General features: G+C 35.3%; 95 protein-coding genes and 1 other RNA gene (2 of these 96 running past the window's edge). 51 read left to right on the top strand and 45 right to left on the bottom strand.

The genetic code is table 11. The features are described from left to right. The 4 genes from HN014_RS13460 to HN014_RS13445 all read right to left on the bottom strand — a co-directional run. Positions 1–709, bottom strand: the 5' portion of a protein-coding gene (locus HN014_RS13460) for a DUF418 domain-containing protein (RefSeq protein WP_176029374.1). The gene continues 485 nt to the left of window position 1, outside the view; only the first 709 of its 1,194 coding nucleotides appear in the window; it begins with the start codon at positions 707–709; its stop codon lies beyond the left edge, outside the window. A gap of 46 nt (positions 710–755) precedes the next feature. Next, the gene (locus HN014_RS13455; RefSeq protein WP_254884005.1) at positions 756–2,309 is read right to left on the bottom strand and encodes a sodium:alanine symporter family protein; all 1,554 of its coding nucleotides are present in this window, start codon (positions 2,307–2,309) and stop codon (positions 756–758) included. Positions 2,310–2,404: 95 nt separating this feature from the next. Further along, positions 2,405–3,553, bottom strand: coding sequence for a hypothetical protein (locus HN014_RS13450; protein ID WP_254884004.1), 1,149 nt, complete (start codon positions 3,551–3,553; stop codon positions 2,405–2,407). 185 nt (positions 3,554–3,738) lie between these two features. Beyond that, positions 3,739–4,179 (bottom strand): Lrp/AsnC family transcriptional regulator, encoded by a 441-nt coding sequence (locus HN014_RS13445; RefSeq protein ID WP_176029373.1) that lies wholly within the window; start codon positions 4,177–4,179, stop codon positions 3,739–3,741. A gap of 134 nt (positions 4,180–4,313) precedes the next feature. On the opposite strand from HN014_RS13445, the gene HN014_RS13440 reads away from it, so the two are divergent. The 4 genes from HN014_RS13440 (at position 4,314) to HN014_RS13425 (ending at position 8,661) form a co-directional block, all read left to right on the top strand. Next, the gene (locus tag HN014_RS13440; RefSeq protein WP_176029372.1) at positions 4,314–4,745 is read left to right on the top strand and encodes a hypothetical protein; all 432 of its coding nucleotides are present in this window, start codon (positions 4,314–4,316) and stop codon (positions 4,743–4,745) included. 378 nt (positions 4,746–5,123) lie between these two features. Next, positions 5,124–5,873: a LytTR family DNA-binding domain-containing protein gene (locus tag HN014_RS13435; protein ID WP_176029371.1), complete on the top strand. Its 750-nt coding sequence runs from the start codon at positions 5,124–5,126 to the stop codon at positions 5,871–5,873. A 35-nt stretch (positions 5,874–5,908) separates the two neighbouring features. Then, positions 5,909–7,756, top strand: coding sequence for a histidine kinase (locus HN014_RS13430; RefSeq protein WP_176029370.1), 1,848 nt, complete (start codon positions 5,909–5,911; stop codon positions 7,754–7,756). 197 nt (positions 7,757–7,953) lie between these two features. Then, positions 7,954–8,661, top strand: a complete 708-nt coding sequence (locus HN014_RS13425; RefSeq protein ID WP_176029369.1) for a hypothetical protein — start codon at positions 7,954–7,956, stop codon at positions 8,659–8,661. 324 nt (positions 8,662–8,985) lie between these two features. Here HN014_RS13425 and HN014_RS13420 read toward each other — a convergent pair whose 3' ends face one another. Further along, positions 8,986–12,417: a methylmalonyl-CoA mutase family protein gene (locus tag HN014_RS13420; protein WP_176029368.1), complete on the bottom strand. Its 3,432-nt coding sequence runs from the start codon at positions 12,415–12,417 to the stop codon at positions 8,986–8,988. A 588-nt stretch (positions 12,418–13,005) separates the two neighbouring features. Between HN014_RS13420 and purU the strand changes: the two genes are divergently transcribed. Continuing rightward, the gene (purU, locus tag HN014_RS13415) at positions 13,006–13,860 is read left to right on the top strand and encodes a formyltetrahydrofolate deformylase (RefSeq protein ID WP_176029367.1); all 855 of its coding nucleotides are present in this window, start codon (positions 13,006–13,008) and stop codon (positions 13,858–13,860) included. 107 nt (positions 13,861–13,967) lie between these two features. Here the strand turns inward: purU and HN014_RS13410 are convergent, their stop codons facing one another. Both HN014_RS13410 and HN014_RS13405 read right to left on the bottom strand, forming a co-directional pair. After that, positions 13,968–15,395, bottom strand: coding sequence for a M56 family metallopeptidase (locus HN014_RS13410; RefSeq protein WP_176029366.1), 1,428 nt, complete (start codon positions 15,393–15,395; stop codon positions 13,968–13,970). After that, on the bottom strand, positions 15,396–15,755 hold the full coding sequence (locus HN014_RS13405; RefSeq protein ID WP_176029365.1) for a BlaI/MecI/CopY family transcriptional regulator: 360 nt from the start codon (positions 15,753–15,755) through the stop codon (positions 15,396–15,398). 242 nt (positions 15,756–15,997) lie between these two features. Here HN014_RS13405 and HN014_RS13400 point away from each other — a divergent pair, with 242 nt between their 5' ends. Both HN014_RS13400 and HN014_RS13395 read left to right on the top strand, forming a co-directional pair. Continuing rightward, positions 15,998–16,714, top strand: a complete 717-nt coding sequence (locus tag HN014_RS13400; RefSeq protein ID WP_176029364.1) for a DUF4197 domain-containing protein — start codon at positions 15,998–16,000, stop codon at positions 16,712–16,714. 103 nt (positions 16,715–16,817) lie between these two features. Beyond that, complete coding sequence (locus tag HN014_RS13395; protein ID WP_176029363.1) at positions 16,818–17,036, top strand: Lacal_2735 family protein; 219 nt, start codon at positions 16,818–16,820, stop codon at positions 17,034–17,036. Here HN014_RS13395 and HN014_RS13390 read toward each other — a convergent pair. The 3 genes from HN014_RS13390 to HN014_RS13380 form a co-directional block, all read right to left on the bottom strand. Then, complete coding sequence (locus HN014_RS13390) at positions 17,033–17,830, bottom strand: ABC transporter substrate-binding protein (RefSeq protein WP_176029362.1); 798 nt, start codon at positions 17,828–17,830, stop codon at positions 17,033–17,035. The two genes, HN014_RS13395 and HN014_RS13390, sit on opposite strands and share 4 nt — an antisense overlap. 31 nt (positions 17,831–17,861) lie before the next feature. Beyond that, positions 17,862–18,683 (bottom strand): orotidine-5'-phosphate decarboxylase, encoded by an 822-nt coding sequence (pyrF, locus tag HN014_RS13385; RefSeq protein WP_176029361.1) that lies wholly within the window; start codon positions 18,681–18,683, stop codon positions 17,862–17,864. A 77-nt stretch (positions 18,684–18,760) separates the two neighbouring features. Continuing rightward, positions 18,761–19,969 carry an NAD(P)-dependent oxidoreductase gene (locus HN014_RS13380; protein WP_176029360.1) on the bottom strand — a complete coding sequence of 403 codons (1,209 nt, stop codon included), beginning with the start codon at positions 19,967–19,969 and terminating at the stop codon, positions 18,761–18,763. Positions 19,970–20,123: 154 nt separating this feature from the next. On the opposite strand from HN014_RS13380, the gene ssrA reads away from it, so the two are divergent. After that, positions 20,124–20,521, top strand: a transfer-messenger RNA (tmRNA) gene (gene ssrA, locus HN014_RS13375). A gap of 113 nt (positions 20,522–20,634) precedes the next feature. On the opposite strand, the gene HN014_RS13370 is transcribed toward ssrA, so the two are convergent. Both HN014_RS13370 and HN014_RS13365 read right to left on the bottom strand, forming a co-directional pair. After that, on the bottom strand, positions 20,635–21,315 hold the full coding sequence (locus HN014_RS13370; RefSeq protein WP_176029359.1) for a LytTR family DNA-binding domain-containing protein: 681 nt from the start codon (positions 21,313–21,315) through the stop codon (positions 20,635–20,637). Beyond that, on the bottom strand, positions 21,312–22,367 hold the full coding sequence (locus tag HN014_RS13365) for a sensor histidine kinase (RefSeq protein WP_176029358.1): 1,056 nt from the start codon (positions 22,365–22,367) through the stop codon (positions 21,312–21,314). Before HN014_RS13365 ends, HN014_RS13370 begins: the two co-directional genes overlap by 4 nt. Positions 22,368–22,554: 187 nt before the next feature. Between HN014_RS13365 and HN014_RS13360 the strand changes: the two genes are divergently transcribed. From HN014_RS13360 to HN014_RS13270, 19 genes are all read left to right on the top strand, one after another. Beyond that, positions 22,555–24,966, top strand: coding sequence for a TonB-dependent receptor (locus HN014_RS13360; protein ID WP_176029357.1), 2,412 nt, complete (start codon positions 22,555–22,557; stop codon positions 24,964–24,966). A 26-nt stretch (positions 24,967–24,992) separates the two neighbouring features. Further along, positions 24,993–26,201, top strand: coding sequence for a DUF4374 domain-containing protein (locus tag HN014_RS13355; protein WP_176029356.1), 1,209 nt, complete (start codon positions 24,993–24,995; stop codon positions 26,199–26,201). A gap of 331 nt (positions 26,202–26,532) precedes the next feature. Beyond that, the gene (locus HN014_RS13350) at positions 26,533–26,913 is read left to right on the top strand and encodes a GNAT family N-acetyltransferase (RefSeq protein ID WP_176029355.1); all 381 of its coding nucleotides are present in this window, start codon (positions 26,533–26,535) and stop codon (positions 26,911–26,913) included. A gap of 266 nt (positions 26,914–27,179) precedes the next feature. Continuing rightward, positions 27,180–27,335: a hypothetical protein gene (locus HN014_RS13345; RefSeq protein ID WP_176029354.1), complete on the top strand. Its 156-nt coding sequence runs from the start codon at positions 27,180–27,182 to the stop codon at positions 27,333–27,335. Positions 27,336–27,965: 630 nt separating this feature from the next. Beyond that, entirely contained in the window at positions 27,966–28,838 is an 873-nt protein-coding gene (locus tag HN014_RS13340; protein WP_176029353.1) for a hypothetical protein, read from the top strand. Positions 28,839–28,932: 94 nt separating this feature from the next. After that, positions 28,933–29,439: a YegJ family protein gene (locus tag HN014_RS13335; protein WP_176029352.1), complete on the top strand. Its 507-nt coding sequence runs from the start codon at positions 28,933–28,935 to the stop codon at positions 29,437–29,439. Positions 29,440–29,635: 196 nt separating this feature from the next. Next, the gene (locus HN014_RS13330) at positions 29,636–30,520 is read left to right on the top strand and encodes a hypothetical protein (RefSeq protein ID WP_176029351.1); all 885 of its coding nucleotides are present in this window, start codon (positions 29,636–29,638) and stop codon (positions 30,518–30,520) included. A 353-nt stretch (positions 30,521–30,873) separates the two neighbouring features. Further along, a complete protein-coding gene (locus tag HN014_RS13325) occupies positions 30,874–31,398 on the top strand; it encodes a GNAT family N-acetyltransferase (protein WP_254884003.1) in 525 nt (174 codons plus the stop codon). Between the two features lie 29 nt (positions 31,399–31,427). Then, a complete protein-coding gene (locus HN014_RS13320) occupies positions 31,428–31,919 on the top strand; it encodes an LA2681 family HEPN domain-containing protein (RefSeq protein ID WP_176029349.1) in 492 nt (163 codons plus the stop codon). A gap of 25 nt (positions 31,920–31,944) precedes the next feature. Next, positions 31,945–32,727, top strand: coding sequence for a helix-turn-helix domain-containing protein (locus HN014_RS13315; protein WP_176029348.1), 783 nt, complete (start codon positions 31,945–31,947; stop codon positions 32,725–32,727). A gap of 81 nt (positions 32,728–32,808) precedes the next feature. Beyond that, positions 32,809–33,639, top strand: a complete 831-nt coding sequence (locus HN014_RS13310) for a hypothetical protein (RefSeq protein ID WP_176029347.1) — start codon at positions 32,809–32,811, stop codon at positions 33,637–33,639. A 9-nt stretch (positions 33,640–33,648) separates the two neighbouring features. After that, positions 33,649–35,640: a serine hydrolase gene (locus tag HN014_RS13305; protein ID WP_176029346.1), complete on the top strand. Its 1,992-nt coding sequence runs from the start codon at positions 33,649–33,651 to the stop codon at positions 35,638–35,640. Positions 35,641–36,007: 367 nt separating this feature from the next. Then, positions 36,008–36,529 (top strand): hypothetical protein, encoded by a 522-nt coding sequence (locus HN014_RS13300; protein ID WP_176029345.1) that lies wholly within the window; start codon positions 36,008–36,010, stop codon positions 36,527–36,529. Between the two features lie 251 nt (positions 36,530–36,780). Further along, positions 36,781–37,113 carry an HNH endonuclease gene (locus tag HN014_RS22805; RefSeq protein WP_368660077.1) on the top strand — a complete coding sequence of 111 codons (333 nt, stop codon included), beginning with the start codon at positions 36,781–36,783 and terminating at the stop codon, positions 37,111–37,113. Between the two features lie 199 nt (positions 37,114–37,312). After that, complete coding sequence (locus HN014_RS13290; RefSeq protein ID WP_176029343.1) at positions 37,313–38,167, top strand: hypothetical protein; 855 nt, start codon at positions 37,313–37,315, stop codon at positions 38,165–38,167. Between the two features lie 153 nt (positions 38,168–38,320). Further along, positions 38,321–38,761 (top strand): hypothetical protein, encoded by a 441-nt coding sequence (locus tag HN014_RS13285; RefSeq protein ID WP_176029342.1) that lies wholly within the window; start codon positions 38,321–38,323, stop codon positions 38,759–38,761. 214 nt (positions 38,762–38,975) lie between these two features. After that, a complete protein-coding gene (locus HN014_RS13280) occupies positions 38,976–39,899 on the top strand; it encodes a hypothetical protein (RefSeq protein ID WP_176029341.1) in 924 nt (307 codons plus the stop codon). Between the two features lie 334 nt (positions 39,900–40,233). After that, a complete protein-coding gene (locus tag HN014_RS13275; protein ID WP_176029340.1) occupies positions 40,234–40,935 on the top strand; it encodes a hypothetical protein in 702 nt (233 codons plus the stop codon). A gap of 14 nt (positions 40,936–40,949) precedes the next feature. Continuing rightward, positions 40,950–41,807 carry a hypothetical protein gene (locus HN014_RS13270; RefSeq protein WP_176029339.1) on the top strand — a complete coding sequence of 286 codons (858 nt, stop codon included), beginning with the start codon at positions 40,950–40,952 and terminating at the stop codon, positions 41,805–41,807. A 135-nt stretch (positions 41,808–41,942) separates the two neighbouring features. Here the strand turns inward: HN014_RS13270 and HN014_RS13265 are convergent, their stop codons facing one another. Then, complete coding sequence (locus tag HN014_RS13265; protein ID WP_176029338.1) at positions 41,943–42,698, bottom strand: hypothetical protein; 756 nt, start codon at positions 42,696–42,698, stop codon at positions 41,943–41,945. 727 nt (positions 42,699–43,425) lie between these two features. Between HN014_RS13265 and HN014_RS13260 the strand changes: the two genes are divergently transcribed. From HN014_RS13260 to HN014_RS13215, 10 genes are all read left to right on the top strand, one after another. Continuing rightward, on the top strand, positions 43,426–45,285 hold the full coding sequence (locus HN014_RS13260; RefSeq protein ID WP_176029337.1) for a hypothetical protein: 1,860 nt from the start codon (positions 43,426–43,428) through the stop codon (positions 45,283–45,285). Positions 45,286–46,229: 944 nt separating this feature from the next. Then, entirely contained in the window at positions 46,230–46,619 is a 390-nt protein-coding gene (locus HN014_RS13255; protein WP_176029336.1) for an SMI1/KNR4 family protein, read from the top strand. 155 nt (positions 46,620–46,774) lie between these two features. Beyond that, positions 46,775–47,218 (top strand): hypothetical protein, encoded by a 444-nt coding sequence (locus HN014_RS13250; RefSeq protein ID WP_176029335.1) that lies wholly within the window; start codon positions 46,775–46,777, stop codon positions 47,216–47,218. A 264-nt stretch (positions 47,219–47,482) separates the two neighbouring features. After that, on the top strand, positions 47,483–47,965 hold the full coding sequence (locus HN014_RS13245; protein WP_176029334.1) for a DUF6265 family protein: 483 nt from the start codon (positions 47,483–47,485) through the stop codon (positions 47,963–47,965). Positions 47,966–48,159: 194 nt separating this feature from the next. Beyond that, the gene (locus HN014_RS13240; protein WP_176029333.1) at positions 48,160–49,119 is read left to right on the top strand and encodes a hypothetical protein; all 960 of its coding nucleotides are present in this window, start codon (positions 48,160–48,162) and stop codon (positions 49,117–49,119) included. A 218-nt stretch (positions 49,120–49,337) separates the two neighbouring features. Then, positions 49,338–50,840, top strand: coding sequence for a serine hydrolase (locus HN014_RS13235; protein WP_176029332.1), 1,503 nt, complete (start codon positions 49,338–49,340; stop codon positions 50,838–50,840). A gap of 78 nt (positions 50,841–50,918) precedes the next feature. After that, positions 50,919–51,491 carry a Crp/Fnr family transcriptional regulator gene (locus HN014_RS13230; protein ID WP_176029331.1) on the top strand — a complete coding sequence of 191 codons (573 nt, stop codon included), beginning with the start codon at positions 50,919–50,921 and terminating at the stop codon, positions 51,489–51,491. A gap of 63 nt (positions 51,492–51,554) precedes the next feature. Then, positions 51,555–51,950: a DUF6463 family protein gene (locus HN014_RS13225; protein ID WP_176029330.1), complete on the top strand. Its 396-nt coding sequence runs from the start codon at positions 51,555–51,557 to the stop codon at positions 51,948–51,950. Between the two features lie 29 nt (positions 51,951–51,979). Further along, the gene (locus tag HN014_RS13220; RefSeq protein WP_176029329.1) at positions 51,980–53,149 is read left to right on the top strand and encodes an FAD-dependent monooxygenase; all 1,170 of its coding nucleotides are present in this window, start codon (positions 51,980–51,982) and stop codon (positions 53,147–53,149) included. A gap of 247 nt (positions 53,150–53,396) precedes the next feature. Then, positions 53,397–54,356 (top strand): M91 family zinc metallopeptidase, encoded by a 960-nt coding sequence (locus tag HN014_RS13215; protein WP_176029328.1) that lies wholly within the window; start codon positions 53,397–53,399, stop codon positions 54,354–54,356. Between the two features lie 270 nt (positions 54,357–54,626). On the opposite strand, the gene HN014_RS13210 is transcribed toward HN014_RS13215, so the two are convergent. Next, positions 54,627–54,965: a helix-turn-helix domain-containing protein gene (locus HN014_RS13210; protein ID WP_176029327.1), complete on the bottom strand. Its 339-nt coding sequence runs from the start codon at positions 54,963–54,965 to the stop codon at positions 54,627–54,629. Between the two features lie 91 nt (positions 54,966–55,056). On the opposite strand from HN014_RS13210, the gene HN014_RS13205 reads away from it, so the two are divergent. Next, complete coding sequence (locus HN014_RS13205; RefSeq protein ID WP_176029326.1) at positions 55,057–55,731, top strand: NAD(P)H-dependent oxidoreductase; 675 nt, start codon at positions 55,057–55,059, stop codon at positions 55,729–55,731. Between the two features lie 201 nt (positions 55,732–55,932). Continuing rightward, entirely contained in the window at positions 55,933–56,364 is a 432-nt protein-coding gene (locus HN014_RS13200; RefSeq protein WP_176029325.1) for a hypothetical protein, read from the top strand. A 293-nt stretch (positions 56,365–56,657) separates the two neighbouring features. Here the strand turns inward: HN014_RS13200 and HN014_RS13195 are convergent, their stop codons facing one another. Next, on the bottom strand, positions 56,658–57,494 hold the full coding sequence (locus tag HN014_RS13195) for a M57 family metalloprotease (RefSeq protein ID WP_176029324.1): 837 nt from the start codon (positions 57,492–57,494) through the stop codon (positions 56,658–56,660). A gap of 464 nt (positions 57,495–57,958) precedes the next feature. On the opposite strand from HN014_RS13195, the gene HN014_RS13190 reads away from it, so the two are divergent. From HN014_RS13190 to HN014_RS13170, 5 genes are all read left to right on the top strand, one after another. Next, a complete protein-coding gene (locus tag HN014_RS13190) occupies positions 57,959–58,429 on the top strand; it encodes a hypothetical protein (RefSeq protein ID WP_176029323.1) in 471 nt (156 codons plus the stop codon). A gap of 5 nt (positions 58,430–58,434) precedes the next feature. Continuing rightward, positions 58,435–60,567 carry a hypothetical protein gene (locus tag HN014_RS13185; protein ID WP_176029322.1) on the top strand — a complete coding sequence of 711 codons (2,133 nt, stop codon included), beginning with the start codon at positions 58,435–58,437 and terminating at the stop codon, positions 60,565–60,567. 720 nt (positions 60,568–61,287) lie between these two features. Then, positions 61,288–62,322 carry an L-tyrosine/L-tryptophan isonitrile synthase family protein gene (locus HN014_RS13180; protein ID WP_217704332.1) on the top strand — a complete coding sequence of 345 codons (1,035 nt, stop codon included), beginning with the start codon at positions 61,288–61,290 and terminating at the stop codon, positions 62,320–62,322. 24 nt (positions 62,323–62,346) lie between these two features. Next, positions 62,347–63,183, top strand: coding sequence for a TauD/TfdA family dioxygenase (locus tag HN014_RS13175; RefSeq protein WP_176029321.1), 837 nt, complete (start codon positions 62,347–62,349; stop codon positions 63,181–63,183). After that, a complete protein-coding gene (locus HN014_RS13170; protein ID WP_176029320.1) occupies positions 63,180–64,637 on the top strand; it encodes an FAD-binding protein in 1,458 nt (485 codons plus the stop codon). The genes HN014_RS13175 and HN014_RS13170 overlap by 4 nt, the downstream gene beginning before the upstream one ends. Here the strand turns inward: HN014_RS13170 and HN014_RS13165 are convergent. Continuing rightward, complete coding sequence (locus tag HN014_RS13165; protein ID WP_176029319.1) at positions 64,603–65,406, bottom strand: nuclear transport factor 2 family protein; 804 nt, start codon at positions 65,404–65,406, stop codon at positions 64,603–64,605. The genes HN014_RS13170 and HN014_RS13165 overlap by 35 nt on opposite strands. Before the next feature lie 412 nt (positions 65,407–65,818). Here HN014_RS13165 and dmpI point away from each other — a divergent pair, with 412 nt between their 5' ends. Both dmpI and HN014_RS13155 read left to right on the top strand, forming a co-directional pair. After that, positions 65,819–66,022 (top strand): 4-oxalocrotonate tautomerase DmpI, encoded by a 204-nt coding sequence (gene dmpI, locus HN014_RS13160; protein ID WP_176029318.1) that lies wholly within the window; start codon positions 65,819–65,821, stop codon positions 66,020–66,022. A gap of 246 nt (positions 66,023–66,268) precedes the next feature. Then, the gene (locus HN014_RS13155; RefSeq protein ID WP_176029317.1) at positions 66,269–66,796 is read left to right on the top strand and encodes a hypothetical protein; all 528 of its coding nucleotides are present in this window, start codon (positions 66,269–66,271) and stop codon (positions 66,794–66,796) included. Between the two features lie 186 nt (positions 66,797–66,982). On the opposite strand, the gene HN014_RS13150 is transcribed toward HN014_RS13155, so the two are convergent. Further along, a complete protein-coding gene (locus HN014_RS13150) occupies positions 66,983–70,222 on the bottom strand; it encodes a S41 family peptidase (protein WP_176029316.1) in 3,240 nt (1,079 codons plus the stop codon). Positions 70,223–70,628: 406 nt separating this feature from the next. Here HN014_RS13150 and HN014_RS13145 point away from each other — a divergent pair, with 406 nt between their 5' ends. Continuing rightward, positions 70,629–71,066 (top strand): hypothetical protein, encoded by a 438-nt coding sequence (locus HN014_RS13145; protein ID WP_176029315.1) that lies wholly within the window; start codon positions 70,629–70,631, stop codon positions 71,064–71,066. A gap of 597 nt (positions 71,067–71,663) precedes the next feature. Here HN014_RS13145 and HN014_RS22630 read toward each other — a convergent pair. The 9 genes from HN014_RS22630 to HN014_RS13100 form a co-directional block, all read right to left on the bottom strand. Further along, entirely contained in the window at positions 71,664–72,002 is a 339-nt protein-coding gene (locus tag HN014_RS22630; RefSeq protein ID WP_254884141.1) for a GNAT family N-acetyltransferase, read from the bottom strand. Between the two features lie 207 nt (positions 72,003–72,209). After that, positions 72,210–72,812 carry a hypothetical protein gene (locus HN014_RS13135; protein WP_176029314.1) on the bottom strand — a complete coding sequence of 201 codons (603 nt, stop codon included), beginning with the start codon at positions 72,810–72,812 and terminating at the stop codon, positions 72,210–72,212. Positions 72,813–72,952: 140 nt separating this feature from the next. Then, positions 72,953–74,011: a hypothetical protein gene (locus HN014_RS13130; protein ID WP_176029313.1), complete on the bottom strand. Its 1,059-nt coding sequence runs from the start codon at positions 74,009–74,011 to the stop codon at positions 72,953–72,955. A gap of 15 nt (positions 74,012–74,026) precedes the next feature. Then, positions 74,027–74,461 carry a hypothetical protein gene (locus HN014_RS13125; protein WP_176029312.1) on the bottom strand — a complete coding sequence of 145 codons (435 nt, stop codon included), beginning with the start codon at positions 74,459–74,461 and terminating at the stop codon, positions 74,027–74,029. Between the two features lie 99 nt (positions 74,462–74,560). Beyond that, entirely contained in the window at positions 74,561–75,178 is a 618-nt protein-coding gene (locus HN014_RS13120) for a hypothetical protein (protein WP_217704331.1), read from the bottom strand. A 228-nt stretch (positions 75,179–75,406) separates the two neighbouring features. Beyond that, complete coding sequence (locus HN014_RS13115) at positions 75,407–75,655, bottom strand: hypothetical protein (protein ID WP_176029310.1); 249 nt, start codon at positions 75,653–75,655, stop codon at positions 75,407–75,409. Between the two features lie 76 nt (positions 75,656–75,731). Continuing rightward, on the bottom strand, positions 75,732–76,133 hold the full coding sequence (locus tag HN014_RS13110) for a hypothetical protein (protein ID WP_176029309.1): 402 nt from the start codon (positions 76,131–76,133) through the stop codon (positions 75,732–75,734). A gap of 332 nt (positions 76,134–76,465) precedes the next feature. After that, positions 76,466–77,185: a LytTR family DNA-binding domain-containing protein gene (locus HN014_RS13105; protein ID WP_176029308.1), complete on the bottom strand. Its 720-nt coding sequence runs from the start codon at positions 77,183–77,185 to the stop codon at positions 76,466–76,468. Then, the gene (locus tag HN014_RS13100) at positions 77,182–79,023 is read right to left on the bottom strand and encodes a histidine kinase (RefSeq protein ID WP_176029307.1); all 1,842 of its coding nucleotides are present in this window, start codon (positions 79,021–79,023) and stop codon (positions 77,182–77,184) included. The genes HN014_RS13105 and HN014_RS13100 overlap by 4 nt, the downstream gene beginning before the upstream one ends. A 378-nt stretch (positions 79,024–79,401) precedes the next feature. On the opposite strand from HN014_RS13100, the gene HN014_RS13095 reads away from it, so the two are divergent. After that, positions 79,402–81,978, top strand: a complete 2,577-nt coding sequence (locus HN014_RS13095) for a C10 family peptidase (RefSeq protein WP_176029306.1) — start codon at positions 79,402–79,404, stop codon at positions 81,976–81,978. A gap of 274 nt (positions 81,979–82,252) precedes the next feature. On the opposite strand, the gene HN014_RS13090 is transcribed toward HN014_RS13095, so the two are convergent. The 6 genes from HN014_RS13090 to HN014_RS13065 all read right to left on the bottom strand — a co-directional run bounded on the left by HN014_RS13090 (position 82,253) and on the right by HN014_RS13065 (position 89,681). Beyond that, a complete protein-coding gene (locus HN014_RS13090; RefSeq protein WP_176029305.1) occupies positions 82,253–83,656 on the bottom strand; it encodes a T9SS type A sorting domain-containing protein in 1,404 nt (467 codons plus the stop codon). A gap of 233 nt (positions 83,657–83,889) precedes the next feature. After that, entirely contained in the window at positions 83,890–85,131 is a 1,242-nt protein-coding gene (locus HN014_RS13085; protein ID WP_176029304.1) for a hypothetical protein, read from the bottom strand. A gap of 482 nt (positions 85,132–85,613) precedes the next feature. Then, positions 85,614–86,174, bottom strand: coding sequence for a TlpA disulfide reductase family protein (locus tag HN014_RS13080; RefSeq protein WP_176029303.1), 561 nt, complete (start codon positions 86,172–86,174; stop codon positions 85,614–85,616). 114 nt (positions 86,175–86,288) lie between these two features. Beyond that, the gene (locus HN014_RS13075; RefSeq protein ID WP_176029302.1) at positions 86,289–87,200 is read right to left on the bottom strand and encodes an anti-sigma factor; all 912 of its coding nucleotides are present in this window, start codon (positions 87,198–87,200) and stop codon (positions 86,289–86,291) included. Between the two features lie 71 nt (positions 87,201–87,271). After that, positions 87,272–87,940: a Crp/Fnr family transcriptional regulator gene (locus HN014_RS13070; RefSeq protein ID WP_176029301.1), complete on the bottom strand. Its 669-nt coding sequence runs from the start codon at positions 87,938–87,940 to the stop codon at positions 87,272–87,274. A 298-nt stretch (positions 87,941–88,238) separates the two neighbouring features. Beyond that, positions 88,239–89,681, bottom strand: a complete 1,443-nt coding sequence (locus tag HN014_RS13065) for a nicotinate phosphoribosyltransferase (protein WP_176029300.1) — start codon at positions 89,679–89,681, stop codon at positions 88,239–88,241. A 292-nt stretch (positions 89,682–89,973) separates the two neighbouring features. Here HN014_RS13065 and tssD point away from each other — a divergent pair, with 292 nt between their 5' ends. From tssD to HN014_RS13050, 3 genes are read left to right on the top strand one after another with little or no spacing between them, the layout of a single operon-like run. Further along, positions 89,974–90,669, top strand: coding sequence for a type VI secretion system tube protein TssD (gene tssD, locus HN014_RS13060; protein WP_176029299.1), 696 nt, complete (start codon positions 89,974–89,976; stop codon positions 90,667–90,669). A 5-nt stretch (positions 90,670–90,674) separates the two neighbouring features. After that, positions 90,675–91,541: a hypothetical protein gene (locus HN014_RS13055; RefSeq protein WP_176029298.1), complete on the top strand. Its 867-nt coding sequence runs from the start codon at positions 90,675–90,677 to the stop codon at positions 91,539–91,541. A 4-nt stretch (positions 91,542–91,545) separates the two neighbouring features. Beyond that, positions 91,546–92,109, top strand: coding sequence for a hypothetical protein (locus HN014_RS13050; protein WP_176029297.1), 564 nt, complete (start codon positions 91,546–91,548; stop codon positions 92,107–92,109). Positions 92,110–92,116: 7 nt separating this feature from the next. Here the strand turns inward: HN014_RS13050 and HN014_RS13045 are convergent, their stop codons facing one another. From HN014_RS13045 to HN014_RS12985, 13 genes are all read right to left on the bottom strand, one after another. Next, a complete protein-coding gene (locus HN014_RS13045; protein ID WP_176029296.1) occupies positions 92,117–92,596 on the bottom strand; it encodes a DUF4625 domain-containing protein in 480 nt (159 codons plus the stop codon). Positions 92,597–92,675: 79 nt separating this feature from the next. Beyond that, a complete protein-coding gene (locus HN014_RS13040; RefSeq protein WP_176029295.1) occupies positions 92,676–93,512 on the bottom strand; it encodes a hypothetical protein in 837 nt (278 codons plus the stop codon). A 34-nt stretch (positions 93,513–93,546) separates the two neighbouring features. Then, positions 93,547–95,928 carry a TonB-dependent receptor gene (locus tag HN014_RS13035; protein WP_254884001.1) on the bottom strand — a complete coding sequence of 794 codons (2,382 nt, stop codon included), beginning with the start codon at positions 95,926–95,928 and terminating at the stop codon, positions 93,547–93,549. A gap of 137 nt (positions 95,929–96,065) precedes the next feature. Beyond that, positions 96,066–96,431 carry a hypothetical protein gene (locus HN014_RS13030; protein WP_176029294.1) on the bottom strand — a complete coding sequence of 122 codons (366 nt, stop codon included), beginning with the start codon at positions 96,429–96,431 and terminating at the stop codon, positions 96,066–96,068. A 182-nt stretch (positions 96,432–96,613) separates the two neighbouring features. Beyond that, positions 96,614–97,342, bottom strand: a complete 729-nt coding sequence (locus HN014_RS13025; RefSeq protein ID WP_176031113.1) for a metallophosphoesterase family protein — start codon at positions 97,340–97,342, stop codon at positions 96,614–96,616. Beyond that, positions 97,339–97,884 carry an RNA 2'-phosphotransferase gene (locus HN014_RS13020; RefSeq protein WP_176029293.1) on the bottom strand — a complete coding sequence of 182 codons (546 nt, stop codon included), beginning with the start codon at positions 97,882–97,884 and terminating at the stop codon, positions 97,339–97,341. Before HN014_RS13020 ends, HN014_RS13025 begins: the two co-directional genes overlap by 4 nt. 34 nt (positions 97,885–97,918) lie before the next feature. Beyond that, positions 97,919–98,866, bottom strand: coding sequence for an ADP-ribosylglycohydrolase family protein (locus tag HN014_RS13015; RefSeq protein ID WP_176029292.1), 948 nt, complete (start codon positions 98,864–98,866; stop codon positions 97,919–97,921). 4 nt (positions 98,867–98,870) lie between these two features. After that, the gene (gene prs, locus HN014_RS13010) at positions 98,871–99,689 is read right to left on the bottom strand and encodes a ribose-phosphate diphosphokinase (RefSeq protein WP_176029291.1); all 819 of its coding nucleotides are present in this window, start codon (positions 99,687–99,689) and stop codon (positions 98,871–98,873) included. A gap of 289 nt (positions 99,690–99,978) precedes the next feature. Beyond that, positions 99,979–100,659 carry an NUDIX domain-containing protein gene (locus HN014_RS13005; RefSeq protein WP_176029290.1) on the bottom strand — a complete coding sequence of 227 codons (681 nt, stop codon included), beginning with the start codon at positions 100,657–100,659 and terminating at the stop codon, positions 99,979–99,981. A gap of 109 nt (positions 100,660–100,768) precedes the next feature. Further along, a complete protein-coding gene (locus HN014_RS13000; RefSeq protein ID WP_176029289.1) occupies positions 100,769–103,033 on the bottom strand; it encodes an aconitate hydratase in 2,265 nt (754 codons plus the stop codon). A 329-nt stretch (positions 103,034–103,362) separates the two neighbouring features. Then, positions 103,363–105,324: an OmpA family protein gene (locus HN014_RS12995; RefSeq protein ID WP_176029288.1), complete on the bottom strand. Its 1,962-nt coding sequence runs from the start codon at positions 105,322–105,324 to the stop codon at positions 103,363–103,365. A gap of 17 nt (positions 105,325–105,341) precedes the next feature. After that, the gene (locus HN014_RS12990) at positions 105,342–106,301 is read right to left on the bottom strand and encodes a type IX secretion system membrane protein PorP/SprF (RefSeq protein ID WP_176029287.1); all 960 of its coding nucleotides are present in this window, start codon (positions 106,299–106,301) and stop codon (positions 105,342–105,344) included. A gap of 73 nt (positions 106,302–106,374) precedes the next feature. Then, positions 106,375–115,343: the 3' portion of a gliding motility-associated C-terminal domain-containing protein gene (locus HN014_RS12985; protein WP_176029286.1), read on the bottom strand. 2,647 nt of this gene lie beyond the right edge of the window; only the last 8,969 of its 11,616 coding nucleotides appear in the window; the start codon falls outside the window, past its right edge; the stop codon is at positions 106,375–106,377.

The following is a 115,343-nucleotide window of genomic DNA, read 5'->3' as shown; positions in this document are numbered from 1 at the left end:
ACAATTTTCCTGTTATAAACCCTGTTTTTACGAGCCCCATACCGATCATCATTAATCCACTAACTCTCCAAAAACTATAGGTATAGAAGGAAGTAGTTTGATAATATAGTGCTTTATTAATCCTTTTAGGTGTTTCTTCCCACCATGAGCCGGAAAACTCCTTCAGCTGATTTGTAATACTTTCTTTACTAGGGTTCCAGAACTCTTCGGGAATGTCTACTGTCGCTTTTTGAATGTAAAATTTATAGATATCAGGAAGTAGTAGCCCTATTAATATACTCCCTCCTATCCAGAATATTATTTTTGGAGACAAGTTTCTCACCCCATATACTACCAGTCCGCAAAGTGCATAATTCACTAAAATATCTCCCCACCAAATCAGATATGCGTGTATACACCCAAAAACAAGTAACCAGAACATCCGCACATAATGTAGTTTAGTTGCTTCCCTACCTTTCTTTTTATTAACGGTATACATCAGAAAAACCCCTGCACCAAATAATATAGAAAACAAGGTCATAAAACGCTGTTTTACGAACGTATAGGATATAATCCACAGCCATTTATTTGCACCTGAAAAGTCTCCGTAAATAATCGGTTTATATCGTTCTATCGTCAGGGTTGAGAAATAATGAATATTTATAATTAATATTCCCAGAATGGCAACTCCCCTTAAGACATCTAATGATTCTATTCGCTTATATTCCATATATCTAATCTGTATTTTCTACTCGAAAAAATGGACAATTACTCTTTTATTGTTTACGATTTCGTTTCATTCGAATATAGGTTTCGTATCGTTGTAACTCATCTAATACTTTAGGGGCTAGTATTACAAGACCAATCATATTAGGCACTAACATTGCAAAGATCATCGCATCCGAGAAATGGGTTACTGAGGTAAGGCTTGCTGCTCCTCCAATAATGACAAATACACAAAAAATACTTTTGTACAGGTATTCCATTTTTTTTGATCTTCCGAATAAAAATGACCAGGCTTGATATCCATAATAAGACCAGGAGATCATGGAAGAAAATGCAAACAAAATCACAGCAAAAGACAACACATATGGGAACCATGAAATTCCACTTTCTAATGCTCTGGCTGTTAATAATACTCCTTCTGCGTCCGAGATACTACTACCTACAGTTATTTGATTTGTAATAACCAATGCCAACGCTGTCATGGTACATATAACTACAGTATCTATAAATGGTTCCAACAATGCCACCAGTCCTTCACTTGCAGGGAATGTTGTTTTTACGGCAGCATGAGCTATAGAAGCTGAACCTACTCCTGCTTCATTAGAAAAAGCACCTCTTCTCAACCCCTGAATCAATACTCCTATAAATCCTCCACTAACCCCTTTTGCTGTAAACGCTCCATAAAAAATTGTTTCTATAGCTGTTGGTATTTCTCTATAGTTAATTCCGATAACAGTAATGACAGCCAATACGTACATCACGACCATAGCCGGAACGATTTTATCCGTGACACTGGCTATTTTTTTAATCCCACCAATAATTACAATTCCTACTAAAACTGCCATAATCAATCCAAAGAACCACCCTCTGTTATAAACAATACTATGTTCTCCTCCGGTTACATGTTCAAAGAGCATAAATGCCTGATTAATCTGAAACATATTTCCTCCTCCAAAAGAGCCTCCTATACACATTACAGCAAAGACAATCGCTAACACCCGCCCTAACTTTTTCATTCCTTTCTTTTCCAAGCCTTTTGTCAGGTAATACATAGGACCTCCAAAAACAGTCCCTGCTGAGTTAATCTCTCTATAAGACACTCCCAATGTACATTCTACAAATTTGGAAGCCATTCCAAGAAAACCGACAAGAATCATCCACAAGGTAGCTCCTGGTCCTCCTATTGACAATGCGATAGCCACCCCTGCTATATTCCCTAAGCCTACAGTTGCAGACAAAGCAGCTGTCAATGCCTGAAAGTGACTTACCTCTCCTTTTTCTTTCTCATGATGTTCTGAAGCATCATATACGCCCCGGACCACCTGAATTGCTGTCCAAAATTTGCGAATATTAATCCCTCTAAAATAAATGGTAAAATACGTGGCTCCCAATAGTAGTACTACCAAGGTCCAAGGAATTCCTACCTGAGATGTAATAGGGATTTCGGCAAAAATTGCATCCGAAAACCACGAAGTTGCTTCCTGAAAACTCTCATTAATTTGCGCATCTATGGTAGGCTCCTGATAAGCTTTTGCATACCCTTCTGATCCCCCCAAAAAAAGAGCAACAACAGCAGTAAAAAAACGTGTCATATCAAATTTCATCTTATAAAATTTGACACAAATATGCCCTTACCTCCATATATTCAAAAGGTTACTCCCTACTGTTTTTTCATAAACACTAGTACTTAAGTATATGCTTACTCATCCGATTTTAATGATATGGTGGCATGTTCTAATAAATTGTGTTCTACCGCAAATGCAATGAGTTGCTCTTTTCCTCCTGCTCCACTAATATTTAGTATTTTTTTAATTTGATAAATATGTGCCTGGAATCCATCAACACTTATACGCATTGCCTCTGCTATTTCCGTATACGACTTATCACTACCACAAACTCCTAAATTACCTAAAACTTCTTTCTGGCGATCCGACAATACAATCCTCGTTGCTTTTTCTAAATCCCTAACCTTTTCTATCGCTTCTCTTCGCTTTTTCTGCAACATGTCAATAGTAGAAAGGTGGCTTTCATTCGCAATTCGCAACTGTCGTATCTCTTTTACCAGTTTCTTTTTCTCTCCCTCCAGCTTCCCAATAGTACTTTCTTTTAGTTCTTTTTCTGAAAGAAATTTCCAGCTGTATAACAAAATAGAAAACAATAAGATAAAAAGGATTTTATAAGATAATGCGGTTGTTACTCTTACTAATGCCCAAAATTCTGGGGATACAATCTGATCAATCTGATTCTGAGGAATAATTCTAAGGGTGACCGCTACAATAATCAATAAGAACAATGCAAAACATGGAAGGTACATAAACTTCATTTTTCTATTGATAAATGCTTCTTTTAACTCATTGAGCAATGAGAAAGCTACCACCACAGAAATAGGAATGTCTATTCCCCAAATAAAACTATTACTAATCGCCTGATTATTATAAGAAGCCATTATAAAAACAAAAGTGATCATCATGAGAATCCCTCCAAAAAATATAGAAAACTCCCGCTCAGAAAAGCGTTCTACCATTCGAACAATGATATTTCTTCTTTTATAATGCTCTATAGATGGTAATGACAGTAGAATAAATAATGAATTGACCAATGAGAAAAGAACTCCGAAATAAATAACAATTTTATCCGTGATTTGCATCCTCAATCCATATATCAACACCAGATTTACTAATGCTCCAATTCCCCATGCCCATATAGCTAATCCAAACCACTTAATTCCATCCACTGTTCTCATGGGGTCTTTCCGTTGTTTCTCTTTGTGATAAATTCGCTGTATCACAAAAGCAGTTATCAAACATGCAATTGCTGTTACTGAGTTTTCTAGTATAAAATGCAACATTCTATCTGGTGTTTTTTTTATTCATGCGCTACAATCTTTCCCTCTGTAGAAAATAAAAATAATACTATTTATCATTTGAGTTTACTGAAATACACATACGACAAAACCCGTTTCAGGAGTATATCTATAGATCTACTAACAGCTAGTTCATATATAAATATTCCCTAGATCAATATATCTTTTTGTTAGTACTTGGTTATCGGTTTGTTTTCTACAATATGAGATAATACAATACTTGTTTTTGCCTCTCCATACGTAATCAACTTATCGATAAATTCCTGTAAATGCAATTGATCCTGCAAGACCACCTCCATAATGATGTTTTCATTTCCGGTAATTCTATAACAATTCAATACTTCCGTAAAGTCAGAAACCTTTGCTAAAAACGGTTTTAATCTTCCCATAAAGGCTTTGAGACTAATAAATGCTTTAAGCTGATAATCTAATTTCATATGAGAAACATCTGCTTTATACCCTTGTAGGATTCCACAGTCTTCCATTTTTTTAATTCGTTCTGCAACTGCCGGGGAACTCAACCCTATTTTTCGCCCTATTTCTGCATTCGACAACCGGGCATTTTCCTGTAAACTTTCTAAAATATCCCAGCTTAACTTGTCAACCTTCATATTTTAACAAATAAGTATTTATACAATAATTTTTAAACCAAAAACAAACTTTGGCTTTAAAAGTTAAAGATATAAATAAAAATCTTGTTCTTAATTTTGATATAACTAAAACACAACACATTATTATATACGTCATGCCAAAGTCGCCCCTATATTCGAGTACATCTTCTCATAAAGCTTCCTTAGGCAGGAGGTTATCAAAAAAAGCCATTCAGTTTTTTAAAATCAGCAGAAGTGTTGCGACTCATTTTTCTAACAATAAAAATGTTTTGGAAATGAAGCGTTCCAATCAATTATCTGATCGGTTTTCTTCTTATATCACCATGCATTCACTACAGTTAGTAGAATCTATCAATATAGCAGAGGTTTCTAAAAACCCATCTATGACGTTTGAGAATCTATCCAAAATCGAACGAACCATTTCTTCGTTAAGAAATTGCATTGAGCATTTTGATCATCACCAAAAAACGGATAAAAATATGATCCGGTTGTTAAAAAAAGAACTTTCCAAAGTGAGAGAGTTATTTTGGCTGTGGTCTGCTCAATATGATACCTCCAATCCTTAGACAGTTTAAAGACTGACCTCTTCCCATATTCGGAATACAGGGAGCTATTTTCATTTCAATTGTATCTTTGTCTAGCATTGTGTACAAACGAATTGTTTTTAGAGATTTACGTGTAATAACATCGTAATCACCTAAAAATCATTTTATTTCTTCTAAAAATTTAGTTCACTTCATTTACGTACACTAAAGAATTAGATTAAAATATTTTAAATTTATTACGTTATAATTTATAACAAAAGGAAGTGATTCAAGCTTTTGACTTAACTAACTAATAAATAGTTGAAAAATAGTAGTATTTTAATAAAAATAATATTTAAAAATGATTAATTAAAAAGCTTGAATCACCTCCAAGATAAACTAAAATAGTATTAGTAGTTCATGGGATTAAAAGCAATCATTGTTGATGATGAAAGTCATAGCAGGGAAGTATTAAGCAACATACTTAAAAATAGATTTAGTGACATTACTATAATGGCGTCTGTAGACTCTGTAGACGATGCTGTATCTGCAATTGCAATTAATAATCCAGATATCGTATTTTTAGATATAGAATTACAATCAGGAACCGGTTTTGATATTCTTATAAAAATAAATCCAATACGCTTTAATATCATATTTATAACTGCTTTTAAGCATTACGCATTAAAAGCAATTAAATTTAGTTCGTTAGACTATTTGTTAAAACCTATAGATGTTGATGAGCTCGAAATCGCAATTAAAAAAGCCAAAAAAGAGAAAAGTGAGGAATTATATAAAAACAAATTAGAAACACTTATACATAATTTAAAAGAGCAACCAAAACTTCAGAAGCTCTGCCTGTCAACTGTAGATAACTTCGAGTTTATAGATATAGAAAATATTATTTATTGTAAAGCCAATGGTTCTTACACTTCATTTTTCTTAAAAAATAAAACTTCGGTTTTAGTTAGTAAACATTTAAAAGAATATGAAAACTTACTGGTAAATAAAAGCTTTATGAGGGTTCATAATAGTTATTTAATAAACCTTAATGAAGTAAAAAAGTATGTAAAATCAGATGGCGGGTATATTTTGATGAGTAATAATGACCATATTAATATTTCAAAAGCTAAAAAAGACACATTTATACATGCTATGAGTTATTTATAGTAAGAGTGAATTCTTTAGCTCTTTTCTAAAACACAATGTCTACATATATAACAGCTATAGTTGGTGTCTTTATATTAATTTATAACAGTATTGCTACGCAAGATTTACCAACTCATTTTCAAGCTGAATTGCCTTATAGGCTATTTGAAACTTCTACCGACACATTAACCATAGAAGAGGTATTGCAATATAATAGTCGGTTTAAATCTATAGATTATTATAATAACCGTAAAACACATCCTAAAAAAATATATTGGATTAAAATTGACTTAACACAGCAGCTTAACCATATAAAAGATAGTATTTGGTATTTGGTACCGGAAAAATATGATTATGCATCGGTTTATTATAATACAAATGGCAATATATCCGAAAAAATGGTCGGCAGGTTTCAAATTAGTAATATATCAAATCCTGTTTTACACTATAGTGACTTTTCGTTTACTACTAAACAACTAATCGATAACAGGTATATATACCTTAAGATAAAGTATATTACAAAGTTTAAACCTATTTCAAGCATTAAATTTTATTACACCTCTCCAAGTACAATACTATTACAAGATGCCTATTACGATTGGGAACAACTTAAAATGTTTGCCCTTAGGCATATGTTTAGCGGGGTCTGTTTAATTGTATTTATCCTCACGTTTGCATTTTTTATAATTTCAAAACGGACAGAGTTTTTGTTTTATTCGCTTTATGTTTTTTGGTTGTTTGTGTATTTAACAGGTGATGTATTTAGGATAAAGTATTTTATGTTTGGAGACAATCGGCTAGCCTTTTATTGGGTTAATGAAATATCACAAGTGTTTATTAATCTGTGTTATGTAATCTTTGTGTCTTATTATTTATCTACTAAAACAGCGTACCCTAAGCTTAATCAAATACTTAAAACAATTACATATGTATTGGTGTTTATAATAGGTCTTGATTCTATATTTTTTCTGTTTAACCATTTTGAAATGAACATATATGTCATGAATATACAACGCATTATCATGACGATATTTGGAATAGGGGGCATGATTTATTTAATTAAATATGCTAAGAATCATTTGACCTACTTTATAGTTTGCGGGTCTTTTTTATATATGATTGGAGCTTTAGCGCTAATGTTTTTTAAAAAAGTAGAGTATATGATACTAGGAGGTACTCTAGAGATTACAATTTTTGCAATAGGTTTAGCTTACAAAGTTCATCAAGAATATAAAGCCAAGTTGTACTTTCAAAAAGAATCTTTTATAAATAATAACAAAGCGTTAAGGTCTCAAATAAATCCTCATTTTATTTTTAATTCATTAGTGTCTATTCAGCATTTAATTTTGTCTGATAAAAAAGACTTAGCCATACAATACTTAAGCAAGTTTAGTTCATTAACCCGAAAAGTATTAGATAGTTCGTTTGAAGATACAGTATTTTTATCGGAAGAAATAAAGCTATTAAAACAATACATAGAATTAGAACGGCTTCGGTTTCATCATACGTTTAATTATACGATTAATATACAAGATGAGTTAGAACCAGATACTACAGAAGTTCCTATGTTAATTGTCCAGCCTTTTGTTGAAAACGCCATCTTGCATGGGTTGTTAAACAAGAAAGATGATGATAAACAATTAACCATTACGTTTAAAAAAGAGGAGTCTTACATATGTTGTGAGGTAGATGATAATGGAATAGGCAGAAAAGCCTCTATAGCATTTAAAACTTTAATGAAACATAAAGTATCCCGAGGAATTGAGGTTACTAGTAACAGATTAAAAAACCTTAATACGTCTGTAAACAATCAGGTTCGTTTTATTGATAAAACCGACGACAATGGCAATGAAATAGGTACCACAGTAATAATTAAAATTCCAATACAGCTAGATTTCGATTAACGAGACAGAGAAAATCGATCTTTTTAATACATATCAATTGAAAAGTAACATTAATCAATTCAAATACTTAATTGGTTAATTGCTCCTTATTTTTTTAATACTTCAGTTATAGTTTTGAGACCATAATACTATATATGTTAATTGTAGCATAAGTCTTATTATAACATCGATAAAATAACTATAACCAAAAAAACGACATGAGAAAAACATTGTTATTAGCCTTAGCATCACTGGCAATTCTGTCTTGTGAAAGAAGTAAATTAAACTCTGAAAACGAAAATATTGCTATTGAAGATGCAAATTCTTTTGAAAAAGAGTCTGATAATGTTGAGATCGTATTACACAGAACCTTTTCTAAAGACGTATCAAAAGAAGAAGCATTAGCTCAATTTGAACAAGCAACTAAAGATTATATAAGAAAAGAAGGGCAAAATGGAAAGTTTCCAAGAAGTATATTAAAATATAGAGTTATTACAAAAACTAGTAATATAAATAATCACGGAACAGATGGTATAGTGCATGCCAGAGTAAAGTTTCAAACCGATAGAGGTGTGTTAACTTTTGTGAAACGTTTAGACCGAGTTGGAATAAATGATTTCGAAGAAGGTAACACAGATTATTTTCTTTTAAAAGTGAACTTAAGTAATCCTATATGTTGGGCAACAATTCAATCAACAGGTACAGCAATTGGATTAAAAGGTACAGATGGATGGGGAGTAGATAGGTTTCATGTAGACATGACGCCACAAATGCAATCGCCAAATCCAACATCAATTTCAGGCGGATCATATATGTATTCATACCCTAATGATTTGCTAGATAGTCAGCATAGCTATCAGTGGGACAAATATGAAATTACACAGTACCAACAAACCGAATATTTAACTTTTGGATGTGGTAATTAGTAGTAAATAAAAGTTTCTTTTAAAGGCAGTCATTAATTTGACTGTCTTTTTTCAATAGCCTTAAGTTCTAAGAAAGATATAATTTAATTAGTTGTGGATTACACTTAAATAGGTGAAAGTTTTAGCGCCTTGCAAATTTTGCAAGGCTTTTCTTTGTAAAGAATTCAAATAATTTACTTGTGAATCTAGGTTATGAGTAAATTTAAAATCAAAAATAGTACAATAGTACTAGATAGCACTTTCTGTTTTTTTGAGGTGGTTTTACTGATAAAAAAATACCCCCGACTGATGCCGAGGGTAGATTATTTCATTGATTCATTATACTTACATATTTCTTCTATATTGTCCTCCTACTTCGAATAAAGAAGCGGTAATCTGACCCAGCGAACATTTTTTACATACTTCCATCAGCTCATCAAAAATATTTCTGTTATTAATGGCGGCATCCTGCAAGGATTTTAATAAATCTCCTGCCGCTTCCGTATTCTTCTTATGTAAATTCGTCAGCGCAGTAATCTGATATTCTTTTTCTTCTTCGGTTGCCCTGATTACTTCCGCAGGTCGTACGGTTGGAGAACCTTTAGAGCTCAAGAATGTATTTACCCCGATAATCGGAAACTCTCCCGAATGCTTCAGTGTTTCATAATACAAACTCTCTTCTTGTATTTTACTGCGTTGATACATCGTTTCCATTGCTCCCAGTACTCCTCCTCTTTCTGTAATTCGATCAAACTCTGTAAGTACGGCTTCTTCTACAAGATCTGTTAACTCTTCAATAATAAAGGATCCCTGAATTGGGTTTTCATTTTTAGCAAGTCCTAATTCCTTATTAATAATTAACTGTATTGCCATAGCTCTTCGTACAGATTCTTCTGTAGGAGTAGTAATTGCTTCATCATATGCATTTGTATGTAATGAATTACAATTATCATAAATCGCATATAGCGCCTGTAAGGTTGTTCGGATATCATTAAAGTCAATTTCCTGAGCATGTAATGAACGTCCTGATGTCTGAATATGATATTTCAACATCTGTGCTCTGGGGTTTGCTCCGTATTTATACTTTAAGGCTTTTGCCCAGATTTTTCTGGCAACCCGACCGATCACTGCATATTCTGGATCAATTCCATTAGAGAAGAAGAATGATAAGTTCGGTCCGAATTTATTAATATCCATTCCTCTACTCAAGTAATACTCCACATAAGTAAATCCATTTGCCAATGTCAAGGCTAATTGGGTAATCGGATTTGCTCCTGCTTCGGCAATATGATATCCGGAAATTGAAACTGAGTAGAAATTACGGACTTGTTTATTTATAAAATACTCCTGAACATCTCCCATTAGTCGCAGTGCAAACTCTGTAGAGAAGATACAGGTATTTTGAGCCTGATCTTCTTTTAGAATATCTGCTTGTATCGTTCCTCTTACTGTATTCAGCGTATTTTGTTTTATTTCATCATATACGTCTTGAGGCAATACCTCATCTCCGGTTACTCCGAGAAGCATCAGTCCTAAACCATCATTTCCTTCTGGCAGTTCTCCCTGGTATTTCGGGCGTTCTACTCCTTTCTCCTTAAAAATCTTCTCTATTTTTGCTGTAACTTCTTTTTCCAGCCCGTTTTCTTTGATATATTTTTCACAGTTCTGATCAATGGCTGCATTCATAAAGAAAGCTAACAACATAGGAGCTGGTCCGTTAATTGTCATACTTACCGAAGTCAGAGCATGAGTCAGATCAAAACCAGAATATAATTTTTTGGCATCATCAAGACAGCAGATAGACACTCCTGCATTTCCTATTTTTCCATAAATATCAGGTCGCTCTCCCGGGTCATTTCCGTATAGAGTTACTGAATCAAAAGCTGTGGAAAGACGCTTTGCCGGCATTCCCAAACTCACATAGTGAAAACGTCTGTTGGTACGTTCCGGTCCTCCTTCTCCAGCAAACATACGGGTAGGGTCTTCTCCCGTTCTTTTAAACGGATATAAACCAGAAGCAAATGGGAACTCTCCAGGAACATTTTCCTGCAAACACCATCTCAGAATATCTCCCCAGGCTTCGTATTTTGGCAAAGCTACTTTTGGAATATCAGAATGTGATAGTGATTTGGTATGTGTTTCTATTTTTATCTCCTTATCTCTTACTTTAAATGTATAGATAGGGTCTTTATATTTTTTTACTTTGTCCTTCCAACCAGTGATCACTTCCCAGTTATGAGGATCCAGATTGAGTTTTACCCGATCAAATTCAGCCAGCAATAACTTTAAGAAATCTGCATTTTCAGTAGTCTCTGCTGCCTTCAATCCTTCTTCTTCAATCCCATTTTTGGTCAACAGTAACTCTGTTTCTGCTACACTGCACATGGTTTTATAAATTCCGAATAATTTTTGAGCTACCTCAACCTGCGTATTTACTCTTTTATCATAAGACCTGTTATTCTCTGATATTTCTGATAAGTATCGGGTTCTACTTGGAGGTATTACAAAAATCTTTTCGGACATCTCCTTAGAGATATGAAATTTCGACACTAGTCCTGAGGCTGTTTTTTCTGCGATTTTATCCATAATCGACTTATACAGCGTATTCATTCCCGGATCATTAAACTGAGAAGCGATGGTTCCAAACACAGGTAAATCATCTTGATTTACATGCCATAAATTATGATTGCGCATGTACTGTTTTTTCACATCTCTCAATGCATCCAGGGCACCGCGTTTATCAAATTTATTAATCGCTACCAGATCTGCAAAGTCCAACATGTCGATTTTCTCTAATTGTGTCGCTGCACCAAACTCTGGTGTCATTACATAAAGAGAGGTATCACTGTGTTCTAATATCTCGGTATCAGACTGTCCTATTCCGGATGTTTCCAGAATAATAAGGTCAAACTTTGCTGCTTTTAATACTTCTATTGCTTCTGCTACATATTTAGACAATGCCAAATTGGACTGTCTTGTAGCCAGAGAACGCATATACACTCTGGGAGAGTTGATTGCATTCATTCGAATTCTATCTCCTAATAAGGCTCCTCCTGTTTTTCTCTTAGATGGATCCACTGAGATAAGACCGATTGTCTTATCAGGAAAATCAATCAGAAACCTTCTCACCAATTCATCTACCAATGAAGATTTTCCTGCTCCTCCGGTTCCTGTAATTCCCAATACAGGAATAGTACTATCCTTATTCTTTTCATGAATCTGCTCCAAGGTCTCTCTGGCAATATCAGGAAAGTTTTCTGCAGAAGAAATCACTCTTGCTATTGCTCCAATATTTTTTTCCTCCAAATGGTTTACTTCTCCATTAAGGGAATCTCCTATCGGGAAATCTGCATTCGCTACCAGATCATTAATCATCCCCTGTAACCCCATCTCACGACCGTCATCCGGAGAATAAATTCTGGTTATTCCATAGTCCATTAATTCTTTGATCTCTTCCGGAAGGATTACTCCTCCTCCACCTCCGAATATCTTAATATGTGTTGCTCCTTTTTCTTTTAGCAAATCGAACATATATTTAAAATATTCTGTGTGTCCCCCTTGATACGATGTCATCGCAATTGCATTTGCATCTTCTTGTATGGCACAATTAACCACTTCTTCTACACTGCGATCATGACCTAAGTGAATTACTTCTACTCCTGTAGACTGAATAATTCTTCTCATAATATTGATCGCCGCATCATGACCATCAAATAAAGAAGCTGCTGTAACAATTCTGACTTTGTTTTTGGGTTTATAAGGTGCAATCTGTTCCATTGGCTATAAAAAGTATTTTTAGTGCTGCTAATTTACGAAATACACATCAAAAATGAAGATTCTTTTATAATTATATACTTTAACAAAAGATAATTATCTTTTTTTTGAGTGATCGTTAAAATTTTAAAGATTTTACATTCTTGTTAATTTTTCCTTTTCTTCTGATATATTATTTGAGGATGTTACGGTATCAAGGAGCTTTTTCTGTAGAATTTCTCAAAAAAACAGCCCTTAATCTCACTTAATATTTTTTCTCACATTCATTTTTATCAAATCAATAATAAATCCTCCTAAAAAAAGAGAGATTCGCAAAAAGGAACTGTTTCTGTTTTTTTTTGAAATTTCCTTTCGGGATTATTACTATGTTTATTCTATAAAACGCTCATAAACAACAAAACGTATTTATTAATCCAAATTCAATTATAACAATTAACAAGAGATTTGATAGCAACATCATCAACCTATCAAAGTGCTCTTTATTCAATTTTCTCATATATGAAATACACTCTATCAATGATATTGATTCTGCTTCAATGATCCTGGGTAAGTTTCCTATTGAGATGACAAAAAACAATAAAATTAATACAGATGAAAAAAGCAACTTTATTGATCAACTGCCCTGATAAAAAAGGAATTATCGCAACCGTTACAAACTTTATTCTGGAAAAAAAGGGCAATACCACTTATATAGAACAACATGTGGATCATGAAGTCGGCGAGTTTTTTATGAGGTTAGCATGTGAATTTGACCATGATGAGGAAAAGTTCGCTCTTTTTAAAAAAGCATTTAATGAGCAGATTGCTATTCCATATGCTATGAACTGGGAGATGTACAATCCTAAGAAAGCAGCAAAAATGGCGATCTTTGTATCCAAATACGATCATTGTTTATACGATATTCTCAGCAGACATGCCTCTGGAGAATTGCATGTCAAGATTCCTTTGATTATTAGTAACCACCCGGATCTCGAAGCAGTAGCAAAACGGTTTAATATTCCGTTTAAACATATTCCTGTCACCAAAGAAACCAAAGCTGCCAGTGAAGCTACCCAGCTAAAACTCTTAGAGGAATACAAAATAGATTTTATTGTTCTGGCCCGATATATGCAGATTATCTCCCCTGGTTTTGTCGATAAATACCGAAATAAAATTATCAACATCCATCATTCTTTTTTACCGGCATTCCCAGGAGCCAAACCTTACCACTCTGCTTATAAAAGAGGTGTAAAAATCATTGGAGCTACCAGTCACTATGTCACTTCTGATCTGGACGAAGGTCCTATTATAGAACAGGAAATTGTACGTGTTTCTCACATTCATAATGTACAGGACTTTATTCTTAAAGGGCGTGATCTCGAAAAAATTGTATTATCCAAAGCTATCCAATATCACTTACAGCGAAAAGTATGGGTGTATAATAACAAGACCGTTATTTTTTCTTAAAAAAACTAAGGACGAGAAAACTTTCTTCTCGTCCTTATCTATTTTGGTGATGACAGGTATGCACCAACTTCAGGTTATTTCTTCAAAAAATATCAGATCAATCGCGCTTATTTTTTGATCGTAAACTTAATAGGTAGTGTATATGCTACGCCTATTTTCACTCCGTCTTGTTCTCCCGGAATCATTACAGGTAATGCTTTCATTAAACGCACTGCTTCTTTTCTCAATTCTTCACTATCTGTTTTTATTTTTAGTCCTCCTACTTTACCCGTTTTGTCAATCTTAAAATGTACAGCTACTTTCTGTTCTCCGGTAAGATTATTTCTTTCGGCAATACCTGTATCAAATTCTGAACTGACAAAAGCAGACAATTTCTGAGAAAAACACTTTTTTGTTTCTTCTTTTGTCATTCCTTCACAGCCCGGGTATACGGGAACTTTATCGATCACACCAAAAGGAATTTCTACCAGGTCATGAACATCGTTGAAAAAGGGATTTTTTAAGCTTCCTTCCGTTGTATACAACAACAAGAGCTTTAATGCCTTTTCTTCCTCCTCAGTCATATTTCCCTGTTTTTGCATTTCTTCTTTGAGGTCTTCAATTCGCTGCATCATCGTACTCACTTTCTTATGTTGATCTCCGGTCATCTCCCCTCCTTGCGCCATGGTCTCCTGTGTACAAGAAGTGTAGACCACCATTCCTAAAATTAGCGGAACCAGTATTAAGTACTTTAACTGAACAATTTTTCTGGATTTTGATTTTTGTAACATAACGATTCGTTTTTTGATTAATGAATGATTAAAAAATGTATTGATAAATGAAATTTTTTCTATTTGGAAAACCTGCGATAACATGGTTTGATAGTATTCTTTCTTCCCCTTCAGTTTCACTGCTTTGGCATCTGCAATATATTCATGGAGTACAGTAATTCGCTTTTGGTATAGATACAATAACGGATTAAACCAAAAGAATACCCGTAGTAACTCGAAAAACAACAAATCCAGTGAATGGTATTGATCTGCATGTACTTTTTCATGTAATAAAATATGCTCGCGCTGAGTAGCTGGTATTTTCTTCCCCATAAAAATCAGGTGTAGAAAAGAAAATGCAATTGCGGTATCTGGCAGAGAAACCAAGTGTATGTCTGCTGTTCTGGTTATTTCTCCATTTTGTTTCATCTTTAGAATCTTATAGAGTTTCCACACAAATAAAAGCAGACAGACCAATGCGCCTCCTCCCCAGACATATCCCCATACCTCTATGGAGAAAATCCATGCGAATAGCCCTGGATACGAATGCTCAGTCACCGGATCTCCCGTAAGTAATATCTCTGGTAATGCTATTACGTATTGATCAGGTATTGTCTGTTTCACCATACCGATATGAACAAATGGCATCAGTAAACTCAGTATAGGTGTAAGTAATAAATAGCCACGATTGGCATTAAAAAAGGTCTCCTTTCTTAAAAATAATTCATAAACTGCTAAAAACAATAATTGAAAAATCAATGTCTGAAATACGTAATACACCATCATCTACTCTTTTTTATTAATTTCTTTGATCATCTCCTCCACTTCTTCCATGCTTACTTCATTTTTCTTTACAAAAAAAGAAACCATGCTTTTGAAAGATCCCTGAAAGTAACCATCCATCAACTTATGAATACGTTGATTACTGTATTCAGATTTCTTTACTGCCGGATAATAAATATGTCCCCGTCCTTTCTTTTTATAAGTTACAAATCCCTTGGTCTCTAAGATCCTTACAATAGTTGATACCGTATTATACGCTGGTTTTGGATCCGGAAACTCTTCTATAATAGCGGCTACATTCCCCTCTTCCAGTTCCCATAAAATTTGCATGATATCTTCTTCTGCTTTCGTTAATTGCTTCATGGATGTTTTCTTTTAATCGCATCACTTTAATAACCGATACAGGTTCATATGGTGATTTCTGATTGCAATATAACTAAAAAATTAGTTTAAACTAAAAATTTAGTTAATTATTTTTTTCATTCTCGCTTCCATCCTTTGTATTCCTTCTCTTATTTTCTATGTTTATTTCGAGAAAGTATGTTATTTTTACGGCGGATAAACAAGAAACATGTATCTTGTCTTTATCTTAAAAACCATTTTTTATGAAAAAGTATCTTGTGCTCGCTTTATTAGTCATCGCATCCAGCTGTGCTGAATTACAACAAGTAATGGAAAACCTACCTCAAAATACAGGAGGGATCGGTCTTAGTAATGCTGATATAGGAAATGGGCTGCGACAAGCATTGGACAAGGGAATTGACAAGCAGGTTTCTAAACTAACACAGACAGATGGTTTTTACCGAAATCAGCTGGTCAAAATAATGTTGCCACAAGAATTACAAAAAGTAGATAAGACATTACGAGACATCGGTCTGGGCAAATTAGCTGATGAAGGGTTAAAAGTTTTAAACAGAGCAGCAGAAGATGCGGTAAAAGAAGCTACCCCTATTTTTGTCAATGCTGTTCGCCAGATTACCTTTACCGATGCCAAGCAAATCTTGTTAGGAAATCAGGATGCCGCCACAAAATACTTAATCGGAAAAACCAAAACTAGTTTATATGGTAAGTTTTCTCCGGTGATCAACTCTTCATTATCTCGTGTTGGAGCTGATCGTGTATGGACGAACATTATCAAAAAATACAATGCTGTACCTTTTACACAAAAAGTAAACCCAGACCTGACGGATTATGTAACCGGACAGGCGCTAAACGGTGTTTATAAAATGATTGCTATAGAAGAAAAAGAAATCAGAACAAAACTCAGCTCCCGAACTACGGACTTACTGAGACGAGTATTCAGCTTGCAGGATAGAAACTAAATTTAGTTGCTATCCTCATTATTTAGATTCTTTATTTTTTAGGAACATTAACTTGACATTAAGAGCTTTTCTCTTTTCTATCCTGTAATTTTGACCACAGATCTTGAAGAAGAAAAATATGTTTGCCTGGTTTAAAAACAAAACACAACTGGAAAAATTAAAGTGTCGTTATTCGAAGTTGATGAAGTGCGCGTATACAGTCGCTCCTAAAAACAAACAAAAATGTGATCAACTCCACGAAGAGGCAAAACAGCTTCTGGTAGAAATCGACAAATTGGAAAATGTGCTATCACACAATAAACGCACAGCTAGTCATCACTAAACAGGTAACTCTCGGTGTAACTCCCTGAAATATTCAAAGGCGCCCAATAGCCTGGAACCATACCAGGAAAAATATTCCCCATCGACTAACATTATCGGAATCTGATCTCCTATTTCTTTCTTTATTTCTTCTATATGCTTATCTGCAAAAGGGTATGGTTCAGAAGACAGAAATACAACCTGTACCTGTTTCTCCAGCAGTGACTGGAGTGTTATCTCGGGGTAGCGAGTCGTTTCTTCATATACATTGACAAAATCTCCCTGCTGCATCAGGTAGTTAATAAACGTATTCCCTCCTGCCACCATCCAGGGCTTTCGCCAGATAAAGTACGCCACTCGAACGGGTAGCACACCCGCCCTTTCTCTAACAAATACTTCCTGATCCTCAGCTATAGCATTCTTAATCGTTGCAGCAGCTTCAGTTACTTCAAAAAGAGCCCCATACTGACCGATCAACTCATAGACATCTGCCAATGTATACATATCTGACACATGAACCTGAAAATCGCGTTCCAGGGTCTCGACAATCTCCTGAGTATTCTCTTCTTTATTGCATATAATCAGATCAGGCGTCAAGGCTTTTATCCGATCATAGTGAACCGTTTTTGTACCTCCGACGATTGTTTTTGACTTTCGGATATGCGATGGGTGAACACAAAATTTGGTTACTCCGACAATGCGATCTTCCAACCCCAAAGACACGAGCAACTCTGTCAGGGAAGGCACTAAAGAAACAATCCGTACCGGTGTTCTCTCTACAAGTACAGATCGACCTAACTGATCCTGATGTTCCATCACATATCTATTTGATAACACATTGCTAAAACTACTTTCTACCCGCTAAAATCTGCTGCATCTCTTGTTGCAACGTCAGGGCACTTGCCGCCGCTGCAGCTGCAAAATCAGTTCCTTTAGATGCATAGATAATCCCTCTGGACGAATTAATCAAAAGACCTACCTGATCATTCATTCCGTACTTACATACATCCTGTAAGTTTCCTCCCTGCGCTCCTACTCCAGGAACTAATAAGAAACTATCCGGTACAATCTTTCGAATCTCTGTAAAGTACGTCGCCTTTGTTGCTCCCACTACATACATAAGCTGGGAGGCATTGTTCCAGGAAGTAGAGGTTTCTAATACCTGTTTATACAATTCTTTTCCTTCGGTTTCCTTTATTTGAAAATCAAAAGCTCCTTCATTGGATGTCAGCGCCAACATAATAGTGTGTTTATCTTCGAAGGATAAAAAAGGTTCTACAGAATCTTTTCCCATATAGGGGGCTACTGTCACGGAATCAAACCCCAGATCTTCGAAAAAAGCTTTGGCATACATCGCACTTGTATTTCCGATATCTCCCCTTTTTGCATCAGCTATGGTATACATTTCGGGATAATGGGTATTGATATACTGAATGGTTTTTTCCAGAGACTTCCACCCTTTGATTCCATACGCTTCATAAAAAGCCGTATTGGGTTTATAGGCCACCGCCAAATGATGCGTAGCATCTATAATCGCTTTATTGAATTCAAAAATAGGATCCTCTGTCTCTAACAGCTGTGGGGGTATTTTAGTAAGGTCTACATCTAGTCCTATACACAAAAAGGATTGTTTTTTATTTATTTGGGCTACAAGTTGCTCAGTTGTCATCGTTCTCTGCTTTAACGCTGCAAAGATATTAAAGCAAATCCCAGGATACCAAAACCTGGGATCGCATTTTTTATTTTTTATTCTTTTCCATCTACATAATCCTGTAGATATGCATATCGTTGGGTCAATGCGCCATTTTGAGTCATTCTCGCTCTTTCTAATATTCCTTCCTTATCATCTGTAAAAAATGCCGGAATGACATGTTCTAAAAACATCGCTCCAAAACCTTCACTGGCATCCGCTGGTAGCTCGCATGGGAGATTATCAACTGCCATAACCACAATCGCTTCTTTATCCATAGCATCTACTTCTATCTCTTTTTGCGGATGGTATCCATATATAGGAGCTGCTATGGTTGATGCTCGCAATGTAGAAGCTACCGGTCCGTCGATATCACAGGATATATCTGCTACCAACTGAATTTTAAAATCAGGAGACTTTGCATCTTCCCGGGTAAAAATATAAGGAGCGCCATCTCCATAAAAATGACCGGCGATGTACAGGTCACTTACAACGGCATATTTCATAAAATCACTTCTATAGTCTGCAGGATTGGTATAAAAGTCTTCTTTGGGCAACTGTTGACCATCTTTTCTTTTGTTATAATCTAATACATCAATCTGTACATATACAGCCTCTTCAAACTGCCGGGTCAGATATTCTTCTACAGACACCTCTCTGATGTTCATCGCATCCAGTATTTCTTTGGCACCACTTCCTACTTTTCCATTACCTGTTAGTACAATTTTGATCGGGGGCAAGGCTATAGATCGCAGGGTATCTTCCAGTGCCCGCTGATCAGGCAATTCAGAAGCCTTGGGAATCTGAAATGTTCCCTGAGTGGTTCCCCAGGCTCTTATCCCATTGTAGGTTCCTACAATCCCGGCATAGCGACCAAACCCAATCAACCTGAAACCTGCCGTATTCACTATTACTTCATGATCATACAGCTCTATATTCTTATCTAATACGGCTTTTAGCAACTTTCGGTTATAAGGTTGCTTCTTGATTGTATGCGAGAAGAAAAAGTATTTTTTATTCGGAAGTAACGCATCTACAGGTACTTCTTTTACTCCTAATAGTACATCGCAATCCGACATATCTGTGGTTACCTCAAACCCCTCGGCTTTATACGCTTCATCACTAAAGACCCGAACATCTGAGGTTTCTACTACAAAAGTTGCATCCGGATACTGATCTACTGCCTTTTTGGCTCCCTTTGGAGAAAAGACGACACGACGATCTGGCGGGTTTTTTCGTTCTTTAATGATTCCGAATCTTGTCATAATAATTTGGTATAAATATTGATTATTCAAAAAGCGAGGTTAAAGGTATAATATTTATGATTATATTTGCCGCCCACATTGATTTTTGATCAAAATAGGCATGAACATTTGATTCCTGATTCTGTTGATGATCAATTTTTATGGAAACACCATCGGGGTCGACTGGTTTTGACAGCGAGATTAATACGATGGTAAGCACGTCGAGCGCTGAAATACAGCTCGCTAATATCATATTTCATCTTTTTTAAACGGCGAGAATAACTACGCCCTAGCTGCATAATCTGAATTATAGTAGGATAATGCCTCGGTTCGCAAGGCGAACAAGCAGGAAGTCTCCCAATAGCCTTGGTTTATGGCGATTGATTTTGAGACTTCGTAAAAATAAACCTAGAGAAGGTAGGGTCTCAATATCCTCTCGAAACTCTTAGAGAATACGTGTAAGATAGGTAGTTTTTGATCGGTCTTACATCGACAATTAAACAAAAACTAAGCGTGTAGAAAGCTGTTTTGTTACTTGTTTGGACGAGGGTTCGAATCCCTCCGACTCCACAAAAACACTTCAAAACCTCAGTATTTACTGGGGTTTATTTTTTAAGGGGAATGCAACAACTCATTTTATCAAAAAGACAACTCCTCCCCTTTCTAAGCATATCCTGGTTGCATGGCTACTGTAAATAACAGGAGACAAAATGCTTCTTAAAAGCCCTCCCTATCGGAATATTGTTATCTGCTAAATAAATCGTGTTACCTACAACTTTGCTCAGATACTGTACGTTAATCAGGTAGGATTTATGCACCTGGCAAAAATCATTTTCATTCAGTTTTTCCAACCATTGCTTTAAAGAATCTTTACTCAGGTATTTCTTCTCCGCTGTATTGACCTCTGTATAATCAGAATCAGATTTAATATATATAATAGCGTCGGTATATACCTTAATATGCTCATATCCTGATTTAATTATCACGGTCGTTGCTGCTTTTTCTGCTTGAGAGACAATACTATTTCTCAATTTGGCAATCGCCTGCAAAAACCGTTCGTAGGGTATCGGTTTTAATAAATAATCCACCACATTAAACGCATAACTCTCCAGCGCGTATTCAGAAAAAGCAGTCGTAAGAATTACTTTGGGGTGATTCGGAAAAGATTTTAAAAAATCAATCCCCGATATTTTCGGCAGATGAACATCCAGAAATAGCAAATCGATAGTAGTTGTCTGCATATACTCTTTTGCTTTGATCACATCAGAGAATGTTTCCATCAGCAGTAAATCATCTACTCCTAAAATATATTTTTTCAGTATTCGCTGTGCTGGCGGCTGATCTTCTATTATAACACATCTAATCATTGTCCTATCGGTTTTAACTGCATTTTTAACGCTACATTAAAGACGGTATCCGTATTTGTAATTTCCAATGTATGCGCATTAGGGTATAATAATTCTAAACGCTTTCTGACATTGAGTATCCCTATTCCTCTGGAGGTATTTCCTTTTTGATCCAATGGAGAAAACCCGTTTTTGCAAATAAAATTCAAAACTCCTGTTTGGGATACCGTAATAGCTATCTCAATCTCAATTCCTTCGGACTGAGAATTCGTACTATGTTTAAACGCATTCTCTATAAATACCATAAGAATCAGAGGGGCTATAGAATATTCTGAAGCTGCTACATTGGTATGAAACTGTATATCTCCCCTATGCTCTATCTGAAGCTTGTATAACTCTGTAAAATTCTTCAGGTGTTCCACCTCCTTAGGAAGTGGTACAAAATCCTCTTTGCAATCGTATAACATATAGCGCAACACTGATGACAATTCTAAGATGATGGTAGGTGTCTTAGGAGATTCTTCTAATGCGTATGCGTACAAATTATTCAGGTTATTAAAGAGAAAATGAGGGTTAATCTGAGATTTTAAAAATTGTAATTCACTATCCTTAACCAGTACTTTTAATTTTTCTATCTCGCTTTGTTTTTTATTGTAATCCCAGGCAAACTTAAATCCCATATAAAATATGATTAAAGGAAGTGTTTCCACCAGAGTAAAAAACACTCCCGGAAAATACGTTCCTCTAGTCTCCGGAAAATATATTTTTTCCAGGAAAAATTCATCTGTAAGAATGACAAGGATGATCAATAACGCAACACTGGTAAAAAACAATGCAAAGCGTTTTCTAGAATACAACTTAGGTAATAAGACATAATTAATAAACATGGCTGCCACCATGTAATTACCAAAAAATGCAATTTTATAAGGAATCCACTTTTGGATCGCTTCCGAATTATAAATGCCTTCTTCCTGTATAAAAGAATAGAAAAAAAACAACGCTACAGAAACTAATAACTGATATATAATCTCTGCATAGTTTTTTGTAAAAAATGCATGTAATTGCTGCTTCATTACCATCAAAATTGACCTCAAAAATAGAATAATCTTTAAGCAAATACGTCTATTATTTCACAATTAACCTGCTGATTTTTTAAAAGTGACGTTCGCCATATTAAAAATGTCGTTGACAGATTTATCCTTTTATCTCCCTCATTTATTTTACACTTTCGCGAATTATTCTTATTTAATCTAAATTATAATGTTTAACTATATAAAAATAGTTGTCTATTTCATACTTACTAGCTGTACGATTCTCTATTCGTATGCGCAGGGGGAGCCAGCGACGATCACAGGAACCGTAACAGATACCCGTAACAATGGGATTGAGGGGATCACTGCCTTACTAAGGAATACCAATCACGGGGCATATACGGATGTAAAAGGAACCTATAGCATATACAATATTGCTCCGGGAGCGTATGTACTGGAAGTTTCCGGTTTGGGATACAAAAAACAACTGCAAACTGTTTCCCTGAGTGAAGGAGAAAAAATCACCCTGAACATTACTCTGGAAACAGATTTAACAGCTATTGACGAAGTCACAGTAACTGGAAAAAGTAAGACTACCAGGATCAAAGAACAGAGTTTCGCTGTCAATTCTATCAGTACTAAACAATTAAAGAACAATACGACTGATGCTTCTGTCATCCTAAACAAGACCTCCGGGATCAGAATCCGATCCACCGGGGGGCTGGGATCTTCTTATAAACTATCATTAAACGGACTGACGGATAAGCAGATCAGGGTATTTGTCGATGACATTCCCATTGATGAATTAGGAGAAGCATACAGTCTTAATAATATCTCTGTCAATCTTATAGAACGCATCGATGTATACAAAGGAGTTGTTCCTGTATCACTTGGGGCGGATGCCCTTGGGGGTGCTATTAATATTATAACCAATAAAAAGAAAGCTTCTTTTTTTGACGTCTCGCATAGTGTTGGTTCATTTAACACACATCGCTTCAATCTCAATAGTCAATATCGGGCTGAGAAAAGCGGTTTCACGGTCAAAGTAAGCGGTATCTACAATTACAGCGATAACAATTACCTTATGCGGGATGTAAATTACTTTGTCAAGGAAACCGTAATTCAAAACGGTATCGAGAGAGAAATCGATACAGAGGTAACCGGAGATGTCGAGCGATTTCACGATCAATACCGCTCTGTACTGGGAAATATCGGGCTTGGTTTTACCAATACACAATGGGCAGATGCACTTATCGTTGATTTTGCCGCTGCCGGAATTGACCGGGAAATTCAGGGATTGAATAACAGACCTATCGGAGAAGCTACAGAAGAAGAACACAACCAAACGGTACGTCTTCGCTATACCAAATCCAGGATATTCGACGAGCGGTTGAGCTTAGATATTTTTGCTTTATACAACACGATCAAGCGCACCAGTATTGACACCTCATCCAACCGGTATAGCTGGGACGGAAGTTTTAAAGTAAACGAAATACAAGATGGTCGCGGGGAGTTTTTACAGCCCAAAACCCTGTTTAAGTTTAATCAGTCGCAGTTCCAGTACCGTGTTCATGCGAATTACAACATCAGTGAAGGGCATACTATCGGTCTGAATCATATCTATTCTGAAATAAGCCGGGAGGGGGAAAACAGAATTAATACCGAAGAAAATCAACCTTTCAAATCTCCAAATACCATCAAAAAGGCAGTTAGCGGTTTCGCCTATACCACAACCTTTTTTGATCAAAAATTAGAAAGCGTCCTTGCTCTTAAACACTATTATTTCAAAACCCTGGCAAAACAAGCCATCACTTTTACCGATTCCTCTATTGGAATAGAGGATGTTTCGACGATACAGGACAGACTGGGATATTCATTTTCGACCCGGTATTTTATTACCCCCGACTTATTGCTAAAAGGTTCTTATGAAAAAGGATACAGAATCCCGCAACCAAAAGAAATATTCGGAGATGGATTAAGCATTCTGGCAGTTCCCGGTTTGCAACCCGAAATCAGTAAAAATATAAATCTGGGAATCGGGTATACCTACCCTACCGATAACGGATTCCTGAAAAACGAGGTACATCTATTCCGCAGAGATGTAAAAAACTTTATCCGTTTTCAGTTCTCGGGCTTGGTCAACTCCTATCAAAATGAAGAAGATGTTTTAATACGGGGAGTCGAATGGGATCTTATATACCAGTACAAAAAACTGAGATTCAGCGGGAATCTGACCTGGCAGCAGGTACTCAACAATCAGGATTTTCCCTCCGGATCCATAGAGGAACGCGTATTCGAAAAACAGCAACTACCGAATACTCCTTCTCTTTTTGCCAATGCAGACATCAGCTATCAATTGCCAAACCTGATACGCAAGGTGAATACTTCGGTTTATTACGGAGTAAATTTTGTCGATAAGTTCTATGTCGCCTATAAGAAAGCAGCTACCCTGACGGATAAAAATGAAATCCCAACCCAATTCCTAAACAATGCAGGAATTACATTCTCTTCAACAAACGGAAAACACAATGTAAACATCGAAGTGCAAAATATTTTTGACGCTTCGGCATATGACAATTTTAGACAATCAAAACCAGGAAGTGCCTTTTATCTAAAGTACCGGTTCTTTCTGGATAATTAATTTTTTAAAAACCATAAATAAAAACAATGAATACTAAAGTAATCAGTTTAGGTGTCCTATTTATAATCGTACTATCGCTTTTTTCATGCAGCAGTGATGATGATACGCCAAACACCGTAGAAGAAGACCCCAAAAAAGACTATAAGTTCCTACTTGCATTAGCCCTGCCGGCTACCGATTTGTATCCATTTCATATCATTGATGATGTAGAAACAGGAAATGCCAATATTCTGGATGCACAGGAGATCCCCAATTTACCTTATAATGTAGTAATTAATGGTAAGGACGGATATATCTATCTAAACTCTGAAACAAAACTAACCAAGTACGAGGTTAATGAAGATGGGATATTAACTCCTCTCGGATCCGTTCCTAATACAGGAATCAGCGGGGGACCTGTTTCTGAATTTTTGTCCGACAATCGTTTATTAGTTTCTACGGGAGCCCGGGCTGCCGATGGAGGCGTATTTAATTACCAGATAATCAACACTACAGATATGACAGAAGAAACTGCAGGTACCATCACGCTTCCTATTAATGAGGGGGATAAATCTGCTCCTTCCCTGTATATCCTTAAGGACAATAAAATCTACGTTCCGTTCTATCATGCAGATGCTAATTGGGGGGCATTTAATCAAGCCTCTATCGCCATATACAATGCAGAAACAATGGCTTATGAAAAAGTCATTACTACTGACAAGGCCGCAGGTGTAGGGTTTAGTGTAGTATCTTCTCATGCTATTGTAGAAAACGGAGATTTATACCTCACCTCTACCAATACCGATTACTGGGGAGCAAATGAATCCATCCCATCAGGAATTGTACGGATTAAAGCAGGAGCTTCTGATTTTGACGATACCTATTTTTTTAACCTAAGCGAAAAATTCGGGGGCAATCATACAGCAGGAATGGCATATGCCGGAAACAACAAAGCCGTTGTTCAGGTATTCAGAAGTGATCTAATTACAGAATACAAAGACTACCAGGGTAGTTATGTGATCGAATACCATGCGATTGATTTAATCACTAAAGAAACGACCAAATTAAACCTTCCGCTATCCAAATACCCTAGAAGAACCGTTCGCTCTATAGGCAACGGAAAAGTAGCGATTGTGGGAAATACCGAAACAGAAGGAAACAATATATACATCTACGATGCGGCGACCAATACCGTTACCAAAGGATTATCTTATACGGGAACAGACGCCATCCAGGGGTTTTTACCTTTTAAGTAAGCTTTTTTTTTAGATTTATTTCACTTATCCATAGCGCTGGTGGTTCTACCAAACTGCCGGCGTTATGGTTTTTATACCTGATCGTGTACTAAACTCCTGCCCACCCCAAAAACATTGTAATCGTTTTCGGTTTCACTCTATAACTAAGTATCGCTAAAAACATCTGTACATACGTCTGCATAAGAACCGTCCATCTCTTATTCTCATAGGAAACCTTTCTATTTTTAACTATATTTCAAGGGAAATAAAAAACACCTGATTTTGTCATAAATACCTGAATCAGTACCCATAGCCGACCTAAGTTGTCATTTTAAAACTACCGAACCCACACATGGATATAGTACTAAGAAAATATACATCTTCCAGAGATTACGATGCCTTGCGAACTCTTATTAAATCCGAAGGAGAGGAATGGAAAACTTACCTCCTTCCTAAATACCGGCTTGCACTGGAACATTCGATTACCTATGTAGCCTATACTCACAATCAACTCTGCGGATATATACGGGCGCTAGACGACACTGGTTTCTATGTCTGGGTAGTGGATTTATTAGTCACTAAAAGATATCGAGGGAACGCAATAGGAAAAAAACTTCTGGAAAGCATACGAACTGCCTTCCCGGATCAGGAAGTTTTCGTGATGTCGGATGCCGACTCTTATTATACAACCTTAGGATACCACAGAGAAGGCAGTTTGTTTAAAGTAATCTAATCCCAAAGAACACTCACGGACTATCAGACATTTCAACCACATCCGGATTCCCCTCTTTAATCAGTTCTTACCGGATTTTGGCAGTTCCGGCTACACAACATACACCCCGACAGCGAATCGTTTCTGATAATGATATAGAAATGACTTTTATATTAGGGGATGACATCAAACAACACCAATACAATTCACTGTTTTACAAATAACTAATACTTAACATATATACTTCGGAATGCTTCTTGTAATATCCTTTATAAAATGTAGTAATCATGTATAACCATATATCCATAGAAACCCTGTCTCAATATTGTGGTAGCCCGATCCTAGAAGGGCACATTGCATATCAAAGCATGCATATACCTTTTATGAGCAATCAGGAATTCTATGGTCCTGATTCCCTAAAAAGGGATCATCCCAACCTATAAAAAAACAGGATACATCCACTTGACCTCAACATTAAAAACTTAGATGTTGGGGCTTTTTTTACTCAAAAAAGCCGTTTTTCTCTAAGAATAAACGTCAAATTGTTGTACAACACTTGATTCATTGCTGTACGTCTCTTTTTTTAAACAAAAAAGTAAGAAATAACTTACTAAAATACCGTTTTTTTCTTCCTTTTTAAGTCAAAAACACTTTATAAGCCATTGTTTTCTGGAGCATTTTACGCTTGTTTTCAGGGAGTACAATTGGAGAAAAAAAGCTCCTAAAACCATCACAATCCAGCGCTTCATATCATCTTGCTACCTAATTAATTTGCAGGAGCCCCGGGTGGCAAAAATTGTTAGGAGGGCTAGTGCTACGTCTGGTATCTTACGAAAAACACTCCCACAAATGTTAAAGCATTCTTTTGCCACTCATCTTTTAGAAGACCGAACAGATATTAGATAGATACAAACTTTATTAGGGCATAGCAGCACCAAAACAACCGAAATTTACGCAAGTTGCCCTAAATAATTTTAAATCAATTAGAAATCCACTAGATTTGAGATACATATAATGGAAATATGTGTACCGGTACACATATCCAATTGTTAGGTGCAATTTGAAAAAACAATATGAACCCAGAAGATTACATTAAATGGATTCAGCTAATCATCAATGCTTTCGCTCTTGGTGCAGCCGGTTGGATTTACAAAGCATACATTCAGAATCTAAAGGCTACTGTAACAGCTAAAGATGAGCAAATGAAAGTTGTAGAAAAAAATTTGAATTTATGGAAAGACAGAGTGTCTGAATTAGAAAGAAAAACACCTGATTTTATTGAGAATGCTTTAAGTAAAAGAATAAAAATTCGTGAAGAGGAAATCGAACGGCTAAATTTAGATAAAGAAAATCACGCACTTGAAATCCAAAAAAAGAATGAAGAACTACTTCTGTTTAAAAGTGAATTAAAGAAAACAGGCGAAGTACAAAATACTATTTCCCAGTTGATTGAGGATTTTGGAAAGTTTGGTGACTTTTTAGACAAAGACAAAGAATTAGAAACTACTTTAGCTGGATATGTAGATGTAGATAGTGGACAATTGATGTTAACTGACCCTTGTTATGTTGATTCGCAATGGAAAAAACAACCTTATGAAGATTTGAGACTTTTTAAGGATAAAGAAACTGGAAAAACCTATCAGTTTAGAAAAGACTTCAACCACTTCGATGAAAAAATAAAGGGATTTGACCATTCCGTTAATGAATTATTGGAATCCGAAAGATTTGAACGAATAAAGGTTGACAAAAAATCGGAATATTCATATTCTTATGCAGGTTCTTGTTATGCGACTTTAAGTGATGAAGGATTTGGTGCTTTGACTCACGAAAAAGGTCACGAAGGAGCAGCAGTCGCTTTTAACACTTTCATGGGAGATGGTACTTATCCAGTTTATATTGAAACCTATGGAGGAAGAAACATAAGAATGTATGTTGATTTAATTTAATAAAAGTAAAAACTGCACCTAACAATTTGTATAATGCATATGCACCCTGCGGGATGCAAACGCACAATACAAGAGACGTTGTACAGCATAAAAAATGAAAAAAATACTAATACTTATTTCAGTCCTTACACTATCCTGTAATCAATCAAAAAAGTCAAAAGTTGAAAGAGAAAATAAACCAGATGTATATAATCTGCAAGAAACGGATATGGAAATGAACAATGCAATTACTAAAGCAAATGAAACATTTAATTTATTCAAAGAAACTTTCCAAAATGATAGTGTGAACAAATATTACTTTTCAATAAAACAAAAATATGACACACCAGATGGTGGTAATGAACATTTATGGGTGGGACAAATAATTTTAAATCAATCTGACTACTATGGAATTATAGGTAATGAACCCATTTCGATCCTGAAAGTTAAATTAGGAGATACCGTAAGAATTGACAAAAAACAAATCTCTGATTGGATGATTGTTGATAATAGCAATGGAAAGGTTAAAGGTGGTTATACGATTAGAGTATTACGTAATAGAATGTCAGAAACTGAAAGAAATCAATTTGATCAAAATAATGGGTTAATATTTGAAGAATAAAACGCTCTACAACACCATATATGTGATCATAGCAGCTTGATGACTAAGCGGATGATCCGGTTACTTTGGAGTGGCGCACTGCATGATTTTAAGTAAATTATCAATCAATGCGCAGAAAAGCCGAAAAGCAAGGTAGCATTTTGCCTCGCTACGACACATATATAAAACGTTAAGCAATATAACAACAAAGCAAAGAATGAAACATCTTTTAATAGTTATCAGTTTTTTTTTACTTTTTTCATCTTGTCAAAGTCAAGAGAAAAATAAAATTTCTGAAAAAAGAATAAAAAAAGAATTTTATGAGTATTATTCCAAACCAGGATTAAATGCAAAAATTGAACGTATAGAAGATCTTAAATTTGAAAAATCTGAAGAGAGACAATATGATATGTATGGGAACATAATCAAGAAAATCTATTCGTCAAAAATTGTTGTCAAGTATTTATATGATGGTGATCAAAATTTATTAAGAGAAGAAATTTATGATAGTGAGGGAGGACTAACTGATCAAAAGATTTATGAAAGGAATAATAAAAACAAATCACTAGTAACTGGTCAAATTCAAATCAGAAATAAAGATACTATAAGTAACGAAAGAAATACTTATGATAAAAATGGTAATCTCATATTAAGTGAATTTATAAAGAATTCAGTATGGGAAAAAGCTTTTGCTTACGAATATGACGAGAAAGGTAGAAAGGTTTTAGAGCATGATTATATTAGCGAAAGATATGGAGGATATCCAAAAGCACTATATAAATATGATGAGTTTGATAACTTAATTAGAACGAAAGAACTCGATTCAAATAATAATCTTATCAGGTCAGCTACCTATAAATATGATGAACGAAAAAATAAAATTGAATATATATTATTTTCAGAACCAAACAAAACTGTTATTAGTAAAGAATTTACTACTTACGATACCTTTGATAATATAAAAAGTATAAGTAATAATAAAGATGGTAAAAATCAACAAGAATACAAGTACAAATACAATGAATACGGAGATTGGATAGAAAAAACATTTTATTATTATGGTTATGTTGATCAGTACGTGAAAAGAAAAATCGAATACTAAACATTGCCTAGCAAAAGTAACTGTTGCACAACTTTTTTTTGATAGTAAGCAAAAACCCTGAATAAAACCACAAATACTTTATCTATAAAAATCAATCAGTTATATTTATTAAGAAAATAATATAAGGATGATTCTAAATATTTTGGAGTCGTGCAACATCCACGATGTATATGTGATCATCATAGCTATATGATTAATTGGATGACCTCGTCAGTTTGTAATGGCACAACACTCGCAATAAAAAAAGTTAGTAACCAATGTGCAGAAAAATTCAACGCAGAGGTAACATTTTGCCTTGCTACCACACTTATATTAAACGTTGTAATGCATTTACTCAAAACAAACTTCAAAAAGTGGAAACTAAAAACTACAAACTAAAGGAAATAGAAACCTCTGACATAAATAACATTCATAAAGGACTATCTAACCCCGAAATCACAAAATATTATGATGTGCATTTCTCGACACTAGAAGAAACAGAAGAGCAAATGGAGTGGTACAGAAATCTAAAAAAAGATGGTACAGGAATTTGGTGGGGAATTTATGATAAGCAAGATAACTTATTTTGTGGTGCAGGAGGTTTTAACAGTTTAGAGAAAGAGCATCAAAAAGCCGAAATTGGTTTATGGTTACTAAAAGAGCATTGGGGAAAAGGAATTTTAAAAGAAGTTATGCCAAAACTATTTGAACAAGGCTTTACTGAATTAAACTTAAATAGAATAGAAGGTTATGTAGTAAGTGAAAATACAAAATGTAAAAGTGCATTGGAGAAAATTAATTTCAAATATGAAGGAACAATGCGTGAATGTGAAATAAAAAACGGAGAAAAACTAAATGTTGACTTCTATTCAATATTAAAAAGTGAGTGGAATAAATAAAAACGTATTACAACAATGGCTATAAGTAATTGCTTGCTCTTGGCTACTTATTAAACGACTATCTCTATTTAGGTTTCAAACCAAATAAAGTTTCATTTAGAAGTATCTGGAACATCTATGACAAGACAACAAAATCACATAAATTGAATCCAAAGATACTTCAAACTCAAAATTGGGCATTTAGAGGATTATATTGGTTAAGTAAAGATCTATTTGAAAACAAAGAAGAATTCACTTCCACCATTGAGCCTAAAGCTCAAGAATTAGCTCAAATAAGAAATTTCATAGAACATAAATCATTTAAAATAATAGACTTTGGACAACGTGGAATATTAGATAACGGATTGACATATGCTATTGAACGGATCGAATTTGAACAAAAAACACTAAATTTAATGAAACTTGTTAGAGCTAGTATGATTTATTTATCTCTTGGAATTAACCTAGAAGAGAAAAAGAAAGAAATTACGAAACCAGTCTTGCCAATTGACTTTATTGAATTGAAAGATAAAGCCAGATGACAACAATTAGAATCAAAATGCAAAAATGAAATTAGAGCAATCTGAATATACTGGGATCACCTCAGAAAAATATGATTTCAACTCATACGTATTATCTATTGTTAATTTTCAAACTTCAGCACCTGAAGACTGGCACCATCATGAAAACACTCATTTATCGTTGGTCTTGCAAGGAGGAAGCAGAGAATCCCGAAAAAAGGAAGAAATTCAATTAACCCCTGGTAAGATAATATTGTATAATGAAGGCGAATTGCATAGCAATCGATATACGGCATTTCCTTCAAAACACTTAATTGTAGAACTAAAAAAAGATTTTCACAAAACAAATAGTCTTAGTCCAAAACATTTCTCAACATCAAATACAGCTAACATTGATATTTACTTAAACCTATTGAATATCTACAATGAGCTACATTTAGGTGATATATATTCTGCAGAAACAATTGATTTCTCTTTTAATCAATTATTAAAATCAGATCAAAACTCTTCCTATATCCCTGTATGGATGAACTCCCTAAGAGAAGTTATTGAAGATCGATGGGATGAGTTTATTCCATTAAAGGACTTAGCTACCATTTTTAATGTGCATACCGTTACTATTTCTAGATATTTCAAAAAGTACTACAAGTGCACACTGGGAGATTATATGCGGAAAATTAAAGTAGAGAGAGCAGTCTTCTTTCTTCTAAACACTAACAAGTCTATCTCTGAAATATCAGATATATGTGGTTTCACAGATCAAAGTCACATGATAAAAGTGTTTAAACTGTATATTGGTTTTCTTCCAAACCAGTTTCGCTCTATATAAAACTTTGGTTAAAATCATACAATCATCTAATGATGATACAATGTAATTTTGTTCCACCTATAAAAATAGCTGAAGTATAGAATGAATAAATGTAATTATATCACCCTTTTAATAATATCATTCAAGCTACTTTCTTGTGGTCTTAAGGACAAGCAAAGCAATGAAAAGATCGAAACCCGATTAGAAAACAATCTTAAAGTAGATCATCTCAATATTTGGGTTGAACATCCTGAGAAAGCAAAACAATTATTAATAGACATTGGCTTTACAACTGTACCCGATTCAGATACTACCCCCCATCAAGGACAAGGAACTTCAGGGAAGTATTTTCATTTTTTAAACAGTTATTTAGAGTTGATATTTGTCTATGACCAACAAGAGTTTGATAAAAACAATGAGACGAATACCTCATTAGATTTTTCCCAAAGAGCCAATTTCCATAAAAATAATGCATTACCATTTAGTGTTGCTCTTAAGCTAAAGGAATACAGTCCTGAAAAAATTCCATTTGAAACTATAAAGTATCAGCAAGCATGGATGGGAGAAAACAATAGTATTTATGTTTCAAAAAATGCCAAAACTAATCTACAGGAACCTTCTGTTTTTGTGGTCTATCCGGATATTGAGTCTGGCACATTTCAATCTATGTCTGATTTAGATAATTTCCCGACAAATGATGACCATTGGAAAAGTTTTTTCAAACATCCCAATGGAGCAAAAAAGATTACCAAAATCACCATTACAACCACTGATTTAGATTTAAAAACCGAAACTATTCAAGCTGTAAATAGTATTGACAATATTGCTATCAAAAATGGCGCTGAACATTTAATGGAACTTTATTTTGATGACAATATTCAAAGAAGATCCTTTGACTTAAGACCTGAATTGCCTTTAATCATTTATCTATAGCTTAAAATAATGAAAAAAACAATCCTCTTTTTACTCATTCTTGTAACTGCTTTTAGTTGTATAAATACGGAAAATGTAGTAGTGCCTACATTAACAAATGTCGAAAAATTTCAATCAATTATCGATTCAATTTATAAAGCAAATCCACAATCGATTGGAATCATAGTGCATATTGAATCCCCAAAAAACGGAATATCTTGGAGCAAAAGTGCTGGGTATTCAAATAAAGCCACAAAAACAAAGTTATTAGCTAATCAACCTGTATTAATCGCAAGCAATATCAAAACATACGTTTCGGCTGCAATTTTAAGACTACAAGAAGAAGGAAAATTAAATATAGAAGACCCAATAGAAAAACATCTGTCAGAAAAAACTACAATACTCTTTCGAGATGATGGCTATGAGCTTGATAAAATTAAAATCAAGCATCTACTCTCTCATACAAGTGGAATAAACGACTATGTAAATATGGATTACTTTGAGTTTATCAACAAAAACCCTAAACATAGATGGACAAGGGATGAACAATTGAAACTTGCAACCATTGCAGGAGAACCGGCAGGTAAGCCACAAGAGATATTTAAATATGCAGATGTCAACTACCTGCTTGCTACAGAAATCATAGAACAAAAAAGCGAAAAACCATTTTATACAGCAATTAGAGAATTACTAAAATACAACGAGTCAGGTTTGAAGAATACTTGGTTTCCCACCTTGGAAGAGAAACCAACGCACACAAAAAAACTTGCGCACCAATATTGGAACGAAAAAAATTGGGGTGAACGCAAACTAAATTTCGATTGGGATTCTTATAATCATGATATTTCTTGGGATTTATATGGAGGCGGTGGAATAGCAACAAACATGAAGGAACTAGCTCAATTCTCATACAATCTATTTAATGGAAAAATCATTAAGAACAAGGAAGTATTAAGCCTGATCAAAACGGATGTTAAAACCACGGATGGAATTACAAAAAATTATAGACTTGGTATTGCCGATGCTAGCATAAAGGGCTTACAAAGTTTAGGTCATGGTGGCTTTTGGGGAACTCAAGTATTTCATATTACTCAATTGGATGCCTCAATTTCTATTTGTGTATTAGAGCGAAATGGAAAAATGAAAATTATAGAAAGTGTATTAAACACCCTCACAACTGAATTGACTAAACAGATTTACCCTACTGAGCATATTCTCCATGAAAATTATGAGCTCTACAAAGTAAAAAATTCAAAGGCAACTCTAGTTCTATTTCCTGGAGGTGCTCTTACTGCAAAAGAAACAAAAGAGGAATTTGATATAATTACAACAGCCGCAGCAAATCAAGTTTCTATTTTATTTATGAATTTTAATCGTCATCTCTGGATTGATAATACCACCACTGAACAATTAGCAGAGGAACTAGAAACTATTTTTGATGAAAACCATTTAAAGGCAGAAAATATTTGCATTGGAGGAGTATCGATAGGCGGAAATGTAGCTTTAACACTTTCAAATCATCTATATCAAAATAAGTCTGATATTGCCCCAAAAGGTACTTTCATTGTTGATTCTCCTATTGATTTATATGCACTTTATGAAAGTTCTATAAAAGACATTGAAAATCCAAAATTAGATGAAGAAAGACTCGCAGAGCCAAAATGGATAGCTAATTATTTTGAAGAAGAATTCACCAAAGATTCGCTATTGCAAAACATACAGAGAGTATCTCCATTTACTTTAGAAAACAAATATACAAATGTACCATATTTAAAAAATAGTAAATTAAGGTTCTACACTGAACCTGATAGTATATGGTGGAAAGAAAATAGAAAAACGGATTTCCAAAGCACAAATGCATATGTTATTCAAAAAATAGCAAAAGATTTAAAAGCCAAAAACTGGAATAAACTTGAATTGATTGAAACGGAAAACAAAGGCTATAGAGCTAATGGAGACAGACACCCTCATAGTTGGTCAATTGTTAACACAAGAAAATTAATAGAATGGGTGAAGCAATAAAAAATGGCTACAACAACAGTAACTGTTGCACAACTATTTTTTTTGATAGTACGCAAAAACCCTGAATAAAACCACAAATACTTTATCCATAAGAATCAATTAGTTATGTTTATTAAGAAAATAATATAAGGATGACTCTAAATATATTTGGAGTCGTGCAACAGTCACAATGTATATGTGATCATCATAGCTACTTAAAGGGTAATCGAATGGTTGTTATATTTTTGACAGGCAATGCTTGTAGAATGGAAAAGTTAGCAACCAATGCGCAAAAAAAATCAACGCAGAGGTAACATTTTGTCTTGCTACGACACTTATATTAAACGTTGAGTGCAATTTTAAAACTACTAAACCAAAAACAAATTGAATGGGGTTATCTAATAAAAAGGGGGGTATTAAGAATCAATCAAAATCGAACATAGATGATTCACAATTAAAAATAATTTTACTTGAAGATGAATACTCCCAATATTTACAAGTTAAAAAAAATAAAGAAAAATTTGCTGAAAAGGGTCTTGGTATGAATTTCCCTCCTGAGGATTCTAATTTTGATTTTATGTCTAGACAAGAATCTGAAGAAGGAAACTTTACTAAAGCTTTAAGATATTCAAACGCTTCAATTCTTTTAAACCCAAAATTGGAATATTATGAACTCAGAGCGCAAATAAAAAGAGACCTAGATGACATAGAAGGTGCAATTGAGGATTATAATATATGTATCAATATGACTCCTAACGAAGGTAACTTGTATAAACATAGAGGAATTCTAAAGGTAGCTTTGGAAGATTATTCTGGAGCTTATGAAGATATGATAAAAGCTGGGACTCTCCTAGCAGATGGAGTAACTCCCGAGTTAATATCTGAATTAAGAGAGTTATCGGAAAAATAACTACACACAACAATTTGTATATTGCACATATACCCTGCGAGATGTAAACGCAACCTCAAATTGGAAACCCAAGCAAGTATTCTAAAATAATAACTACTCTTTCGAATCACCTAAAAAAACAAAACATAAGTGATTCGGATCTATTTTCAATCGATAGCTATAAAGAAACAGAAAAGGAAAATTATGTGCTCAGTCGAATTGGTCAAGGATTATTCAGAAAACAACTGATTCAATTTTGGAAACCCTGTTAAATAACTGGAATCAAGGAGATTCCATTATTGGTTGCGTCTCATATTAAATCTTGGAAAAAGTCAAATGACTTTGAGAAACTTGATGTATACAACGGGCTTTTATTGACACCAAATCTGGATAAGGTTTTTGACTTAGGTTTAATTTCATTTGACAACAACGGAAAAATTTTAATCTCTGGTTTTCTAAATAATTGTGAGTCTTTTGGAGTTTATAAAAATATGAAAATCAAAATATCAGAAAAGCATAAGGTGTATTTAGAATATCACAGAGAAATTGTATTTAAAAAGTACAAATACTGTTTACAACACTATATATGTGAGTATAGCAACTAAATGATCAATCGAATGGTTGTTATATTTTTAATAAGCTCAATGCTTGCAGAAAGTTAACGTTAGTAATCAATACGCAGAAAAATCGAAAAAGCAGAGGTAACATTTTGCCTTGCTACGCCACTTATAATAAACGTTATAAACAATCTTTTTGAAAATTAAGGTAACAATATCCAAAAAACAAAAAAACAAACAAGAAGAAATGAAGAAGATCATATTAATAATTCTGTTAGTAGGAATTAATTTTAGCATTAAAGCACAACAAGATATTTCAGGAGAATTAACACTTACCTCAAATTTGGATACAGAATGGTCAAAATTAATTTTTAAAAGAAATAGCGAACCTAATAATGGTTTTCTACAATACTATGGGGGAACTGATTCAGGAATAATTATAGGTGTATCTGGTGTAAATCCAATACGATTTTTCTCTAACGGACAAGAAAAAATGAGAATCGCAAAAGAGGGGGATTTGTGTTTAACTTCTTTAAGCTCTGCCTGGTCAAAGATCACATTCAACCGAGAAGGTGAACTTAACAATGGTTTTGTTCAGTACTATGGAGGAACTGATTCAGGTATGATTCTAGGTGTATCCGGGATAAATCCAATACGATTTTTCTCTAACGGACAAGAAAAAATGAGAATTTCTAAAGAAGGGAATTTAGCAATAGGAACTATAGACACCAAAGGTTATAAACTTTCAATAGCGGGCAAAGCAGTTGCAGAGGAGGTCAAAGTAGCTTTACAAACCAGTTGGCCAGATTATGTTTTTAAGCAGGGTTATGAACTCCCCACTCTTAACGAAGTAGAAAATCATATAAAAGAAAAGGGATATTTAATAGATATCCCAAGTGCCAAAGAAGTACAAGAAAATGGGATTTTACTTGGAGAAATGAACTCTAAATTACTTCAAAAAATTGAAGAATTAACTCTTTACACAATCAAACAAGAAAAGAAAATTCAAAATCTTGAAAAAGAAAATCAGGAAATCAAATTACTGAACAAAAAACTTCTCGAGTTACAGTCAAGGCTTGAAAAACTAGAATCTGAAAAATAAAGAATTTATAACATTATATATCAAAACATTGCTAATATTGGGATTAGCGACGTTAGTTATATTTATCGTTGTGCAACATATCAGAACTGAATGAGAATTTTAATTTACACAATATTATTTCTGTATTTTAACCAATCCTTTTCTCAAAAGACGTTGGATTATAAAGAAATTCTGACAGAATTAGAAAACTCGTCGAAATCTTTAAATACAACTCTGATTTTGCCAAATTCTGACTTTTATATTAGAATTACCAAAGACGTAATTATCGAGAATCCCGAGTTGAATTCTTGTATTGATATTGCAACGTACGAAAAGAAAAACGAAGAAATTATCAGAATATTAAAAAACCATAATTTATTGGACAAATTGTATGTGGAAATCGAAAATGAATATTCTGATTTAAGTTCTGACCAAATATTCAAACCAACTGAAACGGAATTATATTTGGAATTATTTTTTAAAACAAAAGATTTCGGAATTATGAGTTGTTTTGTTCCTGTTATTGAGAAAAAACAAGCCAAAGAACTGATTTGCGATTTGGATAAAATATTTGATTATCAATATTGTTTTAAGAAATTGAACCAGAAAATATAAATACGTCGCACAACACGGTGTATAAAACACAACTAATAAGTGCTTAACCGAAAGGTTTCTGTATATTTATAAAGTCTGCCAAATTTTTAATTTGGCTTCTAAAATAGAGAAGATAAAAACAAAATACAACGTTTTGGCTCTGCGCAAACTTGAAAGTTTATGGCTTTTTAAACGCTACTACTCATACACAAAACGTGTGTAGCCAATTTGAGAAATGAAAATACTAACCAGAATTACACTATTGACTTTTATGGGATTATTTACCTCTTGTTTTGGACAAAAAGAAGAACATATTTATCTGGCTGGCTGGGAAGCTGAATTCAATGGAGATGAACAATGTCAAAAATTTCTCGAAACACAAGTTGTAGATAAAGAAACTGCTAGTACTATTTGGAGTTCAATTGAACTCGTTTTTAAGGATGGGGAATTGATAAAAGCCTACAATAGTGATGAAGGACACAAAACCGAAAGAAAACTAAACGAAAACGAAATAGGTTTTGAATTCCAGAAATTAGTCCCTAATCAGATTTATAGCCTCAATCAAGTATCATCATCTGAAAGCTACTTAGGTGGAGAAACCCCAGAAGAATTCAACATTCCTACATTTGAGTTTACAGCACCATTTCAATACTTAGGGAAATTTTCAAAAACAGATGAAGCTTTCAATTGGCTTCCATTTGATTTGCACATTGCTGCACCAGTCTACTTGAATTTTGACAAGTTATTTATAGACTACTCTGACCCATTGAATCCTAAAGTATTGGACATTGAGGAATTAAAGCAAACGGACAATTCATATGACGATTTAAAATCAGATTCGGAAATAGTTTATGAAAAAGTGTATTTAAAAACGGAAAAAGAAACTGACTTTGTTGGCATTGGACATACAGGAGTTCCAAGCTGGATTCAAAACCCTGACATTCCTGCCTGTCCAAAATCAAATAAAACAATGAAACTACTTTGTCAATTAACCTATAATGGGGTTGATAATATAAAGACAAAGCGAACAAACGTAAAGCCAGAAGATGAATGGTATAAGCAATATTTTGAAAATATGAATTTTTGGGGAGATGGAGACTTGTATATTTTCTTTGAACCTGACAGCAAAATTATGTGCTTTATAATTCAACATACATAAAAAACTGGCTACAACAATAGTAACTGTTGCACAACTATTTTTTTTGATAGTAAGCAAAAACCCTGAATAAAACCACTAATACTTTATCTATAAGAATCAATTAGTTATGTTTATTCAGAAAATAATATAAGGATGACTCTAAATATATTTGGAGTCGTGCAACAGCCACGATGTATATAAAAAATAGCGAATTGATTACTTAGCCAAAATGAATTTTATAAATTTAGGGTAATTTATAATTCGGAAAATTAATGTTTTTCTAAACGCTACGTTTCATATACAAGGGCGTTAATTAGAAGAACCGTATAGAACTATAAATTCAATCAATATAGCAGTGAGCATATTTTCTTATCATTTAGTAGAACTCCCCCTTTTTGTTGCAGTAAAAAGAATATTCTCGAATCCAATTTCCCAAAAGACGAAGGGACTGATTCACTCTGAATACATGACTGCAATGACATTAGGGTCTCCAATCTTTTCTTCCTCTAGGGTTTTAATAAGGCAGATAGCTGTTTTTATGCAATGGGAAAATGAAATTAAACTTGAAAACTATTTAGAGCAAGACAGTTTTGGAAGAGTTTTAGCTAAAGGTTGGCATGTGCGTTTGTCTTTTATCAGAAGATGGGGGAAATTCAGCGGATTCAAAATCCCCAACTATAAAGACAGGCTAGAAAGTCCAACCTCTCCTGTAGTTGCTGTAACAATTGCAAGAATGAAACCTTTTGCTGTACCTAGATTTATCAATTGGGGAAGACCTGTAGAAAAACTGGTAAGAGACCACCCTGGAACTACCCTTTCATTGGCATCAGTAAAGTTTCCGAATACAGTATCGACCTTTTCAATATGGAAATCTGAAAAAGAAATGACCGATATGGTTCATGGTCATAGTATGGTTGAAAAACCAAAAAGACATTCCGCAGCAATGAAAGAAAGAGAAAGAAAGGATTTTCATTTTGAATTCACTACATTAAGATTTAAACCGTTAGCCGAGTTTGGTGAGTGGAAAGGGCAATCAGGCTTTATTCCTAACATTTAAGGATTGAAATAAAAATGGGAATAGCACGAAAAAAACAAAGCATACAAGATTGGGGTACTCAACAGTGGGTAATTCTTTTTGGGAAGAAAATTGATAAAACAAATAATGAGTGGCTTTTGGGACCATTCGGAGACACAAATGGTATTGGTCAGAAATTCATCAAGCAATTAGCGAGAAAAGAACATTTGGTTATTGATAACCAAAAAACAAACAAGGGGTTAATTGAATCAATCGACCAATTAAATCTATCTTCAAATGAAATAAACGCTTTATCTCGAGATGTAATTGACTTCTATGAAAACACCTCTAATTATGATCTTCATTTAAAATCAAAATGGAATCCTTTCTTCAAGGTTTTTGGTTTTTTAGTAAGGTTAATTTTCAGTAAAAGAATAGAACAACTAAATGTTCCGATTCAAAACATAGAGGATGCTTCAGGATTGACAAGTGAAATAATTCAACTGCTCGATTCTAAAACAAATGAAGTTAAAAGAACAATTTGGTTTCGGGCATTTAAATCGTCAGGTCAAGTAGTTTATTCAGGGGTTTATGAAACCTGTATTATTCCATCAGGAAAGACATGTATCAAAGCAATTTTTCCTTTGCCACATGGAAATGCAACCGTTATTTTAACGCCTAAAATTGGAAAAAACGGGGAACTCATTTTGGATTCAGGGGGACAAAAAATTGGAGATAGCGGATTTTACTTTTTACTAAAAGACTCAAAAGGACAACTATGGACTAAGTTCATTAAATCATTTAAAGACAAGCTAGTAGTAAGTAGTGCAAATAATAGAATTACTGCTATACAAACTTTAACTTTATGGAACTTGAGAGTTCTGAAATTTGAATATGAAATAAAAAAACGATAAACAACAACAGTAATCGTTGCACAACTATCTTTTTTGATAGTAAGCCCCCCTGAATAAAACCACAAATATTTTATCTTTAAAAATCAATCAGTTCTGTTTATTCAGAAAATAATATAAGGCTCCCCTAACTAAAGATCAAATTAAATCTGAAGCGGATAAAAAAGACAGGGTTATCGCAATGGTATTCATAGTAATATGTAAGAGTAATGGATATCTTAAACCAAATGAGACTCTGGTATACCCATAAATAATGGCGCTGCATAATTGAGGTAAAGTAATGATAGGAAGCAAAAGGATATTCACCCAAATAAGCTCATACTTAGACAGGTGTACCCAGGCGAAGATAAGGCAAGAACAATAATAAATGATTCGAAACTTAGCAGTCCAAAAATTAGCTACATATTCGTTTACCTTTTTAATATTAAGAATAAAAAAAAGAAGTCCCCCAAAGGAAAGAGCCAAAGAAATTCTCAAAGCAAAACTTTCGTCCACCATACTTATTTTGGTATGAAAAATAGCTTTGGTAAGAAAATAATACAACAATGCGCTGGATGACAAAGAGAGATAAAGGGGTTTAAAAATTAAAGAAAGCCTGAAAGCGATTTCTTCAATAAGTGGTAAGATGAATCCTCCAACCAATAAAAGAGCAAGTGGAGAAAACCGATCAGCCATATTAACACTTTGTATGTTTTTAGGATCATAAACAAAAGCAAAAAACAAAATAACAGGAATTAGAAATACCAATTTCAGGATAAAAAGACCAATGGTTTCATAGACTTTTTGCTTAGACGATTTTTTAAGATCGGGTTTATTATGAGGAGTTTTTATAAAACTAACAATATCCTTGAATAAAGAGAAGTAGAATTTAGGTCTAATTAATGGATAATTCATAATTTAGTTTTTACGGAAGACGAACTAAAATATGTTTCGTTACAATGCCGAATTTTTAGAAAAAATAAAAAACGGCGGCTAACAATATACATAACATCCATATCGTCTATACAACGGTACGGTATAAACAGGCTCTGTTATAAGTAATTAAATAAACAAATAGAAAAGTAATATTATTAACATTCATATGTATAGCTATTAACCTAAATGATCAAAAACCCAACGTAATTGTTTGCTAACTGGGTTTTTATAAAAATACTTAACAGAGAGGTTGGTAAAGCTGGTTTAGCACACCTGATAGGCTGAAGTAATTGGAAAATGAAAACTTAACTTTAAATCGGACGAAAAATTCGATACTTCTATGATGGGTGAAAAATAAACGGAACTTAGAATTTTGACTCAAACTCTAACTTGATAACGATTTCTGGTATAGAAGGCGGACCACAGGAGCTCAAAATTTTAAAATCAACTAAAAGTGAATTAATCTTAAAACTTGGATTAGAAAAATTCTTACTGCCTAAAATCAAATAATCTAACTAGTTATAACTCCATATTTGCAATCATAACCGCTAATTGATTAATCGAATAGTTCTTATATTTTGATAAGACGTAATTCTTGCTAAAGTTAAAGTCTGCAATCACTATGCAAAAAAATCAAAAAGTAGGGTAACATTTTATTTTACTATGCCACATATAGTAACCTATAGCAATCATTAAAAAAGATGAAATGAGAAAAAATCCTTTTATTGAATTATTGTTGGCATTAATTCTGGTAGTATCATGTAGTAAAGACACTCCAATTAATGAGCCTGTTTTAGCGTCTTCAAACATTGTTTTAAATTTTGATACTCTTGATGTTTTACATCAGAAAAACATTTCAATTACAATTGCAAATGAGACTACAATAGATTCAATTATTATTTCGATAGATAGTGATATAGAAAAAATCATATATCTACCCCCATATGAATACAATCTTAATGGGTCGCAATACTCTGATGGAGAACACCTATTTAATGTAGAAGTTTTTCAACCAAATCAAAATTCAGTAAATAAATCAGTAAAATTTAGAATTGATAATAATGGTCCAGTCATTTCTAATCTGGGAATTATCCCTGATCAGGTTATTTGTAATAAAATAACACTAAATCCTACAATCGAAGATGCCGTCACAAATGTCAAAAATGTACAGTTTTTAGTTAATGACATACTTGTTTCTGAAGTTCAAGAAAATTCTAACCATACATTTGAAATAGATTCAGATTTATATCCAGAAGGGCAAACTAAACTAAAATTTTTAATGGAAGACGAGGTTGGAAATCTGTCATCTGATTCAATTAATATCTTAATAGGAAAGCCTCTTATTAAAATTAATTTGCCCAACAAGTTTACTAGAGCTTCCGAAGAAAAACTGCTTATTATGCTCTCTGATGCTGAAGGAAACTACATTGACAGTAAAGTATATAATAATCAACCAGAAACTTTAGAATTTTGTAATACTACTATTACCCCTGACACAGAATACATGTTAACTTTTTTTGAAGTATTTGACAATAGTATTTATAATGTATTTTGTTACAATAATTTATCAAAAAATAGAATTGGAAACGAGATTACTTTAGAACCTAGACCGCTAACAAATTCTCATGCATTTATAGAATTAAGTACAAGCAATCTTAATTTATCAGGAAATATAAGAGCTTCAGGACAAGGATATTCAATGGTCAATATCAATGATACTTTAAGTGGTACGATAACAACCTCTTATACGAATAATTTAGGATCTTCAAAAACACTAATTAAAGCGTATAATTACCAATCAGTAGCAAATGATTATAAATGGGCTTTTATTGATCATCTAGAAAATGTTTCTGCATTACAACCTTCTGATTTTAGTAACAATAATGTAATTACCAATTCAATTCATTTTAATTCCCCCGTTAATAGTCAATTTTTACGTATCTATGGTTTTGAAAACACCGAATTAATGAATGTTTTCAGTGGTCATGACCTCTATGAATCCGATATGCGCTATGTAACTTCTCTAGAGTACAAATACAATTTCCCAGATATCTTTAGCGATTATTTTTATTCTTTAAAAGCCAATAATTACTATATGGAAGGGCTTGGTTTGCCTCCTCAATCAATAAATGTTCCTAATTTATCTATAGATTTTTCATTAGCAGGAAATCAATTAAACTTTCAAGGAATCCCTAACTATGAAGTTGGTAGAATTCGGATAGAAAACGAAACAAAAGCTGGTGTCCATATTTCTATTGACAATCCAAGTATTATGTTAGAGTTTATTTTTGACGGTACCGTTGATAAAATTGTAATACCTAAAATACCATCAGGTTTGTTTGAAGGAGATATTCATGAAGTATTTAATAACGCTGATTTTACGCCAGTTCAGGCAATCGCTGAAAACTATTCTTCATTCAGTTCATACCAAGATTATCTTCAAAATGTATTCATAAATTCTAATCCATTTTATTTTAGCTCAAATTCAAGAGAAAGAGTTTTTAAGTCTTTCGTTAGTCCTCATATCTTGCCAGTTTGGGAATATCCTTATTTTACAAGATTTTGATCTAATGGATTGAAATTATTAAATATAATACGACAAAAATAACGGTTACCAATACCAAATAAAATTAATTACTAATCCACACAAATAGAAAACCCAAAAGGATTTTCTATTTGTGTGGTTCTGCTAAATTAATTGCTTAAACAACTTAACTAATCTTATACAAAAATGTTATAGCCAATTTTTAAAAAAGATTATAGAATCAAAATGATTTTAGAGAAAGTCAAAACTATCATATTTGAATATTTTGAAGTTTGGTGGATTCCAGTTGTGTCATATTTGATTCCATTTATCATATTTCTACTTGGAGAAGTTTTAAAAGTGATTCAATAATTGGTATTTCTTTAATACTGTTTTTTGTCAATATTGTAAGTAATATAATTTCTGCAATCATTCAAATATTTATCAAGAAATGGTACTTCTTGATTCCTCAGATATTGATTTCAGGATTTCTATTTGTTTTTGCATCAATTATTTTTACCTTTTCACCACCAGATGATTATAGAATGAATAGAGTAATTCCTTAAGAAATTGAAATTTATGAGTCTATAGAAACACAACCAACTGAAAAAGAATTTGGAGAATTTAATTTGGTTGTGGCTTCATCATTTCAACCCGGTATTTATAGCTATTTCACAAATTACAGACCAACTGAAATAGGGTACTTTTATATAAAAACTTTTGAAATGACTTCTAAAGATCATCTTTTTTAGCAAAAAGAATGAAAGTTAGGTCACGAGTTAAAGTAGAAAATCTTGATTTCAAATTATATCCTGGAGAATTTACAGTTTATGAAGGTTCTTGGGGTGATAAATATGGAGCTAGAATTGAATTTTAGTTTAAATCTTCAAATGGGAAAAGGATTATAAAATAACTGAAAGGAATTACATCGTAGAAGGATGGATGAAATAAGAAACTGACCACAACTAAGAACGAAATCGTGAAAAATGGAAATACCTGATGAGATAAAAGAGTTTATCGCAAAGAAAATTGCGCTGGAGAATTTTTGCTTACCACATTTCTACCCTGAGCCAGATACCTTAAATGACTTTCAGATAGGGTATAAAATTCACGGAAATACGGGAGAAAAAATAACCGGAGAAAATGCGGGAGATTTTCGCGAAAGCTGGTATGTGATATGTTCCGGATATTCAAATGATCCTTTTTTCATTGATATGAACGAAAAAAACGAAAATTTCCCAGTTTATTTTGCCTGGCATGGAGCAGGAAGTTGGCATCCGATAAAAGTATCTAAAACCATTTCAGAATTTGGCAACCAACTCGAAATCCTGAAAAAAATAGAACTGAGTGATAAAAATGTCCAAGATAAAATCTAAGAGAAATTTGACTTGAATAATGAATTCTGGCTGGAGGTATACAATGAGTATGAGGAATACGAAGATGAATAAGAAATAACTACAACTAATAAGATATATAACCAATCAGACATTTAATAAACAGTGAAACGTCCCGTTTCTTGAACTTAATAATTATGAAAAAATATATTATCCTCATAGTGTCAGTACTCTTTTTATCTAATTGCGGAAGCAGTAACCTTAAAAAAGTTAATGAGGATGAGATAAAGAATATTTTTGGTTCAAAAATATATATGATGCGCTCTATAGGAAAAAGCAATAATGATTATCATCATCATTTACACATGTTTAAAGATACTAACGGAACCCCCTTTTTTCCAATATACACTAGTCAGAAAAAAATCTTAGAAACTGAAATGGTTATGCCGGATGACATCCCTTTCGACGGAGTACTTTTAGCACTCACTTCATTTGACACTATGACATACAAAATAAACTATTCCTTAGAAGATCAAATCATAATTAAAGGCCGTGAATTAAAAAAAATATTGCATGACGAAATTGAAGAATTCAAAAAAAATAATCCCGAAATAATGGAAGGGATTATTCTAAAAAACTAAATGGTCTTACAACAGTTTATACAAAACCAGAATAGTTTAGTACCAGATCAAAAGGTATTTCTCCTCTGTACTGCACTCATTTTTTTATCCGTCTTACTGGGGAATAAAAATGCGCAGAAAAATCGATAGATTCAGGTATATTTGTCTAACTCCAACGTACACATTACCCCCTGTGCACCAACTAAAAATACGATATATTTCTAGGCATAAAACAAGTTTAAAACATAGTAATAAAGGTAACTTGCAACAATAATTAAAACACTTATGAAAATTGGAATTTACAAATCATCAAACATAAAAATACTATCTGCCATTTGTCTGCTATTCCTTTTGGCATCCTGTAACGAAAACAAAACATCTAAATTGGACTTTTTCGTCGGAACGTGGAAAAAGGAAGGGAAAGAACAGTACGAATTTTGGGAAAAGCACCCAAAAGGCGGACTTGTTGGGTATTCATATAAACTTGTGAAACATAAAAAAATCATCTCTGAAACATTAACGATTAAAAATGTTGGGGATCACTTAGTATATGGAGCGACAGTCCTCAATCAAAATGACGGAAAAACGATTGAGTTTATTTTAAATCCTGACAACAATGAATACCTATCCTTTGAAAATATCAATCACGATTTTCCCAAAAAAATTCAATACAAAAGAATAGATACAGATCGTATAAAGGTTAGTGTACTAGGAAAAAACGACAAGGGGTTTTCTTATATCCAAATAAAACAGCCAACCATAAACTAAATCGATTCCAGCGGATTACTAGTAAAAAACAAGTGGAATAAGAACGAAAGCCGAACGTATATCACATCGTGTATGGCTCATTGCAGTTGAACTCCTTAACGGAATTTATTGCAATTCACTATCTTTCGGCTACGGCAGAAAATCATGGCTGATTTTGTGCAACAAAACCCCTTAGCATTTATCAGAAAAAACAAGTGAAATACAAACAATACATCGGAATCATCCTGGGGGGCTTATACGGTTTGCTCGTCAGAGGAATCTCAGGCTCAGGAAATCACAATACGGCTATTCATGACTACTACAATAGCTATTCTCTTTCTTTTCTTTGGGTACTTCCCCTCGTTATTTCCATCATTCCGATGCTATTTGCTAAAAAAGAAATTCTAACATCAAAATGGAAACAATTCGTTTTTCCATTTTTGAGTGTGTTACTTTTTTTCATCTTTACATTATCCAGCGGTTTTGAAGACTGGCTTTGTATTCTAATCATCGCTCTTCCTTTTTTAATAACTGCCGGAATTGTCGGTACTGCACTGGCTCCTCTTATCAAAAAAAGATATTCTAAAAAACTATACGCTATTGTCGCATTGCCCTTTCTGCTTAGTCCCCTGGAATCTTTTATCCCTAATACCCTGACAACCTACACTGTAACATCTAAAATACTCATCGAAGCTGATCGTCAAACTGTTTGGTCTTATCTGATAGAAGTTCCCGAAATTAAAGACAGTGAATATCAAAAAGGTTTTTTTAATTATATCGGGGTTCCCAGACCTGTAAAGTCCAAACTCGAAATCGTCAATGGAACAACCTACAGAATAGGGTATTTTTCCAATCGATTAAAACTCTATGAGACACTTGCTACAGTAGATACTCTAAACTACCTGGAATTTAAAATCCATATCAATGAATCTGAATTAAGAGATCTTCCTACCGATAATCTTTTATTAAAAAGCGAGTCCTTTACCTTTGAAAACATCTCTTACACCCTTTCCAAACAATCGCCTACCACCACCGAGTTAAAACTCGCTTGTCAATATACGCTGAGCTCAAAAATGAATGGATATGCCAACTTTTGGGCTGGAAGTATTATTACGGATTTTGAAACTCGTTTATTAAAATCACTAAAATTTAAAATCGAATCACATTCTCCTTAACTACTAAAAACAACGGTACTCTCTTCTCTAATCACTCTGCATTCAATAATAAACTACCTCGTGGTAAGCCCACAAGACATTTCTTAGAAACAAATTTTCAATTTCAGAACAAGTGTATTGATACTGTATAGAAAATCAGTCCTTATTTCGAAAAAACCACTAATAACAGGTACCTCTCTGATAATGAAGATACATTATGTAACAAAACAGTGTTTTTTATGACCTATTGGCTAACAATTCATCATCAATCAAAAAAAGAAAACATCATGCAACTAAGAACACTCCTATTCACAGGAAGTTTACTAGGTATACTTCTAAGCTTTTCCTGCGCTCCAAAAAGCTCCTCTAATGAAGAAACTCCTTCTTATCATCAGGAAATAGATACCTATATCAAACGCCTAATGCAGGCAGATGAAATCCCCGGAATGGCTATAGCCGTTATCCAGAATGGACAAATGCTACACCAGAAAAATTACGGTCTGGCTAATCTGGCTCATAAAGTTCCTGTAACGGACAGTACCTTATTCCGGATCTATTCGACTTCTAAGTTAATTACTTCAGTCGCAGTATTCCAGTTAATAGAAAGAAATCAACTGTCACTTGAGGACTCCATCGGCTTATTTATAGAAAAACTCCCGGATCCCTGGAAAAAAATAAAAGTAAAACACCTTTTATCACACTCTTCGGGTCTCCCTGAATACAAAGACATCAAAAATCAACCGTTACTATCAGATGAGCAAATACATACAGAAATCACTCAAAAACCGCTTCTCTTCGAAACAGGAGCTCGCTTTTCATATAACCAGACTAATTTTTGGTTTTTGAAACAGATCATCGAAAAAATAAGTCAGCAGAAACTGGAAGAGTTTGTTCTCGAACATCAGTTTAATCACCAAAATACACACCTTGTCTATGCCTCTAACAGCTTATTAGCGATTCCAAACAGAGTTCCTAAATATGAATTCAATCAAAAACACGGTACTTACGAAATAAGTTCATTTGCAGCCGGGGAACGTTCACTGGCAGGAAATGGTCTCAATATAAATTTGGAAAATCTAATCCGCTGGAATACAAAACTCGATAACGATCAGCTCCTTAAAACGGCAACCAAAAAACAAATGATGCAGCCATTTGATTATCAAGATCCAAATGCTCTTTTTGGTTATAGCTGGGGAATATTCGGTCCTGAAGACAAACGGTATTATGGCTTTGCCGGAGGGGGTGTCAGTGCCTTTATGAAGTTTATTAACCATGACCTAACCATTATTGTGTTATCTAACGGTTTTAAACAACGACCAGTTATAAGCAATGCCATCAATTATATTTCGGGAGTAGCAGACCCTCGTTTACTAAGAAAAGACAGATGGTTTAATGAAGAAATTCGCCTTCGGTTTATCTTAAATCCTTTTCATCAGACTGTACAAGAATATCAACAAATGAAAAGTGAGCATCCGGAAATCAGTTTTGAACGGGCATTGAATCAAACAGGGTATCACTTCCTCTACCATAAGGATATCGATAAGGCACTTTCTATTTTTGAACTTTACACAAAAGATTATCCTGAATCTGCCAATGCGTTTGACAGTTATGGAGAAGCATATTTTATGAATAAACAATACGATCTGGCAAGACGAAACTATCAAAAATCCTTAGATTTAAATCCAGAAAACAAAAACGCAGCAAAAATGTTAGTCAAAATAGCACAGTTAAACACCCCCTGATCATAATGCATCCATATAAAACCGCATCCTCTCCCCTCTTATTATACGAAACCATTATTTTTCTTTAAAACAAAAAAATTGGACTTTATACAAGCTAGCATAACCGATATGTACTCTTCTCTTGATCATAAAACATATATTGACTGGGAGAACAACAGCAAACTGGTTTCCTATAAAAAGGGAACCACTATTATAGAAGAAGGGCAACAACGACATAAGTTGTTTTATCTGGTCAAAGGGTCCTTAAAAGCCTATTACTATTATAAGGATCGAAAAATAATTGACTGGTTTGCCTTTGAAAATGAATTTATCACCTCGAGCACCAGTTATTTTACGGATGAACCAAGCCTGCATATTATCCAGGCAATGGAAGATTGTGTCCTTCTGGAGACCGATAAGAGCAAAGTAGAAATGCTCTGCAAAAAGCACCATGACTTTGAGCATTTGTTCCGGATAGTGTTATCTCGGGTTATCGTACAGTTCAGGCATCGGATTGTCTCCCTTCAATTCAAAACCGGATATCAGCGATACCGCAGTCTGATCGAACAATATCCCAAAATCGAATTATCTGCTCCCTTGGGAGATATTGCATCTTTTCTGGGAATTACCCAGGAAACCCTGAGCAGGATCCGAGGGTCTAAAGCCATTTGACATAGATCAAAAACAGGTCCTCCTAAATGACCTAATTTTGAAGTACCTTATAAAATCAAACCTATGAAATCATTAAATGGTACGATCATCATCCTTACAGGAATCGGACATACATTATTCGGGCTATCCCCTTCCGCTTTCGGGAAACAATTTGCAACATTTGCAGATCACTTTTTTTTTAAAATCAGTGAGGGACTAGATGAGTTTCCTGCTAACAACGGACAAATGAATTATGAAAACTTTGCCGCATTTTGGTTTTTCTACTTCGGTCTTCTGCTGATTCCATTGGGAATTGCCGTTTATCATATCGAAAAAAACTCCGGTAAAATCCCTAAAGCTGTTCGGTTTTCATATCTAGCACTGATATTAGTAGGTATCTATATGATTCCTAACTCTGGCATGACCTTTATAATGTTACCACATGCACTCTATATGATGATCCCTAAAAAAAGTTTATAACCTTTATTAATATACTTTACTCAATAACAATGAATTCTATAACAATTATTGGAGGGGGAATAGGAGGAATCGTAACAGCTATTTGTTTTGAAAAATTAAACATCCCTTATGTACTTTATGAAAGAGCTGCAGTTTTAAAAGAAGTTGGAGCGGGCATTTGGTTATCACCAAATGCCTTGCAAGTACTCGAATGGATTGATCCCAAATTACTACAGGCGGTACAATCTTCCGGAAATGCATTCGACAGTATTCGAGTAACAGACCATAATCTCCGCCCTATCTCAGATAGTAATCAACAGTTTGCCTTACAAAAATACGGATATACCACCATGGCAATTCACAGAGGAAAACTACAAAAAATCCTCTATGACTATGCAACCAAAGAAAACATCGTACTAAATAAAACCCTCAAAAAATACGAATCGTACAGAGACCACATAACCATAACATTTACAGATAAATCCACTGTAAAAACTCGCTTCCTTATCGGGGCTGATGGGATCAATTCTACCCTCAGGAAACAGCTATTCCCAGGCAGTACTTTGAGATATACCGGACAGACCTGTTGGAGAGGGATCGCTAATTATGACCTGGATATATCACTTACCAACATTGGATGTACCTTATGGGGAAAAAAGCTACAATTCGGGATGTCTAAACTAGAAAATGGAAAAGTATATTGGTTTGCCGTCAGACGTAGTAAAATGCAACAAAAAGACAATCTTCATACCCTGAAAAACACATTAACAACGTTATTTTCGGAATTCCATCCGATTGTCAACACTCTAATCGACAATACGCCTTTAGAAAAAATAATGAGAAATGACCTATTCGATCTGAACTTACTGGAACGATGGCATTATCAAAACATCTGCCTTATTGGAGACGCTGCACATAGTATGACTCCTGATTTGGGACAAGGAGGTGCTCAGGCCATTGAAGATGCTTTCTACCTTTCTAATTTTATCCATGGTATCCCAAAAACAGAAGATGCTTTTGATACATTTTACACCTTTAGAAAACCCAAAGTAGAAAGATTAGTCAAACAATCCTGGAACACATCCAGAATGGCAATCACAAACAGACCTCTGGAAATCCTGCGCAATTTCATCCTAAAATATACCCCTCAGAAGATGATGCAACAACAGATGCTAACTGTATATAATATTGATACAACCATTGCTCATAAGAACGTATAAAAAGATTTCTTTAACAGTTACAAACTGATCTTTTCTCCTTTTAAAAGACGGTATCACCCCTGTTATACACCACATAATCAACGCTAACGATTTTGTAATACATCTTTGTTTTTCAAAAAAACAAGACACCTAGATAGCTCATATAGTTAACTCATTCGTAACAAAAATTAGTAAAAGCACAACAGTTAGATCTTTTAATTACAAATATTTTTGGTGTTCATAAATTAATCAAAATTCACACTTCATTATGAAACAAAAAATTTTATTACTTCTCATTTTAACAGGTACAGTTTTTACTGCTTGTGACCATGATTCTGTAGCTATAGAAGAATCTACTCAAACACTTGAAACAAACCAAATCGTCTCTCAATTGAAAAATGATGAGCCTACAAAACCAGCTCAGAACTATACAGGTCCAAGCTCTTTAAAAATAAAAAACTGGACCTCTCTAAGTGATAGGCAAAAGAAGGCTGTAAAACAAGTAATTAAGAAAATTAACTTAGCACAAACCTCCAGAGACAGAGGTACTTTATACCGGGTAAAAATAGATACTGATGGAACCCTTTATCAAAGTGATGAGTGGGAATATCGAGATCATACTGCCAGTGTTCTTGCAAATGCTTTCGCTTTTTTTGTAGGAGGGATCCCGGTTTGGGCAACTGGAAATGATGAAACAGAAGGTTCCCTATTTCTGAGAGATGTAATTGATTCTCCCCGACAAATAGAAATCAATGTATTAACCTCTGGAATTACACAAACACGTGCAGAAGGGAATACTATAACTGTAAACTGGAATATTAATGATAATCGTTATATAAATATAGATCGTAATCGTGAAGGGGAAGCATCTCAGCGTGTATCACCTACCGATGTTACTTTATTTCATGAACTTATTCATGCGCTTCATATCGCGGATAGAAGAGATGCGCAAGGGTATATCTCTCATGAGGTCAACAGAAGAATTAATGCGGCCAATAGAACCAACTATTTTTTGGGTAATGAAAACATTCCTAGAGAAGAATATAATACTGTTGGTTTTGGGAATACAGATCCTAGTGCATTTACTGAAAATAACTACAGAGCCTGGACAGGTCGACCAGCCAGAGTCTCTTATACAAATCAAAATCCACATGCTCCATGTGGAGGGGCTTGCAGTGATCCTCTTTTTTGTGGTAGTTGCTCTAATAATCATGATGAGCTAAAATAAACATCTCAAAAGGTTTTTAATTTCACTCCCCTTCTATAAAGCTCTACCCTTTTTATAGAAGGGGATAATTTTTTAAATTTATTTCCTCTAAAAAAATGACAGGAAACAGATCGTAATTTCTAAACAAATTAACTCCTCGCTTAATGACGATTAAGAGTAACTACCTCAACGAGATATCAAAAAATATAAGCATTCTTCGTATCCATAAAAATCTGTAATGATGCGTAATGAAGTTGTTATTTTCTACACTAATACGAAAAAGAATCACAATTATTGATCTGCAAATTCTTTTACGGCAAAATTTCCCCAATCTGCTATAGACTGTACCAACGGAATCAGTGTTTTTCCTAATGCTGTCAGAGAATATACTACTTTTAACGGGGGTTTTGAGGTAAATACCTCTCTTTTGATAATACCATCTTCTTCCAGCGTTTTTAACTGTAAACTCAAAGTACGTTCAGTTACTGATGGCATTTTTTTTCTCAGTTCATTATATCGTAAACTTCCGTCTATCAAATAATACAAAATAACTGTTTTCCATTTTCCTCCGATAATTCCCATCGTCAGACTGGTACAACAAGGGTATTCTTTTCCTCTAAATGTATGCATATATAAACTATCCTTTTTGACCGTTATTGCAAAGATAGATTACTATACTTAGTTTTGCAACTATATAATTTATAGTATAAAATTAAATCTTATGGATACACCAAATATTGCACAAAAAGACATTATCAATGCTTTTCAATTCCGACATGCAACCAAAGAGTTTGACCCAAGCAGAAAATTGTCAGACACTGATATCAATTTCATCCTTCAAACAGCAAATTTATCCCCTAGTTCTTTTGGTTTTGAGCCCTGGCATTTTGTTGTCGTTCAAGATCCTGAGTTACGAGAATTACTGAAACCTGTTGCCTGGGGAGCACCTCTAAAACTAGATACTGCCAGTCATTTTGTATTAGGGTTAAGCATGAAAGCTCCTCTGACAAAATGGGATGCTGACTATATTACCCATATGATGAAAGAAGTAAAACAGCTACCAGAGGATGTCATTAAAATGTATTCTACATTCTACAAGGAATTTCAGGAACGTGATTTTGATCTGGACACAGATAAGAAACTATTCGACTGGGCATCAAAACAGAGTTATATCGCTCTGGGAAATATGATGACTGCTGCGGCATTATCTGGTATTGACAGCTGTCCTATCGAAGGGTTTCATCAGGAAAAAGCTGAAGCTCTACTACGGGAAAAATTCAATATAGATACTACCCAATATGGTCTATCCTATATGGTTGCATTTGGTTATAGAAAAGAAGCACCTACCCGTCCAAAATCAAGAAGAAAGCTAAGTGATATTGTCTCCTGGAAATAACAATACTGTATTTTTGATCACAGTAAAGCATCAACATTAGGTTGATGCTTTCGTTTTTTTATTAAAATTATAACCGATATATCATTTTCTTCTTTATCTGCTGAAAATAATGTGGAATACTTCTCTATATTTGGGTTACAATATCAACTCTACATACGGGAACAATTGTACAATATACCCCCCTAAATACAAGGGACTATTATGGAAACAACATTAGCATACTGGAATACATTAGCGAATCAGACACTATTAATCAGCTCCTTGCTCAGTGGTTTTTCTATGACAATCGTAGCGGGATTATTAGTCTCTGATAAAAAAGGGAAAATGATAAATCTCCTTGTACGGTTGGCAACCATTGCCTCGGGAAGTTTTCTTGTTTCGGTATTTGCTATGACACAGATCTCAATGATCACCACTCCCGGAGGGTACATAAATCAAGTCGCTATGGATGATTTTGTAATTCCCAGAATCACCGGGGTTCTTAGTCTAATAATCGGGTTGGTATCCTTATTAACAATTATATCATTAGCAGGCTGGGTTAAATCCAGGAAAACAGGAATATTCACCACCATTGTCGGAATTATATCCTTATTGTTAATTCTTTCGACCATGGTGCGTATCAAAATAGGATAAAAATACTATAATACACAATGAAGATTTAATTTTATCCATATAAAAAAACAAACCAGTCAGAAGATATAAAATCTCCAAACTGGTTTGTACCGTTATTAAATTGTAATACTGTCAGTTGATAAAATTTTACTTTACCGGAAACCGTATCATTAATTAATTATCCTCCAAGAGGGATATTCTCAATCTGATAATCACTTAATTCCTTCTCGAAAATCAGTTTCCCCACAAATTTAAAATAGGTGTATTACAATCTTACTAGCATAAATAAATGGTTAGGTTTACTTATTCTTTAATTAATATAAATAGTTTAGTGCTACTCTATCATAATAACTCCACTCTCCATCAGTTCCATTCGGGTAACATGCATTCATAATAGAAGCATTATCTCTTCCTGCATAAGGTGTTCCTGGAATATGAACAACTCCTACTCCGAATGTTCCTTCGTTACTATTCTCTCCACATGATTTTCTGGTATTCCAGTCTGTATGTCTCAAACCTACACAATGACCTATTTCGTGGGCTAATAAATGTTCTAATTGCTGATCACTCTGTCTGTGATTTGCAAATTGATTAATCCATACTAAGTTATAAGGTCGTCCAAAACTAGGAAACCCTGCCTGTCCTCTGGATCCACTTCCCAGGTTATCATTAATCGTCACAAAAATATCTCCATTTCCTCTTCGTGTATCAAAGCGAAGGTTGATACGAAAACTCAGATTCAATCTGTTATAGTTATCGACAGCATACCCCAATGCTCTTCTGGCTGTTTGACTCAATAATCTGGAGTCTCCCACAACTGTTATACTGGATCTGTTTATTAAATTCCAAGTGCGATACTGCTTATCCTGAACACCTCCATAAATGTTCATACGCATGATTTCTTCTTCTGTCATCATAATATCTCCTTCTATTAGATACACTATTTTAGAAGTACCATCTTCCTCTGTAATTTTCATTTTCTCTACTCCATTAGGATTAAAGTTCAGCTCTATCAGCTTGTTTAATAGCTCTTTTGAAACTTCTTCTGAAAGTGCTACATTCTCATTTTCAAACGATTCTTTTTCACATGACGTAAAAACTAACAGCATCGAGATCACTGCAATGCTTGTTAAAAAATTAATTCTCTTCATAAGTTTGTGTTATTTTGTTAAATCTTTGTTAATTTAATAAGGTTTAGACCTTAGTTGTTAACATAATTTAACCAAACACACGATTTTTTACATTAAACGTTGTTTTTTAACCATAAACAGTAAATCGCACAAAATTAACACCTTACACCCTAAAATTCTTCTCAAACCCCTTTAAAACACAGGAAAAAAAAGATTTTTATACCGAATTACAACAACTGGTATTAAAAACAACTCCTCTTTTTAAAAAAAGTAGCTTATCTTACTAAAAGGTAATTAATCAACTTTCCTTTCTATTTGACATTACGTATCATTTCTCTTTTTTTATCATAGTACTTCCACTACCACTAATAAACTCGTATTCAGATACATTAATAATTGTTTCCACCAGTGATAACATGCCTATATTCTTTGATAAAAGGCTAATATATTGTATATTAGACTCCCCTAAATCTATATTACTATTGATGAAAAAAATACCCCTGTTACTTATTATACTGCAATCATATCTATGTATTGCACAGATAGATGCTGGCTCCTTATTAGGACTTCCAACAGCCTCACTGACGGAGATGAATGCAATTACGGCACCGAATGAAGGTTCCTTACTATACAATACGACCACCCAGACTATATTTTTCAGGAATGCTACTGTCTGGCGTACACTAACTCCTATTGAAGACATTACTACTTCTGATCCTTTCCTGTCAATCAGTAACACCAATAATGTATATACTATTACGACCAGTTTCAAAAATATGACTGATGAATTGATTTTTGAAGATGAGGATTACTGTTATGTATCCATGGTTGAAGATGGGAGTAATTATCTTGTAATCCGATATGACAAGACAGATGTTAATGTAGAAGAAAGTGCCACTGGTACGGGAGCGCAACCCAGTACACTTGCACAGGTACAAGGGCTAACATATAATTAAAGCCTATGATTAGAAAAACTACAATTCTCATTTGTTACTGCTGTTTTCTGCTACAAACTATGTATGCTAATTTTACACTGGCAGGAAATGTAATTACACAAACCGGAGTAGATACTAACTTATCCGGGTTGACAGGTATTGCAGGAGTTACAGTTATCTCTAATGGTACAGGAGCTAATCAATTTATTACTTATAACCTGGGGAATTTACGACTGGTTATTCAAGGGACTTTAACACATAACCCCGAACAGGAACAATTGTTATTCAATAACCCGGGAAATCCCATCATAGATATACAAAACGGAGCCACTTATAACCTGGGAGAAGATGTGGTTGTCAATGGAGTTACCAGACAACGACTGGGATTAGGGATCTTTATTTCTTCTACAGATGCAGGATGCTGTAATGCGAACAATGCTGCTATTGCTATCCGTAATGGGGCTACCTGGAATTGGAGAGGGGCTACAATTGATGTTGGACAACTGCCCTGGTTTGCCGAACCGACTTCTACCGTTCAGATCACTAACGGTGTATTATTAGTACGTAGAGATGCGACATCTGATGTGGTACAGGTACGACAAAACTCGGATAATTTCTTTGTCAATGGTCTTACGTTTATTGGAAACGGAAGAGGGGATATTACTTTTTTGAGACGTCCGCAACAAATGAATAATTACCGCCCGGAAACTACAGGAGGAGCCATTGCTTTTTCAGGTAATACTCCTAATTACGATGTAACTTTTAGAGGATACTCTGGAGGAGATCGAGGAAATACACAAGACATAAAATTCTGGCAAGGGTGTCGCCCTATCCTTATTAATTCCAAAACAGGTTCTCAGCTCATTGCCGGAAATCATAAAAATGATGGAAATGGGGCCGGATATGGAGTTGCACTCGTATACCAGGAATTAGACCTGACTGTCACTGATTTGGCAAATGCCCCTGTTGCCGGAGTAACTATGTATATCCGGGATACAAACAATGGAGGGAGAGAAACATATAATCGGGAAGGACATACTGTAGATAATACTCAGGATAATGAATACATCACTCAAACAGATATCAATGGCACAATCCCTCAACAACAAATATTACTGGCTGCAAATGTTGCTAACACAGGTGGAGCTAATGGGTTAAATAGCGGTACCTATGCCTGGGATTATCGTGGCAAAAACAATGATGATAGCGACGTATTCGACATCCACTTATGGGCGTATAATTACTTATATCAAATCATAGCAGATGCCGTATTAAAAGGAGTTGACGGAACTAGTTTATCTACCAAAGTTTTTGATGATACTGCAATTTCAGAAATCAGCAAGACTGTTGTAGATGGATATACTGAAATCAATACCCTGGATCAGTTATATGATCGTGCTAAAAGTTTTAAGGTTGATAACATTACAACATTAGGTATAGAAAACTTCTTCTTTACGACTAATGGAGATCGCCTGGTATTATCAGCAGACTGGAACCTGGTTATTGACCAAAATGCACCTGCTGCTTTTGCCGTAGATGAAGGAAATCAAACCATCACTATACGAAGTAATGCCCTGAGATTCGGAACTAAATTTACCAGTATAGAAACCACAGGAACCATTAGTGTCGCTAATGGAGCTGCCATAGAATTTGGGTATATTGATAGTACCGGAACTTTTAAATACATTGAATTGCTCGATCTTACAGATACCACTGTTACCGTTACGGATTTTGTCCCCTCCCCGGAAGTTTTATTACAAGAAGCTGTTGACTTCAGCGGAACCTATAAATCGCTGTTCGAAGCGCCGACAGATGCTTCTAATACCAAAGTAAAATTATCCAGATTCGGGTATTCCGAGTGGATCGAAATTGTAGCAGAAACTGATTTGTCTTTTATAAGAAGTGTAGAGCTCATCCCACTACCTGAATGGTCTGACAACCAGCAATTATTACTCTACTATGCTCATAAAATATTACAAAAATCCGAAGCTTTAAAAAATGTGTTTAACAACCCTGTACAACCTACCCTTACTATTAATAATACAATTACAACCAATAGTAGCCCTGCATCAGAAGAAAACCAGGAAGCTTTACTCAATTTATTAAAAAGAACACTCTCTAAAATTACGAACCTTAGGGAGCGGATGAAAAGTAATTAAAAGTAGTTGATCAAACTAAATTTTGCATAAGTATAACAGAATTATTTTACCCCTGATAAAAAAACATACAAAAATTCCCTCTGTGAATTTCTATAAGAAAAAAATGTTTTTCTTGTGCAAACTTGTTTTGCCTTCTTATTAGAGGCTAAAAATTTCATAAAACACCCTTATTATTTAACACTAATAAAATGATAATATGCGTTTTTAAAAATTTTAAAAATAAAATATCAAACATAAACAACACAAAAACAAAAATCTCAATATCAACACAATACATTGCAATATATTTAAAACTCATCATTACACAAAGGCTAAAAAAACAACAAAAACACATTAACACTGATTTAATATATTTTGTTAATTTTTAATCTCAGAATAAAAATTAGGAGATTTTAACAAGCCTCTATTATTAATAATAAAATGTCAATTTATCCCATTTTAAGACTTTTCAAATTACATTTCTGATATCTTACAATCATACATGTAATCACCTATTAATAAGATACTTATGTATTATTTCTGTTTTTTTCTTCAGCAATCACTGTACTATAAAGTAATAGGTTACTTTAATAAAAATTCCTAGTATCCTTCCTAGCAAGTCTGTGTTAATAGGTTTTAAACTTGCGTTAATCCTCGTAAGTAAAGGTTTTTCATACAAGTGTTTCCCTAGCTTGGTCTCATCTATATTTAGAAAATTCACCTTAAAACCTAAGAATTATTATGAAAATCTTAACCAATGAATTAGGGAAACCTAGTTCTGATCAACAAATAGCTGATATTGCTACGAATATACTAACAGAAGTTATGCAATTTCGACGAATGATCGATACCGAAAAAAAATGTGACTCTACTACGTGTTCAGACTGCCATAAACCTCATATTGACAAAGTTATTGCTGCCATCATGCAAGAAAAAAAGATCAGATTCGTTCTTCCTGCATTTCCTGGCAAATCCCCCAACCCGGCAAAAGTCTTAGGTCATCTTCCTGATATGGCAGAAAAGCAAGCACTAACATTCCTAAACAACCTCTGTAAACGCATTCAAAGTATATATACTCCTGGTGCTGAAGTTATTATTTGTTCTGATGGTAGAGTCTTTAGTGATGTTGTAGGGATTGCTGAGAAGCACATTACAAGTTATCAAATCGAAATCGATCGCATCATTAAAGAATCAAATCTTACATCTCTTTCTACTTTTAATCTTGATGATGTATACCACGATTGCAATTTCGAACAAGCTCGCTCAGAGCTTATAGGAAAATATGGTCAAGATCTGGAACGCCTAAAAGAAAAAGTAAAAAGAGGAGGGGATGTAACCGGATCTAGTACTCCTGAAGAGAGGGAAGCAAATCGACTGTATTGCGGTTTAACACGTTTTCTTGTAGAAGACTCACTTTTTCCTGGGCAGACTAAATCAAAAAGTGCAATTCAAAAAGAGTGTAAATCAAGAGCGTACTTAGCAATTATAAGAAGTAATGCCTGGACAGATTTAATCGCAGAAAAATTCCCGGAGGCAATTCGCCTATCCATCCACCCTCAGAGCTGTGGTTCCAGAAAAATCGGAATTCAACTTCTCGGAATAGAAACATGGATGACTCCCTGGCATGGAGTAGCGGTAAACACAGGGAATAATTTTATTTTAATGAAACATCGGGAGGTCAAAGAATTAAATGCCCAATTAATTAAGGATGAAAAAGGGCGTCCTAGTCACTACAAACTAATCTCCCAAAACCAACAGCTCACTTATGAGCTATAATACCTCAACATAAAAAAATGCATCATGAATTTTAACATCACAAAATTACGTCCGTTCGGTCTCTTAATAGAACCAGTCCCTGGGAAAGAGGACATTAGAAATATCGATATTAACGAGCTAAAAAAAGCATTATCTGATGAACACCTCCTCGCTTTGAGAGGTTTTCATAGCTTTGATACGGCAACTGATTTTTCTAATTACTGCGAAACATTTGGAGAAATCAGTGTATGGCCTTTTGGCAAAGTATTAGAACTCATCGAACATGATAACCCTAAAGATCATATTTTTGATAATAGCTATATTCCTCTTCACTGGGATGGAATGTATCGAGAACAGGTTCCCGAAACTCAGGTGTTCCATTGTGTAAGTGCCCCTGGAAGCAATAATGGTGGGGGAACTACATTTGTCAACACAAAACAAGTTCTGGAAAAAACTAAAAAAGAAACCCTGGAATACTGGAATAAAATTACCTGTATTTACTCTCGAAAAATGGAATTTTATGACAGTAAAACCATTGCCCCTATCCTGACAAAACACCCTGAAAGGGATTTTTCTGTAATCCGGTATTGCGAACCTCCGAATACAACAGATGCGTCGTTTATCAATCATCCTGGTTTTGCCATAGAGGGAATTCCCAGCCAAGAAATAGACGATTTCATTCAGGACCTCAATAAAACACTCTACGCACCAGAAAACCTTTATACGCATCAATGGCAGACAGGAGATATTGTATTTTCTGATAATCACACATTGTTACACGGTAGAGAACCCTTCCTTAAAGGAGCTCCCAGACATATCAGACGTGTGCAGTTATTAGGAAAAACTCCATTAGATAATCCGCATTTAATCTATACGAAATGAAGACAAGAGAAACAGATATCTTTATTATAGGCGCTGGTCCAGTAGGTTTATTATGTGCTTATCTGGCAGAAATTTCAGGGCTAAAAACTATTATTATTGATAAATCGGAAGGACCTTTGGAAGTAGGAAGAGCTGATGCCCTTAATGCCAGAACATTACAACTACTCGAAGTAGCTAATTTATTCCAGGATCTCTATCCTTTGGGGCTTCCATGTAATACAAGTTCCGTTTGGGAAAAAGGAAAGTTTATATCCCGACAGTCTTCCTGGTGGAATGAACTCCAGGGGTGCTTTCACAAACATTTTCTAATGCTTGGGCAAGCGTTTGTAGAACAGCTCTTAGATAAAAAGCTTACTGCAATTGATGCCGCTGTAATAAGAAAAACAACTATAGAAGACATCCAACTTACAGCTCATGGATGTACCAGTACACTTACCAATGGTGATATTATTAAATCAACATACCTCATCGGAGCAGATGGTTCTCGTTCTTTTGTCAGAAATCACTTTAAGATTCCTTTTGAAATTACACGCCCCCAAATTATATGGGCTGTAATTGATGCCGTATTCGAAACTGATTTCCCAAAAGTACCAGAGATAATCGTCTTCCAGTCTGAAACATCAGATGTTGCCTGGATTCCCAGAGAAGGGGAAATTGACCGGTTTTATATTAGAATGGATCGCAAAGATTTCGATATGGAGGATGCGCTGAAAAGAATCAATCTTGCTATGGCTCCACACTATGTTAAGATTAAAAAACTTGTATGGTTTTCTCAATTTTCGGTAAAAGAATCAGTTGCAGAACATTTTCTTTTTCAAGATCGTGTTATTCTTGCCGGAGACGCTTGTCATATCCATTCCGTAAATGGAGGACAAGGGCTTAATACCGGTTTAGCAGATGCTTTTAATCTGATCTGGAAATTAAACATGATAAAAAACCACGGAACAAACCAAAACCTGCTGCGTACCTATGAAAATGAAAGAAAGCCTGTCGCACTAAGTGTTATCGAAAGTTCCGGGGAACTTGTCCGGTCTACTAAATATTCCGATGACGGAACACATGCCAAGGATTATGTAAAAATTGTAGAAAAAAGGGCAGGAAATATTACCGGGATGGGAATCCGTTATAGTGAATCCGGATGTGCCGGTACAAGAGTATATGACCTTACAATACACAAAGAGAAGAAAAGTATGCGATTATACTCCCTTCTGGAGTATACAAAATTCACCTTGTTGTGTTTTGGTGATTATGTACCCGCTATAACGGTTCCTGATTTCGTAACCATATTGCAGGTTCGCCCTAATGAAACACAGCACGAATACTGGACTAAAGAGGATTACTATAAAAATCAGATTGTTATTGTAAGGCCAGACGCTTATATCGAGGCTGTTGCCCCTATCGGGGAAGCGGAATCCTTACTCAAAAACTTGGTTGAAACCTATGTTGAAAATTAAACATCGTATTCGTATTCGCCAAATCAGTCGTTGGGATTTCCTGATAGATACTCCAATGTTCTACAATCTTTGCATTATCCAATCTAAATAGATCGTACAATGCTGTATTTTTTTGTGAAAGTATTCCCTCACTAATAGAAAGGACAAAATTTCCCTCTCCGAAAACAGCTTGCTGTTTTTTATAACGAGGGACATATACTCCTTGTTGAATGGCATCCGTTAGCCCTTGAATTCCATCAGATATCATTGCATTATGCTGGTGGAATTCTTCCTGAAAATATCGAGGAATCACAGTAGTGGTAATCTCTTCAACATCATCGTGTATCATCTGATTGATCAGTTTTGCAATGATTGCCTTATTACTTTCTGTGTTCTCTATATCCGTAATTGTTGTCTCCCCGTCAAATAAGGATCTTTTAGAAGCATTCAAGGGTGCAATTCCTGTCATCACATTCCAGTGTTCTGCAATAAAACCCTGGCTATCAAACCTTATAATATGAAAAGCCACTGACGCTTCAAAACCAAATGGAGCCGCATTGACCCACTTATGATGCATGATAATATGATCATTATCTTCCATCATCCGAATGTTTTCTATTTTGCTACCATGCATTTTTAATGTAGGAATCATGGAGACAAATGCTGCCCTTCCTGATGGAACTTTTGGATTATGTTGAATGTAATTTTCTTCAACCATTTTTTCTATTGTCGATACATCGTATGCACTAACGGCTGTATGATAAGCCTTTGCTTTTTCTTTATTATTCATTGAGATATTTGTTAAGATAAACCTTATTCTATACAAGAGAAATGACTTCCCTATTATATCGCTAAGATCTGTTTGTAATTAAAAATTGTGTATATGCTTTAGAAGAGCATACAAATTGATACTATGAACGAGGAAGTTTCCGGAAAATTATAACACTATTTTAAAAACTATCCGGATAAAAAAGTGGTTTTTATCACTATTATTTTTTTAGAAAAATCAAATCATAAAACTTTAACAATAAACATCTTACATATGTATTCGGTTTAGAAAAACTTAACGATTTTTTACAACTAATTAAGACAATTCTTTTCAGATTACATTTACTTTTAATGACGGAGTGATCAATTATTTAAAAAAAAAAAATTAAGTTCAGAGCACTCTATCTAATAATTCATGTTAAATCATAAATAATATGCCGTATATATCATTTGAAACAGGGTCTCTTGATAAAAAAACAAAGCAAGAACTCATTGAAAAACTAACAGAAGTAGCTGTAAATGTTACCGGAATTCCAAAAGAATTGTTTTTTGTCTCTATAAAGGAGGTAAAAGATGATAATATTGCTGTTGGAGGAAAAACGGTCACTGAAATTAAATCAGCACTAAGCAGAAATTAATATACAAAGGGCGTCACACAACAGGCGCCCTTTCTATATGAGTTCTTAAAACTAAATGATTTTTTTATAAAAGATGTTACCGTCTGTGTATTATCTATTAACCATCTTCAAGGAATACATCAAAAAAACAAGTTCTAAAACCACTAACGTAAGAGAATCTACATATTCATTTATTCGCTGAATGTTATTCAAAAATGATACAAAAAATTGTACCTTAGAAAAGTTTAAATACTAAAAGATAACATCATGAGAAAACTAACATCAACTATTTTTAGCATGCTGGTACTACTGGCATTTGTCGCTTGTAAGGATACCAAAAAGGATAATGATTTTCATAAGGAATTAGCAAAAGAACATACGACTTTTGAAACTGAGCATACGAGTATGAAAGAAGCTCACAAAAAAATGGAACAAGAGCATATGAAAATGGTTGGAGAGCACAACAAAGTGATGAGCGAAAATGACTCATTACATGTGCTAATGGAAAACGATCACAACTCAGTCCTGAAAAAACATCAAGCAATCATTGAAAAACATGATGCTTTGATTTCAAATCACAAAACCTTAGAAAGTAAACATAAAGATCGTTCGTCAACTGAGGAAGAAATAAAAACTGAGCATGCAAAAATGAAAGCAGAGCATGAAACCTTAAAAGCAGATCATAAAAAATTAGAAGACGATCATACAAAAATGATGAAGGATCACAAGCAAATGCTGGAAGAACACAGTAAAGAAGAAAACACAAAAGACGAAAGCAGTAAAGAAGATCATTAACATTGAGCCGGTTTGGTTGCAAAACTCCTAACCGAAACAACAAAGAAATTATCCGGGTATATCCCTACTATACATAAACCAACCCCCTCAGTATTTTTAGTTATATACTGTAGGAGTAATATCATAAAAAAAGACCATTTACCTGATCGTAAATGGTCTTTTTCTCTTATATTATAAATATCATTTTTATTTAAGCAGTTCTTTAACCGCTGCTTCTAATTGTTGATCTTCACCACTTAAAGCCTTTTCATACACATTGTCCACTTGTATATCTGGCATTAACTGATTATTCTCCAATAACTTGTTGTCAATTATTCCTCGCATCCCTACTTGTGGTATTCCAAAAGTAGTCTGTCCGTCCACCATGGTGTCCCACCATACAGCTGTTCCTGTTCCAGGAACCGGCATTCCAATTAATTTTCCAACCCCTAATGCTTTATAGGTATATGGGAACATATGAGCATCAGAATAATTAGATTCACTCATTAAAACACAGGAAGGTTTTGTCCATTTCCAAATTGGTTCTCCTCCCATATTTTTCTGTCCTCTAGGCTCGAAAGTCATATATACTTTTCCTCCTAAAAATGTTACCAAATCATCATGCAACCAACCTCCTCCGTTAAATCGGGTATCTACAATCAATCCTTCTTTGGTATGGAACTCACCTAAGGCTTTTTCAAATACTTCTCTAAAGCTGGCAGAGTTCATTCCTTTTACGTGCACATATCCTAATCTTCCTCCGGATAATTTTTCTACGGCAGCTGCTCTACTCTTCACCCAACGCTTGTATGCCAACTGACTTTCTTTGTATAAACTAACTGGCTTTACTACTTCTGACCAACGTTCTTTAGAGGTGGGGTTATAACATGCAAGCAATGTTCTTTTTCCTTCTTTTCTATTCAATAGTGCATAGAAATTTGTATTTGCAGTAATAGTCTCTCCATTTATTTTTTCTATAATGGTCCCTGCAGTTATCTTACTTTCTTTTTGTTGTAATGGGCTTCCTGTTATTATTTCGGCTATTTTAACTCCGTTTCCTGTATAGGTTTCATCATAAAAACATCCTAATGAAGCTGTTTTATCTGCTTTTTTGGCACGTCTTCTGTATCCTGCACCAGTATGAGATGCATTGATCTCTCCCAGTAATTCACTTAACATTTCTGCAAAATCGTATCCATTATTAATTGAAGGCAGGTATTTCTCGTATTCCTTTTTATACATATCCCAGTCAACTCCATGTAAATCCTGAACATAAAATTTCTCTCGTAGTTGCCTCCAGGCATGTTCAAACATATAGGCGCGTTCTTTAGCTTTTGATAAAGACATAGTAGCATCTGCTCCTATGCTTTTCTTACTTCCATCTTTTACTGCTATTTTTTGTAAACTTCCCTTATTAATCAAAAACACATGTTCTTGTTTTTTATCAAATTGAAGCTTTGATCCTGATCCATTTAACTTGGCTAACAGTTTTGTTTCTTTTTCTTTAAATTTAGTAGTCCAAAGATCAAAACCTTTTTCAAAATTAGATAGATACACAAGTTGATCCGCTTTCTCATTTAGCAAATAATCTCCTAAAAAGGAAGAGTGGATTGTCAATCTAAGTTTACGATCATGGAGCCCTTCTTTTTCTACTACTATTGGACGTACCTTTTCTTCTTTATCTTCTTTATCTTTTTTCTTCTTTTTATTTTCTTTTTTGTCTTTACCCTCTTCTTTTTCTGAGGTATCTTCTTCTTTTTCTAATTCAGTTTCTTCTTTGCTTTGCAAAAAAGTATCATATGCTTTTTGTGTTAGAAAAATCCCATATACATCTCCGTGAGACCCCCAACTACCATGAGATCGGAATCCTTGTTTATCGGTTTCCCAATATACCAATGCTCCATCCATAGCAAATTTAGCTCTTGTATTGGAGTACCCACTCTTAGTAAGATTAATTGGTTTTTCGGTTCCGGAAGCTTTTACTAAACCTATATCTGAATTCCAGCGTTCGAATTCGAAAAACTCAACCAATAACCACTTACTATCCGGAGACCAAGTAAAATACTGATCTCCATCCACATACGAATAATTATAGGTTCCATCCAGTACTGTTCTTATTTCTTTTGAAGCCAAATTCACTACCTTCAGAGTCGTTCTATTTTCTAAAAAAGCGACCTCTTTTCCGTCGGGAGAAAATAATGGCTGAAAGGTTTCCTGATCTGTCGCTACCAAGACTTCTTCATTGATTAACAGACTATTGTAAAAATAAGTATCTTCTTTTCTGCCAATGGTAGCTTTATAGATATTCCAACTTCCATCTCTTTCGCTATCGTATACCAACGATTTTCCATCAGGACTAAACTGAACACGTCGTTCCATTCCTGAGGTTTTTGTTATTTGCTTAGTCGTCTTATAGGTTATTGATGTTACAAATACTTCTCCTCTGGCGATAAAAGCCACCTCTTTTCCATTAGGGGAAACATCAAAATCCGTAATTCTTCCAGCATTAATAAACTCATAAAGATTGTTAGGCTGATCTGACTTAATCGTAATATTTACTTTTTTAGAACTCCCGTTCTGATAGGTATAGATCTCTCCATCATACCCATAACATAATACCCCAGATTTTGAAGCTGATAAGAATCGTACCGGGTGTGTTGTATGTTCTGTAATTTGTGTACCATAGGTATTCGAGTTGATATCTTTTTTCCAAATATTAAAGGAACCTCCTTTTTCACTAAGGAAATATACTCCTGTTTGTCCATTCCATACAGGATTGCGCTCTTCTCCTTCCCAATTTGCTATTTTTTTATACGCTTTTTGATTGGTATCATATAATACAATATCTCTGGTAATGGAAGAAGTATGATGTTTTCTCCATTGATCTTCATATCCTTTTATATTCTCGAATAAAAACTGATCTCCAGTGGCATTCCACTTCATATGTTCTGAAGGAACTGCCAGAAATTGCTGTTCTCTTCCTCCCTGAACACTGACACTATATATTTCTGATAGTGTACGAGAAGGAAACATAATAGAAACAGGAGTATCTAACCGAGTGGAAGTATAATATACTTTTTTATTATCGACAGAAAAATCACTGACATAATCATTGGCTGAATGATGTGTTAACCGCTGAACATTCCCTCCTTCTGCGTCCATAATATACACGTCAAAATTCCCATGTCTATCTGATGAAAATGCAATTTTTTGAGCATCATGTGACCAAACAGGTCTATAATCATGTGCCATATTAGTTGTCAGCTGTACTGCTCTTCCTCCAGCACTATTGACCACATAAATATCTCCTTTATAACTAAATGCAATCTTTTTTCCATCCGGAGAGATAACCGGATATCGCATCCATTGAGGTGTTTCTTGTGCCAACACCTTCGATTGTCCAACACTGATAACCAACAGTGTCAAAAAAGCTAATAATTTTTTCACTTTTGTTTTGTTTTTTAAACGATTGATGACTTATATAACTATACTTTACCTTTAAAAAAAAGCAGGTTTCTATCCAGATTGTCTTACTTTTTATTAAAATATCGGTAAAAATTTTGCCAATATACTAAATATCAACAGTGAAAATAGTTAAGAATTTCACAACACTTTCCTCCTGATCTTCTTTTACAAAAGATAGTAGTACCCTCTGATAGTACATCACTCTTCTTATTATTTTATGTGATTACCCTTATCATATGAGTACTATTTTGTTTAACAAGAACTTAACAAAAGTACTTCGCTGACACAAAAAGACACCTCAGCAATCAAAAAAGATACTTCACTTTATTTACGTTATCTATCGAAAGGATTCCCCATAGCTTTGTCATATATAATTAAAAGACCTCTTATGAAAACCTATATATCAGATATCTACGAGCGTGATTTTTATGAAGTAAAAAAATCGCTGGAAAAAGAAATAAATACTCAGTATTTAAACCTATACACAGGAAATCATATTGACCCTTCTCAGTCATTGCATTTCGAGCATATTGTATCCATGGATGATTTTTTATGTCTGTACAATGCTGCTATTCTATCTCCGGAGACACAATCCAGAATACTCAATCATCGAAAGAACATAAAATGTAATGTGATTACTCCTGAAAAAAACACTTCCCGATTTTCTATTGTGAATTGGGTTCTAAAAAAACTGGAACGAAAAAATGCCATTATAACTCCAGAAAAAAAAGGGAATGTATTATATAATGAATGGAAGCTAAGAAATGATACCTTGGATTTTATGGAAACTGAAATTCAAAAAGAGATTACAATTCTATCTAATTAATAAGACCAAAAAAACGAAATATAAAAAATAGAATCATGGTTATAATTGCCACTCGAATGATTCTTCGCACAAGGGGGTGAATTTTCATCCACCAGGTATTAAAATTACTCATAATGCGAATATACGTATTTTACTAATTACCTATTGATAATTTAATTTTTACGCTGATGGCTCTCAATACATGAGAGCTGTCTGTATTTTAACAATTTTCCTCCCAGATAACACTCTAAAAAAAATAGGTTGCTGTTTATAGCAACCTATTTTGACATGAAATCATTTAGTTCAAAAAAAACATTCAAGTTGTTTTCAAGAAAATGGACAAACCCCTTTATCCGAATACTAAGGTACTACATATTGATAATAAGTTGGTTATGGTAAAAACGCGTATTTTTTACTGTTCATCCGACAAAAACACACAATCATCGATAAAAATAACGGAGTAATGAAAGGATTTCCCCTACTATTTCCTTTTCACTATATCACTTTCCAAAATGATCGTTAATCTCAAAAGCAGGTATTCTCCATAGCAAAACTGTTTTTTTAAAAACACCTTAGATCATTATGAACTAAAATTTTGTTACTTATTTTTTGAAGCTTTCAGCTCTCTGCATCCTTCCGAAGCCTGGCAAAAATATCCACATCTATAAAACGACCATTTTCTACTTCTGACTCTCTCATTGTCCCTTCATATTGAAAATTGATCTTCTGTAGTGCTTTCTTGCATTTTTCATTTTCGTGATCTACAAACCCTTCTATTCTATTGAGTCCCATCACATCAAATCCGTATGAAAAAATAGCAGGCATTACTTCTTTCATTATTCCCTGCCCCCAATAGTCTGGTAAAAGCCAAAAGCCTATTTCTGCTTTTTTATGAGTACTATCTGCATCGTTAAATCCTCCTGCCCCTACAAATTCTCGAGTATCTTTAGTGTATATACCTCACCATATTCCGGTGTTATTCTCTAGCAGATCAGCATACCATTGCATTTGTTCTTTGGTTGCTTCTAAGGTCAAAAAGCGAACCCCTTAATACTTTATTACTTCTGGGTGTGATAACCCTCGATGTATATTAGCTATATCTGTATCCTCAATAACCCGTAATTGAAATCTCTTTGTTTCTAATAATTCCATTATCTGTTTTTATTATTCAATAAACCTTTCTTCTTCTCTGATAGTATTTTCTGCTACAGATGTTCGCTTAGTCGCTTCCAGATTGGTGTAAAACCCTTCTCTTTTTATTTCCCAAAATTCTCCAAATACTGATTTATAGCAGATCGTTATATGGATATCTTTTGCTTTTTCAAACACCCACTTCATAACTTTTTTATTATTAGAAAAGTCTATTAATAAAATACTTCCCCCGGAAGATATCACACGGTTAGAAATCATTTCGTTGGTATGCCCTTTTCGAATCGTATCAGGAACTTCTAAAGCTGTGTATAATTCCTTCCAGTTCCTTGCTATTTCCCCTTTATACGTGATTTTTACCCCTTCTATAATTGCTGGACCCGTTCCTTTATTCGAAACCTCATATCTATACTCACTAATCTCATTATCATGAAAACTTCTCCCTGTATTAATCGAGACATATGGCCAGGCATTTGCCTTGGTTTGCTGCAGCAATATCTCTGTTTGTTCACTCATGATAGCCGCCTGCCTCATATAGACAAACAAAGCTGCAAAGCTGGCGATTAATACTCCTATTGCAATTAAGAGGTTCGGATCTGTTTTCTTATTTCTCCCCATGGTGTAAGTAATTCTTTGTGACTAATGATTCTCAAACTTATACCACAAGAAATAAATTATTTTGATTCCCTGCAAATTCCCCTTTTATCTACCTTAATAAGACAGTACTTCTTTCTTATTGAAAAAAGATGTTTATTTTTTTAATCTCCTCCACAAGAAGCACAGGAGGAACATGATGAACACGAGCTGCATGAAGAGAATGAAGTATCATCATTATCGCCCCAGGAATCAAAATCAAACCAGCTACTACTCTCTTCTCCTTCTGCCGTTACCGGCTCATCAAAAATATCTTTTCTTTCTTCAGAATTGATTGTATCATCTAAATATGACGAAGTTCCTTCTAGCTCTTCTTTATACCCCAAATACTCTCCTTTTTCAGTTTCGTAATGGGTATCGTGCAGGGTGACCCCGTGAGAATGACACATAGATGACCACAAATAACTATAGAACATATAGTCTGAAAATCCATAATATCCGGTATACATCCCTCTATATCCATTATCAGTTCTATGCGGTATAGCTGTTTTGGAAGTTATCTTTTCTTGCGGAATTACAATTTTTGATTTAATATCAATAATCGTATCTTCTATCCTGATATTTTTTTTAATGCTCAGAGAAAGGCGTTCTAAAAACTGCTCAAATATAGCCTGTTTCGACACTTTGTATTCGTTGTATTTCTGCTGAGAAGAAAATACCCCTTCTACGAGCTTACCGACCGCTTCTTCTTTTTTACCAACTGCATTAAATTCTTTTAGCAATCCAGTTACTTTTATTGTTATAGGATATGTTCCTACCTGATGAATCCTGCATATATCAACTTCTATTAAATATTTATACTCCTTGTCTTCATGTTCCAGTACCATCGACAAAGTAGAAAAAAACATGGCCATGGATTCATCAATTCGAATATCATAGGTATCGAATGCTTCTTTTAAGTCATTTTTCTTCCCTTCTTCATCTAAATAAAAATCAATATCATCATGCGATAGGCGAATGATATTCGTGACCTCTTCTTTTATCAGGGCTCTGTTTAATTGCTGTAATATAGAAATAGCTGTAAAAGTTTCCCTTTCCTGTTGATCAGAGACCTGTCCTAGGGTCATAAAATAGAGCATTTTCCGAAATGCTTTTGTAGGTTTTACTTTTTCTATTTTAGTGAGTTGTAACGGGTCTATTTTTATCGTTCCTTCAAAATACATCTAACGCGATCGGTTTTAATTAGTACTGCAGCTTCCACAATTAGAAAGCATCCATTCTTTATTTGCTTCTTTTCCCCAAATATCCGCTGAAGGTTCTCCAAAATACAGAATATAATAACGGATCGTTTGCTGAAATCTATTGCTATTTTTTTTCGTATCGTCATCCGGGGTATGGTGAATGTACCTACCTAGCTTCTCTTCGCAAAAAGCTGTATACTTTTTGGTAAACAGAATAAATTCATGCCATGCCATATCGACCAAATACGATGGAGTAATCGGATGCCGAACAAGTGATACCAATTTTAAAAAACGCAATAATTCTGTTAATAATTCTATGGTTTCTATCCCATTCTCCTCAGAAAGAGGGTGCAATTTTTTCGACAGTAAAGGGAGTTCTTCATGTAACTCTTTAGTCCATATCGCTGTTTCCCTTTGTATTTCGTGATTCATAATAACCTCCTAACTATTTTGTCGAAACTCAAAAATAACAAACAGTTGGTGGCTTTTGACTATTTAAAAATATATTTTACTGAAAAGACAGAAAAAAAATTACGGTACTATGGCATTCAGATACACATCGTTATTTTCTTCTTTCCATTGTAATTCAAAGTCTCCTGTATCAAAATAGGTTTTAAATAGCAACAGCATCTCTTTTTTACTTTTCTTTTTTATGTCAAAAGAACTGATTGTCACTTGTAGCGGAATGTTTTGTGTAATTTCGAATACTTTCCCAAACTCTGTTTCTCCATGCATATGCACAAGAAAAACCCCTTTCTTTACATACACAAAACGGATATGTGTCTCAATAAATAGTTCGTGAAAATAAATATATAATGCTCCGGGAGAGACAGCCTGTCTTTCTGATTTATCCCCTCCTCTCTTTTCTTCATAATCAACCTCGATATTTTCCAATGATTTAATATCTCTTTTGGGAATATCTTTTAAGGGGATATCCAGGCTTCCCGTATGAATTCTCACAGGGGTTCGCTTATCTTCCCTTACCTCAAGGTGGTTATGGTCATGCTTAAAGACTGCTTGTATATCAATTAGTAATTGTGCGTTCTTTTCATAATCACCAGTAGGAATGCAAAGCTCCAAACAAGTACTATGTACTGCCAGCTCCTGAACGATTCCCTGATCAATTATTCTAAAAATACCTGTAGTCACTTTGTAGCCCAATTAAATATATTTCCCGAGAGAAAGGTCTGTTTTTTTTAGGAAATGAATACGCTGAACAGGAGGCATATCGACTGTCGTGAATTCGTCTTTTTCAATAATACACTTTACATAAGAGATGTTTTAATAGCTAATCATCAGAGGAATGAGTTGGGGAGCTCTCTCTAATGATAATAAGCAACCGTATTATATAATGATAGCCTCCTTATAAGAACATAATTATTCTATTTCTTCTGGTTTTTTCCAAAAGAACAGGCTTATTCCTCCTGATAGTAAAGAGATAATAATCACTCCGGGGATTAACACCATATATGTTTCTGTTCTTGCTTCCGAATTATAGCTCCCAAGACGATATCCCAATTGTCCGAAAAGGACATATAAAAAGATGGCTACGAGTATAATCTGGATAATAAAATAGGCTATTTTTCCTTTTTTAGTTAATCTTTTAAAAAAGTATTTATCAATCATGTATTGGGGTTTAAAAAAAGGCACTATACCTTACATATTGGTCAACACTAAAAGTATAGCACCCTTTTGTAATTTCTTACTTACAGTTTTGTTCTTTTTCTTTATCCAAAAGGAAAACGGCATTGGTTCCCCATTCTTTGGTGAAAGCGTCGGCTGGAGTGAGTGTTGTCTTATCTTCGGATACATAAAACGCAAAATTTCCATTAGACGATACGGTTATTTTTGTTTTTCCTTTTTCGATAGCTATCGTATATGTTCTGCTTACTGAACTTACAGAAGCTTTTCCTTCGTCACATAATACGATCTCTTTAAGCAATGCATCTTCTTGCTGGTTTACATAAGTTCCATTTAACCATGCGACTGGCTGACTCTCTTCTGCGATCACTTCTGCTTTTTGATCTTGACCTGTTCCCTTTTTACAAGAAAAAACAAATACACTCACAACCATTAGTGCTGAAATCAGCAACTTTTTTTTCATAATTACGCTTTTTAATTTCTATGATTTCCTTAAAATGTTTCTAATAAATGCGGTGCAGTATTCCGGAAGACTCCATCCATAGTATTGATTCATCCTGTTACTTACCTGCTAAACTAAGGTACATATGTTTTTCTGCGAAAGGTATGATGAGTTGCTATTCGAAGTATCCCAGTTACTATTCGTTACCTTCTTTATGAAATGGAATGTTTTCCTCGATACCAGAACACTAAATGTATGATCCCCGGTACTCTCAATATAAATGTTTCGGGATTTACCCAAAAATCAAATGCCTTTATGTATATGAATCCCCAATAGACTTACATAGAAGTCGTTTATCGCTGACTCAGGCGTTTTTTTACCGCTACGCGTTTTCTTACAGATACCGGAATTTTCTCTTCATTAGACAAATAAAGAATCCCTTCTCTATCATAACTTTTTATATAGCGCTGATTTACTAAATACGACTGATGAACCCGAATAAACACTTCTTCCGGCAATAGTGCTGCATACTCTTTTAATGGTTTGGTAGCGACCACTTTTTTTCCATTTTTCATAAAAAAAGTGGAGTATCCCTGATCTGCCTGTCCATACATAATCTCCTCTATAGGCAGAACATGCATTCGCTGTGTGGTATTAATGGTTAGATTTTGTAATTGTTTGTTCTCCTGCACGCGTTTTAGTTGAGCTTCCATGGCATTTTTTTCTTCCTGTTTTTTTATTCTAAGGAGGGTTTCATGCAGTTCTTCGGGGTCTATCGGTTTTAACAAATAATCCAATGCATTATATTTAAACGCTTTTATTGCATATTGATTATAGGCTGTAATAAAAACCAGCTTAAAATCTCTAAAAGTCAATTGTTCCAACAGAGAAAAGCTATTGCCGTCTTCTAATTGTATATCCAGAAATACCAGCTCCGGTTTTCTTTCATCAATCAAAGAAATACCTTCTTTTATACTTGCAGCTTCTCCAATAATGGTCATATCTTCTTCAGATAAGAGAATTTTTAATCCTTCCCGAATAGAAGTTTCATCATCAATTAGTATTACATTCATATTGTTATAATGGGAATATCAAGTTTAACAATCGTACCTTTAGCTGCTTCTTCTGTCCCCCTATCTTCCACAACCAAATGCAACGGTTTTTTAATCTTTTTGGAAAAAATCTCTAATCGTTCTCTGGTAATTGCCATTGATAATGATTTTCTTCCTTTGTTTTTTTTCGTTTTGGAGTATCCGATTCCATTATCCCGAACGGTACATAAAATTGTTTTTTCTCGTAAAGAAAATGTTATGGTAAGCAATCCTTCTTTGTCACCTGAAAAACCATGTTCTATCGCATTTTCTACAAATGGCTGAAACAACATCGGAGGAATCACATACTCTCCTTCTTCCAATTCATCATCTACTATAATTTCATATTGTAGCCGATTCTGAAACCGTAGCTTTTGCAGACTCAAATATGCTTCTAATGCATATAATTCTGTTTTGAAATTCACCTGATCTTCTCTCGAGTTTTCTAAAATAACCCGCATTAACTTAGAAAACTTAGCCAGATAGCTAGCTGCTTTTTTATTTTCATTTCTAAGTATGAATGTTTGAATTGCTGCCATACTGTTAAATAAAAAATGAGGATTCATCTGAGAGCGCAACAACCGTTGCTGTAAAGATAACTGCCGGGATAAGTCTCTGAATTTTATACTACGAGTATATAAAAAACCCGAGATAATTACTAAAAAAATCCCGATAACCAGCACGACAATCAATATTCTATTTTGCCTGTTGGCTAATTCCTGGTATTTGTTTTTCTCTTTTAAATGAGCTATTTCGGCATTTTTGTGTTTTAATTCATAAGAGGCTTTCAGTTTTGATATTTCCAGGAACTTCTTATCATCCATCAATTGATCTTTTAACACACTCTCCATATTAGCATAATACAATGCTTTTTTATAGGCTCCTCTTTTTTTCTGTATTTTCTGAAGCTCTCCCAACACAGTCACTTTTAACTGTAACTCATAGGTAGTATTCAGTACCTCTTCTAAAAAACGTTCTGCTACCTCATATTTTTTGAGTTTTATCATCACTGTACCGTAGTTAGAAATCAAACTATGAGTGGGGTTATCTGGTTTTATGTGAAGTGCTTTTTCAAAATAAGTCATCGCCAGGGTATCTTTTTCCATATTCATATAGGTTACTCCCATATTATTATAGGAATATGCAATACCAACGGTATCTTTATTCTTTAAACTTATTGCAATGGACTTCTGATGGTAATATAAAGACGAATCAAAAATTTTTCGCGATTTATACAGTATTCCCAAATTATTATAAATGGAGGATTCTCCCAGATCGTTTTGTAATTTTTTAAAAAGTATTCCTGCCTTTTTTAATTTCTCAAATGACATTTCATATTCCTCCATTCTGTAATGCAACTCTGCAAAAGCAGTTTGCAAATTCGGCAGGAAAGAGTATTGTTTTTCTGAAGCTTCTTGTTCGGCTTTCAGGAATAACTCATAGGCAACTTTATAATTTCCTCTTTCTACTTCTGTTTGTGCAATTAAATAGGTGAATTCTGTACTGTATTTTTTATTCCCTAGTTGATCTGCAATGCGTTTTCCTTCCTTATCATAGTGCAATACCGAATCTTTATTTTTCTCAAAAGACTTTCCAGTATTCTTATAAGCTTCTAATAATACAGTATCCTTTTTTTCCTTTTCTGCTAATCTGGCGATTTGCTTTAAAACAAACCTATAATTAACCAGATCCTTTTTTTTCTTCAGTGTTTCCGCCTTTTTAGACAAATTTTCCAGCTGCACTGAATTTGTATCCTGAGACCATAGCGATATCCCGACACCCCCTATCCATATATATACCAGTATGATTCGAAAAATCATAGATTGTTTTTTTTTTGAGAAAGGAAATAAGGCAAAAAAACAGACATCCGCTACATTACGATTGTTAAAGTAATACAAATCTGAAGTATTAAAAATTACATCCTTTCTATTTCTTCTATCAAATCTCTTATTTTTTTAAGAAAAAAAGCTTCATTTTTCTCAAAAAAACTTTTCAATTCGTCCTTTTTTTTTCCAAAAAGGTCACTGTTGTATTAACTTTTTTAATAGCGCCTTTCCTACAAAATCAAAATGATTCATCTCCTTGAATTTTCGACTATATATTGTGTCAAAACTGGTATCAAAAAATCTTAAAATCCAAAAATCACTTTCTTAATTTCGTGTTAATAACCATTCATTCTAACATTAAAACCAACTTAAATGAAAAGAATTTTATCTATTACATTTAGTTTATTATTGCTTCTTTATTTTGATGTCCATGCGAACTCCATAGACAGAAACACGGCGATTAAAATTGCCAATCAGTGGATTGGTTCTCAAACCCCTAACAGCAAATCTGCAGTAAAAAAAGAAGTACAAACCATTCAGGAGGTTCAGTATAAAAACACCTTGGTATATTACATTATCACCTACACCAATGGAGGGTTTATTATTATATCAGCTGATGATACAGCCAAACCTATTTTGGGGTATTCCAACCAAAGTATACTGGACATTTCTGTAGAAAACCCTGCTATCACTCAATGGCTGGATAACTACAAAAAGTATGTTTACCAAAGTATCGAGTATTCCAAAACTTCTAAATCCAATAACAAGGATAAAGGTTGGGAATTATTAAAAAACCCAGTATCCAGACGAAAAACCAATGAAGTTCTTCCATTCATGGATGATATCTTATACAGTCAGGGAGCAGGTTGGAACAAACAATGCCCTGAAGATGGGGAAGGTAGAGACGGTCATGCTCTTGTAGGTTGCGTGGCTACAGCTATGGCACAGGTTATCCGATATTGGGAATTTCCTAAAACAGGTCGCGGATCCGAAACGTACAATCACTCTAAATACGGAGCTATTTCTGCCAATTTTGGAGCAACCACATATAATTGGCAGCACATGTCTAAAAGTCGTCCTGATCAGGAAAATGCAAAGTTGTTATTTCACTGCGGGGTCGCTGTAAACATGAACTACGGGGCAAAATCTTCGGGAGCATACACTCATGATGTGCCTGGTGCTTTAAAAACGTATTTTAAATACGATACAGCTGCGAGACTTGTAAATAAGTACAACTACTCTCAGCAAGCATGGAGTGATTTAATGAAAAAAGAACTGGAAGAAAGAAGACCTGTCTTATACTCTGGAAGAAGTACACTGACTAAACCTGCCGGACATCTGTTCGTTCTGGATGGATATCAGATTACTGAACAGGGAGATTATTTTCATATCAACTGGGGTTGGGGAGGAAGAACCAACGGATATTTTTACCTCAACAAGCTGATTACTCATAACGGAGATCACAATTGGGTAAAAAGCAATGCTGCGATTATCAATTTAAAGCCAGCAAACATCCCTCCTGTTATCACTTCTTCTCCATCGACAATTCTCAAAACAACAGAGATATACCAATATCCTATTCAAACGTTTGACGAAAATGATGATGCTGTTTCTATAGCAATAACAGAAGGACCTTCCTGGTTACAAATCAAACAACACAATGCTCAATACATACTCGAAGGGACTCCTCCTGAAACTGCAACAGGCGTTCATAAAGTAGTATTAAAAGTTAAAGATGCCGCTACTGCTACTACGCAGACATTTTACCTTCAAGTACTAAAAAAAGGGACATCTGTAGAACAGGTAAACATCGATTTTACCACTGGAGATTTCTCCCAGGCTAATTTTTCATTTGGAGGAAATAAAAAGTGGATCATTACAACAGACAATGCCCGCTTTCATGCTTCATCTCCCGAAATTGGAGATAAAACCAGTACTTCGTTAAGCATGACCGAGACATTTGCGCAAGAAACTGTTTTAAGTTTTGACTTCAAAGTGTCTTCTGAAGAGAAATACGATTACCTAAAATTTTATATCGATGGTAAAGAAATTTCTAAATGGAGTGGAGAAGTTCAGTGGAATACTGTAAGTTACCTTATTCCCGAAGGTACCCATACCATTATGTGGTCATATGTAAAAGATGATTCTGTAAAGAAAGGGGCCGATCGTGCATGGATTGACGTTATCCGTTATATAAAGCCTGGTACTCCGGGTACAGATACTTCTGTTATCGATTTTGAAACAAAAGACTACAGTCAGGCTGCATTTTCTTTTAAGCACGGAACCTGGGAACTTGTAGATACGCATTCTCCATTTGGCTATAGCTCTAAATCAAATACAATCACTGACAATCAAGAAACCAGTATTTCCATATCAAAAGATTTTGCTACCAATACGGATATGCATTTTGACATTAAAATATCTTCTGAAAAAGATTATGACTATCTGATATTTATGGTTGATGGAAAAGAAGAAAAAAAATGGAGTGGTATTTTTGACTGGCAACGTATTTCTTTCTCTATCCCTAAAGGAACCCATACGATAAGCTGGGTATATAAAAAGGACTATTCTGTCTCTAGCGGAGAAGACGCTGCCTGGATCGATAATATCGAATTCACATCTCATGCAAGTAAAAATGCTATTACAACTGAATTCAATCAGGAGAAAACCAATGTTTCTGCTAAACAACACACGAAACTTTATCAAAACTATCCAAATCCTGTTAGCACATATACAGATATTCAATTTTCGCTAGCTAAGCAAGAAATGGTTACACTGGAAATTGTAGATTTCTCTGGCACAAAAATAGCAACCGTATTGCATAAGAATCTGGCAGAAGGAACATATCGTATTGCTTATGATGCTTCAAAACTTACAAAAAACATGTATTTTATTCGATTAATTACATCTGAGAGCATATTGACTAGAAAAATGATTGTCAAACAGTAATCAATCGAAAAGGTAAGGTCTCTTCACAAAGGGATCTTACCTTATATTCCTGATTACTATTAATATGTTTATACGAACAAAACCGATCTTGTAGACATCACCTAAACAAATATTGAACTCCCTATACAGATTTTTTTTAGTCTATCAGGTATAAAAAATATCTCTGGGTATGTGGTTGGGAGTCACACAGAGAAAAACCTTTGAAGAAATATTTCTTCAAAGGTTTTATTAAAGAACGTGGAAAAAAATTCCAACAAACAAGGCAATTATTGTTTTACAAGCCGATAATAACTCGTCTTGTTCTTATCCAGTTGTCTCCTTCTAATTTTAGTATATAAATTCCCGGAAGAACTACTGGTACTGTATGCATATAGACGGTAAGTTTATTATTTCCCTTCTGATAAGGCTGTTCCTTAAACGTATGGATTTTTCTTCCTGACAAATCATATAAGGATGTAGTTATCTTTCCATATCCATTCATCAAAGCATCTATAATCAGGGATTGATTTCTGTTAATTTTTGTAGGATACACCTTCATTTTAGCAATTCCGCAATCCCCAATAGTAACAACGACTTCATCTTCCACCTTGCAACCGTTATTAGTCAAGGCTACCGAATATGTTGTAGTTTCGAAAGGTTGAACTGTAATCGTCCGGGTTGTTTCTCCATTAGACCATAAGATATCTCCTTCTCCTTCTACTGTTAATACTGCCTCATCTCCCAGACATATTGTCTGATCCTGACCTGCATCTATCGCAGTATCTTGATGCATTATTGCTACAGTATCTGATGCCTTACAATTGTTGCAATCTGATACAGTTACGGTATAAGTTCCCGGTTCATGAACACGTATCGACTTCGTACGTTCTCCAGTAGACCACCTATATGATAGGTTAGTGTTGAGCTGTTTTACACAATCCAGATTTAAATGAAAATCACCAGACCAGCCATTGGATCCTTTTATCCAAAAAGAGCTTCCTAATTTATTATGCACTCGTTCATTCGTATTCGCTCCTTTCCCTATTTGTGCAGGACCTCCTTTTTTGGAAATGTTCATATAAAATCCACCTCCAACTTCTTTAATATAGCCGGTAAAATCCCAAAAATATATCCAATCCTTAGTATGCAAGGTGCCTCCACATGCATTCTTATAAGGTTCTTTATATGAATACTTTTTCTTCTGCGTGAATTTTACTTCTACCTTATAGCGCTTTGAATTCCTTACATAACCTGTTAGTATAGCTGTTCCATCTCCATGATCAATTAATTTCAGGTTTTCGTTCCTCATTACTTTACGCTCTGTAATAGAAAAGAAAAAGAAGTTTCTGGTCTTACTAATATCTAACACTAGTGGCTCCCGCTTTCCTATGCAAGGACTTGTATTAATCACTTTATATTCACTACAACTGTCACATTTTGACATTCCGGAAACGGCAGCAGTAAGTACGACTGTATCATCTTCACACAATCCCTTATCTCCATTTATTTCTACGGTTAGTTCGCAATGTGCATTCGTCCTTTTTTCTACTTTATCAATACCTGGCAACAGTTTTCTTCCGTTAACTTCATCCCTGTCTTCCTTATGAAAGCTTGATAAAAGAAAGACAATAATGAATAGGGTACTTATCGTATATAGGGAAGAAAGTCTTTTTCTGCTAATTTTTTGTTTTTGTATCATATAACTTTTTTTTGAAGTTATAGACCAATTACCCTCCGGAGTCCTCTGTATAAAATGATGTATTTCCTGATTTGTGAAAAGAGAAAACTACGTGGATAGTCACAGTGTTACTAGTATAGGTATTGATCGAATAAACTAGAGTTTATACTTTATACCTAACATAAACGTCACTGAGAAAACCGAAAAGTAATTGACTATAACATTGGGTTAATTCCTATAAACACGCATATTTACTACTGCTTACCTAGTGGAATTGTACCTTCAGTTAGTGGATACTTATAATCATAGATTGGATGGTCGTACCTAAAGGTGAGTCCGGGAATCCCAAATAATCCTGCTTTTGCATACAAGCCTATATTTGCTTTAATTCCTCCAAACCAACGAATAGACGCTTCTCCGTCAGTATTAGCACTGACACTTCCTTCTGCATAGAGCCCTGCTCCTCCTTTAATACCAACTCCCAGTGATCCGTAAAAAGATGACTCGAATCCTGCCGATAGTATTAAAGATGCATCAAATCTCGCGCTTGCTGTAACAGGCTTGAATCGTATTCCTGATGAATTCACATCGTGAATAAATTTCCAGTTATTGTTTTGATAATGCATTCCTTTTTTGACAGTGATAGTTCCTTGCAATCCCCCTGTTATAGAAGCACTAACACTTCCATTTGCATCTATTGTAACATCTAATGTATGCGTTACAACTACGGGAATCCATCCTGCCCAAAAAGTAGTGGGTGGTAAATTAATTTTTGCAACTGGTATGGAATGACTAAATAAGCTATGACTTACATTCCAGGTCAGATCCAAGTTTGTGGTGTTTTTAAAGGTTACAACACTTTTAAACTCTTGCAGAGATCCAAAAAACACTCTTAATTTTAAATCCAGCGAAGGCTGAATTTTTACAGATCCATTAGCTTTAATCTGATCATGTGTTGTTGAATGATTTCCATCTGCATCATAAATCACACGATTGAGGTTAATGTTAAATGATCCTAAAGAAATATTTTTCTTAGTTCCATCAGATACCAACGAGTAGGTAACTACATCTCCATTACTTGTTTTAGTTACATAATCTTTTTTAAAATTATTGTAATTATAAACTGTTTTGTAATCTGTATTCGGAGTTAAGTCATTTAACTCAGCTGATACTGTTTCGACAATCGTTTTGGAATTTGTTTGACGTACACTTTTGATTTTTCTCAAAAATCCTTCGGGAGCCTTGTCTATCTGCCCTGCAACCATATATTCTAACTTCTCAAAGTCAATATCGGCATCTTTGCTAAATTCGATATAATCCGGGGCTACCTTTAGAATAAACTTGGCTTTGGGATCGTTATCATTAAAAACAAGCGATACTTCTTTCTTGTCCTTTTGATCTTCATTCCTAAGTGCATTGTTACTCTCCTCAATATTGTCTTTTGAACATGAAAGTATTCCTATACTTAACATGATGAAATAAAGAGTTTTTTTCATAATTAGTGGGGTATTAAATTAATAAATAAAAAAAACTGTGACTATCCATTTACATCATGAAGCTATCTTGCTTCAATCCTACAGAAAAGAATCGAACATTTTACAAAAATGGGTTGATTTGTTATTTAGTGAGTGTAAAATTGTTTCAATAATTATCTGATTTAAATGAATTTATAGCGAATGTAAATCAAAAAGCAGAAACAAAAAAAGGATCTTTCGACGATCTACACACAAAACCCGACAAAACAACAAACGTTAACACAAATTTATTAGAAACATTAAAAATATTAACATTTATTTTGTAGAATAAACAACCAAAAAAAAGAAGATAACCATCTATAAATTAATGCTTACCCATAAAAATTAATCTCATATCTATACATTTAAGCCCTTGTATTAGAAATAGTTTTTAGTGTGTAAACAAACTGTCTGCGTCATGGATGTCTACGTATAAAAGTATGGGATTTACTAAAAAAAGTTATTTATTCTGCTAGTAACTCATCTAGGACTTTTCTCACGGTACTACTATTCCAATCTGCTGCTCCTACTTTATCTATAACAATATTTCCCTTTTTATCAACTACATAGGTCGTCGGAAATTTTTCTCCATTAAAAGGGTGAGGAGTTTGGGAAAGCGATCTATAAATTGGGTAATTATAATGCTTATCATTCATAAACTTATGCAGCTCCGGATCATCATCTGTGGTTACAAACAAAAACACTACTTTATCTCCATAATCAGTATACAGTTTCTGTAATGAAGGCATTTCTGCAATACAGGGAGGGCACCATGTTGCCCAATAGTTTAGTACAATAACCTTTCCTTCTGCAGTTTGCATATTGATTGATTCTGTATTAACTCCATGCAATTTCCAATCGTAGCTATTAATTTTTTTTCGCTCATCTACCTGAACAACTGAAGGACTAAAAGAAAAAATTCTGGTCAAAACAATCTGAATCATTCCTCTGGTAGAAGGAATAAAAAACAATACTAAAATTATTACAAAAATTATATTGGTAATTTTGTTTTTATCTATTTTCATATGCTGTTGTTTATAAGCTCTTTGATTTTCCCAAATAGCAATCAGACAAATCTACTGCAAATTAATAAAGCGCAATCAAAGATTACGCTTTATACTAACAAAAAATAAAGAAAATTATCTCGATACAGTTCCTGAAGGAAAAGAAGCTGCATTAAGACCAAATGGATAATGTGTAGGTGCAGTTTCTGTTCCTGCTGTTCCTACTAAAGGTTTTAGGAGAAAAGGTGCTGGTGAATTGTCTGGGAACGGCTCTACTGATATAACAACCGTCTTTCCTCTTACATCCAGAGGAAAAGTGACTCCTTCTGGTGCATTTCTAAAGAAATCTTCTCCAGGGATTGGAGGACCAAAAGATTCTGTTCCACTAAATCCTTCTGGGCTTCCTGCATTATCGTCTGCTTCATTAACCGCCGTAAAAGTTCCTGTAGATAAGGGACCATTTTCTGTAACTACCCATCCCTCATATTTCCATCCTGCATTTAGGGTAGGTAAATTTAGAGTTGCTAATGGTGGCATTGCCGGTTGTCCAAACCAAACTCCGTACTGATCGTTCATATTATTGGCAGTTCCCGAAGCTTCATCTGTTGGAGAACGAAGGAAAAAGTCTCCGGAAGAAGTAGCAAAATCTCCTTCTGCTACAGGTGCAAGTGATACTGAAGCAGTATTCCCTGATCCGAATTCTGCCAGTAATAATTTGGTATCTGCTGGTGCAGGATCTGAATCTGGATCAGGCTCTATCGTCAATACAAACGCAGTAGCTGTCTCCAAGGATGTTTTAGTTACTTCAAAAGCTTTTTGAGACAATGCCCCTTCTCCATCTACCGAAAATGTTCCCGTCGATACAGGTGCTCCATCCACGATTATCCACCCCTCATACAGGTATCCGTCTCCCAAATCCTCTAATCCCTTAAGGTCTATATTTAGATTTGCTACATTTGAATCTGTTCCGGAATTATCATCATCATTATTACATGATGAAAGCATAACTCCCAGAGCAATCGCTCCAATCATTACTTTTTTTATCATTGCTTTTTTATTTTTAAATTACAATGTAAAAGTAGGAAGCTTACTCTTCACCAAATGTTAGCTAACTAACACTATGCTACATTTTTTAGCCTAATTTCTTTTCTATTAAAGTCTATTACCTGTGATTCTTTTAACTCATTCATAATAATGTTAAGTGTAGGTCTGGAAGTTCCGATTAAACTGGCAATATCTTTTTGTGTATAGGGGTGTTCTATGACCATATCTCCTGTATCAGGACAGCAATGACCATAGTCTTCTTTTAACTCATTAAAAAACTCTAGAAGTCTCGTTTTTGTATCTTTAAAAAGAAGTAACTCTAACCTTCTTTCTAATCTTTTAAAACGCATACCAATAAATTTATAGACCTTCAGACTAAAGGTCTTATTATTTCTCATTAGTTCATGCATCGTATTGACACTTATCGCACATATAGCTGTCGTATTATCTACGGATTGTGCAAACTCTGTTCTTCTATTCTCTCCCAGAATTGCTTTTTCTCCAAATACTTCTCCTCGCGTCAAAATACATTTTATCACTTCTTCTCCATCTTCTGAATAATAACCTATTTTCACTTTGCCATCTTCAATAAGATACACTTTGCTTGCCGAATCTTCTTCAAAATAGATATAATCATTCTTCCGATAGGCATCTATCTTGTGATTTTCCCTGAAGTTTTTATACTTATGAGGACAAAATATTTTAAAAAGATTGGTGCTTTCAAAAAACCAAATAGTACTCATAATGATCTTTTTTGGGGTTAATTTTTATTGTATTGTCGAGAATTGCATCATGATCTTACACAAATCCCTTATAAATTGTTTGCTAACACATTCCCTAAACGTTAAATTCCTCATAACAATGTATATTAAACCACTTAAAATTTAATTATTTTAACATTTTTAACAATAATTTTTTGAATACTTAACAATTTTAACCCCTATAACAATAAAACCACACACTTTCTCTTTATTGCATGCTAAAAAACAAAAAGGCACCCATATGAATATAGATGCCTTTTTCTATGCAAAGTCACTTATATTACTGAACTCTTTCTCTTATTTCTTCTAATGAATACTCACGCGTTAACTTCCCATTTTTGAACACCGTTTCCAGCATCCCTTTTCCTTCTTCTTCTTTACTACACTGATCTTTTAATTTTATTCTTCCGTTTTCTTCATATAGATGAATCAATCCCTTAGCTGATTTTTTAGTTCCATCATCTGTAACCGGGTCTTTAAAAATTTCTCTTCCTGCTCCATCAATCTCTACATAAGTGGCTTTCATTGCAAAACCAAACGTATCACGAGTGTTATATTGATATGTAAAGCTTCCAATTCCTAATACCACATTCGTTGAAGCAAATCCTTTTCGCTTAAGGCGTTTGCATATTTGAGTCGCTCTTTCTATAGTGATACTATCTCCGTATATAGCGCCTACTTTAGGATGTAAAACTTTATATCCCTGTTCATTTATACTCCCCCCGAATTCATCCCATAATAATTCTATAACTCCTTTTGCTATAACAGGATTATCATGCTCACATCCACAAATAATATCTACAGGATCTCCTGAATCCGGTCGAATTACCAATTTCCCCTCTCTATTGAGAATTTGCTCTTTTAAGACTGGTAAGTACTCTGTCAATACCTTCCATAAATCCCAAGTATCAGAAACAACTGATAAAATCCCTGTTGGGTAGGTCTTTAGTAGCCTTTGAAAAGTTCCTATTTCATCATCTTTACTCCCCGCACACATAACACTATGTTCTGTTGCATTCACACTACCGATCACTAATTCCTTAGTCACATCAGCATTATAATAGGTCTCAAAAGCTTTTGCAACCGGTACTGTATCACTACCGCTAAAAGACAAAGCGTGTCCCATACCGCTTATGATTGCAGATTCTGAACCGGACATTCCTCTCATAGAAAAGTCATGCCCCTGCCAATCTACAAACCCTATCTGATCCTTATCGGTTTCCTGAGCATATTTTATCAATATTTTTCTGTATTGTTTTGCAATGGTTGCGGACGTACATGGTTGCCAAATAATTCCAGACAATAATGTTTCCAAATAGTTTGTCAACCAAAAAAAAGAAGGATCGGTATTAACAAGTGTAAACATCGGAACTCTAATCGGTACTTCTGTTCCTTCAGGTACCGCTTTTATTTCTATTGGTAAATATCCTAAATCATGTAATGAAGCTATGTGAGATACATCTGCATCAATTCCCAAATAATGATCAATGTACTTTTTATACTCACCGACTACTTTTCCTTTGTCTTGATTAAAAAAGTACGTATCAAATTGCTTTAGTAAATATTCTTTGATGAAATATTGCAACCCAAAAAACACAACAGTATCCACTCCTTCTATCCTGCTTTTTCTTGGAGTCCAGTTGGAATAAACTAACGTTGTCTTTTCCGGATATTGATCTTTGTGTCCTAATTTATAACCGTCTGTCAGTAGTAGTGGGTTCATAAAATTATTTATTTTGCGTTATTTATACGCAAATATAATATACATACACAAATTACACAAATAATTTAGCTATTAATCTCTGAAGTATATACACTCGTCTCTTTTTAAGAGAAAAAAACATATATTTATATACAATTATATACATAATTTGTTGTAAAAAAGAAAACAAGGTTTAAAAAAACAATAAATTATATAAAACTATCATTATGACTTTAAAAAAAGGCGGTTAAACCACATATACACTTCGTTATCAAATAATTACCTTTAACCATCTCTTAAAACCCTAGTGTACATGAGCGTTATTACTAAACTATATTACGATGATAAGCAATTAAATGTCATAGAGTATCGATTAGCATTTAAACAAGAAATTGATCATAGTGGTAAGCCTTCAACCAAGCCACAATTGAAAGGGTTGTATGTAAAGGTTGAATACCCGCAAGACAGTGAGATTCTCGACTGGATGATTACTCCTTCACTTACCAAACAATTACAGCTAAAAATAAGCTCTGCCATTATTGGCAAAAAAACCAGAACCATTGAATTTATTGATGCGCATTGTGTGGGATATAAAGAACAATACAAAGAAAAAGATTCATATCCCATTACTATTGATCTGGAAATTACTTCTGGAGGAGTCATTGACGGAGCTACCGAATATTCGGAATACTGGAGAAAAACCTATCCTACTGATAACACTTCTATAACTACACGAGAAGCTATTGATACTTCTCCTGAGTTTATTACTTCTTATTATGTAGATGAAAACGGGAATAAAATATCTGCTCCCACACTTGGAGAGACTGTTTTTCTCATTGCCGAATCAAAGAACATGATCGGAGAGACTGTAGACATAGAATTGGGAGATCTTACCGGGGCATTTGAATACAACGGAAGTGTATTAACCCAAAAAACATTAGAAAACATTGTTATTGACAGCAATACAATGAAAATAAAACTAAAAGCAGTTAATCCGTTAGAAAACTAAGTATCATGGCAACAACTATTATCCTGAAATCAAATCCTGACACACAGATTTCCTGTCCTTCTCCAATTGTATCTGCTCCGGAAAGAAAATTTATATCCAGTACGGGAAATCGTTCGATTTTTATTACTTTTTCGTATGATAAAACCTCTTATGGAGCTGTTTCCCGGGTAGGCACCCAGCAATTAATTCTACATCATCAGAATAACAGTCGATATTTTGTCTACAAACAGGATCAAAAACACAAAGTGATTTACCGGAAAGAAGAAACCACTATTGCTACAGGAGTTCTTTATAATGGAAAAACTACGACCACAAAAGAAGTTACAGAAATTATTGAGCACATTTATGAGGTAAAACGAACTCCTATCAAATTTCCTCTTACTGATTGGGAAGTATTCGAAAAAGAAGAGCTTATACTCATTGAAAAAAAAGTACTTAAGCGTTCGAATAAACCTCAACGTATTTCTTTAGGCAATACCCCTGAGGATTACAGAGAATATGTAGCTGCAGTAACAAGTTTTGTAGCAACTGGTTATCAAGGCGAAGCATTATCTGTCGCAGAAGCCTTTGACAAAAAGTTATTACAACCCGTTGCTTCCGTATCCGATGCTGCTACCGTTATAAGTACTGTAGCTGCTGCATGGGGAGTACGAACCAAAAATCCAGTAATAGCTACTGCTGGTACTGTTTCTTCTATTGTAGGAGGAGCTACCTGGATTATCATGTATAAAGGAATGGGGCTCTCTCCCCAGGATTTGGTGTTTTTATTCCCTAATTACGATTATGACATCTACCCTACTGGTACGTATAGCAATCATTACCTCAACAAATCATCTATGCTAAACACCCCTAAATGGGGTATTAAAAGCTAACGGTATGATTACGTATATTGTCCAATCCATCGCCATAATAAGTATCAGCTATCTGCTTATTACCAAAAGAAAAAAAATAAAAGGAATCTACCTGTTCAATTGTATCCTTTTACTCATTTTATCTACGGGCTTTTTATCTATGAAAATATATAAAGATCATATAAAGGATACAGCAGAACACCCCACAATTCATTCCTTATACCACAATAGAATACAGAAAGGACTCTTTGACCTGGCAGCTCCTTTACAAAAAACATCTTTGATCCGTACTTCTGAAAACGACTCTATCATTCTTAAAGAATACAGAAGGCAGGCTCCTTTTTTACAAAAGGTAACGTTTAACAAAAAAACAGGAGTAGAAACCAATACTTTTATTCTCAGCTACAAAGACAAAGTCCCTCAACAGTTATCTATATCTTATAATCATTATACCAATAACATCGCCAAAATAACCCGACAAAAAAGAAATATTCCCTTTCGCGAGTTATATACTATCCTTCGCACCAATGGGCTACTAACCAATGATACTATTATCTATGGTACTACTCTTAAAACGATTACACAATAGTCACTTATTACTTTACTATTTTAATATCTACCGAAGTTCTCGCTTGCCACCCGGTAATATCCGTAACTGAAATCTGACAGTGATAGTCTCCTACATCAATATCTTCCCCTAGCTGCACTTCATGAACAATTTCATACGATTTCTTACCTGTTTCCAATGTGTTATTCTTCATATAAATCATTGGTTTTACAGGTTTTTTTATGGGACCCAGTGTACATTGTGCTCCCTGATCATCATGCGTATGATGGTCAAAATTATGATGAATATCAATCCCGTAGGAAGCTAATTCTTTGTTATCCGATACCTTTACTCTAATCGTATAGCGTTGTCCTCTTTTTAGTTCTGTACATGATTGAGGAAACCCATTATCATATTGTAATGTAATGGTTGGTTTTTCTTCATCCCGTTGTTCATCATCACTGGAACAGGACAGTAAAAAAGTAAAAAATAATACTATAAAAACAGGGGAAACAATTCTTCTCTTCATCTTTTTTTCTTTAAAAAAAGAAACACATTCCGGAATAGGGGGCAACTAAAGTCCGGAACATGCTTCATTACTCGGGTGGTTATTTTGCTTCAATTTTAAAAGGAACAGAAAGTTTTACTCTTTCTTTCTCGCTACTCTCTTTAACATAAATATTCAACCAATAGCCATTTTCAGGAAACTCTACATTCATCGGTAATTCATATACTACTTTCGGGCTTACTTTGCCTTTGTATAAATCCGCTGGTAATACTACATTTATCTTATCCCATTTTCCTGGTGCTACATTTTGCCCTTCTCTCCACTCTTCAAACCATAATTCATACGCTATTTCATCAACAGTATTTGCTCCAGAATCATATGTAAACTCTGTAGGTAGTGACGCACTCCCCGCAGCTAAAATAGACTGTTCAGCTACTTTTGTACCGAAAAACTTCTGAACAATCTCAAACTCTTTGGTGATTACACTTTTAGACTTATCTTCTTCTATAACTGTGATTTTTAACTTATAAGTTCCTTGTGCTACTTTTATTTTTGGCTCATACTTATTGTCTGGATCAAAATATACATGGTAATGAATATGAGGATTTAATTTTCCCTGATAGTCACTACTCAAAGGAATCAAGTGGTCTTTCACTTCCCAGGCTACTTCACCTTCCTGCATGTTTGGGGTAGAAACCGGAGTAATATCCAAATAGATCTTATCTACTTTTTTAGCTCCTTCATAATCGAATTCCATATGGACATCAACATTGGATCTAGGCACTTTATAAGCGGCATTTCCTATCTCTATACCGGAAAAACGCTCTGCATTTTGATTCTCGTCAAATGTATTTCCTCCATCATCGTCATTACTACAAGAGGTGCAAAACACAATACTGAGAATCAGAACTGATAAAAATTTAATACTTCTTTTCATTGTTTACTAGATTTAAAATATAATTGATAAAAGGTTATTTATTGGTATTATTTATAGGTAGGTTAATTGAAACTGATACGTTTCTTCCAGGCTCCGGAACATCAATTAACCTATAAAAACTGGTATGATCAAAATACCTGGTATTGAACACATTATTGATTTTTAGAGAAATGGATATGGGATCGTATTTTCTAAAAAACTGAAAAGACGAGCTCCATGAAAGATCTACACGCTGATATCCAGCTGTTTTTTCTTCGGGAGGAACAATTTCATCTTGTGATGCTGCAATTTTAAACGCTGTTTGCAATACTGATTTCTTAACCAAACGCGTATCTTTAAATTGGTAGGAAGCAGTTAACATTCCTGATAAAGGGGGAGAAAATGGTAGGGTAAAATCTTTTTTTGCTCCGCTCATTTGTCTGGAAAATACATATGCTCCAGAGATATCTAAAGTGATATTAGGTAATGGCTCTACGGATACTGAGACTTCTCCTCCCATTCTAAAAACCTCACTCTGTGTATATTCGTATATCTGTAAGGTTTCATAATACTCGGAAGTAGGGTTTAAATAGATATAATTGTTAAAATAGTTGACAAAAGGACTTATCGTCAGCTGATAGTTATTATGTTCCCTTTCAATACTGACATCTAACTGATAGGCTTCTTCTGCTGATAAATCAATGTTCCCTTTCTCATATCGATACATGTGATAATTAACCCCATCTGAGGCTAATTCATTGGCTAATGGCATCCTAAAACTTTTCCCTATATTAATTTTATAGGTCATTTTTTTATGCAAATAACTAAGCCCCAAAGAGCCACTAAAATTTCCATACGTCTTATTCTTTTTGAAAGCTCTTTGCAGATTAACCTGTGTTTGTACTCCGGTTTCATCTGTTATTGGCGATTGATACCAATCAAAATATTCTTTGGTTTTTAGAGTTCCATAGTCATATCTTATACCTGCCTGCAAATGCAGGTTATTATGAATTTGATATTGATCATACGCATATGCTCCTATAGAAAAACGATCATATTCAGGGATCAGAAATCCCCATCCTCCTATATTATTATTTTGGTATTCCAGATTCGTTCCGATATGGATCTTATGCACATCAATGTGTTTCGTATACCCTCTCCAGTTTAGTGAATAGGTATTTTTCATAAACTTTCTTTCCAATGTAGCTGGAGGTTTTGGCATATAACCATGAGGCACCGGTTCTGAATGCTCTTCTCTGTCATTATGCTGAAAGCCTGCTTCTATTTCTATATCGATATGTTCTCCATGAAAAAGTGTATTATTTGTTATTTTTAAATGATTTACACTGTGATATGGCAAATCAATATCTCTGTTACTTTGATCATAATCAATGGAAGAAGTCCTAACTTCCAATCCATGTGCGTTTGCAAAAAAACCATTCTTTGCATTTACATTACTAATCATCAGAGAAGACGTCAGACGATCAGAAACATACCCTGTTATAAAACTGGCATTTTTTTCTACTCCTGCAGTATTTCTCAAATATTGATCCTGAAGCTCGAAAATGTAATTCTCATAGTATATTCTATCAGTTGGCACCTTATAATCTCCATAATCTCTATAGGTGAACCTACCTCCATAATACCAATGATCGTATCGTTTCTGAAGTCCTATTGATCCTCCTAACAAATTGGTGTTCGTTTGTGCCAATAGGCTTATTTCTCCCTGTAGTTCATTTTTTTTCAATATTGGAGGAGGCAAAATGTTGACCACTCCTGCTATTGCATCCGACCCATACAATAAAGATGCAGGTCCTTTAATAACCTCTACTGCATTAATTCCGTATTGATCGATTTCTAACCCATGATCACTCCCCCACTGCTGGGCTTCGTGTTTTATTCCGTTCTGTACCACCACAACTCTATTGAATCCCAGTCCCCTAATAACAGGTTTCGACATTCCTGTTCCGATACTAATGGTACTTACTCCCGGAATTTTTTCTAACGTTTTCATCAAACTATTTTCTCTATTGGATTTTAGAAACTCTTCATCAACAACTGTAGATACCATTGGGATTTCTTTTCTTTTCCGTTTCTCGGTCTTACCGGTAATCAACACATTATCCAGTATTTCTGAAATGGTTTCCATCTCGATTTTCAATACTGTATTTTTTGAAATATCTATTGATTGTTTTTCTGTTTTGTATCCCACGTGGGAGCATTCCAAAATGTATTGCCCCTCTATTATTTCCTTAAACCGAAAGTTTCCATGGATATCAGATACATGGTACTGATTATGAAGCTTTACAGTTACATCTGCAATAGGTTTCTTCGTTTCCTTATTAAGGATTTTTCCTTCAATAGTGTATACTTGCTGACCATGCATAGATATGCATAGTAACAGCATCGCAATTCCTGCGATATAGAATTTCTTCATGTATAAATGAAGTTTATAGTAATTGATTTTGAATACCTGGTATGGATCGTATGGATTCCATTTCTATAGAAATAGATCCGATTCTATTCTATATAATGTATATGCATCCCATACACATTATAACTACTTATAGCTTATTATGAAATAATAGACTTCGGTGGTCCTCTGAGTGTTCTTTCCTTTAAAGTATAATTCGCGATAAACTCCCTTCTGTTCGAATTGATTTTTCTGGAAACATGTATGTTTTCAATATGCGCTAATTCAGCAGCAGAAAGCTGTATCGTATCGAATAACTGGTATTGATGAAATAAGGAACAGTCGCAATACTCTTGAAAAGAGACTGCCTTGTTTATTTGTTCAGCCTCTATTTTCTGTACCGTAATTCCCAATGTTTCTTCTACTCCATGATCACAAAAATATTCATGGAATATATGAAAGGATTGCCCTCCTATAAACAGGAGTAAAAAAAAGAAAGCAATATGTTTTCGGAAATTTGTTTTCAATGATTTTGGCTGTCAATTGTGGAGGTCAAATGTAGAAAAAAGAAGAAGAAACCTCGATTTGATTTTGTTAATAATTAGATAAAACAAAAACTTTAACACTATCATTTTACTGACGGGCAACTACTTGTAAACACATCAATTATTGCAACATTATTGCAATTGATTGTTTCACAAAGACTTATTTAGTTCCTGCCGCTCTCCATTGGGTATAACGAAGGCAATGCATCACTTTGCCAATACTCTTTAGTTTCTATATCCAATGCTGTTAACTTTCCTGTAAAAGCAGCTCCGGTATCTATATTCCATACATTCACTCCCCTCATTGGAGTATCACGGTTATATTTGATTGTAGGAGTATGTCCTATATATATTTCAGAAAACAACTTCAGACGTTGGGGGTATACACTAGCTGTTTTCTCAATATTGGTATCCATTGTCAATGCCATTTCCCATAATGTTCTATCCCAGCTATAATTGGACTCATACACTTCTTTTTGGGGACCATGCATAGAGGAGAAACCTGCATGAATAAATAATCGATTCTGATCATCGATGTGGTAATTTTTTAGTTTTTTATAAAACGTGTAGTGAGCAGCCAGGTCATAAGATGCCCCTCTATATGAAGTAATTGTCTCTCTTCCTCCGTTTTGATACCAGATTTTATTATCTGTTTTTTGATACTCCAACCATTCTCCCCACCATACATCGTGGTTTCCTTTGATAAAAACACAGGTTTGTTTTTTATCTAGTTGTATTAGAAAATCAATAAGAGTTGCGGATTCACTCCATCCATCCACATAATCTCCTAAGAAAATAAGTCTGTCTTCTGTTGTTACTTTTGCTCTTTTAAGCAATTGTAATAGCGCTTTAAACCCTCCATGAATATCTCCTATGACTAATGTTCTCATTATTCAGTAACATTTATATACCGCGAAGGTACTGACTCTGTTAACCAAACTCCATTTTTTGATTTAAAAAAAGAAATTCCTTCCCGGTACATTTTTCCTGACTGGATAAACAGTATAACAGGTTTTCCTCTTCTGGCTCCAACTTTTGTAGCTGTTTCTATATCCTGACTCAGATGCACATGATGTCTATTCATTTTTAGCAACCCTTCTTTGCAAATAGATTTCATAAAAGCAGCAATTGTTCCATGGTATAACATTTCTGGGGGTTTTTCGGCTTCATAAGCTAATGCTACTGAAACGGAATGTCCTTGATTGGCCCGGATTTTGGTTTTATCATCATTAAAGGCGTAGCGCTGTTTATCATTTGTCTTTACCAAATGCTCTAATAATTCCTGATCCAATTGAGGGTAATACACCTTTATTTTCTCCAATAAACTAGAGACTTCTACCCAGCCATTTTTATCGAGTTGTATTCCTATTTTTTCAGGTTGATGCCTTAAAATCAAACTTAAAAACTTCCCTATTCTTTTATCATTGTTTTTCATTCTTCTCCTTCTTTTTTTGACATAAAACAGTTGATCATATTACTATCAGCCGATTACAAAAGCTTGCGATCAATTTTTCTATATCCTTATATCTTGCTATTTGGTTTTTCCATATTTGAGGTATATTATCATACCCATAATAAAGTCCTGCCATCCCTCCAGCAATAGCAGCAGTAGTGTCTGTATCTCCTCCTAAATTAACTGCTTTCAATACGGTTTTTTTATAGGTGTCTTCCTGTAGAAAGCACCATAAAGAAGCCTCCAACGAATGTAATACATATCCAGAACTATGTATAGCTTCTTCTTTTTGACTCTCTATATCCTGTACTAGTACCCTAGAAAACAGTGCTATTTCCTCAGGGTTAAATTCCATTTTTTTGGCAAAATCCAATACTCTTTCTTTTACTTTTTGATAAGCTGTTTTTTTATTTATGCCTTTCAACAATAACAATCCATATTCTACATATATAAAACAGGCAAACACTGATCTAAAATGAGCATGTGTAATTGACGAGACCTCTTTTACGATTTGATACCTCCTAGTCATATCTTTTTCAGGAGCTAAAAAATACACCAATGGTAAAATTCTCATGAGGGATCCATTCCCATTATCCTCTGCAAATAAATTCCCCGAAAACTTTGCAGATTCTCCCTTCATAATTCTTTGAATAGCATGCTTTGTACTTCCTCCTATATCGAATACCTCATGATGTGCTCCCCAAAAGCCTTCTCTATACCATCGCACAAAGTAGTTTCCTATTCTTTCGAGGTTATATTCTTCTAGTAAAGCAGCTATTGTGCAAAATAATAATGAGCTATCATCAGACCAGGTTCCTGGAGGTTGATTCCATGACATATAGCCCTTCATTTCTGAAACAGGGTTTTCTTTTAGACTTTCTCTTGTTTTAAATTCCACCGGAACTCCTAGAGCATCTCCAACAGCTACTCCAAAAATCCCTCCCCAAATACGATCTGCATTCATCTTGTTATAATTTTATCTGAGTAATGTTTTCTCCTTCTACATCTGCAAATGAGTTTGTTGTAAAAACAGTATCAAAACAATCCTCCAAAGCTGTTGTACCCTTACTAAATATCCCGTGACTTACAATTAAACTTAATTTTGCTGCCTGTTTTGCCCTCAATGCTGTTGCCAGCCCTAAAAATGTTCCTCCTCCATCACAGATATCATCTACTATAACACAATGTTTTCCTTCTAAAGTATCTTCGTATACTTTGAATCCAGATAGCTGCCCGGTTTTCACATCTCTTTTCTTAGAACACTCTACTACCGGAATTCCTCCTAAAAATCCTGAAACTTTATAAATTTTCTTTAAGGCTCCCCCATCAGGAGAAATCAACACGACCTCCTCTTTTATTTGCTCTAAAGATTCTTTTACAAAATCATAGTTATGAAGCACCGTTACATTATTTAGTAACGCTGGGACTACCTCTGAATGCGGATCAAATACCTTTACCTGACGATATCCCTGCGCATTTATGATATCTGTATACACTTTGACACTTAATGCCTCACCTACAACCATAACTCTGTCTTGTCTCGCTGCCGGAAAATACGGTATAAATACATCTATGGTGGCTACTCCCATCCTCTTTAATGCATCAGTTGCAATCAACAATAAGCCTAAATCATTGAATGATCGTATTCTATGAGTAATACAAATTTCTTCCCCCAGGGGTATCTCCTGAATTTTAATATGTGGCTCTCCTCCACTAAAAACAAATGCTTCAAAATGAATAGATGGTCCGAAAGGTGTAAAAAGAGGATCTAGATGTAGATAATTCATAATTGCGTTATTTTAACGCAAAAATACCTCAGAAAAACGATACCACAAAATATTTTGCGTAAAAAATACATTATTTAATTATTCCACAGAAGATACTAATGGATTAAAACTTTTTTTAGATCTCACAGGTATGCCCCAAAAATATATTATAAATAAGATAATGATCCGCTCATTATAGTGCTCCGCAGGGCAGTTCATTTCTCTTCACCATTAAAAAATATAGATTCAACGCTTGATTTATTCCCTATCCAATCTTTTATAAGATAGTTTACTTCATTCAGAACAGTACTTATTTTATATCAAACAAGAAGCCTTTTTCTTTTAGCATAAAATATTGTTTCTTATTAAATTTAAATAGGTTAGCTGGTCGCCCCCGTCCTTCCGAAACTTTTTCATCTAATTCTTCTAAAATTCCAAAACCAAGAATTTTCTTTCTAAAATTTCGCCTGTCTATTTTCTTTTCCAGAATAGTGGTATATAATTTTTCTAAATCCGAGAATAAAAATTTAGTTGCTAGCAAATCAAATCCTATAGGTTCGTACGTCAACTTGTTTTTTAATCGTTCTTTGGCAGCTTCAATAATAGTTGTATGATCAAAAGCAAGAGCCGGGAGTTCCTGAATATCAAACCATTGCACATCATTCGCATCTGTATCGGCTTTGATCGTATAATGCTCTGGTTTCACCAGACCAAAGTACGTAATACTAATGACCCTGTTTCTGGGGTCACGTCCTACCTCTCCAAAAGAGTACAATTGTTCCAGGTAATCAATAGTTACATTTGTTTCTTCTTTTAATTCTCGCTCTACTGCTGCTTCCAGGCTTTCTTCTTCTTTTACCAATCCTCCGGGTAATGCCCAATATTCCTGAAAGGGTGGAATATCTCTTTTTATTAATAGTACGCTTAATATATTGTCTTTATACCCAAAAACAACGCCATCAACTGCTACTTTTATGTTTTGATGCACCATATAAGCAAAGTTACATATTTATAATTTTTGTAAAAAAAGAAAACTCCTCAGGCTTTTCCTGAGGAGTTTTTAATATTGATAATAACTCGTAAAATGAGTTTATATGCTATTAAGAATTTTGCTTTTTAATAAGATTAAGTGCTGATCCTTCTTTAAACCATTCTATTTGTGAATCATTGTATGTATGATTCAATTGGATCGTATCTTTTGTTCCGTCTGCATGTACTATTTCTAATGCTAATTGTCTATCTGGAGCAAATTGATCCAGATCCAAGAAGTTAAAGGTATCATCTTCCTGAATTAAATCATAGTCATTTTCATTAGCAAATGTCAATCCTAACATTCCTTGTTTTTTCAGGTTTGTTTCGTGAATACGAGCAAATGATTTTACAATTACAGCTCTTACTCCAAGGTGACGAGGTTCCATTGCAGCATGTTCTCGGGAAGATCCTTCTCCATAGTTGTGATCTCCTACAACTATTGTTGGGATCCCTGCTGCTTTGTATGCTCGCTGTGTAGCCGGAACAGCATCATAGTCTCCAGTAATCTGACTCTTTACAGAATTTGTTTTCTTATTATAGGCATTTACTGCACCTATCAGACAGTTATTAGAAATATTATCCAGATGTCCTCGGTATCTCAACCAAGGTCCTGCCATTGAGATATGGTCTGTTGTACATTTTCCAAATGCTTTGATCAACAATTTAGCTCCTGTGATATTTTTTCCATCCCAGGCAGCAAATGGCGTTAATAATTCTAATCGCTCTGAATCAGGATTTACTACTACATTAACATGCGACCCATCTTCTTCAGGAGCTAAATATCCCGCATCTTCTACATCAAATCCTCTTGGAGGTAACTCCCATCCTGTTGGTTCATCCAACATAACTTCTTCTCCATTCTCATTCACCAACTTATCTGTTAAGGGGTTAAAATCCAACCTTCCTGAAATTGCTACAGCTGCTACCATCTCCGGAGATGCCACAAAGGCATGTGTATTTGGATTTCCATCGGCACGCTTCGCGAAGTTACGGTTAAAAGAATGTATAATTGAGTTTTTCTCTGCCTTATCTGCTCCTTCTCTTGCCCATTGTCCGATACATGGTCCGCATGCATTAGTAAATATTTTTGCATCCAGTTTTTCAAAAATATCTAATAAACCGTCTCTTTCTGCCGTATATCGTACTTGTTCTGATCCTGGATTAATCCCAAATTCTGCTTTTGTTTTTAATCCTTTATCAATAGCTTGCTGTGCTATCGAAGCCGCTCTTGATAAATCTTCATAAGAAGAGTTGGTACAAGAACCGATTAATCCCCATTCTACTTTCAAAGGCCAATCATTTTCTGTCGCCTTTTTATTCATTTCTCCTACTGGGGTTGCTAAATCAGGAGTAAAAGGTCCGTTAAGGTGTGGTAACAACTCTGACAAATTAATCTCGATAACTTGATCAAAATACTGTTCAGGGTTTGCATATACTTCTGGATCTCCGGTTAAATGTTCTTTTACTTCATTAGCTGCATCTGCTATATCACTTCGATCTGTAGAACGTAAATAACGTTCCATTGATTCATCATATCCAAAAGTAGAGGTAGTAGCTCCTACTTCCGCTCCCATATTACAGATCGTTCCTTTTCCTGTACAGGACATTGCTTCTGCTCCGGGACCAAAGTATTCTATTATCGCTCCGGTTCCTCCTTTTACTGTAAGAATTCCAGCTACTTTTAGTATTACATCTTTTGGAGCCGTCCACCCCGAAAGCTTTCCTGTTAGCTTTACTCCTATCAATTTAGGGAATTTTAACTCCCATGGCATCCCAGCCATTACATCCACTGCATCTGCTCCTCCAACTCCAATTGCAACCATTCCTAACCCTCCTGCATTAACTGTATGAGAGTCTGTTCCAATCATCATTCCTCCTGGGAAAGCATAGTTTTCCAAAACTACCTGATGAATAATTCCGGCTCCAGGTTTCCAGAATCCAATTCCGTATTTATTAGAAACTGATTCTAAGAAATTGAATACTTCGTTACTTGTATTTAAAGCGGTTTGCAAATCTTTATCTGCTCCAACTTTTGCCTGAATTAAGTGGTCACAGTGTACCGTAGTAGGTACTGCAACTTTGACTTTACCTGCCTGCATGAACTGTAGCAAAGCCATCTGTGCTGTTGCATCCTGACATGCGATACGATCCGGAGCAAAGTCCACATAATCTTTTCCTCTTGAAAAAGCCTTATCTGCTTTTCCATCCCATAGGTGGCTATATAAAATTTTCTCTGCTAAGGTCAAAGGTTTACCTGTAATCTCACGTGCTGCTGTAACACGTTCTGCTACTTGACTATAAACCTTTTTAATCATATCAATATCGAATGCCATACTTTATATTTTTATATATTAAAAAGTCTTGCAAAAATACAAATTTTAAAGCATTTTAGTGAGCTATAAGCTTTTCGCCTTTGTTTTTTACATTTTTCAAAAAAATAACTATTTCATTTTTTGAATTTTATAAAATACCCATCCCTATAATATAGAATCATTAAAAAAAAGATTTACGGGTATTCCTGCTATATTTTGCAGAAAACATGTGATGCCTTTTTCTTCTTTTCTATGTTACTCTGAAAATAAATCACTTACAAAAAAAAGCCAGTACTTATAAAAAATAAGCATTGGCTTTATCACTTAATTATAATTATCGGGATATGTAATTATTTCACAATAATAAATTCACTTCTTCTGTTTTCCTGATGTTCTTTGGTAGCACATGGAACTCCGTCTTCACATTTATTAACCAATTCCGTTTCTCCATATCCTTTTCCTGTCACTCTACCCGGGTCAATCTCTCCTTTCTCTATAATATATTTGATCGTACTCTTTGCTCGACGATCACTTAAACGTAGATTATAGCTATCATCTCCTCTACTATCCGTATGAGAACGAACATCTATACGTAATTGAGGATACTCTTTCATCGCTACAATAATCTTTTGTAATTCCACTTCGGCATCTGGTCGGATCTTTGACTTATCCAAATCAAAATAAATCTCTTCTAATGAAAGTAATTTTGCTAAGTCGTCCCCTTCTTCAACTTCTTTCTCCTCTAAAATACCCTGTTTAAGCACAAAAGAAACCTCGTATTGTTCTGCCAGACTAGCATTGGTTGTAAGAAGCTCTTCGGATGGACTATAACCAACCTGTGAGGCACGAATCAGGTATGATGTATTACAATCTATCTCAAAGGAATATTTCCCTTCATCATCTGTTAAGGTTCGGGTGATTTCTTCTCCATTGTCTTTTAACAAAACAACCAAAGCTTCTCCCATAGTGGCAGATGTTTGCTCATCTGTCACATTACCTGACACCATTTGTTTACAACTCGCTATTAAATCTTCCTTTTGACGGAAACTATAAATATCATCATTCCCAATACCTCCATCTCGATTACTCGCAAAATACCCCATTTTTGTGGCTTCATTCAGTACAAAGGAAAAATCATCTCTAGGACCATTAATCGGACGTCCAACATTATATGGAACTGAAAAATTAAAATGATCCTGAATAGAGATATATACATCCAATCCTCCTAAACCGGTATGACCATCACTAGAGAAATACAACACTCCTGAATCACTGATATAAGGAAACGTCTCTCGACCTTCTGTATTGATATGATCTCCCAGATTACGAGGGGTTCCATACCCTCCATCTTCTAAAATGTCTACTACATAAATATCGGATAACCCATAACTACCAGGCATATCACTGGCAAAATACAATTGTTTCCCATCTGCACTTAACGATGGATGCGCTACTGAATATTCTTCACTATTAAATGGTAATTCTTCTACATCTTTCCATTTATTACCATCTAAGGTAGCTTTGTATAGTTTTAATAAAATTGTCCCTTTTGAATCTGTTCCTACCTTTCTATGGCTATAATTATTTCTTGTAAAATACATTGTCTTTCCATCTTTACTAAAGGTCGTAGAAGATTCATGAAACTTTGTATTGATCTTCCCTTTTAGTTTTTTGGGAGCACTTAAGTCCCCATTTCCTTCTATTACATCAGAAGAATACAAATCCAAAAAAGGCATTTCATTCCATTCGTGTAAGGTCTTTGTCATATTCTGACCTTCTCTGGAAGAAGCAAAAATTAGTTGCCCCTGGTGGTTAAAGCTAGGAGCGTAGTCCGAATGAGGTGAGTTAACACTTAATTTCAATAGTTGGAATTTTCCTGACTGCATGTCTATAAAATCCAGATAATTTCGAGTACTCATAAAGGAGGATGCTCGAAGATCATTCCCTGCACTGGTATAAAATGCTTCCATGATTCTATCTGCTTCTTCATATCTGCGTTTACTTTTTAATCCCTGTGCATACCGAAATAAATACTCTGGCTCCATATCATCTCCATACTCGCTGATCAGACGTTCATACCAGGAAACCGATTCATCCAACTCTCCGTTGAAATAATAGGAATCTCCTATCTTTTTATACAAACTCGCAGAACTAAATCCTTTTTCTGCTACTTTTAGATACACCTTGCGAGCATCAACAAAAGCAAATCTCTCAAAATCATTATCCGCCTTTGTTAATTGTTTCTCTTGAGAGAAAACCACACTGGACAGTACTGCCATTAAAATGATACTTATTCTTATTTTTTTTACCATAACTATTGTTATTTATGTTAAAAGAATCGAGGGGTTAATACTCTATCATATTTTTTAAATAGTTCAAATCGCACTAAAACTTCATAACTTCCATCATTGAATACTGCTTTACCTAATTCCGTAGTTTCTCTATCATATCCAAAACCAACCATCATCGCATCTGAAACCTGTAGTCCTACCATACCACTCAGGGCTGCATCCCATCTATAACCTACTCCTAACGTTAATTTTTCATATAATAAAAAACTAGCTGAAACATCTACCTGTAAAGGAGCTCCAAAAACCAGTTTAGTTAATAAAGCAGGTTTAAACTTTATATATTCATTGATATCAAATGTATGACCGGTAATAAGATAGTAATTGATTCGCTCTTCAGCAATAAAAGCCTCTGAATTATTGTTATTTACAGTAGCACTTTCATCAAAATGTTTTGTTTCTAAGAGATTTGGAGCACTTAAGCCCATATAAAAGCGATCAGTATAGTAATATAACCCTATCCCTACATTGGGACTGAACTTGTTATCAATGTTATTTTCAAAAAGTGCATCGTTGACATCAAACTTACTCAATCGTTGAAAATCTACATCGAGCAAATGTCCTCCCGCTTTTAACCCAAAACTTAAACGACCTATGTCAGAAGTAGGAATTGTATATGAAAAATCAATATCAAAATACGTCTCTCTGGTAGGACCAATTTCATCGTTAACAATAGAAACTCCTAACCCAACTCTATCCGTATCTCCTAAAGGGGTATTAAAGGATATGGTTTGGGTTCTGGGAGCTCCGTCCAAACCAACCCACTGGCTTCGATGAAGTCCATTAATACTAAAGACACCTCGACTACCAGCATAAGCTGGGTTAACACTGATTGTATTATACATATACTGGGTGTATTGAGCATCTTGCTGAGCATATAAACTTGTCAAAACAAAGAATGCAATACATGCACTTACTCTGGTTACAATTGTTTTTTTCATAATGTATATGGGGATTTAGTCAACAGGTATTTCGTCAATTAGAAATACCTGTTGAGTACATTTTTTAAGTATATTATCTGTTTATATATAAGTAGCCTGTTTTAGACTGATTCACTCCGTCAGAATCCACATAGTTCAAAACATAATAGTAAGTTCCTACCGGTAGTTTCTTACTCCCCTGAATGGTTACTCTACCATTCGAAGTTCCTGTAAAATATGCAGTCCCGGATTGTTCATATCCACTGGCCTCAAATACCATCACTCCCCATCTGTTATAAATACGCAATGTATTATTGGGATATTTCTCCAATCCTTCTATTCGCAATTCATCATTCACTCCATCTCCATTAGGGCTAATCCCTGTATGAATTGTAACATCTCCTTCACATCCTAAAGAACTAACATCTACTGTTTGAGGTAATGTTATACTTGATCCATTATAGTCACAAGGACTAAGACCATCTGTACCGTCTTTTACTTCATCTCCATCAGTGACTCCATCTCCATCAGTATCTTTTTTAACTGCATCAGTACCATTAGTCACTTCATCTTCATTTGTAACTCCATCCTCATCACAATCCAAAGCATTCCATTCATCACTAACAATACTTATATCCTGATCATCGGCATTATAATCACATCCATCAAATGGATTTGTATTTTCTGGTCCTGCTACACCATCTCCATCAGGATCTACTTCTACTCCATTGATAACTCCATCTCCATCACAATCTGACATTGCCCAAACATCGTAAGTTGAAGAAGACATATCTGGTATAACCTGATTTGAAACACTACATGCATCCTGAGGATCCGTTCCGTTCGTCACTTCCTCACCATTATTTTCTCCATCTCCATCACAATCCAATGTCTCCCAATTCGCATCAGGCACTAATGTTACACTAGCTCCATTATAATCACAATTATCCAGACCATCGGTTCCATCTGTTTTTTCATCTCCATCTGTTACTCCATCACCATCTGTATCTGGGTCTATCGGATCTGTACCATCTGTAATCTCCTGTCCGTTGGTAACTCCATCCTCATCACAGTCTAATGCATTCCAGGCTGCACTTGGTGTCGCATCCTGATTCGCTGCTACTAAACTACATCCATCAGTTGGGTCAGTACCATCTGTAATCTCTTGTCCGTTGGTAACTCCATCCTCATCACAGTCTAATGCATTCCAGGCTGCACTTGGTGTCGCATCCTGATTCGCTGCTACTAAACTACATCCGTCAGTTGGGTCAGTACCATCTGTAATCTCTTGTCCGTTGGTAACTCCATCCTCATCACAGTCTAATGCATTCCAGGCTGCACTTGGTGTCGCATCCTGATTCGCTGCTACTAAACTACATCCGTCAGTTGGGTCGGTACCATCTGTAATCTCTTGTCCGTTGGTAACTCCATCCTCATCACAGTCTAATGCATTCCAGGATACACTTGGTGTCGCATCCTGATTCGCTGCTACTAAACTACATCCATCAGTTGGGTCAGTACCATCTGTAATCTCCTGTCCGTTGGTAACTCCATCCTCATCACAGTCTAATGCATTCCAGGCTGCACTTGGTGTCGCATCCTGATTCGCTGCTACTAAACTACATCCGTCAGTTGGGTCAGTACCATCTGTAATCTCCTGTCCGTTGGTAACTCCATCCTCATCACAGTCTAATGCATTCCAGGCTGCACTTGGTGTCGCATCCTGATTCGCTGCTACTAAACTACATCCGTCAGTTGGGTCAGTACCATCTGTAATCTCTTGTCCGTTGGTAACTCCATCCTCATCACAGTCTAATGCATTCCAGGCTGCACTTGGTGTCGCATCCTGATTCGCTGCTACTAAACTACATCCATCAGTTGGGTCAGTACCATCTGTAATCTCCTGTCCGTTGGTAACTCCATCCTCATCACAGTCTAATGCATTCCAGGCTGCACTTGGTGTCACATCCTGATTCGCTGCTACTAAACTACATCCGTCAGTTGGGTCAGTACCATCTGTAATCTCCTGTCCGTTGGTAACTCCATCCTCATCACAGTCTAATGCATTCCAGGCTGCACTTGGTGTCGCATCCTGATTCGCTGCTACTAAACTACATCCGTCAGTTGGGTCAGTACCATCTGTAATCTCTTGTCCGTTGGTAACTCCATCCTCATCACAGTCTAATGCATTCCAGGCTGCACTTGGTGTCGCATCCTGATTCGCTGCTACTAAACTACATCCATCAGTTGGGTCAGTACCATCTGTAATCTCCTGTCCGTTGGTAACTCCATCCTCATCACAGTCTAATGCATTCCAGGCTGCACTTGGTGTCACATCCTGATTCGCTGCTACTAAACTACATCCGTCAGTTGGGTCAGTACCATCTGTAATCTCCTGTCCGTTGGTAACTCCATCCTCATCACAGTCTAATGCATTCCAGGCTGCACTTGGTGTCGCATCCTGATTCGCTGCTACTAAACTACATCCGTCAGTTGGGTCAGTACCATCTGTAATCTCTTGTCCGTTGGTAACTCCATCCTCATCACAGTCTAATGCATTCCAGGCTGCACTTGGTGTCGCATCCTGATTCGCTGCTACTAAACTACATCCATCAGTTGGGTCAGTACCATCTGTAATCTCCTGTCCGTTGGTAACTCCATCCTCATCACAGTCTAATGCATTCCAGGCTGCACTTGGTGTCACATCCTGATTCGCTGCTACTAAACTACATCCATCAGTTGGGTCGGTACCATCTGTAATCTCTTGTCCGTTGGTAACTCCATCCTCATCACAGTCTAATGCATTCCAGGCTGCACTTGGTGTCGCATCCTGATTCGCTGCTACTAAACTACATCCGTCAGTTGGGTCAGTACCATCTGTAATCTCCTGTCCGTTGGTAACTCCATCCTCATCACAGTCTAATGCATTCCAGGCTGCACTTGGTGTCGCATCCTGATTCGCTGCTACTAAACTACATCCGTCAGTTGGGTCAGTACCATCTGTAATCTCCTGTCCGTTGGTAACTCCATCCTCATCACAGTCTAATGCATTCCAGGCTGCACTTGGTGTCGCATCCTGATTCGCTGCTACTAAACTACATCCATCAGTTGGGTCAGTACCATCTGTAATCTCCTGTCCGTTGGTAACTCCATCCTCATCACAGTCTAATGCATTCCAGGCTGCACTTGGTGTCGCATCCTGATTCGCTGCTACTAAACTACATCCGTCAGTTGGGTCAGTACCATCTGTAATCTCTTGTCCGTTGGTAACTCCATCCTCATCACAGTCTAATGCATTCCAGGCTGCACTTGGTGTCGCATCCTGATTCGCTGCTACTAAACTACATCCGTCAGTTGGGTCAGTACCATCTGTAATCTCTTGTCCGTTGGTAACTCCATCCTCATCACAGTCTAATGCATTCCAGGCTGCACTTGGTGTCGCATCCTGATTCGCTGCTACTAAACTACATCCATCAGTTGGGTCAGTACCATCTGTAATCTCCTGTCCGTTGGTAACTCCATCCTCATCACAGTCTAATGCATTCCAGGCTGCACTTGGTGTCGCATCCTGATTCGCTGCTACTAAACTACATCCATCAGTTGGGTCAGTACCATCTGTAATCTCTTGTCCGTTGGTAACTCCATCCTCATCACAGTCTAATGCATTCCAGGCTGCACTTGGTGTCGCATCCTGATTCGCTGCTACTAAACTACATCCGTCAGTTGGGTCAGTACCATCTGTAATCTCTTGTCCGTTGGTAACTCCATCCTCATCACAGTCTAATGCATTCCAGGCTGCACTTGGTGTCGCATCCTGATTCGCTGCTACTAAACTACATCCGTCAGTTGGGTCGGTACCATCTGTAATCTCTTGTCCGTTGGTAACTCCATCCTCATCACAGTCTAATGCATTCCAGGCTGCACTTGGTGTCGCATCCTGATTCGCTGCTACTAAACTACATCCATCAGTTGGATCGGTACCATCTGTAATCTCCTGTCCGTTGGTAACTCCATCCTCATCACAGTCTAATGCATTCCAGGCTGCACTTGGTGTCGCATCCTGATTCGCTGCTACTAAACTACATCCGTCAGTTGGGTCAGTACCATCTGTAATCTCCTGTCCGTTGGTAACTCCATCCTCATCACAGTCTAATGCGTTCCAGGCTGCACTTGGTGTCGCATCCTGATTCGCTGCTACTAAACTACATCCGTCAGTTGGGTCAGTACCATCTGTAATCTCCTGTCCGTTGGTAACTCCATCCTCATCACAGTCTAATGCATTCCAGGCTGCACTTGGTGTCGCATCCTGATTCGCTGCTACTAAACTACATCCGTCAGTTGGGTCAGTACCATCTGTAATCTCCTGTCCGTTGGTAACTCCATCCTCATCACAGTCTAATGCATTCCAGGCTGCACTTGGTGTCGCATCCTGATTCGCTGCTACTAAACTACATCCATCAGTTGGGTCAGTACCATCTGTAATCTCCTGTCCGTTGGTAACTCCATCCTCATCACAGTCTAATGCATTCCAGGCTGCACTTGGTGTCACATCCTGATTCGCTGCTACTAAACTACATCCATCAGTTGGGTCGGTACCATCTGTAATCTCTTGTCCGTTGGTAACTCCATCCTCATCACAGTCTAATGCATTCCAGGCTGCACTTGGTGTCGCATCCTGATTCGCTGCTACTAAACTACATCCGTCAGTTGGGTCAGTACCATCTGTAATCTCCTGTCCGTTGGTAACTCCATCCTCATCACAGTCTAATGCATTCCAGGCTGCACTTGGTGTCGCATCCTGATTCGCTGCTACTAAACTACATCCGTCAGTTGGGTCGGTACCATCTGTAATCTCTTGTCCGTTGGTAACTCCATCCTCATCACAGTCTAATGCATTCCAGGCTGCACTTGGTGTCGCATCCTGATTCGCTGCTACTAAACTACATCCGTCAGTTGGGTCAGTACCATCTGTAATCTCCTGTCCGTTGGTAACTCCATCCTCATCACAGTCTAATGCATTCCAGGCTGCACTTGGTGTCGCATCCTGATTCGCTGCTACTAAACTACATCCGTCAGTTGGGTCAGTACCATCTGTAATCTCCTGTCCGTTGGTAACTCCATCCTCATCACAGTCTAATGCGTTCCAGGCTGCACTTGGTGTCGCATCCTGATTCGCTGCTACTAAACTACATCCGTCAGTTGGGTCAGTACCATCTGTAATCTCCTGTCCGTTGGTAACTCCATCCTCATCACAGTCTAATGCATTCCAGGCTGCACTTGGTGTCGCATCCTGATTCGCTGCTACTAAACTACATCCATCAGTTGGGTCAGTACCATCTGTAATCTCTTGTCCGTTGGTAACTCCATCCTCATCACAGTCTAATGCATTCCAGGCTGCACTTGGTGTCGCATCCTGATTCGCTGCTACTAAACTACATCCATCAGTTGGATCGGTACCATCTGTAATCTCTTGTCCATTGGTAACCCCATCCTCATCACAGTCTAATGCATTCCAGGCTGCACTTGGTGTCGCATCCTGATTCGCTGCTACTAAACTACATCCATCAGTTGGGTCGGTACCATCTGTAATCTCTTGTCCGTTGGTAACTCCATCCTCATCACAGTCTAATGCATTCCAGGCTGCACTTGGTGTCGCATCCTGATTCGCTGCTACTAAACTACATCCGTCAGTTGGGTCAGTACCATCTGTAATCTCCTGTCCGTTGGTAACTCCATCCTCATCACAGTCTAATGCATTCCAGGCTGCACTTGGTGTCGCATCCTGATTCGCTGCTACTAAACTACATCCGTCAGTTGGGTCAGTACCATCTGTAATCTCCTGTCCGTTGGTAACTCCATCCTCATCACAGTCTAATGCATTCCAGGCTGCACTTGGTGTCGCATCCTGATTCGCTGCTACTAAACTACATCCATCAGTTGGGTCAGTACCATCTGTAATCTCCTGTCCGTTGGTAACTCCATCCTCATCACAGTCTAATGCATTCCAGGCTGCACTTGGTGTCGCATCCTGATTCGCTGCTACTAAACTACATCCGTCAGTTGGGTCAGTACCATCTGTAATCTCCTGTCCGTTGGTAACTCCATCCTCATCACAGTCTAATGCATTCCAGGCTGCACTTGGTGTCGCATCCTGATTCGCTGCTACTAAACTACATCCGTCAGTTGGGTCAGTACCATCTGTAATCTCCTGTCCGTTGGTAACTCCATCCTCATCACAGTCTAATGCATTCCAGGCTGCACTTGGTGTCGCATCCTGATTCGCTGCTACTAAACTACATCCATCAGTTGGGTCAGTACCATCTGTAATCTCCTGTCCGTTGGTAACTCCATCCTCATCACAGTCTAATGCATTCCAGGCTGCACTAACATTAGCGATAACCTGATCTGAAGTATTATAATCACATCCATCAAAAGGATCTGTCTGGTTAGGTCCTGTTGTATTATCATTATCCTGATCAACCTCCAATCCATTAGTTACTCCATCTTCATCACAATCTGCCGCTGCCCATATTGCATATCCGACATCTGTGAAATTTGGTATTACTGTTGCTGCGCAAGGCTCACAAACAATCTTTATGGAATCATCAGTAACAGATGGTACAGTACCTGTTGTATACGATGCTGCCGCAACACTTCCATCCGGATTGATCTTACCGGAACCATCGCCTTCTACAGCTGTATCAGCATCTCCATATTCTCCTCCATCACCATTATCCGCATTTGCATCTCCATAAGCTTCATTAGCATCATTACACCCATCATTATCAGAATCAGGATCTAAATAATCCGGTAATCCATCTCCATCTTCATTATCATTTGCAGCCGTACCATTACCGTCTGTATCTTCTTCGCTGGTATAAATCCCATCATTATCATCATCTACATCTAAATAGTTTGGTATTCCATCTCCATCTGTATCATCATCTGTATTATCTCCATTACCATTTAAATCCTCATCTGTATTCAATACACCATCACAATCCAGATCAAAAGCAGGGCACGCATCTGGACATGCAGCTCCATCATTAGAACCAGAAGCAGCTCCTGTTAATAACAATGTAGCTGAAGGGCTAGCACTTTCATAATCGTTAATTCTATAGAAACCTCCTGTCCCATTTCTGAATACGTATAAGTTATTTTGAGCATCCCCGAAAGTTGCCCCATATCCTCCAGAGCTTGCTCCTAATCCTGATACGGTTTTACTGGTTACTACAATTGGGTCTGTTGTTAAATCTGCTACTCTTAATCGATTATCTTTTACTCCATATGCTATATCATTGATAATAATAAAATCAGCTACATCAAAATTTGCTCCCGTCGTATTAATTTGATCATAGGTATTAGTCGCAATATCTACTTTTCTAAAAAAACCAGAACCAGACTGCTTAATCCACATAGCTCCACTACTATCAAAATCGGCAGCATTGACATTGGACCCCATAGGGTTACTTGTAGCATTATCTATTAAATCACCTAAATCAGCTATATTTCCATTTCCATCTATTTTTAATAAATGCCTGGTCGTATTATCTACTCCATATACAAATCCATCAACTGGATTATATCCTATAGAATTATAAGCATTTACCCAAGGACTTCCTACATCTGAATACAAACCTGTAGCCGGGTCCATAATTCTGAACTGATCCGTCACTACTTGATAAAAACCTGGAGTACATCCAAAAGAAGTTAACGCATCTCTATAATCTACATCTTCGACAGCCACATCATTGTCTGAATCAGGAAAGTTATCTGCCTGACTATTATCAAAACTTCCATTAACGTCCGTATAATCATCGCCGTTATCTATTGCATCATCCAAACCATTAGCTCCGACATTACCAGATAGCGTAAGTCCCGCTTCTGCAGTATCATTTCCTCCTTCATTATCTGAATCCAGATCTATGTAATCAGGCGTATCTAAATTATCTGTATTCACCGGAGTCAAACCTTCATTTCCCGTACCTTCATAAGCATCGTCCAATCCATCATTATCGCTATCATTCCCCGATGGAGGAATATATCCGTTCGTGGTCTGTGCTTCTATATTATCCGGAATACCATCTCCGTCACTATCTAAATCCATATGATCAGGAATCCCATCATTATCTAAATCATTATCTGATAAACATATATTATCAAAAATAACATCTCTTCCTTCTCCTGGAAAGCCTTCTATTGCATCCCATGTTAATCCTAACTTATAAGTTCCAGTTGCTTCATTATGAATAAATGTACTTATGTAAGTACTCTGAGTATCCGTTATTACTATCCCGGAAGCCGTTCCTGTAGTTCCTCCTGTAGTATATTCATTAATTTCCGAAATTAAATTCCCTGAATTATCCATAATAACCCATTTGAAATTCACTACCTCAAACTGAACAGCACTCAGAAAATGAGCATCAAACTTAAATGTATATGCTTTACCATTTTCTAATGTAAAAAGATCTGTATTTTCTGTAATTACCTTATTTATTGGATACAAATCCCCATCATTATCTACATTATACTGAACTGTTCCTCCTGTATAATTGATTCCTCCTGTGTCTCCTGAAGCAAAACTACTTGTCCATTTATCACTCCCATTAGAGAAATCTCCATTTGCTATCAAGTTAGTGTCACATAATGCCTCTACTGTATCAAGAATCCCATCATTATCATCATCCAAATCTACGGCATCAGGAATTCCATCATTATCATTATCACTATCTGTCGCATCTCTATAATCTACATCTTCAATAGCAACATCACTATCTTCATCGGGAAAGTTATCTGTTTGTGTATTATCAAAACTACCGTTGACATCGGTATAATCATCTCCATTATCATAACTATTATCTAGCCCATTAGCTCCAACGCTACCTGATAATGTAAGACCTGCTTCAATTGTATCATTCCCTCCTTCATTATCTGAATCTAAATCTAAGTAATCCGGCTGATCTGTTCCATCTGTATTTACAGGGGTTAACCCTTCATTTCCTGTTCCTTCGTAAGCATCATCCAATCCATCATTATCGCTATCATTTCCTGAAGGAGGAATAT

This window comes from Aquimarina sp. TRL1 (assembly GCF_013365535.1).
Classification (GTDB): domain Bacteria; phylum Bacteroidota; class Bacteroidia; order Flavobacteriales; family Flavobacteriaceae; genus Aquimarina; species Aquimarina hainanensis.
Note: the sequence above shows the minus strand (reverse complement) of the source record. Positions and strands in the feature narration are given on the sequence as shown.

Excerpts from the sequence above, each read along its gene's own strand:
- HN014_RS13035 (WP_254884001.1), bottom strand. The coding sequence starts at position 95,928 with ATGAAGAAATTCTATATCGCAGGAATTGCGATGCTGTTACTATGCATA.
- HN014_RS13155 (WP_176029317.1), top strand. The coding sequence starts at position 66,269 with ATGAGAAAACTAACATCAACTATTTTTAGCATGCTGGTACTACTGGCA.
- HN014_RS13400 (WP_176029364.1), top strand. The coding sequence starts at position 15,998 with ATGAAAAAGTATCTTGTGCTCGCTTTATTAGTCATCGCATCCAGCTGT.
- HN014_RS13265 (WP_176029338.1), bottom strand. The coding sequence starts at position 42,698 with ATGAATTATCCATTAATTAGACCTAAATTCTACTTCTCTTTATTCAAG.
- HN014_RS13360 (WP_176029357.1), top strand. The coding sequence starts at position 22,555 with ATGTTTAACTATATAAAAATAGTTGTCTATTTCATACTTACTAGCTGT.
- HN014_RS13210 (WP_176029327.1), bottom strand. The coding sequence starts at position 54,965 with ATGCATACATTTAGAGGAAAAGAATACCCTTGTTGTACCAGTCTGACG.
- HN014_RS13280 (WP_176029341.1), top strand. The coding sequence starts at position 38,976 with ATGAAAATACTAACCAGAATTACACTATTGACTTTTATGGGATTATTT.
- HN014_RS13300 (WP_176029345.1), top strand. The coding sequence starts at position 36,008 with ATGGGGTTATCTAATAAAAAGGGGGGTATTAAGAATCAATCAAAATCG.
- tssD (WP_176029299.1), top strand. The coding sequence starts at position 89,974 with ATGAGCGTTATTACTAAACTATATTACGATGATAAGCAATTAAATGTC.
- HN014_RS13145 (WP_176029315.1), top strand. The coding sequence starts at position 70,629 with ATGAAAACCTATATATCAGATATCTACGAGCGTGATTTTTATGAAGTA.
- HN014_RS13065 (WP_176029300.1), bottom strand. The coding sequence starts at position 89,681 with ATGAACCCACTACTACTGACAGACGGTTATAAATTAGGACACAAAGAT.
- HN014_RS13070 (WP_176029301.1), bottom strand. The coding sequence starts at position 87,940 with ATGAGTACTATTTGGTTTTTTGAAAGCACCAATCTTTTTAAAATATTT.
- pyrF (WP_176029361.1), bottom strand. The coding sequence starts at position 18,683 with ATGACAACTGAGCAACTTGTAGCCCAAATAAATAAAAAACAATCCTTT.
- HN014_RS13200 (WP_176029325.1), top strand. The coding sequence starts at position 55,933 with ATGGAAACAACATTAGCATACTGGAATACATTAGCGAATCAGACACTA.
- HN014_RS13170 (WP_176029320.1), top strand. The coding sequence starts at position 63,180 with ATGAAGACAAGAGAAACAGATATCTTTATTATAGGCGCTGGTCCAGTA.
- HN014_RS13075 (WP_176029302.1), bottom strand. The coding sequence starts at position 87,200 with ATGATAAAAAAAGTAATGATTGGAGCGATTGCTCTGGGAGTTATGCTT.
- HN014_RS13425 (WP_176029369.1), top strand. The coding sequence starts at position 7,954 with ATGAGAAAAACATTGTTATTAGCCTTAGCATCACTGGCAATTCTGTCT.
- HN014_RS13270 (WP_176029339.1), top strand. The coding sequence starts at position 40,950 with ATGGGAATAGCACGAAAAAAACAAAGCATACAAGATTGGGGTACTCAA.
- HN014_RS12995 (WP_176029288.1), bottom strand. The coding sequence starts at position 105,324 with ATGGTAAAAAAAATAAGAATAAGTATCATTTTAATGGCAGTACTGTCC.
- HN014_RS13000 (WP_176029289.1), bottom strand. The coding sequence starts at position 103,033 with ATGGCATTCGATATTGATATGATTAAAAAGGTTTATAGTCAAGTAGCA.
- HN014_RS13370 (WP_176029359.1), bottom strand. The coding sequence starts at position 21,315 with ATGATTAGATGTGTTATAATAGAAGATCAGCCGCCAGCACAGCGAATA.
- HN014_RS13080 (WP_176029303.1), bottom strand. The coding sequence starts at position 86,174 with ATGAAAATAGATAAAAACAAAATTACCAATATAATTTTTGTAATAATT.
- prs (WP_176029291.1), bottom strand. The coding sequence starts at position 99,689 with ATGAATTATCTACATCTAGATCCTCTTTTTACACCTTTCGGACCATCT.
- dmpI (WP_176029318.1), top strand. The coding sequence starts at position 65,819 with ATGCCGTATATATCATTTGAAACAGGGTCTCTTGATAAAAAAACAAAG.
- HN014_RS13430 (WP_176029370.1), top strand. The coding sequence starts at position 5,909 with ATGTCTACATATATAACAGCTATAGTTGGTGTCTTTATATTAATTTAT.
- HN014_RS13215 (WP_176029328.1), top strand. The coding sequence starts at position 53,397 with ATGAAACAAAAAATTTTATTACTTCTCATTTTAACAGGTACAGTTTTT.
- HN014_RS13235 (WP_176029332.1), top strand. The coding sequence starts at position 49,338 with ATGACCTATTGGCTAACAATTCATCATCAATCAAAAAAAGAAAACATC.
- HN014_RS13130 (WP_176029313.1), bottom strand. The coding sequence starts at position 74,011 with ATGTATTTTGAAGGAACGATAAAAATAGACCCGTTACAACTCACTAAA.
- HN014_RS13040 (WP_176029295.1), bottom strand. The coding sequence starts at position 93,512 with ATGAAAAGAAGTATTAAATTTTTATCAGTTCTGATTCTCAGTATTGTG.
- HN014_RS13260 (WP_176029337.1), top strand. The coding sequence starts at position 43,426 with ATGAGAAAAAATCCTTTTATTGAATTATTGTTGGCATTAATTCTGGTA.
- HN014_RS13095 (WP_176029306.1), top strand. The coding sequence starts at position 79,402 with ATGAAAAGAATTTTATCTATTACATTTAGTTTATTATTGCTTCTTTAT.
- HN014_RS13340 (WP_176029353.1), top strand. The coding sequence starts at position 27,966 with ATGAACCCAGAAGATTACATTAAATGGATTCAGCTAATCATCAATGCT.
- HN014_RS13175 (WP_176029321.1), top strand. The coding sequence starts at position 62,347 with ATGAATTTTAACATCACAAAATTACGTCCGTTCGGTCTCTTAATAGAA.
- HN014_RS13315 (WP_176029348.1), top strand. The coding sequence starts at position 31,945 with ATGAAATTAGAGCAATCTGAATATACTGGGATCACCTCAGAAAAATAT.
- HN014_RS13115 (WP_176029310.1), bottom strand. The coding sequence starts at position 75,655 with ATGATTGATAAATACTTTTTTAAAAGATTAACTAAAAAAGGAAAAATA.
- HN014_RS13190 (WP_176029323.1), top strand. The coding sequence starts at position 57,959 with ATGAAAAAAATACCCCTGTTACTTATTATACTGCAATCATATCTATGT.
- HN014_RS13205 (WP_176029326.1), top strand. The coding sequence starts at position 55,057 with ATGGATACACCAAATATTGCACAAAAAGACATTATCAATGCTTTTCAA.
- HN014_RS13185 (WP_176029322.1), top strand. The coding sequence starts at position 58,435 with ATGATTAGAAAAACTACAATTCTCATTTGTTACTGCTGTTTTCTGCTA.
- HN014_RS13165 (WP_176029319.1), bottom strand. The coding sequence starts at position 65,406 with ATGAATAATAAAGAAAAAGCAAAGGCTTATCATACAGCCGTTAGTGCA.
- HN014_RS13345 (WP_176029354.1), top strand. The coding sequence starts at position 27,180 with ATGTATAACCATATATCCATAGAAACCCTGTCTCAATATTGTGGTAGC.
- HN014_RS13015 (WP_176029292.1), bottom strand. The coding sequence starts at position 98,866 with ATGAATGCAGATCGTATTTGGGGAGGGATTTTTGGAGTAGCTGTTGGA.
- HN014_RS13310 (WP_176029347.1), top strand. The coding sequence starts at position 32,809 with ATGAATAAATGTAATTATATCACCCTTTTAATAATATCATTCAAGCTA.
- HN014_RS13125 (WP_176029312.1), bottom strand. The coding sequence starts at position 74,461 with ATGAATCACGAAATACAAAGGGAAACAGCGATATGGACTAAAGAGTTA.
- HN014_RS13195 (WP_176029324.1), bottom strand. The coding sequence starts at position 57,494 with ATGAAGAGAATTAATTTTTTAACAAGCATTGCAGTGATCTCGATGCTG.
- HN014_RS13440 (WP_176029372.1), top strand. The coding sequence starts at position 4,314 with ATGCCAAAGTCGCCCCTATATTCGAGTACATCTTCTCATAAAGCTTCC.
- HN014_RS13450 (WP_254884004.1), bottom strand. The coding sequence starts at position 3,553 with ATGTTGCATTTTATACTAGAAAACTCAGTAACAGCAATTGCATGTTTG.
- HN014_RS13110 (WP_176029309.1), bottom strand. The coding sequence starts at position 76,133 with ATGAAAAAAAAGTTGCTGATTTCAGCACTAATGGTTGTGAGTGTATTT.
- HN014_RS13055 (WP_176029298.1), top strand. The coding sequence starts at position 90,675 with ATGGCAACAACTATTATCCTGAAATCAAATCCTGACACACAGATTTCC.
- HN014_RS13100 (WP_176029307.1), bottom strand. The coding sequence starts at position 79,023 with ATGATTTTTCGAATCATACTGGTATATATATGGATAGGGGGTGTCGGG.
- HN014_RS13105 (WP_176029308.1), bottom strand. The coding sequence starts at position 77,185 with ATGAATGTAATACTAATTGATGATGAAACTTCTATTCGGGAAGGATTA.
- HN014_RS13290 (WP_176029343.1), top strand. The coding sequence starts at position 37,313 with ATGAAGAAGATCATATTAATAATTCTGTTAGTAGGAATTAATTTTAGC.
- HN014_RS13305 (WP_176029346.1), top strand. The coding sequence starts at position 33,649 with ATGAAAAAAACAATCCTCTTTTTACTCATTCTTGTAACTGCTTTTAGT.
- HN014_RS13410 (WP_176029366.1), bottom strand. The coding sequence starts at position 15,395 with ATGATGGTGTATTACGTATTTCAGACATTGATTTTTCAATTATTGTTT.
- HN014_RS13135 (WP_176029314.1), bottom strand. The coding sequence starts at position 72,812 with ATGGGGAGAAATAAGAAAACAGATCCGAACCTCTTAATTGCAATAGGA.
- HN014_RS13445 (WP_176029373.1), bottom strand. The coding sequence starts at position 4,179 with ATGAAGGTTGACAAGTTAAGCTGGGATATTTTAGAAAGTTTACAGGAA.
- HN014_RS13045 (WP_176029296.1), bottom strand. The coding sequence starts at position 92,596 with ATGAAGAGAAGAATTGTTTCCCCTGTTTTTATAGTATTATTTTTTACT.
- HN014_RS13245 (WP_176029334.1), top strand. The coding sequence starts at position 47,483 with ATGAAAATTGGAATTTACAAATCATCAAACATAAAAATACTATCTGCC.
- HN014_RS13420 (WP_176029368.1), bottom strand. The coding sequence starts at position 12,417 with ATGGAACAGATTGCACCTTATAAACCCAAAAACAAAGTCAGAATTGTT.
- HN014_RS13005 (WP_176029290.1), bottom strand. The coding sequence starts at position 100,659 with ATGGTGCATCAAAACATAAAAGTAGCAGTTGATGGCGTTGTTTTTGGG.
- HN014_RS13380 (WP_176029360.1), bottom strand. The coding sequence starts at position 19,969 with ATGACAAGATTCGGAATCATTAAAGAACGAAAAAACCCGCCAGATCGT.
- HN014_RS13365 (WP_176029358.1), bottom strand. The coding sequence starts at position 22,367 with ATGAAGCAGCAATTACATGCATTTTTTACAAAAAACTATGCAGAGATT.
- HN014_RS13455 (WP_254884005.1), bottom strand. The coding sequence starts at position 2,309 with ATGAAATTTGATATGACACGTTTTTTTACTGCTGTTGTTGCTCTTTTT.
- purU (WP_176029367.1), top strand. The coding sequence starts at position 13,006 with ATGAAAAAAGCAACTTTATTGATCAACTGCCCTGATAAAAAAGGAATT.
- HN014_RS13180 (WP_217704332.1), top strand. The coding sequence starts at position 61,288 with ATGAAAATCTTAACCAATGAATTAGGGAAACCTAGTTCTGATCAACAA.
- HN014_RS13255 (WP_176029336.1), top strand. The coding sequence starts at position 46,230 with ATGGAAATACCTGATGAGATAAAAGAGTTTATCGCAAAGAAAATTGCG.
- HN014_RS13435 (WP_176029371.1), top strand. The coding sequence starts at position 5,124 with ATGGGATTAAAAGCAATCATTGTTGATGATGAAAGTCATAGCAGGGAA.
- HN014_RS13085 (WP_176029304.1), bottom strand. The coding sequence starts at position 85,131 with ATGAAAAAAACTCTTTATTTCATCATGTTAAGTATAGGAATACTTTCA.
- HN014_RS13090 (WP_176029305.1), bottom strand. The coding sequence starts at position 83,656 with ATGATACAAAAACAAAAAATTAGCAGAAAAAGACTTTCTTCCCTATAT.
- HN014_RS13330 (WP_176029351.1), top strand. The coding sequence starts at position 29,636 with ATGAAACATCTTTTAATAGTTATCAGTTTTTTTTTACTTTTTTCATCT.
- HN014_RS13250 (WP_176029335.1), top strand. The coding sequence starts at position 46,775 with ATGAAAAAATATATTATCCTCATAGTGTCAGTACTCTTTTTATCTAAT.
- HN014_RS13335 (WP_176029352.1), top strand. The coding sequence starts at position 28,933 with ATGAAAAAAATACTAATACTTATTTCAGTCCTTACACTATCCTGTAAT.
- HN014_RS13050 (WP_176029297.1), top strand. The coding sequence starts at position 91,546 with ATGATTACGTATATTGTCCAATCCATCGCCATAATAAGTATCAGCTAT.
- HN014_RS13220 (WP_176029329.1), top strand. The coding sequence starts at position 51,980 with ATGAATTCTATAACAATTATTGGAGGGGGAATAGGAGGAATCGTAACA.
- HN014_RS13225 (WP_176029330.1), top strand. The coding sequence starts at position 51,555 with ATGAAATCATTAAATGGTACGATCATCATCCTTACAGGAATCGGACAT.
- HN014_RS13390 (WP_176029362.1), bottom strand. The coding sequence starts at position 17,830 with ATGGAACATCAGGATCAGTTAGGTCGATCTGTACTTGTAGAGAGAACA.
- HN014_RS12990 (WP_176029287.1), bottom strand. The coding sequence starts at position 106,301 with ATGAAAAAAACAATTGTAACCAGAGTAAGTGCATGTATTGCATTCTTT.
- HN014_RS13355 (WP_176029356.1), top strand. The coding sequence starts at position 24,993 with ATGAATACTAAAGTAATCAGTTTAGGTGTCCTATTTATAATCGTACTA.
- HN014_RS13350 (WP_176029355.1), top strand. The coding sequence starts at position 26,533 with ATGGATATAGTACTAAGAAAATATACATCTTCCAGAGATTACGATGCC.
- HN014_RS13405 (WP_176029365.1), bottom strand. The coding sequence starts at position 15,755 with ATGAAGCAATTAACGAAAGCAGAAGAAGATATCATGCAAATTTTATGG.
- HN014_RS13020 (WP_176029293.1), bottom strand. The coding sequence starts at position 97,884 with ATGAAAAACAATGATAAAAGAATAGGGAAGTTTTTAAGTTTGATTTTA.